The 114,130-nt window shown below is 68.2% G+C and carries 109 protein-coding genes, 1 tRNA gene and 2 pseudogenes (2 of these 112 cut by a window edge); 72 read left to right on the forward strand and 40 right to left on the reverse strand.

What is annotated here, in order from left to right:
- On the forward strand, positions 1-308 hold the 3' end of the coding sequence (locus H6717_08585; GenBank protein ID MCB9577068.1) for a hypothetical protein. 859 nt of this gene lie to the left of the window's left edge; the window shows 308 of its 1,167 coding nt (coding positions 860-1,167); its start codon lies beyond the left edge, outside the window; the stop codon is at positions 306-308.
- 295 nt (positions 309-603) lie between these two features.
- Here H6717_08585 and H6717_08590 read toward each other — a convergent pair whose 3' ends face one another.
- The 4 genes from H6717_08590 to H6717_08605 form a co-directional block, all read right to left on the reverse strand.
- A complete protein-coding gene (locus tag H6717_08590; protein MCB9577069.1) occupies positions 604-1,182 on the reverse strand; it encodes an SUMF1/EgtB/PvdO family nonheme iron enzyme in 579 nt (192 codons plus the stop codon).
- 170 nt (positions 1,183-1,352) lie between these two features.
- Positions 1,353-2,291, reverse strand: a complete 939-nt coding sequence (locus H6717_08595; protein ID MCB9577070.1) for a hypothetical protein — start codon at positions 2,289-2,291, stop codon at positions 1,353-1,355.
- A gap of 134 nt (positions 2,292-2,425) precedes the next feature.
- Entirely contained in the window at positions 2,426-3,262 is an 837-nt protein-coding gene (locus tag H6717_08600) for an SUMF1/EgtB/PvdO family nonheme iron enzyme (GenBank protein MCB9577071.1), read from the reverse strand.
- A 127-nt stretch (positions 3,263-3,389) separates the two neighbouring features.
- The gene (locus tag H6717_08605) at positions 3,390-4,658 is read right to left on the reverse strand and encodes a 6-phosphofructokinase (protein MCB9577072.1); all 1,269 of its coding nucleotides are present in this window, start codon (positions 4,656-4,658) and stop codon (positions 3,390-3,392) included.
- A gap of 113 nt (positions 4,659-4,771) precedes the next feature.
- Here H6717_08605 and H6717_08610 point away from each other — a divergent pair, with 113 nt between their 5' ends.
- Entirely contained in the window at positions 4,772-6,022 is a 1,251-nt protein-coding gene (locus H6717_08610; protein MCB9577073.1) for a DNA repair exonuclease, read from the forward strand.
- On the forward strand, positions 6,019-9,513 hold the full coding sequence (locus tag H6717_08615; protein ID MCB9577074.1) for an AAA family ATPase: 3,495 nt from the start codon (positions 6,019-6,021) through the stop codon (positions 9,511-9,513). The genes H6717_08610 and H6717_08615 overlap by 4 nt, the downstream gene beginning before the upstream one ends.
- A gap of 46 nt (positions 9,514-9,559) precedes the next feature.
- Here H6717_08615 and H6717_08620 read toward each other — a convergent pair whose 3' ends face one another.
- The 9 genes from H6717_08620 to H6717_08660 form a co-directional block, all read right to left on the reverse strand.
- Positions 9,560-10,129 carry a pentapeptide repeat-containing protein gene (locus tag H6717_08620; GenBank protein MCB9577075.1) on the reverse strand — a complete coding sequence of 190 codons (570 nt, stop codon included), beginning with the start codon at positions 10,127-10,129 and terminating at the stop codon, positions 9,560-9,562.
- 53 nt (positions 10,130-10,182) lie between these two features.
- Complete coding sequence (gene tpx / locus H6717_08625; GenBank protein ID MCB9577076.1) at positions 10,183-10,701, reverse strand: thiol peroxidase; 519 nt, start codon at positions 10,699-10,701, stop codon at positions 10,183-10,185.
- A 50-nt stretch (positions 10,702-10,751) separates the two neighbouring features.
- Positions 10,752-11,984, reverse strand: a complete 1,233-nt coding sequence (locus tag H6717_08630; protein ID MCB9577077.1) for a 2-hydroxychromene-2-carboxylate isomerase — start codon at positions 11,982-11,984, stop codon at positions 10,752-10,754.
- Positions 11,985-12,041: 57 nt separating this feature from the next.
- A complete protein-coding gene (locus H6717_08635; protein ID MCB9577078.1) occupies positions 12,042-12,506 on the reverse strand; it encodes a hypothetical protein in 465 nt (154 codons plus the stop codon).
- A 160-nt stretch (positions 12,507-12,666) separates the two neighbouring features.
- Positions 12,667-13,992 (reverse strand): tetratricopeptide repeat protein, encoded by a 1,326-nt coding sequence (locus H6717_08640; GenBank protein ID MCB9577079.1) that lies wholly within the window; start codon positions 13,990-13,992, stop codon positions 12,667-12,669.
- Positions 13,993-14,064: 72 nt separating this feature from the next.
- Positions 14,065-14,751 (reverse strand): DUF4331 family protein, encoded by a 687-nt coding sequence (locus H6717_08645; protein ID MCB9577080.1) that lies wholly within the window; start codon positions 14,749-14,751, stop codon positions 14,065-14,067.
- Between the two features lie 9 nt (positions 14,752-14,760).
- Positions 14,761-15,408, reverse strand: a complete 648-nt coding sequence (locus tag H6717_08650; GenBank protein ID MCB9577081.1) for a DUF4331 family protein — start codon at positions 15,406-15,408, stop codon at positions 14,761-14,763.
- Positions 15,409-15,495: 87 nt separating this feature from the next.
- Positions 15,496-16,086: a cupin domain-containing protein gene (locus H6717_08655; GenBank protein ID MCB9577082.1), complete on the reverse strand. Its 591-nt coding sequence runs from the start codon at positions 16,084-16,086 to the stop codon at positions 15,496-15,498.
- 1 nt (position 16,087) lies between these two features.
- Positions 16,088-16,669, reverse strand: coding sequence for a sigma-70 family RNA polymerase sigma factor (locus tag H6717_08660; GenBank protein MCB9577083.1), 582 nt, complete (start codon positions 16,667-16,669; stop codon positions 16,088-16,090).
- Between the two features lie 53 nt (positions 16,670-16,722).
- On the opposite strand from H6717_08660, the gene H6717_08665 reads away from it, so the two are divergent.
- A complete protein-coding gene (locus H6717_08665) occupies positions 16,723-18,279 on the forward strand; it encodes an FAD-dependent oxidoreductase (protein ID MCB9577084.1) in 1,557 nt (518 codons plus the stop codon).
- Here H6717_08665 and H6717_08670 read toward each other — a convergent pair.
- Together H6717_08670 and H6717_08675 are read right to left on the reverse strand one after the other, a co-directional pair.
- Positions 18,234-19,058, reverse strand: coding sequence for a hypothetical protein (locus tag H6717_08670; GenBank protein MCB9577085.1), 825 nt, complete (start codon positions 19,056-19,058; stop codon positions 18,234-18,236). The genes H6717_08665 and H6717_08670 overlap by 46 nt on opposite strands.
- A 29-nt stretch (positions 19,059-19,087) precedes the next feature.
- Positions 19,088-20,317 (reverse strand): metallophosphoesterase, encoded by a 1,230-nt coding sequence (locus H6717_08675; GenBank protein MCB9577086.1) that lies wholly within the window; start codon positions 20,315-20,317, stop codon positions 19,088-19,090.
- 74 nt (positions 20,318-20,391) lie between these two features.
- Between H6717_08675 and H6717_08680 the strand changes: the two genes are divergently transcribed.
- The 12 genes from H6717_08680 to aceE all read left to right on the forward strand — a co-directional run bounded on the left by H6717_08680 (position 20,392) and on the right by aceE (position 34,494).
- A complete protein-coding gene (locus H6717_08680; protein MCB9577087.1) occupies positions 20,392-21,630 on the forward strand; it encodes an FAD-dependent oxidoreductase in 1,239 nt (412 codons plus the stop codon).
- Entirely contained in the window at positions 21,630-22,373 is a 744-nt protein-coding gene (locus tag H6717_08685; GenBank protein ID MCB9577088.1) for a DUF1365 domain-containing protein, read from the forward strand. Before H6717_08680 ends, H6717_08685 begins: the two co-directional genes overlap by 1 nt.
- A complete protein-coding gene (locus H6717_08690; GenBank protein ID MCB9577089.1) occupies positions 22,370-23,623 on the forward strand; it encodes a class I SAM-dependent methyltransferase in 1,254 nt (417 codons plus the stop codon). Before H6717_08685 ends, H6717_08690 begins: the two co-directional genes overlap by 4 nt.
- Complete coding sequence (locus tag H6717_08695) at positions 23,623-24,129, forward strand: DUF2878 domain-containing protein (GenBank protein MCB9577090.1); 507 nt, start codon at positions 23,623-23,625, stop codon at positions 24,127-24,129. Before H6717_08690 ends, H6717_08695 begins: the two co-directional genes overlap by 1 nt.
- Entirely contained in the window at positions 24,126-24,932 is an 807-nt protein-coding gene (locus tag H6717_08700; GenBank protein ID MCB9577091.1) for a DUF1295 domain-containing protein, read from the forward strand. Before H6717_08695 ends, H6717_08700 begins: the two co-directional genes overlap by 4 nt.
- On the forward strand, positions 24,917-25,960 hold the full coding sequence (locus H6717_08705; protein ID MCB9577092.1) for a class I SAM-dependent methyltransferase: 1,044 nt from the start codon (positions 24,917-24,919) through the stop codon (positions 25,958-25,960). The genes H6717_08700 and H6717_08705 overlap by 16 nt, the downstream gene beginning before the upstream one ends.
- Before the next feature lie 344 nt (positions 25,961-26,304).
- Complete coding sequence (locus tag H6717_08710; GenBank protein MCB9577093.1) at positions 26,305-26,874, forward strand: hypothetical protein; 570 nt, start codon at positions 26,305-26,307, stop codon at positions 26,872-26,874.
- Between the two features lie 20 nt (positions 26,875-26,894).
- Positions 26,895-28,232: a right-handed parallel beta-helix repeat-containing protein gene (locus tag H6717_08715; GenBank protein MCB9577094.1), complete on the forward strand. Its 1,338-nt coding sequence runs from the start codon at positions 26,895-26,897 to the stop codon at positions 28,230-28,232.
- Positions 28,229-29,302 (forward strand): c-type cytochrome, encoded by a 1,074-nt coding sequence (locus H6717_08720; protein MCB9577095.1) that lies wholly within the window; start codon positions 28,229-28,231, stop codon positions 29,300-29,302. The genes H6717_08715 and H6717_08720 overlap by 4 nt, the downstream gene beginning before the upstream one ends.
- 16 nt (positions 29,303-29,318) lie before the next feature.
- Positions 29,319-30,551: a hypothetical protein gene (locus tag H6717_08725; GenBank protein MCB9577096.1), complete on the forward strand. Its 1,233-nt coding sequence runs from the start codon at positions 29,319-29,321 to the stop codon at positions 30,549-30,551.
- A gap of 45 nt (positions 30,552-30,596) precedes the next feature.
- Positions 30,597-31,697, forward strand: coding sequence for a hypothetical protein (locus H6717_08730; GenBank protein ID MCB9577097.1), 1,101 nt, complete (start codon positions 30,597-30,599; stop codon positions 31,695-31,697).
- An 82-nt stretch (positions 31,698-31,779) separates the two neighbouring features.
- Entirely contained in the window at positions 31,780-34,494 is a 2,715-nt protein-coding gene (gene aceE / locus H6717_08735; GenBank protein MCB9577098.1) for a pyruvate dehydrogenase (acetyl-transferring), homodimeric type, read from the forward strand.
- A gap of 19 nt (positions 34,495-34,513) precedes the next feature.
- Here the strand turns inward: aceE and H6717_08740 are convergent, their stop codons facing one another.
- A complete protein-coding gene (locus tag H6717_08740) occupies positions 34,514-35,563 on the reverse strand; it encodes an SMP-30/gluconolactonase/LRE family protein (GenBank protein MCB9577099.1) in 1,050 nt (349 codons plus the stop codon).
- A 167-nt stretch (positions 35,564-35,730) separates the two neighbouring features.
- Between H6717_08740 and H6717_08745 the strand changes: the two genes are divergently transcribed.
- The 3 genes from H6717_08745 (at position 35,731) to H6717_08755 (ending at position 38,907) form a co-directional block, all read left to right on the forward strand.
- Positions 35,731-35,982 carry a hypothetical protein gene (locus H6717_08745; GenBank protein MCB9577100.1) on the forward strand — a complete coding sequence of 84 codons (252 nt, stop codon included), beginning with the start codon at positions 35,731-35,733 and terminating at the stop codon, positions 35,980-35,982.
- A gap of 54 nt (positions 35,983-36,036) precedes the next feature.
- The gene (locus H6717_08750) at positions 36,037-36,945 is read left to right on the forward strand and encodes a DMT family transporter (GenBank protein ID MCB9577101.1); all 909 of its coding nucleotides are present in this window, start codon (positions 36,037-36,039) and stop codon (positions 36,943-36,945) included.
- Between the two features lie 63 nt (positions 36,946-37,008).
- Positions 37,009-38,907 carry a propionate--CoA ligase gene (locus H6717_08755; GenBank protein MCB9577102.1) on the forward strand — a complete coding sequence of 633 codons (1,899 nt, stop codon included), beginning with the start codon at positions 37,009-37,011 and terminating at the stop codon, positions 38,905-38,907.
- A 72-nt stretch (positions 38,908-38,979) separates the two neighbouring features.
- On the opposite strand, the gene H6717_08760 is transcribed toward H6717_08755, so the two are convergent.
- On the reverse strand, positions 38,980-41,169 hold the full coding sequence (locus tag H6717_08760) for a cyclic nucleotide-binding domain-containing protein (GenBank protein ID MCB9577103.1): 2,190 nt from the start codon (positions 41,167-41,169) through the stop codon (positions 38,980-38,982).
- A gap of 52 nt (positions 41,170-41,221) precedes the next feature.
- Here H6717_08760 and H6717_08765 point away from each other — a divergent pair, with 52 nt between their 5' ends.
- From H6717_08765 to H6717_08780, 4 genes are all read left to right on the forward strand, one after another.
- Entirely contained in the window at positions 41,222-42,544 is a 1,323-nt protein-coding gene (locus tag H6717_08765; protein MCB9577104.1) for a GTPase, read from the forward strand.
- Positions 42,545-42,782: 238 nt separating this feature from the next.
- The gene (locus H6717_08770) at positions 42,783-44,033 is read left to right on the forward strand and encodes a hypothetical protein (GenBank protein ID MCB9577105.1); all 1,251 of its coding nucleotides are present in this window, start codon (positions 42,783-42,785) and stop codon (positions 44,031-44,033) included.
- A gap of 139 nt (positions 44,034-44,172) precedes the next feature.
- Positions 44,173-45,486 (forward strand): tetratricopeptide repeat protein, encoded by a 1,314-nt coding sequence (locus H6717_08775; GenBank protein ID MCB9577106.1) that lies wholly within the window; start codon positions 44,173-44,175, stop codon positions 45,484-45,486.
- The gene (locus H6717_08780; GenBank protein ID MCB9577107.1) at positions 45,487-45,897 is read left to right on the forward strand and encodes a hypothetical protein; all 411 of its coding nucleotides are present in this window, start codon (positions 45,487-45,489) and stop codon (positions 45,895-45,897) included.
- 246 nt (positions 45,898-46,143) lie between these two features.
- Here H6717_08780 and H6717_08785 read toward each other — a convergent pair whose 3' ends face one another.
- Positions 46,144-46,920: a helix-turn-helix transcriptional regulator gene (locus H6717_08785; protein ID MCB9577108.1), complete on the reverse strand. Its 777-nt coding sequence runs from the start codon at positions 46,918-46,920 to the stop codon at positions 46,144-46,146.
- Between the two features lie 109 nt (positions 46,921-47,029).
- On the opposite strand from H6717_08785, the gene H6717_08790 reads away from it, so the two are divergent.
- Positions 47,030-47,785, forward strand: coding sequence for an SDR family oxidoreductase (locus H6717_08790; GenBank protein ID MCB9577109.1), 756 nt, complete (start codon positions 47,030-47,032; stop codon positions 47,783-47,785).
- A gap of 93 nt (positions 47,786-47,878) precedes the next feature.
- On the opposite strand, the gene H6717_08795 is transcribed toward H6717_08790, so the two are convergent.
- From H6717_08795 to H6717_08810, 4 genes are read right to left on the reverse strand one after another with little or no spacing between them, the layout of a single operon-like run.
- Positions 47,879-48,262: an NUDIX domain-containing protein gene (locus H6717_08795; protein ID MCB9577110.1), complete on the reverse strand. Its 384-nt coding sequence runs from the start codon at positions 48,260-48,262 to the stop codon at positions 47,879-47,881.
- Positions 48,259-49,308, reverse strand: a complete 1,050-nt coding sequence (gene mutY, locus H6717_08800) for an A/G-specific adenine glycosylase (protein MCB9577111.1) — start codon at positions 49,306-49,308, stop codon at positions 48,259-48,261. Before mutY ends, H6717_08795 begins: the two co-directional genes overlap by 4 nt.
- Positions 49,309-49,318: 10 nt before the next feature.
- A complete protein-coding gene (locus H6717_08805) occupies positions 49,319-49,687 on the reverse strand; it encodes a GFA family protein (GenBank protein ID MCB9577112.1) in 369 nt (122 codons plus the stop codon).
- Positions 49,687-50,523, reverse strand: coding sequence for an MBL fold metallo-hydrolase (locus H6717_08810; protein ID MCB9577113.1), 837 nt, complete (start codon positions 50,521-50,523; stop codon positions 49,687-49,689). Before H6717_08810 ends, H6717_08805 begins: the two co-directional genes overlap by 1 nt.
- A 176-nt stretch (positions 50,524-50,699) precedes the next feature.
- Here H6717_08810 and H6717_08815 point away from each other — a divergent pair, with 176 nt between their 5' ends.
- From H6717_08815 to H6717_08855, 9 genes are all read left to right on the forward strand, one after another.
- The gene (locus H6717_08815; protein MCB9577114.1) at positions 50,700-51,806 is read left to right on the forward strand and encodes a hypothetical protein; all 1,107 of its coding nucleotides are present in this window, start codon (positions 50,700-50,702) and stop codon (positions 51,804-51,806) included.
- A 188-nt stretch (positions 51,807-51,994) separates the two neighbouring features.
- A complete protein-coding gene (gene ndhC, locus H6717_08820; protein MCB9577115.1) occupies positions 51,995-52,354 on the forward strand; it encodes an NADH-quinone oxidoreductase subunit A in 360 nt (119 codons plus the stop codon).
- Positions 52,342-52,923 (forward strand): NADH-quinone oxidoreductase subunit NuoB, encoded by a 582-nt coding sequence (gene nuoB, locus H6717_08825; GenBank protein MCB9577116.1) that lies wholly within the window; start codon positions 52,342-52,344, stop codon positions 52,921-52,923. Before ndhC ends, nuoB begins: the two co-directional genes overlap by 13 nt.
- 18 nt (positions 52,924-52,941) lie before the next feature.
- On the forward strand, positions 52,942-53,556 hold the full coding sequence (locus H6717_08830) for an NADH-quinone oxidoreductase subunit C (protein ID MCB9577117.1): 615 nt from the start codon (positions 52,942-52,944) through the stop codon (positions 53,554-53,556).
- Positions 53,556-54,770 (forward strand): NADH-quinone oxidoreductase subunit D, encoded by a 1,215-nt coding sequence (locus tag H6717_08835; GenBank protein MCB9577118.1) that lies wholly within the window; start codon positions 53,556-53,558, stop codon positions 54,768-54,770. Before H6717_08830 ends, H6717_08835 begins: the two co-directional genes overlap by 1 nt.
- 6 nt (positions 54,771-54,776) lie before the next feature.
- On the forward strand, positions 54,777-56,372 hold the full coding sequence (locus tag H6717_08840; protein ID MCB9577119.1) for a (2Fe-2S)-binding protein: 1,596 nt from the start codon (positions 54,777-54,779) through the stop codon (positions 56,370-56,372).
- Between the two features lie 4 nt (positions 56,373-56,376).
- The gene (locus H6717_08845; GenBank protein ID MCB9577120.1) at positions 56,377-58,173 is read left to right on the forward strand and encodes an NADH-quinone oxidoreductase subunit H; all 1,797 of its coding nucleotides are present in this window, start codon (positions 56,377-56,379) and stop codon (positions 58,171-58,173) included.
- Positions 58,174-58,178: 5 nt separating this feature from the next.
- Positions 58,179-58,838 carry an NADH-quinone oxidoreductase subunit I gene (locus tag H6717_08850; protein MCB9577121.1) on the forward strand — a complete coding sequence of 220 codons (660 nt, stop codon included), beginning with the start codon at positions 58,179-58,181 and terminating at the stop codon, positions 58,836-58,838.
- 1 nt (position 58,839) lies between these two features.
- Positions 58,840-60,636 (forward strand): hypothetical protein, encoded by a 1,797-nt coding sequence (locus H6717_08855; protein ID MCB9577122.1) that lies wholly within the window; start codon positions 58,840-58,842, stop codon positions 60,634-60,636.
- 1 nt (position 60,637) lies between these two features.
- Here the strand turns inward: H6717_08855 and H6717_08860 are convergent, their stop codons facing one another.
- The gene (locus tag H6717_08860) at positions 60,638-61,174 is read right to left on the reverse strand and encodes a GNAT family N-acetyltransferase (GenBank protein ID MCB9577123.1); all 537 of its coding nucleotides are present in this window, start codon (positions 61,172-61,174) and stop codon (positions 60,638-60,640) included.
- Positions 61,175-61,417: 243 nt separating this feature from the next.
- Here H6717_08860 and gatB point away from each other — a divergent pair, with 243 nt between their 5' ends.
- Complete coding sequence (gene gatB / locus H6717_08865; protein MCB9577124.1) at positions 61,418-62,854, forward strand: Asp-tRNA(Asn)/Glu-tRNA(Gln) amidotransferase subunit GatB; 1,437 nt, start codon at positions 61,418-61,420, stop codon at positions 62,852-62,854.
- Here the strand turns inward: gatB and H6717_08870 are convergent.
- Positions 62,842-64,335, reverse strand: a complete 1,494-nt coding sequence (locus H6717_08870) for a PQQ-binding-like beta-propeller repeat protein (protein MCB9577125.1) — start codon at positions 64,333-64,335, stop codon at positions 62,842-62,844. The two genes, gatB and H6717_08870, sit on opposite strands and share 13 nt — an antisense overlap.
- A gap of 123 nt (positions 64,336-64,458) precedes the next feature.
- On the opposite strand from H6717_08870, the gene mtnA reads away from it, so the two are divergent.
- The 17 genes and pseudogenes from mtnA to H6717_08955 all read left to right on the forward strand — a co-directional run bounded on the left by mtnA (position 64,459) and on the right by H6717_08955 (position 79,651).
- A complete protein-coding gene (gene mtnA / locus H6717_08875) occupies positions 64,459-65,529 on the forward strand; it encodes an S-methyl-5-thioribose-1-phosphate isomerase (protein MCB9577126.1) in 1,071 nt (356 codons plus the stop codon).
- A 52-nt stretch (positions 65,530-65,581) separates the two neighbouring features.
- Positions 65,582-66,580: a lipoyl synthase gene (lipA, locus tag H6717_08880; GenBank protein MCB9577127.1), complete on the forward strand. Its 999-nt coding sequence runs from the start codon at positions 65,582-65,584 to the stop codon at positions 66,578-66,580.
- Between the two features lie 70 nt (positions 66,581-66,650).
- Positions 66,651-67,220 carry a TerB family tellurite resistance protein gene (locus H6717_08885; GenBank protein ID MCB9577128.1) on the forward strand — a complete coding sequence of 190 codons (570 nt, stop codon included), beginning with the start codon at positions 66,651-66,653 and terminating at the stop codon, positions 67,218-67,220.
- Between the two features lie 208 nt (positions 67,221-67,428).
- Positions 67,429-68,556, forward strand: a complete 1,128-nt coding sequence (gene pdhA / locus H6717_08890; protein MCB9577129.1) for a pyruvate dehydrogenase (acetyl-transferring) E1 component subunit alpha — start codon at positions 67,429-67,431, stop codon at positions 68,554-68,556.
- A gap of 34 nt (positions 68,557-68,590) precedes the next feature.
- Entirely contained in the window at positions 68,591-69,565 is a 975-nt protein-coding gene (locus H6717_08895) for an alpha-ketoacid dehydrogenase subunit beta (protein MCB9577130.1), read from the forward strand.
- A gap of 10 nt (positions 69,566-69,575) precedes the next feature.
- Complete coding sequence (locus H6717_08900) at positions 69,576-70,964, forward strand: 2-oxo acid dehydrogenase subunit E2 (GenBank protein ID MCB9577131.1); 1,389 nt, start codon at positions 69,576-69,578, stop codon at positions 70,962-70,964.
- A gap of 135 nt (positions 70,965-71,099) precedes the next feature.
- Positions 71,100-72,113 (forward strand): hypothetical protein, encoded by a 1,014-nt coding sequence (locus H6717_08905; protein MCB9577132.1) that lies wholly within the window; start codon positions 71,100-71,102, stop codon positions 72,111-72,113.
- Between the two features lie 5 nt (positions 72,114-72,118).
- Entirely contained in the window at positions 72,119-73,591 is a 1,473-nt protein-coding gene (locus H6717_08910; GenBank protein MCB9577133.1) for a protein kinase, read from the forward strand.
- 37 nt (positions 73,592-73,628) lie between these two features.
- The gene (locus tag H6717_08915; GenBank protein MCB9577134.1) at positions 73,629-73,829 is read left to right on the forward strand and encodes a hypothetical protein; all 201 of its coding nucleotides are present in this window, start codon (positions 73,629-73,631) and stop codon (positions 73,827-73,829) included.
- Between the two features lie 122 nt (positions 73,830-73,951).
- The gene (locus H6717_08920; protein ID MCB9577135.1) at positions 73,952-74,899 is read left to right on the forward strand and encodes a ribose-phosphate pyrophosphokinase; all 948 of its coding nucleotides are present in this window, start codon (positions 73,952-73,954) and stop codon (positions 74,897-74,899) included.
- Between the two features lie 44 nt (positions 74,900-74,943).
- Positions 74,944-75,603: a 50S ribosomal protein L25 gene (locus tag H6717_08925; GenBank protein ID MCB9577136.1), complete on the forward strand. Its 660-nt coding sequence runs from the start codon at positions 74,944-74,946 to the stop codon at positions 75,601-75,603.
- The gene (locus H6717_08930; protein ID MCB9577137.1) at positions 75,600-76,169 is read left to right on the forward strand and encodes an aminoacyl-tRNA hydrolase; all 570 of its coding nucleotides are present in this window, start codon (positions 75,600-75,602) and stop codon (positions 76,167-76,169) included. The genes H6717_08925 and H6717_08930 overlap by 4 nt, the downstream gene beginning before the upstream one ends.
- A 56-nt stretch (positions 76,170-76,225) precedes the next feature.
- A complete protein-coding gene (gene rpsF / locus H6717_08935) occupies positions 76,226-76,771 on the forward strand; it encodes a 30S ribosomal protein S6 (GenBank protein ID MCB9577138.1) in 546 nt (181 codons plus the stop codon).
- A gap of 5 nt (positions 76,772-76,776) precedes the next feature.
- The gene (locus tag H6717_08940; GenBank protein MCB9577139.1) at positions 76,777-77,040 is read left to right on the forward strand and encodes a 30S ribosomal protein S18; all 264 of its coding nucleotides are present in this window, start codon (positions 76,777-76,779) and stop codon (positions 77,038-77,040) included.
- A gap of 12 nt (positions 77,041-77,052) precedes the next feature.
- Complete coding sequence (locus H6717_08945) at positions 77,053-77,514, forward strand: 50S ribosomal protein L9 (GenBank protein ID MCB9577140.1); 462 nt, start codon at positions 77,053-77,055, stop codon at positions 77,512-77,514.
- A gap of 196 nt (positions 77,515-77,710) precedes the next feature.
- Positions 77,711-79,225 carry a replicative DNA helicase gene (gene dnaB / locus H6717_08950; GenBank protein ID MCB9577141.1) on the forward strand — a complete coding sequence of 505 codons (1,515 nt, stop codon included), beginning with the start codon at positions 77,711-77,713 and terminating at the stop codon, positions 79,223-79,225.
- Positions 79,226-79,459: 234 nt separating this feature from the next.
- Positions 79,460-79,651 (forward strand): annotated as a pseudogene (locus H6717_08955) (hypothetical protein).
- Positions 79,652-80,113: 462 nt separating this feature from the next.
- Here the strand turns inward: H6717_08955 and obgE are convergent.
- The gene (gene obgE / locus H6717_08960; protein ID MCB9577142.1) at positions 80,114-81,127 is read right to left on the reverse strand and encodes a GTPase ObgE; all 1,014 of its coding nucleotides are present in this window, start codon (positions 81,125-81,127) and stop codon (positions 80,114-80,116) included.
- A 79-nt stretch (positions 81,128-81,206) separates the two neighbouring features.
- Positions 81,207-81,794: a hypothetical protein gene (locus H6717_08965; protein MCB9577143.1), complete on the reverse strand. Its 588-nt coding sequence runs from the start codon at positions 81,792-81,794 to the stop codon at positions 81,207-81,209.
- Positions 81,795-82,031: 237 nt separating this feature from the next.
- On the opposite strand from H6717_08965, the gene H6717_08970 reads away from it, so the two are divergent.
- From H6717_08970 to H6717_08990, 5 genes and pseudogenes are all read left to right on the forward strand, one after another.
- Positions 82,032-83,033, forward strand: a complete 1,002-nt coding sequence (locus tag H6717_08970) for a hypothetical protein (protein ID MCB9577144.1) — start codon at positions 82,032-82,034, stop codon at positions 83,031-83,033.
- A gap of 103 nt (positions 83,034-83,136) precedes the next feature.
- Positions 83,137-84,240, forward strand: a complete 1,104-nt coding sequence (locus tag H6717_08975) for a metallophosphoesterase (GenBank protein ID MCB9577145.1) — start codon at positions 83,137-83,139, stop codon at positions 84,238-84,240.
- Positions 84,241-84,245: 5 nt separating this feature from the next.
- On the forward strand, positions 84,246-84,659 hold the full coding sequence (locus H6717_08980) for a hypothetical protein (protein MCB9577146.1): 414 nt from the start codon (positions 84,246-84,248) through the stop codon (positions 84,657-84,659).
- Positions 84,660-84,673: 14 nt separating this feature from the next.
- Positions 84,674-84,838: pseudogene (locus H6717_08985) on the forward strand (MerR family transcriptional regulator).
- Positions 84,839-86,106: 1,268 nt separating this feature from the next.
- Positions 86,107-86,805, forward strand: coding sequence for a J domain-containing protein (locus tag H6717_08990; GenBank protein ID MCB9577147.1), 699 nt, complete (start codon positions 86,107-86,109; stop codon positions 86,803-86,805).
- Here the strand turns inward: H6717_08990 and H6717_08995 are convergent.
- A complete protein-coding gene (locus tag H6717_08995; GenBank protein ID MCB9577148.1) occupies positions 86,790-87,461 on the reverse strand; it encodes an HAD-IA family hydrolase in 672 nt (223 codons plus the stop codon). The genes H6717_08990 and H6717_08995 overlap by 16 nt on opposite strands.
- Entirely contained in the window at positions 87,458-88,189 is a 732-nt protein-coding gene (locus H6717_09000) for a chlorite dismutase family protein (GenBank protein MCB9577149.1), read from the reverse strand. The genes H6717_08995 and H6717_09000 overlap by 4 nt, the downstream gene beginning before the upstream one ends.
- Before the next feature lie 167 nt (positions 88,190-88,356).
- Here H6717_09000 and hisZ point away from each other — a divergent pair, with 167 nt between their 5' ends.
- The 4 genes from hisZ (at position 88,357) to H6717_09020 (ending at position 92,896) form a co-directional block, all read left to right on the forward strand.
- A complete protein-coding gene (gene hisZ, locus H6717_09005) occupies positions 88,357-89,571 on the forward strand; it encodes an ATP phosphoribosyltransferase regulatory subunit (protein MCB9577150.1) in 1,215 nt (404 codons plus the stop codon).
- A gap of 4 nt (positions 89,572-89,575) precedes the next feature.
- Entirely contained in the window at positions 89,576-90,859 is a 1,284-nt protein-coding gene (locus H6717_09010) for an adenylosuccinate synthase (GenBank protein MCB9577151.1), read from the forward strand.
- 123 nt (positions 90,860-90,982) lie between these two features.
- Positions 90,983-91,915 carry a hypothetical protein gene (locus tag H6717_09015; protein ID MCB9577152.1) on the forward strand — a complete coding sequence of 311 codons (933 nt, stop codon included), beginning with the start codon at positions 90,983-90,985 and terminating at the stop codon, positions 91,913-91,915.
- Positions 91,916-92,896 (forward strand): tetratricopeptide repeat protein, encoded by a 981-nt coding sequence (locus H6717_09020; protein MCB9577153.1) that lies wholly within the window; start codon positions 91,916-91,918, stop codon positions 92,894-92,896.
- Here the strand turns inward: H6717_09020 and H6717_09025 are convergent.
- The 3 genes from H6717_09025 to H6717_09035 all read right to left on the reverse strand — a co-directional run bounded on the left by H6717_09025 (position 92,879) and on the right by H6717_09035 (position 95,653).
- Complete coding sequence (locus H6717_09025) at positions 92,879-94,003, reverse strand: hypothetical protein (GenBank protein MCB9577154.1); 1,125 nt, start codon at positions 94,001-94,003, stop codon at positions 92,879-92,881. The genes H6717_09020 and H6717_09025 overlap by 18 nt on opposite strands.
- A 112-nt stretch (positions 94,004-94,115) precedes the next feature.
- Complete coding sequence (locus tag H6717_09030) at positions 94,116-95,207, reverse strand: hypothetical protein (GenBank protein MCB9577155.1); 1,092 nt, start codon at positions 95,205-95,207, stop codon at positions 94,116-94,118.
- Positions 95,204-95,653 carry a hypothetical protein gene (locus tag H6717_09035; GenBank protein ID MCB9577156.1) on the reverse strand — a complete coding sequence of 150 codons (450 nt, stop codon included), beginning with the start codon at positions 95,651-95,653 and terminating at the stop codon, positions 95,204-95,206. The genes H6717_09030 and H6717_09035 overlap by 4 nt, the downstream gene beginning before the upstream one ends.
- Before the next feature lie 102 nt (positions 95,654-95,755).
- Between H6717_09035 and H6717_09040 the strand changes: the two genes are divergently transcribed.
- The gene (locus H6717_09040; protein MCB9577157.1) at positions 95,756-96,727 is read left to right on the forward strand and encodes a D-alanine--D-alanine ligase; all 972 of its coding nucleotides are present in this window, start codon (positions 95,756-95,758) and stop codon (positions 96,725-96,727) included.
- Between the two features lies 1 nt (position 96,728).
- Here the strand turns inward: H6717_09040 and H6717_09045 are convergent, their stop codons facing one another.
- Positions 96,729-97,292, reverse strand: coding sequence for a hypothetical protein (locus H6717_09045; GenBank protein ID MCB9577158.1), 564 nt, complete (start codon positions 97,290-97,292; stop codon positions 96,729-96,731).
- A 63-nt stretch (positions 97,293-97,355) separates the two neighbouring features.
- Here H6717_09045 and purD point away from each other — a divergent pair, with 63 nt between their 5' ends.
- The 4 genes from purD (at position 97,356) to H6717_09065 (ending at position 102,806) form a co-directional block, all read left to right on the forward strand.
- Positions 97,356-98,636, forward strand: coding sequence for a phosphoribosylamine--glycine ligase (gene purD / locus H6717_09050; GenBank protein ID MCB9577159.1), 1,281 nt, complete (start codon positions 97,356-97,358; stop codon positions 98,634-98,636).
- Positions 98,637-98,683: 47 nt separating this feature from the next.
- Positions 98,684-99,988 carry a DUF1015 domain-containing protein gene (locus tag H6717_09055; protein MCB9577160.1) on the forward strand — a complete coding sequence of 435 codons (1,305 nt, stop codon included), beginning with the start codon at positions 98,684-98,686 and terminating at the stop codon, positions 99,986-99,988.
- Between the two features lie 137 nt (positions 99,989-100,125).
- Positions 100,126-101,205 (forward strand): 3-phosphoserine/phosphohydroxythreonine transaminase, encoded by a 1,080-nt coding sequence (serC, locus tag H6717_09060; protein ID MCB9577161.1) that lies wholly within the window; start codon positions 100,126-100,128, stop codon positions 101,203-101,205.
- The gene (locus H6717_09065) at positions 101,202-102,806 is read left to right on the forward strand and encodes a phosphoglycerate dehydrogenase (protein ID MCB9577162.1); all 1,605 of its coding nucleotides are present in this window, start codon (positions 101,202-101,204) and stop codon (positions 102,804-102,806) included. The genes serC and H6717_09065 overlap by 4 nt, the downstream gene beginning before the upstream one ends.
- 2 nt (positions 102,807-102,808) lie before the next feature.
- On the opposite strand, the gene H6717_09070 is transcribed toward H6717_09065, so the two are convergent.
- Positions 102,809-103,273, reverse strand: coding sequence for a hypothetical protein (locus H6717_09070; protein ID MCB9577163.1), 465 nt, complete (start codon positions 103,271-103,273; stop codon positions 102,809-102,811).
- Positions 103,274-103,719: 446 nt separating this feature from the next.
- Here H6717_09070 and H6717_09075 point away from each other — a divergent pair, with 446 nt between their 5' ends.
- The 4 genes from H6717_09075 to H6717_09090 all read left to right on the forward strand — a co-directional run bounded on the left by H6717_09075 (position 103,720) and on the right by H6717_09090 (position 106,768).
- Complete coding sequence (locus tag H6717_09075; protein MCB9577164.1) at positions 103,720-104,163, forward strand: hypothetical protein; 444 nt, start codon at positions 103,720-103,722, stop codon at positions 104,161-104,163.
- Positions 104,164-104,249: 86 nt separating this feature from the next.
- Complete coding sequence (locus H6717_09080) at positions 104,250-105,119, forward strand: FHA domain-containing protein (GenBank protein MCB9577165.1); 870 nt, start codon at positions 104,250-104,252, stop codon at positions 105,117-105,119.
- Positions 105,116-105,862, forward strand: coding sequence for an FHA domain-containing protein (locus tag H6717_09085; protein MCB9577166.1), 747 nt, complete (start codon positions 105,116-105,118; stop codon positions 105,860-105,862). Before H6717_09080 ends, H6717_09085 begins: the two co-directional genes overlap by 4 nt.
- 165 nt (positions 105,863-106,027) lie before the next feature.
- Positions 106,028-106,768 (forward strand): FHA domain-containing protein, encoded by a 741-nt coding sequence (locus tag H6717_09090; protein MCB9577167.1) that lies wholly within the window; start codon positions 106,028-106,030, stop codon positions 106,766-106,768.
- Here H6717_09090 and H6717_09095 read toward each other — a convergent pair.
- Complete coding sequence (locus tag H6717_09095) at positions 106,659-107,267, reverse strand: DUF721 domain-containing protein (GenBank protein MCB9577168.1); 609 nt, start codon at positions 107,265-107,267, stop codon at positions 106,659-106,661. The two genes, H6717_09090 and H6717_09095, sit on opposite strands and share 110 nt — an antisense overlap.
- 48 nt (positions 107,268-107,315) lie before the next feature.
- On the opposite strand from H6717_09095, the gene H6717_09100 reads away from it, so the two are divergent.
- Positions 107,316-107,678 carry a hypothetical protein gene (locus H6717_09100; GenBank protein MCB9577169.1) on the forward strand — a complete coding sequence of 121 codons (363 nt, stop codon included), beginning with the start codon at positions 107,316-107,318 and terminating at the stop codon, positions 107,676-107,678.
- A 56-nt stretch (positions 107,679-107,734) separates the two neighbouring features.
- On the opposite strand, the gene H6717_09105 is transcribed toward H6717_09100, so the two are convergent.
- The 6 genes from H6717_09105 to H6717_09130 all read right to left on the reverse strand — a co-directional run bounded on the left by H6717_09105 (position 107,735) and on the right by H6717_09130 (position 112,232).
- Positions 107,735-107,821, reverse strand: a tRNA-Leu gene (locus H6717_09105).
- Positions 107,822-107,888: 67 nt separating this feature from the next.
- Entirely contained in the window at positions 107,889-108,557 is a 669-nt protein-coding gene (locus H6717_09110; protein MCB9577170.1) for a hypothetical protein, read from the reverse strand.
- The gene (locus H6717_09115; GenBank protein ID MCB9577171.1) at positions 108,554-109,162 is read right to left on the reverse strand and encodes a hypothetical protein; all 609 of its coding nucleotides are present in this window, start codon (positions 109,160-109,162) and stop codon (positions 108,554-108,556) included. Before H6717_09115 ends, H6717_09110 begins: the two co-directional genes overlap by 4 nt.
- 30 nt (positions 109,163-109,192) lie before the next feature.
- On the reverse strand, positions 109,193-110,203 hold the full coding sequence (locus H6717_09120) for a DUF2891 domain-containing protein (GenBank protein ID MCB9577172.1): 1,011 nt from the start codon (positions 110,201-110,203) through the stop codon (positions 109,193-109,195).
- A 3-nt stretch (positions 110,204-110,206) separates the two neighbouring features.
- Positions 110,207-111,382: a VWA domain-containing protein gene (locus H6717_09125; GenBank protein ID MCB9577173.1), complete on the reverse strand. Its 1,176-nt coding sequence runs from the start codon at positions 111,380-111,382 to the stop codon at positions 110,207-110,209.
- 64 nt (positions 111,383-111,446) lie between these two features.
- Positions 111,447-112,232, reverse strand: a complete 786-nt coding sequence (locus H6717_09130) for a methyltransferase domain-containing protein (protein MCB9577174.1) — start codon at positions 112,230-112,232, stop codon at positions 111,447-111,449.
- A gap of 351 nt (positions 112,233-112,583) precedes the next feature.
- Between H6717_09130 and H6717_09135 the strand changes: the two genes are divergently transcribed.
- Both H6717_09135 and H6717_09140 read left to right on the forward strand, forming a co-directional pair.
- The gene (locus tag H6717_09135; GenBank protein ID MCB9577175.1) at positions 112,584-112,847 is read left to right on the forward strand and encodes a hypothetical protein; all 264 of its coding nucleotides are present in this window, start codon (positions 112,584-112,586) and stop codon (positions 112,845-112,847) included.
- 1,236 nt (positions 112,848-114,083) lie between these two features.
- Positions 114,084-114,130, forward strand: the start of a protein-coding gene (locus H6717_09140; GenBank protein ID MCB9577176.1) for a four helix bundle protein. Its footprint extends 307 nt past the window's final position; 47 of the gene's 354 nt are visible here — the first part of the coding sequence; it begins with the start codon at positions 114,084-114,086; the stop codon falls past the right edge of the window.

A 114,130-nucleotide genomic window follows, 5' to 3' on the forward strand; every position in this document is an offset into this window, starting at 1 on the left:
GTGGCGATGGATCCTCCAATGGTCGGATCTATTGCAGAGGCCACAACTTGAACGCGGCCAAGAAGACCTTCGGCCGCGAGTACGTGGAAGACAGGATTCGCCTTCGTCAGCGAAGGCGTTCAGACACCGAGGACGTTGCGGACGCTGAGGCGCGAGAGAAGCAAGACAAGCTCCTCTTGGCGCTGACGACTCAGGGCTTCAAGAAGGGCGAAGCCAAGAAGGCGACGGAAACGCTCGCTCGAGAAGCGCGCACCCTCTCTCTACAAGAGCTGCTTCGGCGCGCCCTGGCGCTGCTTGTTCCGCGATAGGCGGGCTGATTCCGCGCCGAATCGACAAGCCACCCGACAAAGAGATCGTCGTTGAGCCGCCGCTTTGCGAGAGAGGACCAACTCAGATGAGCACTGGGGTTACAGCGTCTTTCAGAAGCATGGAACAGTGGCGGCGCGGGGTTCTCGGTTCCCCGCGCGGGGTGTGGGGCGTAGCCCCACCGGGAATACCGGCGAGGCCGGCGCCGGCTGCCTACCGTTCACCTGAGTCGCCGGGCGCCAGCGTGTTACGAGTCAATGAAAGCGGCTGTAGTCTGTCATCCAAATTGCGGCGAGCTCAGTGTGAGCAGCAACGGAAACCGATGTTGCTGCCGATGTCGTCTCGCTCGGCGACAGCACTATAGGCGCACGCAAGCTGGATGGAGCTCGAGCCGAAACTCCCACCGCGAAGGCGGCACTTGTCGTACCGCCCATCCGTGCCATCGCACACCCCCTCCCACTCCCACACGTTCCCGCTGAGGTCGAGCAGCGTCGGGAGTCCGCCTTCGCACTGGCCGGGCTTCGCGGCTCGGGGCTCCGCTCCCAGCGCACCATTGCACGCATTGGGATCATAGTGCGTTCCATACGGATACGCCTGGTCGCGCCCGCCCGTGCAAGCCAAATACCAACTGTCAGACTCCCCGGCGTACTCGCCGTAGGGAAGCTGGGAGTCATCGGTCGCACCGCACAAGCTACGTCCCTTCCACTGGCAGAACGCGGCGGCGTCGCACCAGTCCACGCCCGTCGCCGGGAGTGCTCCATCGCCGTGATCGCCGCTACTCCAACCGTTTGGAACTAGAGACGTGTTCCACCAGCAGCCGGGGACCGCCGGCTGCGCTGGCGTCGCCGCCAAGAACTGCCGATAGGCCGAACGCACAACCTCAACCGCATCGATGCAGTAGGGAGCGTCGCCGACATCAACGCGAACGGTGTCCACGCTGCATTCGACGAGACCACTCGCGCCAGCGCTTGACTCACTTCCGCCTTGCGGGAGGGGATCGTCCATGACGCGACCGCAACCCCCAACCGCCAGACAAGCGATCAGCGCTAGAAGCAAACAGGATCGCTCGGGACCACCGGCAGCTTCGAGCTTCCTATTGAGGCCGGAACGAACGACACAGCTGCTCCAATCGACACGTATCCACATTTTCCCGATCCTTCGAGGCGCGAATCCGCGTAGGGCGTGGCGAAATCATCGAACCAGGTGGGACAAAGGTTCGGATCACCCGCGGCAATGGCTTCATATGCGGCGTGGGCCAGAGGTGCCGGAGAGACGACCCCACCCAGCGTGCCGCGATACTCACCCGTTTCGTCCTGCCAAAAAAGCTCCACGACGGCGTGGTGAACTGTGACCCGAGGACTCGGATACTCCGGGCTCAACGGCAAAGTGATCTCGTCGGCGAAGAACGCGAGAGCCCCCGGCCCCCCCCTCGCCGCCGCGTTCGATGTGGGCGCCTCCCAAACGGCCCAAACGTCAGTGCCGTCGAAGTTCGGCGTCGTCTGGCTAGTAGCCCAGGAAAAGTTGCTCGACTCCGAGGAACCTACTTCGACCATCAGGGTCCATGTTCCCGACGCCATTGCCTCGTTCAATGCCGAGCCAACTTGCAGGGACCCTTGGCCGAGTATCGGCAGCAGCACACCGCCAAATACGTTGTCACGCCCCTCGGCGTCATCCCCAGCCAGCGAAGCCGCGCAAGCATCTGCGCACGCATCGCCGACGCAGCAGTCCAGATCAAAACCGACGGACTCCCACTGCCCGCTGTGTTTTGCCGTCCCAAAGTCGATGTGTTTCAGCGCCAAAGTGAGTGGCGGCGGCGTTCTTGGCGCAGGTAGCGGTACCCCGAACGGAGGGCAGGCATTCAGCGGTCCACTGTCACTCTGTCCCGCGTCTCCAGCGCCGAGCTCGTCTTTGGTCTGGCCACAGGAAAGCACGAACAGCGCAGCGACTGTCGCCCAACGAGCACGCGCTAGTCCCATGTTGACCACCGAAGTCTGAACTCGCCGACGTCGGGATCAAGAGGCGATTCCGGGTCTTTGGGTTGGCCCCAGACTCCTATCCAGTCTGCGGTCCCCCGAATGTGGGCCTCTATTGGCGCCTTGGCGGTTTGTCTTTTCTCTGGTCACTCGGGATCGGAGCAGCAGCGGAATCCCGTTTCGGTGCCGTGATAGACGGCGTCGTGGGCGGTCTGGGCGGCGCGGCAGAAGTTCCGGCTCGGCTGCCAGTAGGCGCCCTTCATCGCGGGGCGTACCGGTGAGGTGCCGTCGATGGCGACCATCTCCTCCAGGTTTCCGGAGAGGTTTCGCACGCCGAAGGGGCTCACGCAGCGAGGGTACGCATCCGAGGGAGCGCGGCGATCCTTGAGCTTGCCGGCGTCGTCCACGAGATCCGTGTGGTCCGCGTTGCAAGCGGTGGCGTCGCGGGCGAAGCCGTAGGGATATGGGCGCATCTCTTCGCCCTCGCAGGCGAAGTTCCACTCGCTCTCCTGGCACACGCGCTTGCCCAAGCTGCCGCAGGTCTTCACCGCGTCGTTGAAGCTCTGGTCGTTCTCGGGCAGCGTGCTGCCAGGCGCGGTGTACTCGTCGCGATCCATGCAGAAGCGGAGCTTCACCCGCTGGGCCGAGCGGCAGGTCGCGGGCTGGGCGTACTGGGCGCAGCGAAACTCGTGGTAGCGCCCGGGCGGGTCCATCCAGCGCAGGCAGCGCTGCTCGACGTCCGGGCAGTAGCTGCCCTCCACCAGGACCATGTCATCGGGGCACGCGCTCGGCTCTTCCTTGGCCAAAGTGGCAGGCGCTTCCAGGGTCGCCGCCAGGGTCTGGTCGGAAGTGGGCGCCACGGCACCCACCGGCGTGGAAAGGTGCGAAAGGTGCACCTTTTGGCTGGTGGGGCCGCGGTCCGCACAGGATGTCAGTCCGCTGATCACCAGCAGCGCGGGAACGAGCAGGGAGGAGCGAGACATCCGGTCTCGCGTGTATCCAACAAACGTTCCATGCGAGCTGCCCGCGTTTTCCTCGTATTGCGAGGGCTCGCTGCTGCTGCCAAGGAGCAGCAAGTGCTGCCCGTAGGCAGCAGCAGCTGGGGGCGATTCACCCCGCGTCTGGGCGCAGCAGCACCGGCGGCGGCTCGTCCTCCACCAGGTACTCGAACTGCCGCCGGAACTCCTCCAGCGAGAGCCCCGCCGTGGCGGCGAACTTGGCGAGCTCGTGGGGATCCTCGAAGTCGTCCCGGCGCAGGCGCAGCATGTAGCGGCGAGCGATCTTGTAGTGCTCGGTGCTCACGTCGACCATGCGCACCCGCGTGCGCCCGGTCTCGGGATCGAGCATGTCCGTCAGGCCGATGGGCTGGAACTTGGCTTGCTGGATGGTCACCATGGCGTCGGTGCCGTCTTCCAGCAGGTACTTCGCCGCGCAGTAGCCGAGGTCCCGGGTGTACTCCATGTCGTAGGGGATGGGATCCGTGCAGCGCAGCTCGTAGCCGATGTTCTTGGCCACCACGGTGCTCTTGATGCCCATGCCCTTCAGCCGCTCCTGAACCCGGGATTTGAGCAGCTCGCCGAAGTTCACCTCGGCGATGCGCAGGTTGTCGTGGGCGTCGCGCTCCACGTTGGCCAGCTCTTCCAGATCCTCCGGGTGCAGGCGTTCCACCAAGCCTTCGGCGAGCACCGCAGTGCCATCGCTGCGGCCGTAGGACTGCCGCTTCACGATGGCGCCGGCGAGGGTGTCCACGATGCGGCCCAGTCGGATGTACTTCTCCGGGAACTCTTCCGGAATGAGCGTGAGCGTCGCGCCCGCCGCTTTGCCGATGCCGAGAGCGAGGTGGCCGGCCTTGCGACCCATGGCGATGATGAAATACCAGCGCGAGGTAGTGAACGCGTCTACCTGCAGATCCTTCACGATGCCCACGCCCACGTGCCGCGCGGTCTGAAAACCGAAGGTGGGAATGCTGCCGGGCAGATCCAGATCGTTGTCGATGGTCTTCGGCACGTGCACCACGTGGATGCGCCCTTGGGCCTGTTGGCTAAGGCGCAGCGCGGTGAAGGCCGTGTCGTCCCCGCCGATGGTGATGAGCTTGGAGACGTTCAAGCGCAGCAAGGAGATGACCGTGTTCTCCAAGTGCTTGGGATCTTTTGTTGGGTTGGCGCGGGAAATGCCAATGATCGAGCCGCCGCGAAAGTGGATACGGCTCACGCTCTGAATCGTGAGCGGCGTGACGTGGCTGATGTCGCCGTTCATGATCCACTGAAACCCGTCCCGGATGCCGACGACGGGCACACCGGAGAGCTGGGCGCGGATCGTGGCGGCGCCAATCACGCTGTTGATTCCAGGGGCGGGGCCTCCGCCCACGACGACGGCCATCACATGGGGTTGAGTCACGCGGGCACTATAGCGGGGGCCGGAGCGACCGGACAGGCTATGTCCGGGGGTCGGTGTGACGGGCGCGAGACGGTGGTATGGAGGCCGTCGGGGTCATGAAGCTCGTCCACGCCGCCGATCTACACCTGGACAGTCCGCTGTCCGGCCTGGAGCGCTACGAGGGCGCGCCCGTGGAGCGCATTCGCGGGGCCACGCGGCGTGCGCTGTCGAACTTGGTCCAGCTGTGTCTGGAAGAGGACGCGAAGCTCCTGCTCTTGGCCGGAGATCTCTACGACGGCAGCTGGAAGGACTACTCCACCGGCCTGTTCTTCTCGCAGCAGATGGCCCGGCTCGCTCGCGAGGGCTGCCGCGTCGCCTGGATTCGCGGCAATCACGACGCCGCCAGCCAGATCACGCAGCATTTGGTGCTTCCCGAAGGCGTCACCGAGCTGCCTTTCAAGAAGCCGGGGACCGTGCGCTACGAGGATCTCGGCATTGCCGTGCATGGTCAGGGCTTCAAGACGCGAGAAGTGACCGAGCGGCTGGCCGAAAGCTATCCGGAGCCCGAGCCCGGGGCGTTGAACATCGGTCTGTTGCACACCTCCCTCAGCGGCCGTCCCGGACACGCGCCCTACGCGCCGTGCACGGCGGACATGCTTTCCCATCGCGGCTACGACTACTGGGCGCTCGGGCACGTCCACGCCCGGGAGGTGGTGAGCGAACGTCCGTTCATCGTGTTCCCCGGAAACCTGCAAGGCCGGCACGCTCGGGAGACCGGCGACAAGGGCGCCACCGTCGTCAGCGTGGACGGGCGGCGGGTCGCGGGCATCGAGCACCGCGCCCTGGACGTGGTGCGCTGGGGCCGGCTGGAAGTGAACGCGGCGGAGTGCGCATCGCTGGATGACGTGTTGGAGCGGGTGGGAGAGGCGCTGGCGGAGGCACGGGACGACGCCGAGGGGCGGCTCTTGTGTGTGCGTTTGGAGATCACCGGGGCGTCCCGGGCGCACGCCGAGCTCGAGCGCGATCCGGAGGCGCTCCGCGCCAACGTGTTGTCCATCGCCGGGGACGTGGGCGCGCGGGAGCTGTGGGTCGAGAAGGTGCGGGTGGAGACCCGGCCGCCTTCGGACTTGTCCCTCGGGGAGGACGTGGTGGGGCAGGTCGCGCGGGCGTTTGCTGCACTGCAAGGCGACGACGCCGCCGTGGCGGAGCTCGCGGAAGAGCTCGCGCCCCTGTTGCAGAAGCTGCCGGCAGAGCTCAAAAGCGCCGCGGACGGCAGGCGACACGACGATCCGAACGCCGTGACACAGGCGTTGGCCGACGCCGAACGCATGGTGCTCACGCTGCTCACGTCCGGAGGTCGTTCGTGAAGCTCGCAGTGCTCAGGCTGGCGTCCTTCGGTCCCTTCAGCGAGGTAGAGCTCGACTTCTCCGGAGGAGAGCCCGCGCTGCACGTCGTCTTCGGCCCCAACGAAGCGGGCAAGAGCACGGCACTCCGCGCGATCTCCGACCTGTTGTTCGGCATTCCCGAGAGGACTCGCGATGCCCACACGCACGCGGCGCTGCGCATCGGCGCGCGGCTGATCGCTCAGGACGGGCGCGAGATCGACATTGCTCGGCGCAAAGGGCGCAAGAATACGCTCTTGGACGCGTCCGGGGATCCATTGCCCGAAGAAGTGCTGCTGCCTTTCCTCGGCGGCGTGGGGGCGCAGGGGTTCAAGCTCGGTTTCGGCCTGGACGCGGCGCGACTGCGACAGGGGGCGGAGGCGCTGCTCGCCGGGGACGGCGCCGTGGGCCAGATCTTGTTCGACGCGGCCACCGGTGGGGCCAGCGTGGAGCGCGTGATGGGCGAGCTCCGGCGGCAGGCGGACGAGCTCTTCAAGCCCCGCGCCAAGAACCCCCGCATCAACGCTGCCATCGCGGAGTACAAGGCGGCGAAGGACAAGCTTCGCGATCGCGTTCACCTGCCCGAGGCCTGGGAGCGGCAGCAAGCAGCCCTCGCTCGAGCGCGGGCGGAGCGCGCGGAGTTGGAGGGCGCGCAGGGCGAGCTCGGACGGGAGCGACTCAAGCTGGAGCGGGCGAAGCTGGCGTTGCCGCAGCTCGCCCGGCATCGAGAGGCGCGCGTCGCACTGGAGGCGTTGGGACCGGTGCCGGTACTCGACCGGGGCGCCCGCGAGGAGCGGGAACGCCTCTCGACCCAGCTCGCGGAGGTGCGCTCCGCGCTCGCACAGCTCGAGCCGCGCATCACGGATCTGAAGCAGAGAAGCGGCCAGGTCGTGGTTCCGGCGGCGCTCGTCGAGATCGACGCCGCGCGGATTTTCGAGCTTTCGCAGCGGCTCGGCAGCCAACGCAAGGCGCGAGCGGATCTGCCCAAGGTGCGGGCGCAGCTGGACGAGCAAACGCGCCAGGCGGAGGCCATCGCGGCGCGCTTGGGAGCGGACGTCGCGGAGGCGAAGCAGCGCTTTCGGCTGACGACGGCGCAGAGCGCTCGCATCCAAGAGCTGTGCACCCAGCAGCCGGCGGACCCCGGGGAGCTCCAAGCGGAGGTCGAAGCGCGCGCCGCTCGCCACGCCGCGGCCCAAGAGCGAGTCGCAGAGCTGCCCCCCGGGGAGGACACGTCGGAGCTCGCTCGCGTCGTCGAAGGCGCGCGGAAGCTCGAGAGCGCCGCCGAGCGCCGCGGGGAGCACGAGCGCGCACTCGCAAAGATCGCGCAGAAGGCGGGGCGCCTGCTTGCGTCGCATGCGCCGTACGTCGGGGATCTCGCGGGCGTGCTCTCGCTGGCGCTGCCCCCGGAGGAGACCATCGACCGCTTCGCGGAAGAGCACCAAACGCTCGCCCGCGAGCGCGAGCAGGTCGCCCAAGAGCAGCGGGACGTCGCTCAGCGCACGCGGGATGCGGTCGAGGCACTGGAGACGTTGGTGCGCCAGGCGGAGGTGCCAACCCTGGAAGAGCTGGCTCACGCGCGCGCGCGGCGCGACGCCGGCTGGCACATCGTCAAGCAAGGTCTGCTGGGAGGAGCCGTCGACAAAGACGCAAGGGCCTTCGATCCGGAGCGCGCACTGCCGGATGCGTTCGAGGACGCTCAAACGCGGGCCGACACCGTCGCGGATCGCCTGCGCCGCGAGGCCACGGACGTCGCCCGGCGCGCGCAGCTGGAAGCCGAGCGGAGCCGCTTGGACGTGGAGCGCGAAGAGCTGGAAGCGCGCGCGGCGGCGCAGCAAAGCGCCGCCGCGGACTTCGAGCGCCGCTGGCACGCGGCGTGGAAGGCGTCGGGGCTCACCCCGCTCACGCCCACGGAAATGCGTGGCTTTGCCAAGCGTCACGCCGAGCTGTGCGAGCTCGCAGAACGTCACGCGGAGATCGCGGCAGAGCGAGACGCGCTGACGCGGGAAGAAGCGGAGCGCGTGGCGGAGCTTTCGGCGCTGCTGGGTGCCGGCGGTTCCCTCGCGGAGCTGATCCGGCGCGCGGAGCTCCGGCTCGAGCAGGCGCTAGAGGTCGATCGCGAGCGCGAACGGCGCGCGCAAGCGCAGCAGGCCGCGGCGGAGGAGCTCTCCACCGCGCGTCAGCGCGCAGAGCGTCAGCGCGCGGAGCGTGAAGAGTGGCGCCGGAGCTTCGGCGACGCCGTCGCGCCGCTGGGGTTTTCCGCCGACAGCTCGCCCAGGGAGGTGCTGGCGGTGCTCTCGGAGGCGCGGGACCTCTTCGCGAAGCTGGAGCAAGCGGAGTCGGAGGGCGCACGCATCGCGGGCATCGAGCGGGACGCGCGCGAGTTCGAGGCCGACGTGCACGCGCTCGTCGCCACGGCGGCACCGGAGCTCGCGGAGCTACCGCCGGAAGCGGCGGCGGATCGCCTGGTGGCGGCCCATCGCGAGGCGCTCACCGCGCGCGACGCCCAGGAGCAGCGGGCGCGGGAGCTGAGCGAGAAGGAAGACGAGCTCGGCGCGCTGCGCGCGCGGGAGCAAGGGCTGTCCGCGGCGCTCGCGGAGCTCTGCCGTCGCGCCGGGGCAGGGAGCTTGGACGAGCTTCGTGAGATGGAGGAGCGCGCGGAGCAGCGAGCCAAGCTCCTGGAAGAGCGCCAAGGCATCGAGCGGGCGCTGACGGAAGCATCCGACGGCCTCACGGTGGCGGAGCTCGAGCGGGAGCTCGCGGGCGTGTCGCGGGACGACGCCAAGCTGCGCCTTCCGGAGATCGAGCGGGAGCTCGAGGAGCTGGACGAAAAGCGCGAGGCGCTGCTCGGTCACATCGCCACGTTGGAGCAGGCGCTACTGCGCTTCGAGTCCACGGAAGGAGAGGAAGCGGCGCTCGAGCTCGAAGCGAAGGCCGCGGCGGTGCAGGCGGACGTCGAGCGTTGGGTGCGGCTGCACCTCGCCACCGCCGTGCTCTCCCGGGAGATCGAGCGCTACCGGCAAGAGAACCAAGGGCCGGTGCTCGAGCGCGCCAGCGCGATCTACTCGCGCCTGACGCACGGCCGCTACGTGGGGCTCACGGCGGAAGTGGGCAGCGGGGATCGCGTGGTGCTCCACGCCCGGCGCGCCGACGAAAAGCCGGTGGAGCTCGACGGCTTGAGCGACGGCGCCCGCGATCAGCTGTACCTCGCGCTGCGCCTGGCCACGCTGGAACGTCACGCGCAGACGGCGGAGCCCCTGCCGCTGGTGCTCGACGACGTGCTCGCGAGCTTCGACGAGGAGCGCACCGCGGCGGCGCTATCCGTGCTGGCGGACGTGGCGCAGACCACGCAAGTGCTGCTCTTCACGCACCACGCCCACTTGGTGGAGCAGGCCAAGAGCGTCCTTGGCAAGGCGCAGCTCCGGGTGCACGAGCTTCGACGCACGGGGCCGGGGCCCGAGCTTCGCGCCTCGAGCTGACGCGCGCTGCAGAGCCGCCGCGCTGTTTCCGCGGCGGAGCGACAAGCTAACGCTGGTCGGGCTTCTCGCGAGCCAAGAGCTCGTCGATGCGCACGCCGTCGATGACCAAGCCCTCGATGTTCGCGTCCTCTATCACGACACCGGAGAGATCCACGTTCTCGAGCTTGGAGCCGGACAGGTTCGCGTCCGAGACCTGCACGCCGGAGAGGTTCGCGTTTTCGATGCGAGCGGCGGAGAGATCCACGTCCGAGAGCCGGGCGCCGGCGAGGGACACGTTGTCGAGCTTGGCCCGCGGGGCGTTGGCATCCGACAGTGACAGATCACTGGCCTCGATGTTGTCGAGCGTTGCGCCGGCGAGGTTCGCGTCCGAAAGCGTGCTCTTTTGCAGATCGATGTTGGTGAGCCGCGAGCCCTTCGCGTTGGCGTCATCCACGACGACGCCTTCGAGCGTCACGTCGTGGAGCTTGGCGCCGGCGAAGGTCGCATCTTCCACCACCGCGGCCTCGGCACTGACGTCCTCGAAGCGCGCGTCCTTCAAGCGGGTGCGCACGAAGTGAGCGCCGGACAGATCTTCGTCCTCGAAGCGCGCGGCGTCCTTGTTCTTCTTCTTGGCCACGGGATGTTGGGGCTCTCGCGCGCCCCGAGCTGGGGCGCGCGAAAGCGGCGGGCTCAGCCGGCGGCCTTGGCAGCGCCGAGGGCGGCGTCGTAGTTGGGCTCGTTGACGATGTCCTCCACGTACTCCACGTGCTTGACGACGTCGTCCTTGCCGATGACGAACACGGCGCGGACCTCGAGACCCTTGGAGGGCGCGAAGGTGCCGAAGGCCGTGCCGAAGTTCCGGTCCTTGTAGTCGCTGGCGGCGATGATCTTGTCGCTGCCGGTGGCGCCGCACCAACGCTTCTGGGCGAAGGGTAGGTCCATGCTGACGACGTAGACCTTCACGTCACCCAGCTTTTCCGCCTCCTTGTTGAAGCGGCGCATTTCCGTGTCGCACACCGGAGTGTCGAGCGACGGCACGGCGCAGATGATCCGCGTCTGCCCCGCCATGTCCTTACCGGTAATGGCGCTCATGTCGGTGCCCACGATGCTGAAGTCCGTGGGGGCCTTGTCCCCGACTTTGATCTCGGGACCGAGCACGTCCGTGGGCGCGCCCTTCCACTTCACGGCGCCCTTGCGCAATTCTGCCATGACGATTCCTCCTCGTTGAGCGCGGAAGATGTGACCCTGGGGTAGGGGCGTCAAGCGGGGGCGGGACCGGATGCCTGCGGGCGCCATCCGCGGAGGGCCAGCTCTACGAGGTCGAGGCGATCCTGCCCCCAGTACAGATCGTCGCCGACGGCGAAGGTCGGCGCGCCGCACACGCCGCGGCGCTGGGCCTCGCTGGTGTTGTCGCGCAGCGCCTGTTTCACCTCGGCGCTCGATGCGCGATCGACCAGCGCCGGCGCGTCGTTCAGGATCCGGCGCAGCACGTCGGAGTCGGAGACGTCTTGGTCCTCCGCCCACACGGCGCGAAACAGCCGACGGCTCACCTCCGCGATGTGCGGGCCGGCCGCGAGGGCCACGCGCAGCGCCAGCACGCTCCGCAGCGGGAACGTGGACGGAAAGCGGAACGGGATGTCGAAGCGTTCGGCGAAGCGCTCGAGGTCGCGGCGGAGGTAGCGCTGCTTGGCGCTGGGAAACGAGAACAGGGGCACGTCCGGTGTGCCGATCTCGCGGAACAGGGCGCCGAGCAGCATCGGGCGCCAGCGGACGCTGGCGCCCGTGCGAGCGGCGACCGCGTCGATGCGCAGCGCGCCGAGGTAGGCGAAGGGACTCGAGAAGTCGTAGAAGATCTCGACCTCGCCGGGCGGCGTGCCCAGCGCGGGCGGCGAGAAAGCGAGCACGCTCGCCGTCTCGCCCAGCGCGCGCGCCACGAAATCGAGGCGGTCCTGTCCCCAGTACAGCTCGTTCTCGACGAACAGCGCGGGCGCGCCGAACACGCCGCGGCGGAGCGCTTCGTCGGTGCGCTCTCGGAGCTCTTGCTTCACTTCTGGAGCTTCGGCGCGCCGCAAGAGCAAGCTGGCGTCGAAGCCGGCGGCGGCCAGGGCCTCGGCGATCACCGCGGGGTCGGCGAGATCACGCCCTTCGGCCCAGTACGCCGCGAAGAGGGCCTTGCTCGCTCGCGGCACGTCGCCGCTGGCGAGGGTGGCGCGGAGCGCGGTGACGGTACGATTCGGATGCGTCTTCGGCATGCGGAGCGGCACGCCCCAGAGCTCCGCCCAACGCAACATGTCGAGCCCGTTGTGGAGCGCTCGCGCGGGAACCAGCGTGGTGGCTTCGCTCGGCGTCCCGTCGAGGGCGCGAAACAGCCCGCCGAGCAGGAACGGTCGATACGAAAGCTCGGCGCCGGTCTTTTCTGCGAGCTCTTGGATGCGCGTCGACGCGAGGTAGGCGTAGGGGCACGAGTAGTCGAAGTAGAAGTCGAGCTTCACGGGGCCATCTTGCACCAGGTCGAGCGTGACGGGGCGCGCTTCCGCGGAGGCGGTGACTCACGGCGCGAGGGCGAGGTCTCCTACCAGGCTGTTGTCGAGCAGGGGGACCGGCGAGGCCTGGTCGAAGTAGTCGCGCGGAACGGAAAGGGTGAAGGCGCTCCGGAGCGGCGTCGTGTCGCTGATGGGCCGCGCACTCGCTCGGTCGTACTTGAACAGCACGCGAATCGGACGGCCGCGGAACGTCGCCGGTTGTCGCACTTCGAAGGTCGCCAGGGGCGCGACGCCGTCGTCCTGGCCCTCCGCACTGTCGTCGTGCCACGCAAAGTTGGGATCGTAGGCCGTCAAGAGCGCGGTGACAGCAACGAGGTCGGCGTGCGGCGTGGCCGTGGGCTTGGCGGAGCTGATGGACTCTGGCGCGCTGCTCTCGTGGGGCGCACGGTCCGAGGGCGGCGGGGCGGAGCGGGCGCAGCCGGCGAGGAACAAGACCAGCAACGGCACACGGAAGCCTCGGCAGCTCGGCATGCGACGAGCCGTAGGGTGACGAAGAGCGCGGCGTCAAGGCAAGCGATGTGTCCTTGACCGTCCGTCTCCGCGCCCATGCCCGTCTCCGTGCCCGCGCGATGCTCGGGCCAACGCGGTCGCGGCGCGACGGGGATCGCGCCGGACCGACAACATCATGGAGCTAAAGAGACCCTTCCAAGACTTCGATCTTCGGATTCTGCGCTCGGGCATCGTGTGCCAAGCGCTCGGCTTCGGCGGACTTGCCCTGGGCCTTGCGCACGCGGGCGGCGGTCCACAGGATGTCGGCGCGGCGGAGCGGCGTGGCGAGGGCGCGATCGACGTTCGTGGCGGCGGCCTCCAGATTGCCGGCCTCGAGCTCGGCCTTCGCAAGGGCTGCGTAGCTCACGGCGTTGGGTCGCAGCTTGGCGTTGTCGGTCAACAGCTCGACCGCGCGCTTGGCGTCGCCCGCGGAGAGGAACAGCTCGGCGGCGTGCCAGGCCATCGCCTCGGGGTACTTGCGGATGAGCTTGGCGTAGCGCTTCTTGGCCTGAGCGAGGAGCTCGTCGGCTTCGGCGTGTTGGCCCTTCTTTTCCAGGATGCGGGAGAGGGCGCCGAGGAACTCGGGATCGTTCGTGAGGGCGATGACCTTGCGGTAGTGCTTCTCCGCCGCGGCGGTCTTGCCGACGACGCCTTCGAGCTCGGCCAGGTGCTCGAGCGCCATGGGATAGCTCGGCAGGCGCTCGACGGCGGCGCGGTAGAAGGCCTCGGCGCGATCGAAACGGCCGGTGTGGAGATAGAACAGACCGCGCTGCACGTTCAGCCAAGCGATGGGCAGGGGAGAAACGTCGCGGAACAGCGTCTCTGCGCAGGCGAAGGCTTGCTCTGCCTCGGTCACGTTGCCGAGATCCTGCTCGAGGTGCGCGAGCTTCACCAAGCTGCCAAAGGTCGGGTGCCGCTCGGCCAGGGCGCGGATCTCGGGGATGCTCTCGTCGTACTGACCCAGGTTGTAGCGGAGATCCGCGAGGGTGGCGCGGGACGCGCTATCAGGGCGAAGCTCGTGAGCCTTCTCGGCGAGCGTGAGGGCTTCGTCGAAACGATGCATCGTCGACAAGGTGGACGAGGCCAGGGCGAGCAGCGACGGATCGCGAGGAGACTTCGCGAGGGCAGCTTCGATGTCGTCGAGGCCAGCCGAGATCTCGCCGAGGTCGCCGTGGAGCTTACCGCGGGCGACGCGAGGACCAGCGTATAGAAGCGCTGCGGCGCTCGAGCCCGGGTTCTTCTTCCACACCTTGGAGCCGGCGCTGACGCGGGCGTCGAGATTGCCGAGGAAGATCTTCGCGTCGGTGGTGGGCAGCTCCGCCTGGGTGCGGGGGCGGAGCAGCACCGTTTCCGGTGTGACGCGGGGCTTCTGCGTGCGAACCGGAGCCGTCGTGGTCTTGGTTTTCGGCTCGTCGTGGGGGCTCGCGCAGGCCACGGCGAGGGCGGCAAAGAGCAGGGTGCGTTTCATGGCGCCTTTCGGGGCGAGCGGCCGCCGCGGTGCACGGAGGAGCACCGCGGCAGCCTCTCTTTGGGGGTGGGGTCAGTGCGGGGCTGCGAGATAGGGAAAGGCGTCGCTGAAGGCGACGTCGTTCTGATCGATGGCGTCCGTGACCGTGGTGGTGCCGCTGGCGTCCACCAGGCTCTGCAACGTCTTGTCCATCACGTCTTCGTCGAGGGTGCGCCCGCCGCACTTGTTCGGAACTTGAAGCTCCAGTGCCAGGTACGCTCCGTCGCAGTCGTCGATGGAGATGTCGATCATGAGCTGATCGTTGGCGATCACGCCGGCCAGTACGCTGCGTTGAGAGGCCAACAGGCCGTTCGTCGCGTCACCGTCCAGACCATCCACCGCCGCGAGGGATGCCTCGATGTCGGAGGCATAGGTCGTGGCCCAGCTCGATTCCGGCGCCTTGTTGTAGGCGTCCTTCTTGTCGCTGGGGATGAGGGCGGTGTTGATGCCCGGGCGACCCATGCGGTCGACCTGACCCACGGCCAGGCCGCCGCCGCTGCCCGCGGCGCCGGCCATGCCGCCGGTGCCCGCCATGCCGCCGCCACCGGAGCCGGCGCTGCCGCCTCCGGTGCCGCCGGTGGAGCTTCCGGCCGCGCCGCCGGTGCCGCCGCTGCCGGAGCCACCGCCGCTGCCGGGGCTCTTCGTGTCGTCGTCGCTTCCGCACCCGCCGAGGGCCAGCGCCAAGGCGGAGAGGGCGAACAGTGCTTTCGCGTGCTTCATGCGCTCTCCTCAGATCCCGGTGCGGGTGGTGGCGGCGTGAACGGCGAGCTTCGTGGTGCCGTTGAACACCGAGTTCTTCACGTCCACCACGATGGACAGCACGTTGGCGCCGGCGAGAAAGTCGGTGCCTTGGTTGTCGGTGAGGAGCCCCACCTGAGTGGGATCCGCCTGCACCTTCTTGAACGCCTCCAGATCGAAGAAGAACGGATCGTCGCGAAGCCCTGCGAACAAGCGCATGTCGTCGTTCGCTGCATCGCCGGCGTTCACCGCGCCCACGTCGGTGGTTGCGGTGACGCTTCCGGGTCCGGTGCACGTCACCTTCTGCGGCGTGCCGGTGTCGGCGGTGCACTTGATGTTCATCTTCTTGGTCGCGTCCGCCGCGTCCTCGATCCGAAACTCGTAGTCGACCTTGTCGGAGAAGCGGCTCTGCTGATCCGCCAGCGGAAACACCGTCATCACGAACACGGTTCGCTTGGTGGCTCCGGCTGCCGGATCCTTGCTTCGGAAGACGAACAGATCGTTGATGTCGGCCGCCGGGTCGGCCTCGGCGCCGGGGGCGTCGAGGTGGTCGGCAGCGTTGCTACTCCTGCCGACGAGCAACAAGCCCGCGGCGACGAACACGGGTACGCCTAGGGCGAGTCCCCATTTCCTGCGCATGCATCCCTCCATTGGGTGGAGCGGCGGATGAGATTCCGCACGCACGCGGTGAGGTACGAGGGGCCCGACGGCTCGGATCGGAGCCGGTCAGGAATTCTTCACGTTGACCGCACCCAGCCCCGGGATCTCGATGCCCGTGACCACGACCGTGGCAAGGAGCAACGGCGAGTCCTCGTCCACCGTGAAGGCGTGGGCGCTGCCGGCGGGCATCTCGTGGATGTCCCCGGGGCGGTAGTGCCGACCTTCCGAGTCCGTGTAGCTGCCTTCCAGCAGCAACACGCGCTCGTCCCCCAAATGCTCGTGGTGTGGGAACGGCATCCCAGCGGGGAGGCGCACGAAACCTGCATCTGCCGTGGCCACGCGGGGACCGCCTTCCAGATGAAAGAGCGAGCTGCCGGGCAGCGGGCCGGCAGTCCAGGTCGCCGGGTCGGCAATCTCCGTCAGCAGCTCACGAATGCGCTCCGCGCCCAGGTCGAAGAGCTCGGATAGGCGCCGCTCGAACGGTGCGAAGCGCTCCCTGCTGCTGCTGCTGGAGGCCAGGAGCCGTGCGCGCAGACCGACGGGCAGCGGGGTAGTCTCTGCGGCGGTCGCGACCAGCGCGAGGGCTTCCCGAAGCTCTTCGGGGGCGTCTTCCAGGGCCTCGAGCGCGAACTCCGGGACGTCGCGGTCGTTTGCCATCTCAGCCTTCCTCCCCCAGCGCCGCCCGCAGCTTGGAGAGCGCGGCTGCCACTCGGGATTTGACGGTCCCCACCGGCGCGCCCACGCGCGCGGCGATTTCCGTCGACGACAGGCCCTCGAAGTAGCCGAGGAGCAGCACGTGTTGCTGCTCTTGGGGCAGGGCGAGGAGCGCGCGCCGCAGGCGTGCGCAGTCGGGGGCCAGAGAATGGTCGCCGTCCACGGCTGCCTTGGGACGCTCCGGGAGTGCCTCGGTTCGGCTGACGGCGGCGGATTTTTTGTGGTCGAGGGCGCGACTGCGCGCGCGCAAGAGAAGCCAAGTGCGGACGCCCCCACGTCCGGGGTCGTAGGTTTCGGCGCGCCGCCAAGCTTCCAGGAATACGTCGTGGACCAGATCTTCGGCTTCGGCGGCGGAGCCGACGATGCGGCGCACGAGGGCGAACACCAGCGGCGCATGGCGGTCGTACAGCGCCGCCAGGGCGGCACGGTCGCCGCGCGTCAAGCGCGCTACGAGCTCCGCGTCGCTCTCCACGAGGCGAACGTACCAGGGGGCCGGACCCTTCGCCAGTCCGAGACAAAGCTGCACGACGCGGATACGACGGGGCCCGGGGAGTGGATCGCTGCTATTTTCGCGGCCCCATGCTTCCGGACGAGGTGAGCGTCATGCTGGGCTTGGACGAGCCCGACGACCCCGAGCACGTGCGAGCGCGCGTCGCCCGCGCGCTGGGTGTTCGAGAAGCGGAGCTGCCGCCGCTGACGGTGAAGAAGCGGAGCATCGACGCGCGCCGTGGTCGCGTGCGTTTCCGATTGCTGGTGGGGCTCGAGGGCGAGCCTGAGGAGCTTTCGCCGGAGCTGCCCCGGGAGGTATCGGGCCCCGCTGAGGTGGTGATCGTCGGCGACGGCCCAGCCGGCATGTTCGCGGCCTACGAGCTGGCGCGCCGCGGCGTGGCGAGCGTGGTGCTGGATCGCGGCAAGCAGGTTCGGCCACGGCGCAAGGATCTGCGTGGGCTCACTCAGCTCGGCGTGGTGGATCCCGACAGCAACTACTGTTTCGGCGAAGGCGGCGCCGGAACCTACAGCGACGGCAAGCTCTACACGCGGGCCCACAAGCGCGGCAACGTCCGGGACGTGCTGGAGGTGCTCGCGCTGCACGGCGCGCCGCCATCCATCTTGGTGGACGCGCGCCCGCACATCGGTAGCAACCGCTTGCCGTTGGTGGTGACGGCCCTTCGCGAACGGCTGGAGGGCGTCGGCGTGCGCTTTCGGTTCGAGGCGCGGGTCACGGAGTTGCTCTTGGACCAGCGCCGCGTTGCAGGCGTGCGGCTTGCGGATGGCAGCGAAATCCCGGCGCGCCAGGTGGTGATCGCCACGGGTCACTCCGCGCGGGACGTGTTCATGCTCTTGGACCGCGCTGGGGTGGAGCTCGAAGCCAAGGCCTTCGCCATGGGCGTGCGCATCGAGCATCCGCAGCCGCTCATCAATCGCATCCAGTACGGCGCAGCGGCGGGGCATCCCAAGCTCCCCGCGGCGGCGTATCAGTTGGCGGACCACGGAGTGTTCTCCTTTTGCATGTGCCCCGGCGGCTTCGTGGTGCCCGCGTCCACGGAACCCGAGGGTCTGGTCGTGAATGGCATGAGCCTCTCTCGTCGCGACTCTCCCTTCGCGAACTCCGGCCTCGTGGTGTCGGTGGAGCTCGAAGACCTCGAGGGCACCGGTCCACTGGCGGGGGTGGAGCTGCAGCGTCGGCTGGAGCAGGCGGCGCTCCTGGCGGGGGGCGGGAGGCTCCGCGCTCCGGCCACCCGCGCCACGGATTTCGTCGCGGGGCGCGGGTCGAGCACGGTGCCCAAATCCAGCTACGTGCCCGGCATCGTGGCCACGGACGTCGCCGAGGTGCTGGGCCCGCGGATCTCGAATCGCCTGCGCCAAGCGCTGAGCGGCTTCGATCGCCGCATGCGCGGCTACCTGACGGACGAGGCAGTGCTCATCGGCGTGGAGTCGCGCACCAGCTCGCCCGTGCGGGTGCCTCGAGATCCGGAGACGCTGGAGTCGCCGAGCGTCGAAGGGCTGTATCCGGCGGGAGAGGGCGCCGGCTATGCGGGCGGCATCGTGAGCGCTGCCGTGGATGGCATGCGCGTGGCCCGATCCATCCTTCAGAAACGCGTCGCCATGCGGTGCAGCACGCCGATGAACGCGTAGGTGCCGTGCACGATGCCGAGCTCGTCGGGGCTGTCGAGCACGGTGGAGAAGGTGAACAGGCCATCCAAGTTCTTGTCGAAGCTGCACAGCACCACCGGGCCGGCGCGCGTCACGTTCTTGGGGCGTCCGGGCGTGACCACGTACTCGAGCATGGCGCCGCCCTTGAACTTCAGAGCGCCTCCGAAGTCGTACACGTAGCCGACGCGGTTGTAGACGGCGAAGGGTGGCTCGATGATCGCGCGGCTCACCTCTTCGTACAGATGGATGTCCCGCGGCGCGTCCACATAGAACGGATGGGTGTTGATGAACGCCGCTCCGTGGAGCACGGGGGCGAGCAGCGTCACGTCGAGATCCGCCGCGTGATAGGTGGAGCGGCGGCCGCCATCGCTCAAGTGGATCTCGGAGACGTCGTGGCTCGCCCGCTGGGGCATCTCTTGACGATCGAAGGGGTAAACGGCCCGTACCCCGGTCTGCACGTCCAAGAAGGGGAGGCTCGCCCGCCAGCCGATGTAGGGCTGGGTGAAGCTGTTGGTCGTGAGCCAGTGGGCATCCAGGCCCACGAAGGACCAGAAGGGCGCGCCGTAGCCCAGCGTCAGCCGCGGCCGGAGGTAGATGAAGCCGGCGTCGGTGGCGAGGGAGACGAAGGGCGTGGCGCGGCTCGACTGCCAGGGGGACAGCCGTGGCAATCGGTTTTCAGCGGGCGTGGGCGCCGCTGCGTTCGCAGCCAGCGCGACGCACAGCGTCGCCAGGGTGGTGGCGGATAGCGGGATCCCCTTCAAGAAAGCTCGGCCTCAGCCGAAAGCTCATATCATCCAACGCTGTCATGGGGGAAAGAGTCGGCGTCTTCCACCGCCACCACCTCTCCAGAGAGCTCCCCCGAGCTCAGGACCAGCTCGGTGATCTCGGCGGGCGCTCCCAGTCGCATGGGCGGTCCCCAATAGCCCGTCCCGTTGCTCACCCACACCAGCGTCCTTTCGAAGGTCTCGAAGCCGCTGACGACGGGTTGCTGCAGTCGGACCAACCAGTTCCAGGGCCACATCTGGCCGCCGTGGGTGTGACCGGACAGCATCAGGCCCACGCCCTGGTCTTTGGCTTCGAAGACGGCTCGAGGCTGGTGCGCGAGCAGCACGAGCTCGCGAGCGGGGTCTCGACCGAGGACGGCCTTGGGCAGATCTGCGCCGTGCCCGCGGCCGAAGCGATGGGCGCTCGAGTCGTCCACCCCGGCCAGATCGAAGCTGGCGTCGTCGTTTCCGAGGGTCACGCGCTCGTTGCGCAGCACCCGCACGCCGAGGCGGGTGAGCTCGTCGCACCAGTCTTCGGCGCCCGAGTAGTACTCGTGGTTGCCGGTCACGAAGTAAACACCGTGGCGAGCGCGCAGGCCGGTCAACGGCGCGACGTGCTCTCGAAGCTGTTCGACGGAGCCGTCCACCAAATCTCCGGTGATCACGATGGCGTCCGGTTCGAGGGCGTTGGTGGTGGCGACCACGCGTTCGATGAAGTCTCGCAGGATGGTCGGACCCACGTGGATGTCGCTGAGCTGCACGAGCTTGAAGCCATCCAGAGCCTTGGGCAGGCGTGGGAGTCGAACCTTTGCGCGCCGCACCGTCAGCCGGGTGAGTCCTTGGTGCGTGGCGACGGCGCCGAGCGACGTCGCGACCAGGGCGACGCCGGCGCCGAACATGCGGGAGACCGCCAGGCGCCGCGCGGGGTCTACCGGGTCACCGTTCTGCAACAGGCGCGCGAACAGGCGACCGACGTCACCGATGCCGAGCAGCACCACGGTGAAGAACATCAGCCCCATCCAGCCGAACATGCCGAGCAGCAGCGGCCGCATGTTCTCCAGTGGCCGCATGCGATAGAGCCAGAGGGTGAGGGGGATGCTGGCGCAGAGCAGGATCACCAGCGCCGTCAGCAGCCGAAAGGCCAGGGGCGGTAGCCCCGGATCCCGGACCAGGCGCGCCCAGATGTAGTAGTGGAGCCCGGCCGTCAGCGAGAGCGCGACGCCGAAGAATACGAAGAACGACGCGCTGCGCGACACGGCACATTCTTATGGAGCCCACGGCCGAGCCGGCAAGGGCTTCCGTTTTGTCCTAGACATACTATGAACAGGACATGCGTCTGGCCGTGGTGGGTACCGGCATTTCCGGTTTGGTTTCCGCGCACTTGCTCGCGGCCGACCACGACGTCGTGGTGTTCGAGCAGGCGGACACCATAGGAGGGCACACCCACACCGTGACCGTCCCCGGTGGCGCGCGGGTGGACACCGGGTTCATCGTCTTCAACGAGTGGACCTACCCGAGCTTCGTGCGACTGCTCGAGCGGCTGGGCGTGGCGTCCCAGCCGTCGAACATGAGCTTCGGTGTGCGGGACGAAGCGCGGGATCTCGAGTACTCCGCCACCAGCTTGAGCGCGCTGTTCGCGACGCGGCGGAACTGGGTGCGACCCCAGCACTACCGCATGCTGCTCGATCTCTTCCGCTTCTCGCGCCGCGCACCGCAGGTGCTGCACGATGACGGTGACGACCTTTCGCTCGGGGAGTTTCTGGAACGGGAAGGCTTCGGCAAGGAGCTCGTCGAGCACTTCGTGATCCCGATGAGCGCTGCGATCTGGTCGGCGGATCGTCGCGAGGTGCTCGCTGGTCCGGCCCGCTTCTTCGTCCGGTTCTTCGTGAACCACGGCATGCTGAACTTGGTGCACCAGCCGACGTGGCGTGTCGTGTGCGGTGGCTCTGCCAGCTACCTCGGGCCGCTGACGGCGCCATTCCGCGATCGCATTCGGGTCGGGACACCCGTTACCGCGGCGCGGCGACAAGATCAGGGAGTGGAGCTCACGCTCCGAGGCGGGGGGCGGGAGCGCTTCGACGAGGTGATCCTCGCCTGCCACAGCGACCAGGCTCTGGCCTTGCTCGCGGATGCCACGGATGCCGAGCGCGAGGTGTTGGGTGCCATTCGCTACCAGCAGAACGACACCGTGCTGCACACCGACGTGAGCGTCTTGCCGAGGCGAAAGCAGGCCTGGGCCGCCTGGAACTACCACCTCACGGGGCGCGAAGGCGGGCCCGTTGCGGTGACTTACAACATGAACCTGCTTCAGGGCCTCAGCGAGCCCGAGACCTACTGCGTGACGCTGAATCCCAATCGCCCCATCGATCCGGCGCGGGTGATTCGTCGTATCCGTTACCACCATCCCGTGTTCACCCGACAGGCCGTCGCAGCGCAGAAGCAGTTCGAACGCATCAGCGGCGTACGGCGCACCCACTTTGCCGGCGCCTACTGGTACAACGGCTTTCACGAAGATGGGGTCCGGAGCGCGCTGCGTGTGGCGCGGCGCTTCGGAAGGTGGCTTTCGTGATGCATAGCGCGCTCTACCGAGGAACCGTGCGGCACCGCCGCAAAGAACCCGTGGGCCACGCGCTCTCCTACCAGATCCACATGGTGTACCTGGATCTCGACGAGCTGCCGGCGGTGCTGGCCCAGCACCCCGCCTGGTCGAGCACGCGGCCGGCGCTGGCGTGGTTCAGGCGCGCGGATCACTTCGGTGACCCTCGCCAGACGCTGTCCCACTCGGTTCGCGCGCTGGTGGCGGAGCGGACCGGCGTTTCGCTCTCCGGGCCCATCCGCCTTCTGACCCATCTGCGTTACTTCGGTCTGGTGTTCAACCCGGTGAGCTTCTTCTACTGCTTCGACGAAGCAGGGCAGGAGCTGCGCGCGGTGGTGGCGGAGGTGAGCAATACGCCCTGGGGCGAGCGGCACCTGTACGTGGTCGGCGGCAGCGGCGCCAAGATCCGCGAGCGGTTTCCCAAGGCGTTTCATGTCTCGCCCTTCATGCCCATGGATCAGACCTACGACTGGGCCTTCACACGGCCGGGCTCCGGGCTCGTGGTGCACATGCGGAACTTGCAAGGTGGTCGCGAGATGTTCGACGCCACGCTCTCGCTGCGCCGCGAGCCCCTCACGCGCGCCAGCATGAGCCGGGCGCTCTTCGGCCACCCACCGATGACCGCCAAGATCCTGCTGGCCATCTACGGGAACGCGTTTCGACTTTGGCACAAGCGGGTGCCGTTCTTCGAGCACCCGAAGAGGAGCGTGTCATGAGAGATTCGATCGCGATCGAACCCGCGCTCGGACCTTCCGCCGACCTCGGGCATCGTCTGGCTCGCCAGTTCGTGCTGCGTCTCGGCGCGCACATCCGCCACGGCCGTATCGTGGTTCGCGATCCTCTCGGTACCGTGGAGTTCGGGCGCGAAACGGAGGAGCTGCCGCTGTCGGTGAACGTCACCGTGCACGATCTCCGGCTCTGGTCCGTGTTGGCGCTGTCCGGGTCCATCGGGGCGGGGGAGGCCTGGGTCGAAGAGCTGTACGACACCGGCGATCTGGTTGGCCTGGTTCGTATCCTGGTGCGCAATCGCGCCGCCATGCAGCGCCTGGATGGACCGCTCTCGCAGCTGACGCAGCCGCTGCATCGCGCCTTCCACAAGTTGCGCCGGAACACGCCGGGCGGGGCGCGGGAAAACATCGCCGCGCACTACGACCTCGGCAACGCGCTCTACGCGACGTTCTTGGATGAGACGATGAGTTATTCGGCGGGCATTTTCGAGACGCCGGAGAGCTCGCTTTTCGATGCCAGCCGCGCGAAGAACGAGCGCGTGTGCGACAAGCTCGGGCTCGGGCCGAGCGATCACGTGCTCGAGATCGGCAGCGGCTGGGGCGGCCTCGCCTTGCACATGGCGAGCCGCTACGGCTGCCGGGTCACCACCGTAACCCTGAGCCAAGAGCAGCGCGCCTTCGTGGAGAAGAAGATCGCAGACCAGGGGCTGTCGTCCCGCGTGTCCGTGGAGCTTCGGGACTATCGCAGCGTTCAGGGCCGCTTCGACAAGATCGTCAGCATCGAGATGATCGAGGCGGTCGGCCACGAATATCTCCCGGTCTTCTTCGAGAAGCTGGGGGCGCTGCTTCAGCCGGACGGCGTCGCCGTGTTGCAGTCCATCACCATTCGGGATCAACAGTTCGATGCGAGCAAGAATGCCGTCGACTTCATCAAGCGGTACATCTTCCCCGGCAGCTGCATCCCGAGCATTACGGCCTTGCTCGGCGCCGCGACGCGCGCGAGCGATCTCACTCTCACGCACCTGGAAGACATCACCCCGCACTACGCGCTGACCCTGCGGCACTGGCGGGAGCGCTTTGTCGCCAACGCCGGCGAGGTCGAACGCCTGGGCTATGACCGCTCGTTCCGGCGCCTGTGGGAGTTCTATCTGGCATACTGCGAAGCAGGATTTCGCGAGCGCTACATCGGCGACGTTCAGCTCGTGTTCGCGAAGCCCGGCTTCGGTCTCGGTGCTTGATGCCGGCGTGGCTCGACTTCGTCCTGTTCCAAGGCGTGTGGTTCGCGGCCGTGCTGGGTGCCGCCCGCGGCGCTGCCTTCGCAGGACCCTTGGCGGCGATCGGCTACGTCGCCCTGCGCCTCGCCAGCAAGACTCCCGCCCGCCGCGTGCTCGTTCTGGGCGGAAGCGGTGCGCTCCTCGGCTTCGGCGTGGACGGGGCGTTGCGCTCCGCCGGGTGGGTCCACTACGCGGCCGCTCCTGGGCCGACCTGGCTGGCGCCGCCGTGGATCCTCGGCTTGTGGGTCGCGTTCGCGCTCACCTTCGCGGGCTCCCTGTCATGGCTCACCCGCCGCCCCCTCGCGTCCGTGCTGCTTGGTGCCGTGGGCGGACCCGTGGCGTTTTGGTCCGGTGAGCGCCTGGGTGCGCTTTCTCTGAATGCGTCCACGCTTTGGGTGCTGAGCGGCGCCTGGGCTCTCGCCACGCCCCTGCTCGCCCGCGTCGCTCTACGTTCTTCGGAAGCCGCATGAGTTTGTCGCTGCACCTCGGAATCGGCGCGGCCGCCATGAGCCTGGTGATGCTGATCCTGCTCGTCGTGGAGCGCGTCCGTCGCGATGCGAGCCACGTGGACGTCGCGTGGGCGGCCGGCATCGGCGCGCTGGCGGTGTTCTACGGCGTCACCAGCGGCGCCGCGCTGGAGCGCCGGGTGCTGCTCTCCGCCATGGCCCTCGTCTGGTCGCTTCGCCTCGCGGGACACTTGCTCTTCGATCGAGTGCTGGGAAGACCCGAGGATGGTCGCTACCGAGCGCTTCGAAGGAAGTGGGGCGAGCGCGCGGGATTGGGCTTCTTCTTCGTGTTCCAGGTGCAGGCGCTCTTGAGCGTCGGCTTCTCGCTGCCCATCGCGGTCGCCATCGACAGCCCTGCGCCCGCGCCCCGCGTCTGGGAGTGGCTGGCGCTCTCGGTCACACTGCTCTCCGTGGTGGGGGAGAGCATCGCCGATCGCCAGCTGGCGCGCTTCCGCGCGCGCCGCGAATCGCGCGGCAAGACCTGTCGTGAAGGCCTGTGGCGCTACTCGCGTCACCCGAACTACTTCTTCGAGTGGCTCGGCTGGTGGGCGTGGGTGCTGGCCGCCGTGGGCAGCCCGCTGTTCTTGCTGAGCCTTTCCGGCCCGCTCTTCATGCTCGTGTTCCTGTTCAAGATCACCGGCATCCCGGCAACGGAAGAGCAAGCCCTCCGCAGCCGCGGGGACGACTACCGGCGCTATCAACGCACCACGAGCATGTTCGTGCCGTGGTTTCCAAAGAAGGGAGACACCGCATGGAGCTCGCGCTGACCAGCGCCATCGAGCTGACGGAACGCGGCCTGGCGCCGGACGTCGTGATTCGCGTGGGCATTCGCAGGCTGCTGGCCCAGCGGCTGGCCAGCGAGCGCCGAGGCGGCGTGGAGGCGCAGCACGAGCGGCTGCGTGCTCTGATTGCAGAGCTCCGCGAGAGCCCCGTCGCGCTCGAGACGGAGCGCGCCAATCAGCAGCACTACGAGGTCCCCGCGGCCTTCTTTCGCGAGGTGCTCGGGCCGCACCTGAAGTACAGCTCCGCGTGGTGGGGACCGGACCAGCGGGACTTGGCGGGCGCCGAGGCCGCCATGCTGCGCATCACGGCGGAGCGTGCGGAGATCGCCGACGGCATGCAGGTGTTGGATCTCGGCTGCGGCTGGGGCTCACTCTCCCTGTGGCTGGCGGAGCGCTTCCCGAACGCGCGGATCGTCGGCATCTCGAACTCGTCCTCCCAGCGGCGCTTCATCCTGGAGACGGCCACGACGCGGGGCCTCACCAATCTGGAGGTGGAGACCCAAGACGTGAACCAACTCGCGCTGGACCGCTCGTTCGATCGCGTCGTCAGCGTCGAGATGTTGGAGCACGTGCGCAACTACGACCAGCTCTTCGCTCGGATTGCCGGCGCTCTCGTGCCGGGCGGCAAGCTCTTCGCGCACGTGTTCTGCCATCGACAGCTCGCCTATCCCTTCGAGGCGGACGGGGCGGACAACTGGATGGGACGACACTTCTTCTCCGGAGGGCTGATGCCGTCGGCGGATCTGTTCCTCCACTTCCAGACGCACGTGGTGCTGGAGGACCAGTGGCTGATCGGTGGTGTGCACTATGCACGCACCGCCCGGGCGTGGCTCGAACGCTTGGACGCCCGGCGCGACGCAGTGCGCCGGGTGTTCGAGGCGTGCTACGGCCCGGGCGAAGCCGAGCGCTGGATCCAACGCTGGCGGGTCTTCTTCATGGCGTGTGAGGAACTGTGGGGATACCGCGAGGGTCAAGAGTGGGGGGTCTGCCACTACCGCTTCGTTCGCCGTTGAGGCGCGTGCTACGCTTCGCGGCGTGACAGCGTGGATGATCAGGCCGGCGGCGGTCCTGGTGCTGGGCACGTGCGTGGCGTGCGGCGGCACCAGCAACGACGTGGCGGGCGCCGGCGGCAGCGCCTGGCTCGGCCGTTAAGCGGCGGCAGCGCGGGCAGCGGCCTCGGGGGCAGCCCAGCGGCGGGAGCGGGGGCAGCTTCATCGACGCGGGCAGCACCGACGCCGGGCCGGAAGGCGGAAGCTGTCCAGATGGCGGCATTCCGGGAGAGCCCGGGTGCGATTGCGGCAAGCTCGAGTTCGCCATCGACACCAAGCAGTCCTGCGCGATCAGCCTCAACACCACCGTGGACGGCGAAGGCTTCATCCAACTCGGCGGACAGAGCCACCGCGTGTTCGCGATGGATCGCTGGGGCAAGGGTCACGTCATCGCGTGGTGTGATGCGACCACCCTGCCGGAGCTCCTCGATGCCTTCGACGTCAAGGGCTACCTGGGCCAGGTGAAGGATCCCAAGGTCGCCTCCTTTGGCGACGAGTACCTGTGCCAGCCGGGCAAGATCCCAGGGCACCCGCTGCAGAGCTGGGTGCAGTACCAGGGGTTCGACCTGCCGGCGAAGTACAAGGGGAACGCCGCCGCGTTGGCGCAGGACTTCGACGTCGTCGTCTTCTGTGGCTTCCGCAACAACTGGCCCACGGACTGGAGCGCGGAGATCTCCGACTACGTGCAAACCCAAGGCAAGGGCTTCCTTGCCGTGATGGATTACGAGGGCGTCGTCCAAGGCGCCGACTTCACCAACATGAGCAAGATCACCGGCCAGGCCGGGATCGTGTTCGAGCCGCTCAATCTCGCCTGGGCGCCGTCATCGACGTCGGTGTCCATCGAGTGCGTTCCAGATCTGCCGCCGCCCCCGCGGTGACACGAGGAGAAGCCCGAGTCATGAAACGATACCAACCATTCTTCCGCCTCCTTACCGTGTGTGCGCTGGCTTCGGCGCTGCCGCTGGCCGGCTGCGTTGCTGACGACAAGGGGGGTGGCGGCGGCAGCGGCGGGAGCTCCGGTAGCGGAGGCAGCGGCGGCGGCACGGGGGGCAGCGCGGGCGCGACGTCGGGTTGCGCCAACGTCGATACTACGGGTTGCGACGTGTCCTTGGAGCCAGGCGCCAACGACGACGAGAGCGTTCAGACGGCGTTCTCCGACGCCAAGAGCGGGAGCACGATTTGCCTGTGTCCAGGGACCTACTCCTTCACCAAGGAGCTGGACCTGAACGTCCCCAACGTCACGGTGAAGGGCCTGGGCGCGTCGATTGAAGACACGGTCATGGATTACGCGGAGCAAACCGTCGACGACGACGGCTTCAGCGTGACCAGTGATGGCTTCACCATCGAGAACATCTGGCTCAAGAACACGCCCGGCAACGGCATCGTGGTTACTGGAGCTTCGGATGTCACCTTTCGCAAGCTGAAGGTGAGCTGGGACGCGGGCAGCGTGACGGCGAACGGCGCCTACGCGGTGTACCCGGTCAAGAGCAAGAACGTGATCGTGGAAGACACCGAGGTCATCGGCGCGGCGGACGCCGGCATCTACGTCGGTCAATGCGACAAGGCCATCGTGCGCAACAGCAAGGTGCACGGCAGCGTGGCGGGCATCGAGATCGAGAACACCACCGACGCGGAAGTCTACGGCAACGAAGCCTACGACAACTCCGCGGGCATCCTGGTGTTCGTGCTGCCCAACCTGGAGAAGAAAGACGGCATGCGTGCCCTGGTGCACGACAACAACGTGCACGACAACAACCACGAGAACTTCGCAGAGAAGGGGAGCATCGTCTCCAACGTGCCGCCGGGCACCGGCATGCTGGTGCTCGCGGCGGATCAGACCGAGATCAAGAACAACACGATCGAGAACAACCAGAGCGTGGGCGTGCTCGTGGTGAGCATGAAGACCCTGGATCTGGTGCTGGCCACCACGCCGGATCCCGCGACGGATCCGTATCCCGAGCAGACCTACATCCACGACAACACCTTCACCAACAACGCCCAGTCGCCCCAGGGCATCCTGGATCTGTTCAAGCTGGCGCCCCTCGAGAACGTGATCTGGGACGGTCAGGTCAATGGCACCGTGACCGGGGACGTGCTCTGCCTCGGGGATCCCCCACTGCCGAGCTTCCGTAACTTCAACGCCGCGGGCGGAGGCCTGGCGGACAACGCCAAGCACAGTACGGACGCCTCGCCCCACGAGTGCAAGTTCCCGGAGCTGTCGCCCGTATCGTGGTGAAGGGTTCGCTCATCGTCGGTCTCGCGTTGGTGGCGGGCTGCTCTGGAGATCCAGAGGTCGAAAGCCCGCCACCGTACGATGGCCCGCCCATTCCCTGGGCCTACAAGCCGTTCCCCAAACAGGCGGTCCCCAAGAGCAATCCCACCACGGACGAAAAGGTCGCCCTCGGGCAGTTGCTCTTCTACGACCCCATTCTGTCGTCCGACCGCAAGGTCGCCTGCGCCACCTGTCACAGCGAGGTGTGGGGCATGTCGGACGGCCTGCCGGTTTCGATTGGCATCGATGGCGAGGGGCCGACGGGACCGGGGCGCACCGGCCCCAACAAGACGCGCCGCAACGCCCAAACGCTGTGGAACGCGGGGTTCCGGAAGAACCTGTTCTGGGATGGCCGGGTGAAGAGTCTGGAGGAGCAGGTGTTGCATCCCCTGGAGGAGCCCAAGGAGCTGAATCGAGATCCCGACGCCGTCGTGGCGGATCTCGCCGCCATCGACGAGTACGCTGCCTTGTTCGAGGCGGCGTTTCCCGGTCAGGGCGTCACCCCGGACAATCTCGCTCGCGCCATCGCGGCCCTGGAGCGCACGTTCGTGAGCGATCGCGCCCCATATGATCGCTACGTCTCGGGAGACGTCGGCGCCCTGAACGAGGAAACCGTTCGCGGCATGAACCTGTTCGGCGAGGCCGGCTGCGCCAGCTGTCACGTGGCGCCGCTGTTCGACAGCGAAAAGTGGGTGGACCGCGGCTTGGCGCAGGGTGCTGACCTCGGTCGCTTCGAGGTCACCGGCAAGGAAGCGGACCGCTACGCGTTCCGGGTGCCCACGCTGCGCAACGCGCGTGACAGCGAGCCTTACTTCCACGACGGCTCGGTGCAGGACCTGCGGGACGCCGTGGCTCGCGAAGTCGCCCGCTCGGTAGACACCGGGGACTCGCGCCCCCTCGCTCCCGACGAGATCGACGCCATCACCACGTTCATCGACAAGGCCCTCACGGATTTGAGCGACGGACCGCATCGTCCCAAGAAGGTTCCGAGCGGTCTCGACATCCCCGTCGACGGCTTTCGCATACCGCGCTGAGCGGTATACTCGAAGAATGAGGCGCTTCGCGGCCGCGTTCTTCACGCTCTTGGTGGTCGGCTGTGGTGGGTCCGGAGATTCGGCCACGTCGCCGCCCGGCAGCGGCGGCAGCGCCGGGACGGACGCCGGCAGCGCGGACTCGGCGCCGGGAGCGCCCAACGGCGCAGCTTGTCTGGAGGACGCGCCCTGCGGCAGTGGCCATTGTGTGGACGGCGTGTGTTGCGACGCGGCGTGCAACGGCGCGTGTCAGAGCTGCGCCATCGCGGGGCACGAGGGCAGCTGCACGCCGTTCGCGGTCGGTACGGATCCAGAGGCCGACTGTGCGGGCACGAGCGGTACGGAGAGCCTGTGCACCGGCAGCTGCGATGGCGCCGGAAGTTGCTTGTTCCCAGACGCTCAGACCACCTGCGGCACCAGCAGCTGCACGGCGGGCACCCAGACCAGCATGGTGTGCGACGGCGCGGGCACCTGCGGCGCGGAGACCATGGACTGCGGGCTCTACGCCTGCAACCCCAACACCTGCAACGTCAGCTGCTCTGGACCCACGGACTGCAGCAATCAGGCGTACTGCGCCAGTGGCAACTGCGAGAAGAAGCTCGCCAATGGCGCGGCGTGCGGCTCCGTGCTCGAGTGCGAGGGCGGCTTCTGCGAAGGTGGCCACTGCTGCGGCACTGCGTGCGCGGCGCCCGCCACCTGCGAGACGGGGAGCTGTAGCTGCGGAGGGAAGACCTGCGCTTCCGGCGCCAGCTGCGTCGTGTGGCACCTGGACAAGGACGGCGACACGTTCGGTGCGGCGGACGCCGCTACGGACCAGATTGGCTGCTCGGACTCACCGCCGGGCGCGGCCTACGTGCTCGACGCTACGGACTGCTACGACGACAACGTCTACGTGTTCCCGGGGCAGACCCAGTACTTCTACGCTCAACGCGGGGATCAGAGCTTCGATTACGACTGCGACGGCCAGGAGGCGAAGCAATACGCCACGGTGCTGCCCAGCATGCAGTGCATCGACTGCGGCTTCAAAAACCCCATCTCCGCCGTGTGTGACGCGTGTCCGTCGTTCTTCGGCGTCGCCTTGTACAACATGGGCTACTCCTGCACCGGCACCCCGGGTTGCAGCGGCGTCGCCACCAAAGAAGCCTTCAAGGCCGCCGTGGATTGCGGCAAGACCGGTACTCTGTACCAGTGCGCCGCCGACAGTTGCTCCACGGCCGAGACCACCGAGCCTCGGGTACAGGGCTGCCGCTGACATTTTCACGGGCGCGTCCGCCGATCCGCGGTAGATCCAAGGACGATGAAGCGTGGAGCTCTGGCCATCGGCCTGTGCTTGGGCCTTGCCGCATCCGGCTGCGGAGGTAGCGAAGACCCGCCCGCCAAGGCGCCCAAAGTGTTCGTGACCCCCGCACCCGAGGGCGAGCCGTACGACCAGCTCTCGGACTGGCACCTGTTCGAGAACGGTCCGAGCCAGAAACCCGCAGAGCGGGTGGTGCCCTACGAGGTCATCAGCCCTCTGTGGTCCGACGGCGCGAGCAAGCATCGCTTCATCCACCTGCCGGAGGGCAAGACGATCGGCTACAGCGCGGAGGACCGCTGGAAGTTCCCGGTAGGCTCCATCCTGGTGAAGACCTTCGGTTACCTCCACGATCAGCGGGACGCTTCCGCGGGGGAGCGCTTGCTCGAGACGCGCCTCTTGGTGCACGAGAGCGACGGTTGGAAGGCCCACACCTACGTGTGGAACGACGAGCAAACGGACGCCGTGCGCAAGTCGGCAGGGACCACGCTCAGCGTGAGCACCATCGACTCGGCCGGCGCCAGCGTGACCTTCGACTACGGCGTGCCCAACTCGACCAAGTGCTCTGAATGCCACGGCAAGGACGCGCCGGACACCTTGGGTGGCAAGACCCGGCAGCTGGATCGCGATCACGACTACGGCAAGGGGCCAGAGAATCAGATCGACCACCTGTACGACCTCGGCTTCCTCGACGCCGCGCCCCCGCCTGCGGCAGAGCGGGTCCATCTCACCGACCCCATGGGAGATGCTCCGGTTGCGGAGCGGGCCCGCTCGTACCTGGATGCAAACTGCAGCCACTGTCACGAAACCGGCGGTAGCGCGTCACAAAGCGGCCTTCAGCTCACCTGGTTCGAGACGGCGCCAGGAACCGATGCGGCCACCTGGGGCGTGTGCAAGGTGCCCACCTCCGCGGGCGGTGCCAATTGCGGCCTCGTGCACGACATCGTGCCGGGCAAGCCGGAAGACAGCGTCCTGCTCTGCCGCGTGAAGTCGCGCGAGCCCAAGGTCCAGATGCCGCCGCTCGCCACGCTGCAAGAAGACAAGAACGGCGTCGCGTTGCTCAGCGAATGGATCGCTCAGCTGAACGAGCCGGCCTGCCCCTGACCGGCTCGCCGGATTGCCGCGACGCGTTGAGCTTCCCAGAGGGAGCGCTGTGGTAGCGTCAGCGCTTCTCGAAAAGGAAGCCATGACCCTCTCTCACGACGTGAAAGCCCCGCTCTCCTCTGCTGGTGTGAAGGCAGCGCCCGCCGATTCCGATCCCCTCGAGACGCGAGAGTGGATCGAGTCGGTCGATGCAGTGATTGATCGCTCGGGAACGGATCGCGCCCGCTACCTGCTGTCGCGCGTGCTCGATACGGCGCAGCGCTACGGCGTTGCGCCCTGTGGCCCGCTGACCACGGACTACATCAACACCATTCCCGCGGAGCAGGAGGCGACGTTCCCGGGCGACGAATGGATGGAGAAGCGGATCCGCCGCATCATCCGTTGGAACGCCGTGGCCATGGTGCACCGGGCCAACGTGATGTTTCCCGGCATCGGCGGCCATCTCTCCACGTACGCATCGAGCGCCAGCCTGTACGAGGTCGGTTTCAACCACTTCTTCCGCGGAAAGGACCGCGACGGAACCTCCGGCGACCACATCTACTTCCAGGGCCACGCGGCACCCGGCATCTACTCCCGGGCGTTCTTGGAAGGCCGCCTTTCCATCGAGGCGATGGAGCGTTTCCGGCGCGAAGCCGAGCTCGGGCGCGGGCTGTCGAGCTACCCGCACCCGCGGCTGATGCCGAACTTCTGGGAGTTCCCCACGGTGAGCATGGGCCTCGGTCCCATCAACGCCATCTACCACGCCCGTTTCAATCGCTACCTGCACTCCCGGGGCATCTGTGACACGTCGGCGTCCCGGGTGTGGGCCTTCTTGGGGGATGGCGAGACCGACGAGCCCGAAGCCCTGGGCAGTTTGTCGATCGCGGCGCGGGAAGGGCTCGACAACCTCACCTTCGTCATCAACTGCAACCTACAGCGGCTGGACGGCCCGGTGCGCGGCAACGGCAAGATCATCCAGGAGCTCGAGGCCGTGTTCCGCGGCGCCGGCTGGAACGTGATCAAGGTGATCTGGGGTCCGGAGTGGGACGAGCTGCTCGCCAACGATCGAGAGGGCGTGCTCCGCCGTCGCATGAACGAGGTCGTGGACGGGCAGTGGCAGAAGTACACGACGGCCACCGGCGAATACACACGCAAGGACTTCTTCGGCGTGGATCCCCGGCTCTTGGCCATGGTGGAGCACTTGACGGACGACCAGATCCGAAAGCTCCGCCGTGGCGGTCACAGCTACCGCAAGGTGTACTCCGCGCTGAAAGCGGCTACCGAGCACAATGGCCGCCCGACGGTCGTGCTCGCGCACACGGTGAAAGGGTGGACCTTGGGCGAGGCCTTCGAGGGCTCCAACGTCACCCACCAGAAGAAGAAGCTGGAGGACGCCGAGCTCAAGGCGTTCCGGGACGTTCTGCATCTACCGGTCCCGGACGACAAACTGCACGAAGCGCCCTTCTACCACCCGGGCATGAACAGCCCAGAGGTGGAGTACGTGCTCGAGCGTCGCCACGCCCTCGGGGGCGTGGTGCCCAAGCGCCGAGATCACGCACCGGTCAAGATCGAGCTGCCGCGCTCCGAGGTGTTCTCGGAGTTCCTCGAGGGCACCGGCAAGGGCGAAGCCTCCACCACCATGGCCTTCGCCCGCATGCTCTCCAAGCTCTTGCGCGACAAGAAGATCGGCCGGCGCATCGTTCCCATCATTCCCGACGAAGCGCGCACCTTCGGCATGGACGCCCTCTTCTCCCAGGTGGGCATCTACTCGTCCAAGGGGCAGCTGTACGAGCCCGTGGACAAGGGCAAGCTCCTTTATTACCGCGAGAGCAAGGACGGGCAGGTGCTGGAAGAGGGCATCACCGAAGCCGGCAGCATGGCGAGCTTCGTCGCTGCGGGCACGGCCTACGCCACTCAGGGCCAGCCGATGATCCCGTTCTACATCTTCTATTCCATGTTCGGCTTCCAGCGCACCGGGGACCTTGCCTGGGCCGCGGGAGACGCCATGGCGCGCGGCTTCATGTTGGGCGCCACCGCCGGCCGCACCACCTTGAACGGCGAGGGCCTGCAGCACGAGGACGGCCACAGTCACCTGCTGGCCAGCACGGTGCCCAGCATCGTGGCCTACGACGTGGCCTACGCCTACGAGCTTGCCGTGATCATCGAAGACGGCCTCCGCCGCATGTTCGGCGAAGAGGAGCACGTCTTCTATTACATCACGCTCCAGAACGAGAACTACGCCATGCCCGCCATGCCCGAGGGTGTTCGTGAGGGCATCTTGCGCGGCATCTACCGCGTGGCGCCGGCGCCGCAGAAGAAGAGCCGCACGGTGCAGCTCTTCGGCAGCGGATCCATCCTGCGGGAGGTCCTCCGCGCGCAGGAGATCTTGGCGGATCGCTTCGACGTGGCAGCGGACGTGTGGAGCGTGACCAGCTACAACGAGCTCCGCCGCAACGCCCTCGCTGCGGAGCGCCACAATCGCCTGCACCCAGAGGACGAGCAGCGCGTGCCCCACGTGCAGACGGCCCTCGACGGCGTCAAGGGACCCTTCGTGGCCGCCACGGACTACATGAAGATGGTGAGCGATCAGATCGCGCGCTGGGTTCCAGGGCGCTACGTCACCCTGGGCACCGACGGTTTCGGCATGAGCGACACCCGAGAGGCACTTCGCCGCCACTTCGAGGTGGACGCGGAGTCCATCGTGGTCGCTGCCCTCGACGCCCTGCGACAAGAAGGCCAAGTCGATGCCAAGACCGTGGCTCGGGCCATCGACGAGCTGGGCATCGACCCGAACAAGGCTGACGCCGCCAGCATTTGATGGTGCGGCGCGATGCCCGTCAGGGCACGCCGGTCACGGACAGCTCGATGCTGTAGACGGTCGTCTGTGCCGTGACGTACAGCGTGGTGCCCGCGCTGCCGCCGAAGGTGACGTTCGACGGCTGTTCGGGCACCGGCAGGGTGCCGATCAAGGTGCCGTCCGGCCGATACACTTCCACCCCGGCGGAGGTGGCCACGAACAGATCTCCCTGGGCGTCCACCGTCATGCCATCCGGGGTGTTGGAGGTGTCGGTGAGCTTGCTCGGGTTCGACAGCGCGCCGTCGGTCGCCACGTCGAAGCGCCGCACGTAGTGCTGCTCCGAGTCCGAGACGTAGAGCACGGTCTCGGACGGTGACAGCACGGCGCCGTTGGGGCGGAACATGTCCTGGCTCTCGAGGTGCAACGTGCCGCTGGCGTCGACGCGGAACACACCTTGGAAGCCGAGCTCGTTGGTGTTCCCGCCGTAGGGCGGATCCGTGAAGTAGACGGTTCCGTCGCTGCGGATCGCCAAGTCGTTCGGCGAATTGAGCTTCTTGCCCTGCCAGCTGTCCGCCACCACCTCGGTGTTCGGGTTCACCAGGGTTCGGCTCACGCGGCGCCCCGCGTGCTCGCAGGCCACGAGCTTGCCCGCACCGTCGAAGGCGAGGCCGTTGGACTGTCCGCTCGGGTCCCGGTAGCTCACGGCGCTCCCGGGCGGCGTCAGCTGGTAGATGCGATTGGCGGGAATGTCGCTGAAGTAGAGAGTCCCGTCGTGCCACGCCGGACCCTCGACGAACTGAAAGCCGCCCTGGACCTTCTGGGTCGGCTGCGCGGTGGCGACCGGATCGACGAAGCCCGCGTCCTTGCCGGCGTCGGCCACGCCGCCATCCGCACCCGCGGCGCCGCCCGTCCCCGCCGCGCCGCCGGTGCTGCCGCCCGAACCGCCGCTGCCCCCCGTCGCGCTGCCCCCCGATCCCGCTGCCCCCGAGCTGCCGGCGCTGCCGCCGCTGGCTGGTGTGGCGTCGTCGCTCCCGCCGGAGCAGGCCGCGAGCAGTAGGACCACGGACCCCAAGAACAGCTTTCGCCCCATGCAGTGAGGGTCACCTGGCCTCGCAGGCCCGTCAACGTGCCTGCTGAAACTCTCGCCGGGGTACCACGTAGATCGAGATGTCGCGCGTCCATCCTCGCCGCTAGCGTGGCGGCGGGGCTCCGGGCGCGCGGTGGGGCACGCTGCCCCGCTGCACGAGGGAGGTGCACATGGCCGAAAAGCGCAAGCGCTTCGACGTCGTCGAGGCATTGGTGTGGACTGTCGCTGCGGCGACGCTCTTGCCATTGGTGTTCATTGGGTTGATTCCGCTGGTCCTGGTGTTGGGCGTGTTCTGGCCTGTGATGATCTTGCCGGTCATCGGCGCCAGCCAATACCGAGGCAGATACATCCACGAGCACGAGCACCGGGAGGAAGACGTCGTGTTGCCGCATCCGCGCCGGCAGATGCCGTCTCACGCCTGACGGCGCTCAGAAAAGCCTTCGGGAAATCGTCCGCGCGGCGTAGATACGGCCGCGATGTGGCGCGTCCACCTGGCCTTGCTCTCGGTCCAGCTCCTGTTCGGGCTGTGGCCGGTCGCCGGTACGGCGGTGATGCGCGAGATGAGCCCGCCGGCGTTGATCGGCTTTCGCCTGGCCCTGGGCGCGCCCCTGTTGGTGCTGGTGGCGGGGCTGCCCTGGCGGCGGCTGCCGAGCCGCAGGGATCTGCTCTCCCTCGCGGGCCTTGCTGCCCTCGGCATCAGCGTGAACCAGTTGCTCTTCGCCGAGGGGCTGCACCGCGCCGGCCCCATCAACGCGTCCATCACCATCTTGCTGATCCCAGCGGTGAGCCTGGGGGTGGGCACCGTGCTGGGGCTGGAGAAGCCCAGCCGCGCTCGGCTCACGGGCATCGCCATCGCGCTCTTGGGGGCGGCCATCCTGCTCGGCGTGGAGCGCATCGATTTGGGCGACCGTCGCTTCGTCGGCAACCTGATGCTGGTCACCAATGCCAGCGTGTACGCGCTGTACCTGGTGCTGGCGCGGCCGGTGATCGCCCGGCTCGGATCGCTCAACACCGTGGCGTGGGTGTTCGTGCTGGGTGCCCTGGAGGCCGCGCCGCTCACGGTGAAGCCCGTGCTGTCGGTGCACTGGCTATCGCTGCCCGCCGCTACCTACGGCGCCCTGGTGTTCGTGCTGTTCGGCGCCACCCTCGGCACCTATCTGCTCAATGCCTACGCGCTCCGGCGGGTCGAGTCCTCCGTGGTCGCGGTGTACGTCTACCTGCAGCCCGTCATCGCGACGGTGGCGTCCTGGGCGCTGCTCGGGATCGTGCCCACGCGGCGAGCGCTGGTTGCGGCAATCGTCATCATTGCAGGGGTGGCGGTTTCTGCGGACCTGCCGGCGATCGTGCTCCGCCGGTGGGCCGGGACCCGTGCCCCAGATGGATGATGCGTCGCGCCATTGCCAGCCGTGCACGGGGGCAAGATGATCGTTGCGTAAGGAGAGTTCGCCATGGAGCACGTGCTCGCGACGCACCGACAATCCCTGGAAGACCGAGAAACGTTTTGGCGCGAGCAATCGCTCCTGATCGAGTGGCAGAAGCCGCCCGAGAAGATCCTCGACTACTCACGGCCGCCCTTCGCCAAGTGGTTCGTCGGGGGCACCACGAACCTCTGCCACAACGCCATCGATCGTCACCTCGCAGCACGCGCCGAGCAACCGGCGCTGGCCTACATCTCCACGGAGACGAATCAGCGCCGCACGCTGAGCTACCGTGAGCTCTACCAGGAGGTGAACCGCTTCGCTGCGGTGCTCCGGAGCCTCGGCGTCGGACGCTCGGATCGGGTGCTGATCTACATGCCCATGATCCCGGAGGCGGTGTTCGCGATGCTCGCCTGCGCGCGGCTCGGCGCCATTCATTCCGTGGTGTTCGGCGGATTCGCCGCGGCGAGCCTGGCGAGCCGTATCGACGACGCGCAACCCAAGCTGATGATCACGTCGGATGCCGGCATGCGCGGCGGCAAGGTGATCCCCTACAAGCACCTGGTGGACGAGTCCCTGCGGTTGGCGAAGAATCCGCCGGCGCACGTGCTGATCGCCCATCGCGGGTTGGTCCCGAACATGCCCACGGTGCGTGGGCGAGACGTGGACTACGCCGCGCTGCGGGCGGAGCACCTGGACGCCGAGGTGCCCGTGGAGTGGCTGGAGTCGAGCGAGCCCTCCTACATCCTCTATACCTCCGGCACGACGGGAAAGCCGAAGGGCGTACAGCGGGACACGGGCGGCTACGCCGTAGCGCTCGCCGCGTCGATGAAGAACATCTTCTGTCTCGAGCCTGGCGACACGATGTTCACCACCAGCGACATCGGCTGGGTCGTTGGCCACAGCTACATCGTGTACGGCCCGCTCATCAACGGCACTACCAGCATCTTGTACGAAGGTCTGCCCATCCAGCCGGACGCAGGGATCTGGTGGAAAATCGTCGCCGAGCACGGCGTGAAGACCATGTTCAGCTCGCCGACGGCGATCCGCGTGCTCAAGAAGCAAGATCCGAAGTTCTTGAAGCAGCACGATCTCTCCTCGCTGCGTTACCTGTTCTTGGCGGGCGAGCCGCTGGACGAGCCCACCTCGAACTGGGTGGCGGATTCCCTGGGCGTGGCGGTGATCGACAACTACTGGCAGACGGAAACGGGCTGGCCCATCCTGTCCGCTCAACCGGGCATCGAGGCGACGCCGACCAAGGCCGGCAGCCCGTCCTTTCCGGTGTACGGCTACGACGTCCAGCTCTTGAACGAGTCCAGCGGCAAGGCCGTCGGCCCCGGAGAGAAGGGTGTGCTCGCCATCGCGCCGCCCTTGCCGCCGGGCTGCATGAGCACCGTGTGGGGTGACGATCAGCGCTTCGTCAGCACCTACTTTTCCACGCTGCGCGATCATCAAGTGTACTCCACCTTCGATTGGGCGCGCCGGGACGAGGACGGCTACTACTTCATCCTCGGTCGCACGGACGACGTCATCAACGTGGCGGGGCATCGTCTCGGCACCCGCGAGATCGAGGAGGCCGTGAGCACGCACCCGACCGTGGCGGAGGTCGCCGTGGTGGGAGTGGCAGATTCCATCAAGGGCCAGGTGCCCGTCGCCTTCGTGGTGGTGAAGGACCCGGGTGTCGTCTCCACCGACGAGAGCGCCAGCGCCGAGCGCAGCGCACTGATGGCCGCGGTGGATCACGAGCTCGGCGCCATCGCGCGTCCCGGCCAGGTGCACTTCGTCAGCGGTCTGCCCAAGACGCGTTCCGGCAAGCTCCTCCGCCGCAGCATCCAAGCGCTGGCCGAGGGCCGGGACCCCGGTGATCTCACGACCATCGAAGACCCCGCCGCCCTGGAGCAGATCAGAGCCGCTCTGAAGAAGGATTGACCGGGGGATGTTGGTCCGCCGCGGAACCTCGCGCCAAGAGGTTCCGCGCCGCCCCGACAAGCCCTCTCGCAGTCAGTATTCGAAGCCGCTGCCGCCGATGAACTCGCGCAGGATGGAGGTGGGCGGGACGTGATCCGGGTAGATGGTCACGAAGCGATCCAGCAGCGCGAGCAGGCGGAAGGCCGTGGTGTACGCCGGGTGAGATTGCGGAACCTCGAGCAGATAGCGCTCGGCGAACACCTTGAGCACCGAGAGCTCGTAGATGAGCGACGAGTCGAACACTTCGTCGGCGTGGTGCTGGAACGGGAAGATGTGCTTGCGCTCGCCGTCGCGGACGCTGGTCCAGCGCAGGATGTTGGCGGCGGCGGTGTAGCCTCGCGAGTGGCGGTCGCGGACGATGCGCCGGAGCAGACGCACGTCGGAGGCGTGCACGCGCGTGAGGCGATCGAAGGGCAGCTGGGCGAGGGGACAGGCGAAGATGCGGAACGCGCTCTGCTCGGGGATGCCGTCGAGCAGGCGCGGGTTCAGGCCGTGGATGCCCTCGAGCATCAAGATGTCCTTGGGACCCAGGTGAATGTCCGGGCCGCCCGTCGGGTGGCTGGTCCCGGTGGAGAAGTCGTAGTGGGCGGTCTTGACGGTTTCTCCGCTGAGGAGGCGACGGAAGTGGTCGGCCAGCAAGTCCGTGCGGAGCGCTTCGAAGGCCTCGTAGTCGTACTCGCCCTTGTCGTCCTTGGGGGTGTCTTCCCGATCCACGTAGTAGTCGTCCAGGCTGAGGCCCACGGGGTTGATGCCGATGACCTGCAGCTGCACCTTGAGGCGCTTGATGAAGGTCGTCTTCCCGGAGGACGACGGGCCCGCGATGGTGACCACTTTCACTGCGGGGCCGCGGTTCAGGATGGCGTCGGCGATGCGGCTGATGCGCTTTTCCTGGAAGCCCTCGGAGACGCGGATCAGCTGGGACACGTCGCCGTCGATGCAGGCGCGGTTGAAGGCGCCGATGCTGGTGACGTGCAGCGTGTCGAGCCAGCGGCTCTGCTTGCGGGTCATCAGGTTGGCCTGACGCGAGACCTCCCGCGCTTGCTCGAGGAGGCTCGCGGGAACCTGCGGCGCGTTGCCCTCGCTGGTGGCGAGCTCGTGGATGCGCGCCGGGCGCGAGTACACCATCAACAGGCCGCTCTCGTCCGCCAGCACCCGAAAGCTCGTAGAGAGGGCGCCGGTGCTCGGCAGCATGGGTCCGAGGCGTAGGGCGTAGACCTCGCCATATGCGACCAGTGGGACTGCCGGAGCGCGCCAAGTCTCCAGCAGCGTCGCCAGGTCGTCCCAGCCGCGGGAGGCGAAGTAGGCGCGCGCCTCGTCCACCGTCCACTGCTCTTCCCGAAGCGGCGCGTCGCCCTCCACCACGCGGCGCATCTCCGCTTCCAGCGCGTGCGCCAGGGGGCCGAGCTCCTCCGGGGGCAGCGCGGGCACCTGCACGCGCTGGGCGAAACCGACGGAGTTTTCCATGCGCAGGTCGAGCAGCGGGCGGAGCTTCTGCGCGGCCTCGAGCAGCACCAGCGCCTGGCTCAGGCGATAGATTCGCGGGCCCTCGGCGTGATCGATGGTGAGCGGCTCCACCGCGCAGTCCGACGAAACCGGCGCGCACAAGGAGAGCGCCTTGCGATCCACCAGCGCTGCGACCACCTGGCGTCCTTCCACGCTGTCGGGCAAGAGCTTGGACAGCGGCGTACCAGTGGGGGTGGACAGCACCTTGCCGCCGACGCGCACGCTCACCGCGGTGCGCCGCGGCAGCGAGCGCTCGGAGAGCAACAGGCCGACGCTGTCGGTCATCTCCAGCAGGCGATCCGCCACGCCGCTCACCAGCTCCTGCACCAGCCGGAGGGCGAGGCCGGGGTGCTCGCGGGAGAGATCTCGATAGCGCTCGAAGGTGAGCAGGGCGACGCTGAGGCGCGTGTTGGAGGTGATCGTCGCTGCTCGCGGGCGCCCGGCGATCAGCGCCAGCTCGCCGAAGTGATCTCCATGGCGCACCTCCCGCAGCTCGAGCCCTCCGCGGCTGATGCGCGCCGTTCCGCCGAGCACGAAGTACATGGCACGATCGGTCTCGCCCTCGCGTACGATTTCCGCGCCCGGTGAAAGCTCGATGCGCTCCAGATAGGGCGCAAGGGTTTCGCGATCGCCTTCCGTCAGCTTGCCGAGGAGCGGATCTCCGGAGGCGGCGAGCTCGCCGGACTTCGGGGGGACGCTGCTGCGGCTGACGAGGGCCATGTCCCACCATTTACTCCAGGCGCCGAGCGGCGTCGCTGGTTACGCTCAGCCCATGAGCAGTGAGCGACGGCGCGTCCTCGTCCTCGGTGCGGCGGGGCGGGACTTCCACGATTTCCAGTTGGTGTTTCGCGACGACCCCGGCGTGGAGGTGGTCGCCTTTACCGCGGCGCAGCTGCCGAACATCGCGGGGCGCCGCTATCCCGCGGAGCTCGCCGGCAAGCTGTATCCCTCGGGGATCCCGATCTTGGAGGAGGCGGGCTGGGAAGAGCTGGTGCGCCGCGAGCGGGTGGACGAGGTCGTGTTCGCCTACAGCGACGTGCCCCACGGAACCATCATGGACTACGCGGAGCGCGCGGTGGCGCTGGGGGCGGACTTTCGTCTGCTCGGGACGCGGCCGACCATGCTGCGCAGCGAAAAGCCGGTGGTCAGCGTGTGCGCCGTGCGCACGGGCGTGGGTAAGAGCCCGACGTCGCGCTACGTGGCTCGCACCCTGCGGGAGATGGGCAAACGCGTGGCGGTGGTGCGCCACCCGATGCCCTATGGCGATCTGGCGGCACAGGCCGTGCAGCGCTTCGCGACACTGGCGGACATGGCGGCGGCGGACTGCACCATCGAAGAGCGGGAAGAGTACGAACCGCACGTGGAAATGGGCGGCGTGGTGTTTGCCGGCGTGGACTACGAGCGCATCCTGCGCGCCGCGGAGGCCGAGGCCGACGTGGTGCTGTGGGACGGCGGCAACAACGACTTGCCCTTCTTCGTTCCGGATCTGGAGATCGTGCTGGTGGATCCGCACCGGCCGGGAGACGAGCTCGCGTACTACCCCGGGGAGGCGAACCTGCTCCGGGCGGATGTCGTCGTGCTCACCAAGCTCGACAGCGCGGATCCGGACAAGGCGGACGCCGTGCGCCGGAGCGTGGCGCGCCTGAACCCGGGCGCCACGGTGGTGGAGAGCGAGATGCCCGCCGTGGTCGAAGGCGCCGAAAAGCTTCGCGGCGCCCGGGCCCTGGTGATCGAGGACGGCCCCACGCTCACCCATGGTGGCATGCGTTACGGCGCTGGAGTTCTCGCCGCCCGCGCTGCCGGCGTGAAAGAGCTCGTCGACCCACGGCCCCACGCCGTGGGCAGCCTGAAGGACACGTTCGCGCGCTACCCGCACCTCAGCGAGCTGCTGCCGGCCATGGGTTACGGAAAGGAGCAGGTGGACGAGCTGTCCGAGACCATCCGCGGCGCCAAGGCGGACGTGGTGGTCGTCGCCACGCCGGTGGATCTCGGCCGCATCCTCCGCATCGACGCGCCGGTCGTGCGCGTCCGCTACGACTACCGCGATCGCGGCACGCCGACCCTGGCGGACGTGATTCGCCGTCGGTTCGCCTGACGGGCACGACAAGATTCGGCGTGCGGGGTTGCCCGAGGAGCCAAGGATGCTACAGCGTCTTTCAGAAGCATGGAACAGTGGCGGCGCGGGGTTGGGGTTCCCCGCGCGGGGTGTGGGGCGTAGCCCCACCGAGAATACCGGCGAGGCCGGCGCCGGCTGCCTACCGTTCACCTGAGTCGCCAGGCGCCACCGTGTTACAAGTCAATGAAAGATGCTGTAGCCTCGGCTCAGGTGAATCATGCGTCATTGGGTGGGGTTCTTCGCGGTCGCGCTGTCCGTTCAAGGTTGCTCTTCGGACGGTGGTAATCCGTCCGGCGTTGCGGGAGCCGGTGGTGTCGCCGGCACGGCGGGCGCCGGGGGATCGGGCGGCACCGGCGGCACGGCCTCGGGCTGCTCGGGTCCAGACGACTGTCTGCCGCCCTCGTATTGCAGCCTGGCCAGTCACGTGTGTCTGGACGGAGACGGCTGCGTCGTGGATGCCGACTGCGCCAGCGGCAAGTGCGGCAAAGGTTCCGAAAGCTGTCTCGAGCCGGGCGCGTGCAAGAACCACGGAGATTGCGACCCCGGTCAGGCGTGCGACGTGAGCACGCAGCAGTGCGTGGTGGGCACGGCATGCGGGTCGTCCGAGCTTGGCGTCACGCGCCTTTTTCCCAACGTGCTGCTGTTGCTCCAGCGTGGTGTCAGCATGGCCCAGGATCTCTCCGGCGAAAGCCGTTGGAACGCGGCACGCTTCGCGATCAGCACGGCGACCACCTTCTCCGACGACACCGCTCGGGTTGGGCTCGGGACGTACTCTGCGTGCGAGCCGGGCGGTTGCTCCGCGGGAAGCGTGGTGGTTCCCATTGCCGCCAGCAACGCTTCGGCCGTCAACGCGTTCCTGGCCAACACCGTGGACCAGGGCAGCGCGGACGGAAAGGGCAGCGCCCCAGGGGGGAAGACGCAGTACCTGTGTGACAGCGGCGCGCCGGAAGCGAGCCTGGGAAAGTCCCTCGAGGCGTTGGTCGGCGAAGCGTCCCTCGGCGATCCCACGCGGCGCAACGTGGTCGTGGTGTTGACCGACACGGGGGACGACGCTCAGTGCGTGTCCGGCTGCGACGCGGCTTGCGCGGCCGGCAAGCTCGCGGCCCAGTCCCCGCCCGTCCAAACCTACGTGCTCGGTCTCGGTGCAGACGCGGCCGTGCTGGATCCGATCGCGGCGGCCGGCGGCAGCGGGCAATCAAAGGTCGCGTCCGGCAAGGGAGAGCTGGAGACGGCGCTCACGGCGCTGATGCAATCGTTCTGCGATTTCCATGTCGACCAGGGGCCGCCGGACGACGCAGAGCTCCGCGTCTACTTCGACGGCGTCGCGGTGCCGAAGGGAGAGCCCAACGGCTGGAGCTACGACGCGGTCACCAAGCGGCTGACGTTCCACGGGGGCAGCTGCCAGTCGGTGCCGTTCACGCAGGACATGGACGTGGTGTATGGGTGTTGGGGGCCGACCAGCGATTGAACCGCGCCGGGCCAACAAACCCCTGAAAAGGCCGCCGACCTGCGTGCCTTTGCCGCATTCGCTAAGATGACGGCGGGAGGTCGGTCATGCGTTCGCTGCTTGTCGTCGTCTTCGCTCGGTTCGCCCCCTTCGTGACGTCATGAGCGAGGCCCAGAGGCTGTATCAGGAGAGCCGCGATCTGTTCGTTCGCGGGCTGCACGCCGAAGCGCTGGCGACGGTGGAGCGCGCTCTCGCGCTGGAGCCGGCGCTGGAGAACGGCGACAACTTCGCGGGCTGGATTTGCATGAACGTTCCGTCGCGCTCCCGCGCGGATCTGGAGCGCGCCGTGGCTCACTTCGAGGCCGCGTTGGACAGGGATCCGGGAGACGGCACGCCGCTCGTGAACCTGGCGGACGCGCTCTTGGCGCTCGGTCGCGGGGACGAGGCCGCGCGGCGCGTGTCGGAGCACAAGTCCGCGCGGGCTCTGAACTGGCTCGGTTGGTACTACACCGAGCGCGATCTGCCGCGGGCCATCGAGCTCCTGGAACGTGCCGTTCGCACCGGGGGCTGGTGGGGGCCGGCGCACCTGAACTTGGCGCGGGCGTACGAGATGGCGGGGCGCGACGACGACGCCTACGAGCGCTACGGCTCCGCGCTCATGTCCAAGGACTGCCAAGATCCGGCGCGCTGCCACGCGCGGCGCGCGGCGATCGAGGAGCGGCGAGGGCGAGTGCACCACGCGCTGTCGTCCATTCGCCGGGCGCGAACCCGTGAGCAGCGCGATCCGCGGGGTCGGGATCTCGGGTGGGCCGGGGAGGAATCCCGCTTCATCGAGATCTTGTCGGGGCGACGCGAGTACTTCCCGCACGTCGTGAGCGAGGCGCGCTGGATGGATCTGGAGATCCGCGCTCAGCGCGAGGGACTCGGCCTCGACCACGAGCACGGCGCGCCGTCGGCGCGGGAAGTCGGCGCCCTTCTGCGGCGAGCGCGGGAGGCGGACCAAAGCGGCGACACCCTCGACGCCATCGAGAGCGTGCTGGTCCACCTGGAGCTCGCGCCGGAGCTTTCGAACCGCGCCTTCGAGCTGGATCTGCGAGTGCCGGTGCTGGAGCTGCTCGACGCCGCCTGGCTTCGCTTCCACTACTTCTTGTACCAGGACCTTTCGCGTCGCGAGATCCCGCCGGATCCCATCGAGACGGCGCTCCGCGAAGGGCGGGCGGACGACGCCGTGGCGCTCTTGCGGGCAAAGGACACGAACGCGTTGGTCGACGCCATCGGCCAATTCGAGCGGGCGGGGGAGCACGCCGCGATGATCGGAAAGAAGGCGGACGCCATCACGCTGCTTCAAGTTGCGTTGGACGGCTACACGGTGTTCGCGTCGTGGTCGACAAGCGGCGGGGAAGGCATGGCGCGAATGCTGGACGTCGATCGCATCAAGAAACGGCTTGCGGACATTCGACGCGACGCTGTGTAAATGCTCTACGTCGTCGTGGTCGTCGGCGCCTTGCTGGGTAGCGTGCTGGTCTTCTGGGCCGTTGCGCCGCCGGTCGCGGTGTTGCTCGCCCCCGTGCGCTGGGTGCTCGAGAAGCGCGGCGTGACGTTCGACCCGGACGAGGACGACGATCCGAACACGCGACGAATGGCCGCCGCGATGCTCGGGCTGAGCACGGGGTTGGGCATCCTGGCGGCGATTTCCGGCGGCGGTCTGCTGCTGCTGGGACGGGTGCCTTGGGCGCCGGCCGCTGCGGCCGCGCTCGCGGGAGGGATCGTCGCCGCGCGCCTCGAGAAGCGCGGATTTCCTGGCATGTCCGTCGTGCCGCTGCTCGCCGCCAGCGGTGTGGTGGCCGCCCTCTGTGGGTGCTGCGCGGCGCTCGTCGCGAGCTGACACCGGCGGCGCACCTCGTCCCCCGCGACGTTTCGCGAGTCCTGGGGATGGGGGTGATCGCGCTCTTAAAGTAGTTGTTATAGCAAGTAAGTAACGCCGCGCGGTCTCGTGAGCAAGGAGACGAGCACGGCAAGGGTACGGGCAAGGGCACGGGCAAGGGGAAGGCGACGAGCACGAGCACGGAGAGAGCACGACCGCGGAAGAGCACGAGCACAGAGACGCCGCGTCGCGGACCTCTGCGCACTCCTAGGCGCGCTTGCTGGCCGAAACCTGCGCGAAGTAGCGGCCTGGTGTGGTGCCGACCAGCTTGCGGAAATGCCGATTGAGTTGGCTCTGGTCGTAGAGGCCGACCTGCGCGGCGACCTCGGTGGGTCGCACGCCCGCATGCAACAATCGCTTCGCGTGCATCACGCGCAGCCGCGTCAGGTAGCTGTGCGGCGGTAGGCCGATCTGACGGCGAAAAGCGCGGCACAAGTGGTACTTGTCGAGCCCCGCGTAGGCGGCCAGGTCGTCCAGTGTGATGGCTTCGGCCATGCGCTCACGCAGGAGCTCGAGCGCCCGTCGCACGGGTCGTGTCTCTTGGCTACGCCAGCTGCCGACCGCGACGAGGGCCGCGATGGCCTCGGTGGTCAGAACCTCCAGCTCGAAGCGCTCTGCGCGGCGCTGAACGGCGTCGTGCAGCCTTTGAAACGGCGCGCCGAGTGGGTCGTCAGCGTCCAGTGTCGGCCGAAGCACCATCTTGCCGGCGAGCCGCTCGACGGTGTCCGTGGGGAAGCTGACGATCTGATAGACGATGGGCCCCTGGCGCGACACGTCCCGGTGGACGTCGCCCGGACCCTGAAGCTGCAGCCCGCCGGGCGCGCTGCGCCACACCCTACCGCGGCTCCACCACTCCGAGTGTCCGCTCTCGACCCGCGCTACCGCGTAGTGCTCCTTCATGCCAACATAGGGCACCGTGCTGACCAGACGCGTCGCGCGTAGGCCAGAAAACGCAAGCGGCAGCGGCTCGAACTGAGACAGCACCGCGCTCAGTCTACGCCGCACGGAGTGCCAGCGCTTGGGCAATCTTGGCGATCACTTCTCGTCCAAGAACGCCCAAGCCGGGGTGCGCCGCTAGCCCTACTCATCCGCCATGCAAACAAACAAGGTCGCCCTGGTGAGCGGGGCAAACAAGGGGATCGGGCATGAGATCGCACGGCAGCTCGCGGGGCGTGGCTTGATCGTGCTGCTCGGCTCGCGAGACTTGGGCCGCGGAGACGCTGCCGCTCGAGAGCTGGACGGCGACGTGCGGGCGATTCAGCTGGACGTGACCAGCACCGACTCGATTGCAGCGGCCGTGGCGCGAATCGATGCCGAGCTCGGACGCCTCGACGTATTGGTGAACAACGCCGGTATCGCTCGCTCCAACGCCGAAAGCGACGCCTCCCTCGAGAACATCCGGCGCCGCGGTCTGCCGAGCGCCGCGAGGCTCTCGGAGATCCGCGAGGTGTTCGAGGTCAACGTGTTCGGCGTCATCGCGCTCACGCAGGCGCTGCTGCCGCTCTTGCGGCGAGCGCCCGAGGGTCGAATCGTGAACGTGTCGAGCGGTCTGGGCTCGCTGACCCGCACCTCGGCGATGCCGGCCGAGCTACGCGGCATTGGGGGAGTCGCCTATGGCCCGTCCAAGAGCGCGTTGAACGCCGTGACGGTCGCGTTCGCGCAGGAGCTCGAGCACACGCCGATAAAGGTCAACGCTGCGTGTCCAGGGTTCACGGCGACGGACCTCAACAATCACTCGGGACCGCGGAGCACCGTCGAAGCGGCACGTGAGCCGGTGCGGCTGGCCTTGTTGCCGGCGGATGGACCAACTGGAACCTTGTCGGACGACGAAGGTTTGCTCCCCTGGTAGCCTCAAGCCCAAGGCGCCTCGATTGGGTTTAGCGGAAGCAAGCGCCGCGGATGGTCTGCACGCTCGAATGGCTCCACAGCCTCGGGCGGGCTGTCAGCGGCGTTTGAGCTCGGCGATCAGGCCGGCGTTGGCCGCCGGGAAATCCTCTGCGATGAGATCTTCCGGCGAGAGCCAGCTGACGTCGTCGACCTCGCGGGGCTCGCCGTCGCCGCTCTGCCATTCGGCGTCGATGGGGAGCAGTGTGACCGTGCGATCGGGGTACGAGAACTCGACGGGCGGGCGCTGGCCGAGGGCGCGACACACGACGCCGGTTTCCTCGAGCACCTCGCGCTCTGCGGCCGCGGCGGCGGTCTCGCCGGGGCGGAGCTTGCCGCCCGGGAACTCGAGCTTGCCCGCGAGGTGTGCGCCGGCGCGCCGACGCGACACCAACAGACGGCCGTCGCGCCAGACCAAGGCGATGGCGACGCGCACGTTCATGCGAGGGCTCTTGCGATGCGGGCGTGCGCGGCGGGGAGCGCCAGGGCAGACAGCTCCGCGAGGGTCTTCCAGGCGAGTGTTGCGTCTGTGGCGCGGGCATCCGTGCCGCGGCCGCGCGGCGTGCAATGAAAGGCTTCCAGGGTGATGCGGTAGCGCGTGACGCCGTGCTTCACCACCGTGAGGCGCTCGGCGACGTTCACGTCGTGGCCCGTCTGGGTGCGGGCGGCGCGGCGGGCGCCGGCTTCCGGAGGCTCGTCGCGGGAGAGCTCCACGTTCGGGAACTGCCACATGCCGGCCCAGCGCGACGCGGAGTCCGGCACCCGCACCAGGAGTAACCGTCCGCGCCGCTCGACCACAGCTGCGGCCATGTGCACCGCGGTGGTCTTGGGTCGCTTCTTCGACTCCGGCAATGCCTCCGTGAGGCCGAGGGCGAACGCCTGGCAGCGCCTTTGGAGCGGGCACTCGCAGCAGCGCGGCGCTTTGGGCGTGCACACCGTGGCGCCGAGCTCCATCAAGGCCTGGTTGAAGTCCGACGCCTGGCCTTCGGGCACCAGCGCCTCCGCGCGGGACCACAGCTCTTGATGCAGCGGCGCGCGAGCAGGATCGCCGCGGAGAGCATAGAGGCGGGTGAGCACGCGTTTCACGTTGCCGTCGACCACCGCCGCGCGAAGCCCGTGGGCGATGGATGCGATGGCGCCGGCGGTGTACGGCCCCACCCCGGGCAGGGCGAGAAGCTCCGTCAGATCTGCGGGGATTTTTCCGGCGTGGCGCTCGACCACGGCGCGGGCGCCGGACAACAGCCCACGGGCGCGAGAGTAGTAGCCGAGGCCCTGCCAGGCGTGCAGCACGGCGTCCTCGTCCGCCTGCGCCAGCGCCTGGACGTTCGGAAAGCGGCGCAACCAGCGCTCGTAGTACGGGATCACCGTCGCCACCTGGGTTTGCTGCAGCATCACCTCGCTCACCCAGATGGCGTAGGGATCGCGCGTGCGGCGCCAGGGCAGGTCGCGCTTCACGCGGGCATACCAGCGGAGCAGCGGCTGACTCACGCGCCGCTGCTCAGCGGATGCGCTCGACGTTGTCTTCCCAGTTTTCGCCATCGAAGGGCTCGATCGAAAATCGCGCGAGAGCGTCGTCGTCCAGGCAGCGCACGTTCACGTCCACCGAATCGGGATGCGAACGCGGCGTGTAGAACGGATGTATGCCACACACGCGGCAGAACTTGTGCTTCGCGATTCGAGTGTTGAACTCGTAGGTCGCTAGCTGATCTGCGCCGGACGTGAGCTCGAAGTCGTCGACAGGAACGATGAGATGGACGAAGCCCTTCTTGCGGCAGATGGAGCAGTTGCAGTCGAGGGCGTCGAAGCGTCGCACCGTCACGCGGAAGCGCACTGCGCCGCAGTGGCAGCCGCCGCCGAGGCGCTCCATCAGCCTTCCGCGCGCTCCCGGCAGCGCTCGAGCTCCACCGGGTCGTGCGCGGAAAATACCCGCACTTTGTCCGAATTTTCCCGGACCAGGGCCCGGAGCCGCTCCTGGTTCTTGAGCCGCGCGGGGCCGTCGATCTCCACGATGCGCTGGAACACGTCGAGCAAGGGCGGGCAGCGGCGGCGATCGGGATCCATCTCGCCGCGGTGGAAGTAGGCATCCCCCGCGTGGAGCAGCCAGCGGGGGCCGGTGTCGACCACGACGGCGCTGTGTCCGCGGGAGTGACCGCGGAGCGGCACGAGCAAGATCTCCGGCGGCAGGCCCTCGAGCTGGCGCACGCACTCGAAGCCGAACCAGCGCTCGCCGCCCGGGCGGTACAGCGCCCATTTCGGATCGTGGGCCCACTGCACCGGACGGTAGCGCTGCCGCTCGAGACGCGTGCGTGGGTGCACCGCCGCATCGTGTTCGTCGGCGGTGAGGTGCACCGTGGCGCTCGGGAAATCTCCGAGACCGCCGGCGTGGTCCAGATCCAAATGCGTGAGCAAGATGTGCCGCACGTCGGACGGCGCGAAGCCCAAGTCCTGTACCTGGCGGATCGCCGTCTCGGACGGATCCTGCTTGGGACGCGCCATGGCCACGAACTCGCGTCCGAGGCGACCGGCGGGATCGGCGACGTCGGGCAGCCCCAAGCCGGTGTCCACCAACACCAAGCCGTCGTCGGTTTCGATCAACAGCACGTGGCACACGAGCTTGGCGGGGGTGGTGAGCTTGCCCGTGCCGCTCAGCAGACGACCCCCCAGGGGGCACATCGTGGCGCAGTTCAGGTGATGGACCTTCATCGAGGGCTCCGGAGAGTACGCGGCGGATCCACGACGGAAAAGGGCAGTGACGGTTCCGCGTCGAACCAACAAAACCATGCAAAACGCGGAACCTACATCAGACCACACGTTTGCTGTGCGGGAGGCTCCGCCCGCCAGCAAATCCGGGCTAAGCTCCGGTGACAATGCCCGCCCCCATGGAATTTTCCCTGGAGTCCATCAAGACGGACGGTTGGTTCGAGCGCATTGGTGAGGGGATCGGCAGCTTTCAGGCCCTGTGCGACATCGTTGGGGCGCGCTTTTTCGCCTTCGCGATGATCACGGGCGCGCGCATCACGGCGCTCACGGTGGATCGGCGCAATCCCGACAACACCTTGGTGGACTTCGTGGTGGGGCCACCGGATGCCGAGGTGACGGACGCCGATAGCCAACGCCTCACGCTGGCAGATTTTCGTCGTCGGTTGGTGGCGGCGCTGGTGAACGAAGAGCCGCTGGGCCCCGCGCCCACCCGCGTGACGGACACCGAAGCCCTGCAGCTCTACATCGGCGTTCGCTACCTGCTCCTCGCGCCGCTGTACGGCTACTCGCTCAAGCTCCTTACGCTGGAAGCCGGCGAAGCGATGCTCGATCTTTCCCATGACGGGATCGACGAGAGCTACGAGCTGGACTCGTTCCGCCTGCGCATCCGCACCCATGTGCGCGAAGAGCTCGAGCGCGTTTCCCGTGGCGGCGGGCGGGGCGCGATCGATCTGGGGCGGGTGGCGGAGGCGGAGACGGCGGAGCGCCAAGGCGATCCCGTCCGCATCATCGAGCTGCTGGGCTCTTGGCCTGCGCCGCTGGCCATCTTCCTGCGCACGCCGGAAGGTCAGATGCTGGGCGGGGAAACCAAGGCCCTCATCTCCCGCGGGCTCGGAGTTCTCGGCAGCGCCTGCATCACGCTGGGGGAAGTGGAGAAGGGCGAGGAGGTCTTGCGGCTCGCGATCCAGTACGCCGGCGACGGACCCGCGGCGCCGGAGATCTACTCGCGCCTCGGGGAGAGCATGATGCGGGATGAGCGCTTCGGAGAGGCGATCGGGCCGCTGCGGCGGGCGGCCAATCTGGGGGCGGACGGCAGCCGCGTGTGGCCCTTGCTGGCGGACGCGCTGGCGTCCCGGCGGCGCTTCGTGGCGGCCTTCGGCGCCGTGCTCGAGGCCCGGGCGGCGGGGGTCGCCGAGGACCGCCTGGAGAAGACGCTGACCCAGATCCGCGGACAGCTTGGCGCCACACTGGACGCCTGGGAAGCTTTGGTCGGCGAAACCCCTTGAAATCCCTGGTCTTGCCGCGGTCATCTCGGGGGCAGTCGCCCCTAGGCTGGCGGCCCGGCCCTGTGGTACATGCGGTCGTCGGAAAACCCCCACCCGTCGGGTGGCGGTCGAGGCCAGAAACCCTATCTAGCCTCTTGGAAGTCAACGATTTTCGAAGTGCTGCGGCCAAGGGCCGCCGGATGTAGCGCATGCTCTCGCTCTACCTGCCCATGTTCATCCTGTTCGCCATCGCAGGAACGATCTGCGTGGTGATGTTCGCTGGCGGCGCTCTACTCGGACCCAAGAATCCGACGCCCGAGAAGCTCATGCCGTACGAGTGCGGCAACGACACTCAGGGCGCTCGCGGCATCAAGATGAGCGTCAAGTTCTACCTGACTGCCATCTTGTTCGTGGTGTTCGACATCGAGGCGGTGTTCCTCTACCCCTGGGCGGCGCTGTTCAAGGGCCTCGGGTGGGTCGGCTTCAGCACCATGCTCGGCTTCATCGTCGCGCTGATCGTGGCTCTCGCATACTGCTGGAAGAAGGGAGCCCTCGAATGGGAGAGCTGAAGAACCCCACTACTGAAGAGGTGCTGGAGACCGGAGCCGGACAAGGCTTCGCCACCACGCGCTTTCAGGACATCTTGGCCTGGGCGCAGAAGTACTCACTGTTCATGTACCCCTTCGTCACCGCCTGCTGCGGGATGGAGTTCATGGCGGTGAGCAGCCCGCGCTTCGACTTCGCGCGGTTCGGCGCGGAGGCGCCGCGGTTTTCCCCGCGGCAGAGCGACCTGTTGTGGGTGGTGGGCACCATCACCCAGCGCCAGGCCCCGGTTCTCAAGCGGATTTACGAGCAAATGGCGGAGCCCAAGTGGGTGCTCGCCTTCGGCACCTGCGCTTCCGTGGGCGGCTTCTACGACAACTACGCCTGCGTCGCCGGCATCGACAAGATCATCCCCTGCGACATCTACATTCCGGGCTGTCCCCCGCGGCCGGAGGCGATCTTGGACGGGCTGATGCTGCTGCAGGACAAGATCCAGAGCGGGGATCGTCGTCCGCGAGTCGTCAAGCCTCGCTTCGATCCCATCGCCAATCCGGACCTGGGCGTCGTGCAGCTTCGCAAGTCGAAGCACGGCTGACCCGAGAGGTTTTGCTACATGGCCAAGGCACTCGTCGAGCTTCTGCGGAAGCACCATTCACACGCCGTGCTCGAGACCCACGCTCTGCGCGGTGACGAAACCGTCGTGATCGCTCCGGAGCACTGGCTGGAGGTCGCGCGCTTCTTGAGGGACGACCCCCGCGCGTCCATGGAAATGCTCGTGGACCTCACCTGCGTGGACTACCCCGATCGGGAGCCGCGCTTCGAGGTGGTCGCCCACCTGCTGTCGCTGTCCAAGGGGCACCGCTTGCGGATCAAGTCTCGCGTCGGCAGCGAAGAGGGCGACGACGCCGAGATCGACAGCCTCACGGAGCTGTGGGGCTCGGCCAACTGGGCGGAGCGCGAAGCCTTCGACATGTTCGGCGTGCGCTTCAAGAACCACCCGGATCTGCGACGAATCCTGCTGTATCCGGAGTTTTCGGGGCACCCCCTGCGCAAGGACTACCCAGCCAACAAGATCCAGCCGCTGGTGCCCTTCCGCGAGGTGGACAACATCCAGAAGCTCCCGCCCTTCGGCCCTGACGAGGGCATGCCCTTCGGGCGCCAGAGCTTCGACGTGGTGGGGGAAGAAGACGACGTCCTGGTCGCCACCGACAAGGAGCGGATGAGCTGATGGAGCCTCTGGATCTGGACCTCGACGAATCCGAGATCGAGCTCACGGCCGAGCCCATGCTGATCAACGTCGGGCCTTCGCACCCGGCGATGCACGGCACCGTGCGCTGCGTGATGGAGCTGTCCGGCGAGAACATCATGCGTTGCGACGTGCAGGTGGGCTACCTGCACCGCGGTTTCGAGAAGATGTGCGAGCGCGGCACCTGGACTCAGGTGTACCCCTACGTGGATCGCTGCAACTACGTCTCGCCGATGCTCAACAACGTGGCCTTCTCGCTGGCGTGCGAGAAGGCCTTGGGCATCACCGTGCCGGACCGCGGGCAGTACTACCGCATGATCCTCGGAGAGCTGGCGCGTATCGCCGACCATCTCACGTGCACCGGCGCCATGGTGATGGAGCTCGGAGCCTTCACGCCCTTCCTGTGGATGATGAAGGCGCGCGACATGATCTGGGACGTGTTCGAGGAGGAGTGCGGCGCGCGCCTCACCCACAGCTTCGGCCGCGTCGGCGGCATGGCTTTCCCACCCACGGACGGCTTCAAGGACATCGTGCGGGCCGTGGTGCCGCAGGTCATGGAGGTCGTGGACGAAGTCGAGCGGCTGCTCTACGGCAACCGCATCTTCCTCGACCGGCTGGAGAACGTCGGCATCATGAGCGCCAAGGACGCCGTGAGCTTGGGCTGGACCGGGCCCACGCTGCGGGGCTCTGGCGTGGCCTACGACGTGCGCAAAGCCTCGCCCTACATGAAGTACGGCGAGATGGATTTCGAGGTGCCAGTCGGCGAAAAGGGCGATTGCCTCGATCGCTTCATCGTGCGCTTCGAGGAAATGAAGCAGAGCACGCGCATCATCGACCAGTGCCTCGAGCGCATGGCGGACGACGGGCCCATCAACGTGGACGACCCCCGCGTGGTGCTGCCGCCGAAGGACGACGTGTACACCACGATCGAGGGCACCATTCAGCACTTCAAGATCGTGATGGAGGGCCTGAAGATCCCCGCTGGCGAGGTGTACGGCTACACCGAGGGCGGCAACGGGGAGCTCGGCTTCTACATCGTGAGCGACGGCAGCGGGACGCCATACCGCGTGCGCATCCGCCCGCCGTGCTTCTACATAACGGGTGGGCTCGAGCGCATCGTGACCGGCCAAATGGTGGCCGACGTGGTGCCCTGCTTCGGGTCCCTGAACATGATCGGCGGCGAGTGCGACCGGTGAGCTAGCATGGCAACTTTCAAAATCGACGACCGCGAGATCCCCTTCGAAAAGGGCGACACCATCATCCGGGCCGCTCACCGCGCGGGGATCGACATCCCGCACTACTGCTGGCATCCCGGGCTGTCCGTGGCGGCGAACTGCCGCATGTGCCTGGTGGAGCTCAAGCCGCCACCGGGCCGGAAGCCCATGATGCTCAACGTCCTCGAGTGGGACGAAGACAAGCAGGACTACGTCGACGCGCAGAAGCCGAAGCTGGTCCCAGCGTGCCAACAGACGGTGGCCGAGGGCATGGAGGTGCTGAGCCAGTCCAGCGAGCACGCGGAGCACGCCCGGAGCGCGGTGCAGGAGCTCTTGCTCTTGAACCACCCGGTGGACTGTCCCATCTGCGACCAGGCGGGGGAATGCCGCCTGCAAGACTACTGGCTGGAGCATCAAGCCAAGAAGAAGCGCATGCGGGAGGAGATCCTGCACAAGCCCAAGGGCGTGGTGTTCGGTCCCACCATCGTTTACGACGCCGAACGCTGCATCGTGTGCACCCGCTGCGTGCGCTTCTGCGAAGAGGTCGCCAAGGATCCGGTGCTCGAGAAGCGGGAGCGCGGCAACCTGTCGGAGATCGTGCTGGCCCAGGGTCGAAAGCTCGATCACCCGTACACTTTGATGACGGAATACGTCTGCCCCGTGGGCGCGCTCACGGCCACGGACTTCCGCTTCAAGGCTCGCGTCTGGTTTCTCCGCTCCGTACCCAGCGTGTGTGTGGGCTGCGCCACCGGCTGCAACTCCTTCACGGACTACGACCCGCGCAACCAGAAGGTGTACCGCTACCGTCCGCGCCAGAACCTGGACGTGAACCAGTACTGGATGTGTGACGAGGGCATGCTGGATTACCGGCGCATCGAAGAAAGCCGCGTGCTCGAGGCGCGCGTGAAGGGCAAGAAGACCGAGCTGGCGAAGGCCGTGGAGAAGGCCGCCAAGCTCTTGAGCGGAGTTCCGGCGGACAGTGTCGGCGTGGTGCTCTCGGCGCAGCACTCCAACGAGGACAACTACGCGCTGCTCAAGCTGGCGCGAGACTTCATCGGTACCGGGCACCTGTTCATCAGCGGTCGACCCACGGGGGAAGGGGACGACGTCCTGCGCCACCGTGACAAGAATCCGAACACCGCCGGTGTCACCGCGCTGTGCACCTCGTCGCCGCCGCTGTCGTTCCCGGTGCTCGCCAAGTCCTTGGAGGAGGGGCGCATCACCCACGTGATCGCCCTGGGCTCCGACGTACCGGATCCCGACAAGGCGGCGCTCCTGGGCAAGGCCAAGGTGCTCATCGCCCTTGCCACCAACGAGGGCCCGATGTCGGAGCACGCGACGGTGGTGTTGCCCGCCTCGAGCTGGGCGGAGTCCGACGGTACCTTCGTGAACGCGAAGGGCATGGCCCAGGAGAGCGAGCGCGCCATCTCGCCCCAGGGGGATAGCCGGCCCGCTTGGAAGCTGGCCGCGGCGCTCGGCGCGGCCTTGGGTCATGCCACCCACTGGAAGAAGCTCGGGGACCTTCGCCACGCCATGAAACCCGAAGCCGGTGCCGCCCTCGCGAGCGCAGAAACCGGAGCCTGATCTGATGAGCCTCGCAGTCGTCGGCATCTTCATCGTCAAAGCCGTTTTCGTCGTCATGTTCGGCATGAACTTGGCGGTGGTGCTCACCTGGGTGGACCGCCGGCAAGGCGCCGTGATCGCGGACCGCGTGGGACCGAACCGCGCCGTCGTGTGGTTGCCCCAGCGGGTGGCCCAAGCCTTGGCGGCCGGGCCGGCGCTGCTGGTCGCCGCCGGCATCATCGCCTACGTGGCCACCACCAAAGCCGAGGGTGTCGAGCGCACCACCCAGGCCTTGTGGTTCAGTCAGTTGGCGATCTTCGCGACCTGGCTCACGGGCCTGTTCATCGCGGGTCGCGTGGCTGCGCGCGGCATCAATCGCTCCGCGCCCCAGCTGATCCTGCAGCTGGATCGCTTCTTCGCGTCCATCGGTGATCCGCGGCGCTTCTTCTACGCGGGGATCGTGGTGCACCTGGCCACGCTGCTCATCGCCGCGACGTTCCGCGGCACGGCGGTCGGCCACTCGCTTCGGGAGTTCGCCTACGGTGGCGGTCCCGCGGTGCTCGCTTTCGCCATCGTCTTCGGCGCCGTGTACGCCGCGGGCAGCATGACGGACGAGCGCATCGGCCTGCGCCTGGCCGGCTTGCTGCACCCCGCAGCGGACGGCCTCAAGACCATGTTCAAGGAAGACTTCGTCCCCAAGAACGCGGACCGCTTCCTGCATAGCTTGGCGCCCTTCATCTCCTTCTTCCCGGTGCTGGTGGTGCTGGCAGTGGTGCCCTTCGGCGACACGCTGTGCTTCGGCATGAAGAACGGTCACATCGACCTCACCCAGCTCGCCAAGGTGGTGCCTCGCGAGGGCGTGTGCACCGAGGGCGCCGTCACGCTGCAGGCGCTGGATCTGAACGTGGGCATCCTGTTCTTCTTCGCCTTGGCCGGCACCGGCATCGTTGGCGCGGCCCTCGCGGGCTGGGCCAGCGACAACAAGTTCAGCCTCCTCGGAGGTCTGCGCGCCGCCAGCCAGATGGTCTCTTACGAGGTCACCCTGGGCCTCACGCTCATCGGCGCCATCATGGTGTACGGCACGCTGCGCATCGACGACATGGTGCGCTGGCAAGCGGAGCACACCTGGGGGATCTTCGTTCAGCCGTTCGCCTTCTTCCTGTTCTTCGCTGCGCAGGTAGCGGAGTCCAAGCGTACGCCCTTCGATTTGCCGGAAGGGGAGAGCGAGATCGTCGCGGGCTACTTCACGGAGTATTCCGGGATGAAGTTCGCCATGTTCTTCTTCTCGGAGTACGTGGCGGTCGTCGCCGGCGCGGCGCTGATGAGCGCCATCTTCCTGGGCGGTTGGGACTTGCCCTTCATCGACCGTGACGGACTGCGCATCGCCGTGGGAGACACCGTGCTGGTCCACGAGCAGCTGTCGCACCTTTCGGTGGTGCTGCTCGGCTTCTTCGGTTTCATCGCCAAGACGGCGGCGCTGTGCTGGCTCTCGATCACCATCCGCTGGACCCTGCCGCGATTCCGCTACGACCAGCTGATGCGACTCGGCTGGCGCAAGCTGCTTCCGGCCTCGCTGGTCAACATCTTGGCCACCGGCCTTCTGATCCTGGGCATCGGCTCCGCCAGCGCCAGCGTGCAGGAAGGCCTCCGCATCGCCGAGGACGTCTCGCAGATCTTCCTGGCTGCCGTGGGCCTGGTCCTGGTCGTCTGGTTCGTGCGTTTCTTGCTCGAACCCGCTCAGAAGCGGCGCCTCGTCATCACCAGTGCACAGCGCTTCGCCGCCTCTCTGGGTGGCACTCAGCGCGCTCGGATGGGAGCCTGATTCAGATGGCAGAGATCGTAAACGTTCCCCTCGGCCCGAAGAAGGTGACCGGCAGTCCGGTACGGCGCCCGGTGCGCAACGCCGGAGTACAGTCGTACATCCCGGAGATCACCAAGGGCCTCGGCCTGACCATGAAGCACTTCTTCAAGAACACGAAGGAGATGGCGTTCGGTCAGGCCGGCGATCCGGTGCTCGACGGCGTACAAGATGGCATCAACTGCATCTACTACCCGGAGCAGCGGCGACCCTATCCCCAGCGCTTCCGCGGGTTGCACCGCCTCACGCATCGCGCAGACGGCTCGCCGCGCTGTGTCGCGTGCCTGTGCTGCTCCACCGCGTGCCCGGCGCAGTGCATCCACATCGAGGCGGGGGAGTATCCGGAAGGGGATCCTCGCCGCGGCTACGAGCGCTTCCCGAAGAAGTTCGTGATCGACGAGCTCCGCTGCGTGTTCTGCGGCTTCTGCGTGGAGGCCTGCCCCTGCGATGCCATCCGCATGGATACCGGCATCCACGCCACCCCGTACGACTCCCGGGATCAGTTCATCTACGACAAGGACATCTTGATGGGCTTCGTCGGGCGGGACGGCTCGCAGGAAACGGCCAACCCGCGGGTGGAGCCCGGCGAGCCCGGGCATCCCGGAATCGCTCGCAACCAGGGCCACTAGCGTGTTCCGGCGTGGGGGGCTGCTGCTGGCGGTCGTCCTCGTCGCCTGTACCGGGCGGCGTGGCGCTCGCGCGCCGGAGGTGAACCCCGCCCAAGACGTCGCGCAGCTGCAGCGAGAGGTGAGCGCCATCCGCGGCCTGTCGGAGCGGCGCCCCGCCCGCATTTCGGTGGACGATCCCAAGTCCTTCGCGCGGGCACTGGAGCTGAAGGCGCAGCGCGACGCGATCCCGCCCACGGCGGAGGACACCGTCGGCTTCTCCCTGGCGTTCGACTTTCCGCCCCCCGGCGCGCGGCAAGGGAGCAGCGCCGACGACGTGATCGGGGAGCAGGTCGTGGGTTTCTACGACCGCACGGACAACAGCATCCACGTGCGGGGGGACAGCTACGCGGACGATCCCGACGAAGCGCGCCTGGTGCTCGCGCACGAGCTCGCGCATTCGCTCCAGGTGCAGAACCTGCCCATGCCGCCGTTGGCGGAGGCGAAGGACAGCGATACGCGGCTCGCGAGCATGGCGGTGCTCGAGGGCGACGCCATGCTGGTGATGCTGGCGCACGCGGCGTACCGCTACCGCGTGCCGCTCAGCCGCGCCCTGGCGCGCGCCGCCGTGGCGGCCAGCGACGAAGCGCTGGAGCGCTACCTGCGCGCCAACAAGGCGGATCAGATGCTGAAGAACGCGCCGCCCATGATGCGCGAGCGCCTGATGTTCCCGTACATGCGCGGGCTCACCTTCGTGGGAGATCTGTGGCGCGCCGGCGGCTTCGAGCTGGTAAACCGCATGTTCGCGCATCCGCCCAGCACCACCGAACAGGTGATCCATCCCGAGAAGTACCTCGCCGGCGAAGGCGCCGTCGCCGTGGATCCGCCGGCCGCTCCCGAGGGCTACGAGCGATTGGTCACGGGGCGGGTGGGCGAGCTCGCCACGCGGGTGATCCTGTCGCGTTGCGTCGACAAAAACCAGGCGGCCACCGCCGCGGCGGGCTGGGGAGGGGATGCCTTCAGCATCGTGAAGAGCGCGTCCGGCCCGGGGCTCTTGTGGGCCACCACTTGGGACGACGAGCGAGAAGCGCAGGAGTTCGAGGTCGCGCTGCGGAGCTACGTGGCGTGCACGCGCAAGCAAACGGCGGAGACGGTGATGCCTGCGGGGGACGTGGTGCGTCGCCAAGGGCAGACGGTGGTGCTCACTCGCGGCTTCGGTGGGCGCGACGCCACGACGGCGCTCTTGACGCTGCCCCACGCTCCAGAGACGCCGACTGCGCCCCTCGGCGCCGTGACGATCCCGCCGAAGAAGATCGTGCCCAAGGTGCCGCCGCCCTACGTGAGCGCTGGCGTGTACGTGAACCCGAAGCTCGGCCTGATGGCGCGGGTGCCGCCAGGCGCTTCGATCGAGATGCCCAGCGCCACCAGCGCGATGTTCTCCATGCATGGTCGCTCGCCGGCGCTGGCGGGCATCGAGCTGTCGGATCGCGTGGCCGCGGGCGACACCATCGATCAGATCCACGCCAGCTTGGCGGACGCGATGAAGCACGCCATCGGCGACGCCGGCGAGCTCGAGTACATCGGAGGGCAGGACATCTCGCTGCCCTCCCTGGGACGAGGAGTGCTCCGGAGCTGGCGGGTGAAGCAGACGAGCGTCGGTCTCAGCGCCATCGTTTTGCCGGTGTGCCGCGGTACCGGCAGTTTCGTGTTTTGGCGGATCTGGGTCGACCCCAGTGGCGCCGCCCTGCTCGACCAGTGGCTGGCGAGCGTGCGGCCCACGGCGTGGCGTGAGCCGCCGATCTGCGCAGAGCTGGATCCCTGAGTCAGAGCTCCAAGACGAGGTACGTCATGTCGTGGCGACCGCCGTCCGGGTCGGTGCCGTAGCCCGGCACGACGTGCGGCTTGAACCCGAGGGCGGTCAGCGTCTCCACGCTGTCCTTCTCCAAATCGCTGATGAGCATGCAGGAGAGATGGCGCAGGCCGTTCTCGCGGGCGATGTTGATGAACTGGTTCACGAACGTGGTACCGAGGCCGGCGCCGCGATAGTCCGGATCGATCAGCCACTTGATGCGCCCCGTGAGGCGCAGCGGTCCGCCATGGCGGCGATGCAGCGTGGCGTCCGCGACCACGCGCGTGCCGTCGAGGGCGAGAAGGGGAAAGGCTCGGCCGAAGTCGACGTTACGGCCCCAGTTCTCGACGACCTCCCGGTCGTCGATCCGGTCCCAAGCAAAGCGGCGGTTGGACGGCGGCAGCCTTTGAAAGAACTCCCACAGTGCCTGCGTGTCCGCAGGCCCAAATGGGCGCATCAGCACACGCCGTCCGTCACGCAGGGACACCTCTTGGGGGTATCGGTTAGGCATGGTTCTCCTCGTCTGGGTACATCCTAGGTGGGCCTCCCCTCCCGAGGCCACGGGCCACATGCCGATTCCGCGCCAACCCGAGGATTTCCGAGTTCATGCGGAAGCTTGGGGGTGCTCCGGGGCGGGACGCGCAGTCTCTGCGCGGAGGGGGTGGCGGCCGCGATCATCGTGCGCGAAGGCATGCCTCGTGCCGCCGATTCGTGCGGGCGTGCATCGCTGCTGGAGGCGAGTACGATGCCGCCGATGCCCGCCCGCTACGAGCCCGTCATCGGCCTCGAGGTCCACGCTCAGCTCTTGACCCGCACGAAGCTGTTTTGCGGGTGTTCCACTGGCTTCGGCGCTGCTCCCAACAGCCACGTGTGCCCCACCTGCCTGGGGCTTCCGGGGGCCCTACCGGTGCTCAACGGCCGGGCGGTGGAGATGGCGATTTTCGCCGCGTTGGCTCTGGGCTGCACGGTGCACGAAAGCAGCGTGTTCGCGCGCAAGAATTACTTCTACCCGGATCTTCCCAAAGGTTACCAGATCAGCCAGTACGAGCTGCCGCTGGCGACCGACGGCCATCTCGAGATCGACGTGGACGAGGGCGTGAAGCGCGTCGGCATCATCCGCGTGCACATGGAGGAAGACGCCGGCAAGAACGTGCACGGTGTGGGTGGGGACTCACTGGTGGATCTGAACCGCGCGGGCGTTCCGCTGATCGAGATCGTCGGCGCGCCGGAGCTGTCGTCGGCGGCGGAGGCGGCTGCCTACATGCGGACGCTGCGCGACGTGCTGTCGTTCTTGGGCGTGAACGACGGAAACCTGGAAGAGGGTAGCTTCCGCTGCGACGCCAACGTGTCCCTGCGGCCGGTGGGGCAAGCGCAGCTGGGCACGCGCACGGAGCTCAAGAATTTGAACTCGTTCCGGTTCCTGTCGCGGGCTATCGAAGTCGAGATCGCGCGGCAGACGGCGATCTTGGACGCCGGAGGCAAGGTGGACCAGGAGACGCGCAGCTACGACCCCGACAAGAACGTCACCCGCACGCTGCGCAGCAAGGAAGACGCTCACGACTACCGCTACTTCCCAGATCCCGACTTGCCGCCGCTGCGGGTGGCGCCGCACAGCGTGGAGCAGGCACGCTCGCGCCTGGGCGAGCTGCCCCGCGCCCGCCGCGGCCGCTACGAGACGGAGCTGGGGCTCAGCGCGCAGGCCGCCGCTACCCTGACCGGGCATCCGGCGCTCACCCGCTACTTCGAGGACGTACTGTCGCGGCATGCCGACGCGGTGCGGGTCGCCAACTGGGTCACGACGGAGGTGCTCCGGGGGGCCGCGATCCATGGTCTGGAAGCGGAGCTGCCCGTGTCCGCGGCGCAGCTGTCGGAGCTCTTGGACCTGCTCGCCGCCGGCAAGATCAGCGGCAAGCAGGCCAAGGACGTGTACGCCGCGGTGGAGGGCACCAGCAAGATGCCGGCCGAGGTCGTCGCCGAGCTGGGTCTGACGGTGGTGTCGTCCGAGGCGGATCTCGCGCCCATCTGTGAGCGCGTGCTCGCGGAGCACCCCGCGCAGGTCGAGCAAGTCCGCGGCGGCAAGAAGGGGGTGCTCGGGTTCTTCGTTGGTCAGGTGATGAAGGCGACCGGGGGCAAGGCCGACCCTCGAGTCGTGAGTCAGCTCCTGGAGCGGTTGATCAATCAGACTGGGTAGCTGGCGAGCACGGCGCCATCGCTGGGATTCAGCACCAAGATGTTGGTGTCGTAGTGCACCACGACGCCTTGGTCGTCGAAATAGAGGGCGTTGTACCGACCGATGGCCCGCGTGAAGGTGGGCTGTCCCGTTTGGGTCAGGACGACGCGGAGCTCGAAGGCGTGCTTGTCCTGGTCCGTTGGCACCACGTAGGCCGCGAACGGCCCGCGCGCCGCGAGGTGAGGAGACGTTTCGCCGAAGGCCAGCGGCCCGCTGTCGTGTCGTACCGAAAGCGACGTCGGATCGATGATCCACACGTGGGTGGGCCCATCGAGCACCGCCACCTCCGCGCAGATGGCGTCGTTGGTGGTGCGGAGCTTGCGGACCACCACGTTCGGGCCGGGCAGCTTGCGCCCGACGTGGGACGGCTTCTTGCTGCCCAGCAGGCTGGCGAAGAAGCCGGGCTTGGGCAGCGGTGCCTCGGGATCGATCACGTGCAGATAGCCGACGCCCTTGTCCGTCGCTTGGGCCACCAGGTAGCGGCCCACGGTGCCCGCGCAGTCTCCGCCCCAGCCGAAGTCGATGCCTCCCGCCGGGACGAAGCGCTGGACCTGACCCGTCGTCGGGTCCACCAGGGCGAACCCGTCCTGGTCGTCGTGCTCCATTTCCAGTGCGATGAGCTGGCCCCAGGTGGTGGCCTCGTCGAAGTCGCCTCGAAGGCTCGCGATCACGCGACCCGTCGTCGGCTCGAGCACCTCGATGCCGTCGCTGTAGCCGAGGAACACCGCGAGATCGCCGACGTGCCGCAGCCGGGCGTCGCTCGCGTGTTGCCACAGCACGCGCCCCGACGCGGCGTCAACGCCCACGATGTTCTCTTCCGTGGTGCGCACCACCAGCACGCTGGCGACGGCGCGGATGTCCATCTCGTCGGGCAGGTCCACGTCGCCGCGAGTCTCGGGATTCGCGCCCAGGTTCGTCGTCCAAACGCGGCGACCGCTGCGGGAATCGAAGGCCAAGAGCTGAGCTCCGATCGCCACCAGCAAGAGGCCGGCCCGCACGCCCATGTGCCCTCGATCCGGGCAGGAGGAGAGGTGCAGCGTCCGCTCGCTCTCCCAGGCCAAGGCCCCGGTGCGGGCGTCTTGAGCCCGCACTGCCCACTGCCGGCTCTGGTCCACGTGGTAGCCGATGATCAGCCGGCGACCGTCGGGGTCGACGATGGTGATCTGGTTCGACGTGGACGAGAAGTTTTGCCGGCCTTCCGCTTGTGGCGCTTGTGCATCCGCCAGGGCGGCGGCGGTGTTGCCGTGCTCCAGGGCCCAGGCTTGATACTGCGCGGCTTGTCCCGCGTTCCAGCCTCCCCCGGGCGAGGTGACCACCTGTTGGCACCCGGGGCAAGGGAACTGAATGCCCGCCGGCATGGTGTTCGGAACGCCATAGCCGCAGCTGGGACAAGCGAACGTCGGAATGCCTTGGGGCGCCGCCCCCATCTGAGGGTTCATCACGGGTCAACTCCTTGGTCGGTAAAACCCGAGGCTAATCAGTCGGCCTTGGCGGAGCTTCAGCGGACCTTGATGGCTCCTTCAGCACTTGCCTTCATCGGTGCGGCTCGGGCAGGGTCCGAGGAAATGGCAGGCGTCCCCCATCCCGAGCCCTTGTCGAAGACCAGCTACTCCGCGGCGGAGCTGCTGCCGGACGACTCCGCGGCCGTGCTTCTCGAACAGCGCAAGCTTCCGGAGACGGAGGAGTATTTGCGGGTGGAAGACGCGGAGCAGATGGCGCGGGCGATCCGCGACATGGTGGTGCGCGGGGCGCCGGCCATCGGTATCGCGGCGGCCTACGGCATGGTGCTCGCGGCGCGGCGCGCTTCGGATTTTCGGCGGGACATGGCGGCTGCCGCCGAGACGCTGGAAGCGGCGCGTCCCACCGCGGTGAACCTGGCGTGGGCCGTGCGCCGCATGCTCGCGCGGGCCGACGCCATCGCAGAGCGCGACGCCGTCGAACGTGTCGCGGAGCTCGCGGCGCTGGCTCGCAGCATCCACGCCGACGACGTCGAGGCCAATCGCCGTATGGGCGCCATCGGAGCGGAGCGCGTCCCGGACGGCGCGACGGTGCTCACGCACTGCAACGCGGGGGCGTTGGCGACGGGCGGCTACGGCACCGCGCTCGGCGTGATCCGCGCCGCGGTGGACGCCGGCAAGCGCGTGCGCGTGCTGGCCGACGAAACACGCCCGTACCTGCAGGGAGCTCGCCTTACGGCTTGGGAGCTGGCGCGAGACGGCATCGACGTGCGCGTCATCACGGACAACAGCGCCGCTTCGTTCTTCGCGCGCGGCGCTGTGGATCTCGCGGTGGTGGGCTCGGACCGCATCGCCGCCAACGGGGACGTCGCCAACAAGATCGGTACCTACGGCGTGGCGTGCTTGGCACGCATCCACGAGCGCCCGTTCTACGTTGCTGCGCCCTGGAGCACGGTGGACATGGACTGCGCCTCGGGGGAAGCGATCGTGATCGAGCAACGCCCGTCGCGGGAGGTCACTCACGTGGGCGAGCAGCGCATGGTTCCGGAAGGCGTGAGCGTCGAGAACCCTTCCTTCGACGTCACGCCGGCTCGGCTCGTCGTGGCCATCTTCACCGAGCGAGGGGCGGTCGATCCCGTGGGTCCGCAAGCCCTGTCGCGGCTGGCTTCGGCAGGCTGAGCGGCGGCTGGCGCTTCGGCTCACATTTCCCTATGTTCCAGCCGTGACCGACCTGACCAGCGACGCGAAGCGGGGGCGGGACAAGAAGCCCCCGTGGCTCAAGGTTCGCGCCCCGGGGGGCGAGCGCTACACCGAGCTCAAGCGCACCCTCCGTGGTCTCGACCTCTACACCGTGTGCGAAGAAGCGCGCTGCCCCAACGTGGGGGAGTGTTGGTCTCAGGGTACCGCGACGGTCATGGTCTTGGGAGACACTTGCACGCGGGGCTGTCGCTTCTGTGCCGTGACCACCGGCAACCCTCGTGGCGCCGTGGATCCGCGGGAACCCGAGCACGTGGCGCGCGCCCTCACCGGACTTGGACTGCGCTACGTCGTGCTCACCATGGTGGACCGCGACGACTTGCTCGACGGTGGAGCGGCGCACGTCGCGGAGACCGTCACCCGCCTGAAGCGCTATCAGCCGGACCTGCTGGTGGAGACGTTGGTTGGAGACTTCGGTGGCCGACAAAGGGACATCGCTACCATCGTCGCGGCGGCGCCGGACGTCTTCGCCCACAACATCGAGGTTACCCGTCGCCTCACGCCTCGCATCCGAGATCAGCGCTGTAGCTACGATCGCTCCTTGGAGGTGCTGCGGAGCGCGAAGGCGCAGGCCCCGGATCGCTTCGTGAAGAGCAGCATCATGGTGGGCATCGGAGAGACCAACGACGAGATCCTCGAGACGCTGCGGGATCTGCGTTCCGCCGGTGTGGACGTGGTGACGCTAGGTCAGTATTTGCGGCCGACGGACAAGCACGCTCCCGTGGACCGCTGGGTAGACCCGGCGGAGTTCGCCGAGTGGGAGCGGTTGGGCCCGGAGCTGGGCTTTGCCTTCGTGGCCTCCGGGCCGCTGGTGCGATCGAGCTACCACGCCGCCGAGGGCTTCATCGCGGCGCGGGTGCGCCGGGGCGGTTCGGATGACGCAGGGCGCAACGGCGTGGCGGCTGCAGAAAGCGCAGAGTTTCCGGCCTCTTCGGGGGTGGTCCCCGTCGCTTCCTTGGTGCGCCGGTCGTAGGGCCCACGGCGCTGACGCCTTAGCGGCTTTCGGCTATGGTCCTGCGACCCCCCGGGAGGACTGCTGGCGAATGACGGATGTCGACCAAAGCTTGCTCGATCGGGTAGCGAGCAAGCTATCCATGCCGCCCTCGTACGCCGAGGCCGGTACCAAGGCTTCGATTCTCACGGTTGCCGCTGCTTCGTACGGCTCGCGACCGACGACCGAGGACGTGACGCAGCCTACGGGCTTCGATCCCGATGCCGCGGCGCTGTTCGAAGCCGTAGTGGAAGCGGCCTACGTCGTTGCGGTGGCGGACGGTCACTTCGACGACGCGGAGCGCGCAGCCTTCGAGCACGTGGTGCTCGCGGCCTGTGAGGGGATTGTTGCGGAGGGGCAGGTGAGCGCCCTCCTCGCCGACTTGGCAGACCAAGTCGACGAAGACGGCATCGACAAGCGCATTGCGATGGTGGCCAAGACCGTCACCAAGCCCGAGCATGCGCAGGAAGTGCTCCGCGTGGCGGCACTCCTAGCCCACGTGTCGGGCGGCGTGAGCGACGTGGAACGAGAAGTGCTCGACAAGCTCACGCATGAGTTCGGTCTCGATACCGACTCGCTCGAGCGAGCGCTGGAAGAAGCGGTCACCGCACTGTCCGAGTGAGCGCTGCGCGCCGCGCCGTGTCATCGGCGAGCGAGCGCGAAAATCGACTCTTCGGGGTTACGCGTTGGCGTGCATTCAGCTACTGCTGTGGCGCTCTCCGGGAGCAGCAGCCGAATCCGAGAAGTGGCTTGGAACTTCCGGAGCAGGACACTAGGCTCCAACGCGCGCCGCCCCGTGCCGCGTGCCCACGAAATCAACGCGAATCGACATGACCACGGCAGCCCAAACTTTCACCGAGACACCGACTCTGGGGGGAGACGTCGTCCGCGTGCTCAGGGACGACGGCACCCTCGCGCCGGAGCACGACCCCCGGCTCGGCCTCGACGACGTCGTGGCCATCTACCAGCACATGTTGCTCACGCGCGTCGTGGACGAACGTCTCGTCACTCTTCAGCGGCAGGGGCGCATCGGATTCCACATCGGCTCTTTGGGAGAAGAGGCCGCCATCATCGGCAGCGCCTACGCGATGCGGAAGCAAGACTGGATCTTTCCCTGCTACCGCGAGTTCGGCGCTGCCCTGCTGCGGGGCATGCAGTTCCAGCGTTACGTCGACAACATGTTCGGCAACGCCAACGATCCCGTGAAGGGGCGGCAGATGCCGGATCACTACACCTGCCGTGCGGCCCACTGGGGTTCGGTCAGCTCGCCCATCGGCACGCAGATCACTCAGGCCACGGGCTTTGCCTGGGCCGCCAAGATCCAGAAGGACGACTTGGTGTGCTTGGTGTACTTCGGGGATGGTTCCACCAGCTCCAACGAGTTCCACAACGGAATGAACTTCGCCGGGGTGTTCAAGACGCCGGTGGTGTTCTTCTGCCGGAACAACGGCTGGGCCATCAGCGTGCCAGTGGAGCGGCAGACGGCCAGCGAGACCTTCGCCGAGAAGGGTGTCGCCTACGGCGTCCCGGGCGTGCGGGTGGACGGCAACGACGTGTTCGCCGTGATCTCAGCGACTCGGAAGGCGGTGGAACGCGCGGCGCAGGGCGGCGGGCCGACGTTGATCGAGGCGCTGACCTACCGCATGGGCGGCCACTCCACGAGTGACGACCCAACTCGCTACCGGGACAAGAAGGTGCTCGAGCCGTGGGCCACCCGGGATCCGCTGGAGCGGCTGCGGCAGTACCTGGAAACGCAGCGCCGCTGGAGCCAGGAGCAGGAGGAGTCCCTCCGCCAACAGATCGACGCCCGCGTGAAGGAAGCGGTATCCGCCGCTGAGAGCACGGCGGCACCCACCCTCGAGACGATGTTCGAGGACGTGTACGCGACGCTGCCCTGGCACTTGAAAGAGCAGCGCGACGAGCTCGTGTCCGGTCCCCGAGCGCCGTCTCACCACTGAGATCCGGCAAAGAGCGTTACCCCGAGGTTCTCCGATGACGCAGATGAACATGGTTTCGGCCATCAACGACGCGCTTCGCGTCGCGATGAAGAAGAACGACAAGATCGTCGTGATGGGGGAAGACGTGGGCCGCGTGGGCGGCGTGTTCCGAGTGACCGCCGGGTTGTTCGACGAGTTCGGCGACGACCGCGTGATCGACACGCCGCTGAGTGAAGGCGGGATCATCGGAACCGCCGTGGGCATGGCGCTCTACGGCATGGTTCCGATCCCGGAGATCCAGTTCTCCGATTTCATCTGGCCCGCCTACGACCAGATCGTGAGTGAGCTCGCCAAGTACCGCTACCGCTCCGGCGGGGAGTACCCGGCCAAGATGGTGATCCGTACGCCCGTGGGCGGCGGCATTCGCGGCGGCCACTATCACTCGCAGCACCCCGAAGCGCACTTCATTCACGTCGCCGGTCTCAAGGTGGTGTGCCCCTCCAATCCGTACGACGCCAAGGGCTTGTTGCTCTCGTCCATCGAGGATCCGGACCCGGTGCTCTTCTTCGAGCCCAAGCGCATCTACCGTGCGGCCAAGGGGGACGTCCCCGAGGGCGAGTACCGCGTGCCTCTGGAGAGCGCCGCGGTGGTGCGCGAGGGGGACCGCGTGACCATCATCGCCTACGGCGCGATGCTCTACGAAGCCCTGGACGCGGCGGAGAAGGCTTCGGCAGAGGGCGTGGAGTGCGACGTGATCGATCTGCGGACGTTGTGGCCGCTGGACATCACGACCGTGCTCGAGAGCGTCAAGAAGACCGGGAGGCTGGTCATCGTGCACGAAGCGCCCAAGACTTGCGGCTTCGGCAGCGAGATCGTGAGCCTGGTGGCAGAGAAGGCCTTCTATCACCTGGAGGCGCCGCCGCGGCGCGTGTCGGGCTTCGATACGCCGTTCCCCTACACGCTGGAAATGGAATACCTGCCGCTGTCCCATCGCATCTTGCCCGCGGTGCTGGAGACGGCGCGAGCCTGACGGAGACATCATGGCGAATTTCGAGTTCAAGCTCCCGGACATCGGGGAGGGCGTGACCGAAGGCGAGATCGTGAGCTGGCTCGTCCAGGAGGGGGACGACGTCAAGGAAGACCAGGACATGGTCGAGGTGATGACGGACAAGGCGACCGTCACCATCGGAGCGCCCAAGGCCGGACGTATCGTCGCGCTCAAGGGCAAGGAAGGCGACGTGGTACCGGTGGGCAACGTGCTCGTGGTGCTCGACGTCGGTGGCGGCGCCGGGGCGAGCGCGGACGCGCCGGCAAAGCAAGCGGACGCGCCGACGGCGGCGAAGCCCGCGGCCAGCGCGCCGGACCAACAACAAAAGAAAAAGGACGAGGGTCCCGCGGCCAGCGCCGTTGGAGACATCCGGGAGTCGCTCCCCGGGATGAACATCGAGCGCAAGGCGCCGGCGGCGGCGGCTCCGGCATCCAGCAGCAATGGTGGCTACTTCAACGACAAGCCCCTTGCGGCTCCCGCCACGCGAAGACTGGCCCGAGAGCTCGGCGTGGATCTGCGCCGCATCCCGCCCAGCGGCCCCGCGGATCGGGTGACTCGAGAGGACGTGGAACGGTTCTCGAGCGGCGGAGCGGCGGAGCCTGCCCCTGCGCCAACCCCTGAGCGCGCACCTTCGCCAGAGGAGCGCCCTGCGCCCGCAGCGCGGCCGGCGGAGTCCGCCGAGGACGAGCGCAAGCCCATCCGTGGCATTCGCAAGCGCATCTACGAGAACATGGCGCGCTCCAAGCACACCGCGGCGCACTTCACTTACGTGGACGAGTGCGACGTGACGGAGCTGAAGGCGCTGCGCGAGCGCACCAAGCCGTACGCGGAGGAAGAGGGCATCAAGCTCAGCTACCTGCCGTTCATCGTGAAGGCGGTGGTGGCGGCCCTTAAGAAGCACCCCGCACTGAACTGCCTGGTGGACGATCCGGCACAGGAGATGGTGCTGAAGCACGATTTCCACATCGGCATCGCCGCGGCCACGGAACAAGGGCTCACCGTGCCCGTGGTTCGCAATGCGGATCGCCTCAGCATTCTGGAGCTGGCTCGGGAGATCGATCGTCTCGGCAACGACGCCCGGGACGGCAAGCTCCGGATGGAGGATCTGGGCGGCTCGTCGTTCACGATCACCTCGTTGGGCAAGCAGGGAGGCCTGTTCGCCACGCCCATCGTGAACTACCCGGAGGTCGCGATCTTGGGCGTTCACGAGATGAAGCGAAAGCCCGTGGTTCGCGGCGATCAGATCGTCATCGGGGACGTCATGCTCCTGAGCCTGAGCTTCGATCACCGGATCATCGATGGCCACGTGGGCGCCGCCTTCGCCCAGGACATCATCGCGCTGCTGGCAGAGCCGGATCGCCTACTGGTCAGCATGGGTTGAGACCATCGTGTGGGCCGGTGTAGGTGGCTTCGGCACCCATACCGCTTCCTCGCCGAAGGTCGTGATCCGTTGTAGCCTGTCATCCGTGAACCGGACGTGCGTCCGGTACGTAGGATAGTTGGAGGGCACATCACGTTGGCTCGCTGGAAATCGAGCATTCTGCTTTCGGCCATTGTCGCCATTTCGTCACCGGCATTTGCCGACGCGCCGTCTGCGGAAGACATCAAGGCGGCGGCGGACGAGTTCGATCAAGGCAAGCGCTCGTTTCGGGACAAGGAGTGGGTCGCCGCCGCGGAACATTTCGAAGCCGCGGATCGACATGCACCCAGCGCGGTGGTGCTCGAGCTGGCGATGCGCGCGCGAGAGAAGGCGGGGCAGCTGGACCGCGCGGCGGTCCTCGCGGCTCTGATTCTCGACCTCTATCCGAAGGAGACGGACAAGGCGAAGGCCGCGGGCAAGATCCTCGATCGCGCTGACAAGCAGCTGCAGCGGGTGCGCGTGCGCTGCGATCAGCCGTGCGATCTGGTGGTCGGCACGAAGTTGGTCCACGGCCAAGCGTCTTCGGCGCGGACGCTGTTCCTGGAGCCGGGCGAGCACACGGTGCGAGCGGGCTGGTCAGGTGGGCGTTCCCAGTCCGAGAAGCTGACCGCCAAAAAGGGGGGCAAGAGCGAGCTGTCCTTCACGGCTCCGGCGGAGCCGGAGAACCCGCCAACGGTAGCTCCCGAGACTCCGACGCCGACCTCGCCCACGCCCACCACCGCGCCAGCGCCGCCCACCCACGACACGCCTCCCCCCGAGCCGGGCTCGGGGATGTCGCCGGCAGTGTTTTTCGTGGGCGCCGGGCTCACGGCGGTGGCCGGTGGCGTCACCATCTGGAGCGGTATCGATACCCAGAACAACCCTGGGAAGGACAAGGTGCGTGAGGACTGTGCCGGGCTCGGCACGGATTGTCCTACCTACCAGGACGGGCTCGACAAGCAGCGGCGGACCAACGTGCTCATCGGCGTCACGGCGGGGCTGGGCGTGGTGACCGGCGTGATCGGCGCGTTCTTCACGGACTGGAGCGGCGGGGATTCTGCGCCGAAGAAGAGCGCGGCCGTCGAGCCGTGGGTCGGCGTGGGGGCGGTCGGAGCGCGAGGGAGGTTCTGAGGGCGGTGGTCGCGGCACGGCTCATCGACGTGAAGCTGGAGGGGCGCCAGCACATCGACCGCTACGAGTTGGTCGCGGAGATCGCGTCCGGCGGGATGGCGACGGTGTTCCTCGCTCGGCTGTCGGGCGTCGGAGGCTTTCAGCGTTTCGTCGCGATCAAGCGGTTGCATCCGCATCTGGCTGCGGAGCGAGAGTTCGTCGAGATGTTCTTGGACGAGGCGCGTCTCGCCGCGGGGATCCACCACCCGAACGTGGTCAGCATCCTCGAGGTGGGGGCCAGTGATCGCGGCTACTACCTCGTGATGGAGTACATCGAGGGGGACACGCTCGCGCGTCTGCTGGCGCGCGCGGCGACCAGCGGGCAGCGCCTGCCGCGGGAGATCGCCCTGCGCGTCGTGATCGACATGCTCGCCGGGCTCCATGCTGCGCACGAGCTCAAGGACGAAATGGGGCAGCCCACGGGCCTCGTGCATCGCGACGTGTCGCCGCAGAACGTGCTGGTGGGCTTGGACGGCATCTGCCGCATCACCGACTTCGGCGTGGCACGCGCGGCGTCGCGGCTGTCGGCCACGCGGGTCGGACAGCTCAAAGGCAAGATCGCGTACATGGCGCCCGAGCAGGCCATGGGCAAGAGCGACATCGACCGCCGCGCCGACGTATTCGCCGGCGGCATCGTGCTGTGGGAGGTGCTCGCCGGGCGTCGGCTGTTCAAGGCGGAGAACGAAGCGGCGACGCTTTCCCGTGTGCTGTCGGAAGAGATCGCGGAAGTGACGACCGTGGCGGCCGACGTCCCGCCGGAGATCGCGGAAGTCTGCATGAAGGCGTTGAATCGCGACCGCGAGGCGCGCTTCGCCAATTGTGCCCAGTTCGCCGACGCCCTCGAGCGTGCCGCGACCAAGGTCGAAAAGATCGCGTCGTCGCGGGAGCTCGCGGCGTACGTGTCGGAGGTGCTCGGCAACGAAATCGCGCAGCAGCGCGAAGCCGTACGCGGATGGCTGGCGCGCAGCGAGCCGAGTCAGATCCAGCTGCCGACCCGTGAGTCGCCGGCGTCGAGCGTGTCGGCAACCACAATGGACCGCTCCGGGGTCACCAGCGTCGCGACGCCCCACAGCATCAGCACCTACGGGCCAGTCGCCGAGCCGCCGCGCAAGTCGCGGGGCGTGTTGATCGCCGTGTTGGCCTTGCTCGGCATGGGCGCGGTCGGCGCCGGGGCGTGGTTCTTGGGTCGAACGACGGCGGCTCCGGCCACCGCGGCCCCCATGGTGACCGCTACCGCGCCGTCGGTGCCGACCCCTTCCGCGGTACCGAGTGCTTCGGTGGCGCCCGTCGAGAGCGCTCCGGCGCCCAGCGCATCCGTCGTAGAAGAGCCGAAGGCGGAGCCCACGCCGGTGCGCCACGCCCCAGCCGTGTCGCGGCCCCCGTCGTCTCCGCCCACCAAGAAGGGTGGAGACGATCTGCCCAGCAACCCCTACCGTTGACTTGACAGGCCTGCGGGCCGAACCGACCTTGACGGGGATGAGCAAGCCCGGGGTCGCCGCCGTTCTCAGTCTGATCGTCCCGGGGGTCGGCCAGTTCTACAATGGCAAGTTCCTGCGAGGAATCTTCTGGCTCATCGTGACCCCGGGCCTGTGGATCGGTTCGGGGGGCTTCTTGGGCTGGATTTGCCACATCGCCTCCGCCTACACCGCGTACGACTGGGCTCGGGAGCACGCCTGAGTCGGGTCGCGTTGACAGTCGCCGGTTCGGCTGCTAGTTGTCGCGCCCTCGAATTTGGGCCCCCGCGGAAGGAACTCCCGTCCTTTCGCTAACTTGAAGCATTCCGACCAGGCAGGCGAGCCGTGGCCGTCAAGAGAATCCTAGTATTTTCCGGCAACGCGAATCCGGAGCTGGCGGAGGAAATCGCCAAGGTCCTGGGCACGCCTCTGGGCGAGGCGCGGGTCAGCCGCTTCAGTGACGGAGAGACGTTCTGCGAAGTTCGCGAGAACGTTCGCGGTCTCGACACCTATCTGGTGCAGCCGACCAGCTCTCCGGTGAACGACAACCTGATGGAGCTGCTCATCCTGTGCGATGCGCTGCGCCGCGCGTCAGCGGAATCCATCACCGCGGTGATCCCTTACTACGGTTACGCGCGCCAAGACCGCAAGGTGGCGCCCCGCACGCCCATCACCTCCAAGCTGGTGGCGGATCTGTTGGTGGCTGCCGGCGTGAACCGCGTGCTGTGCGTGGATCTCCACGCGGGCCAAATCCAAGGGTTCTTCAACATCCCGTTCGATCACTTGTACGCACTGCCGGTGTTCTTGGACGACTACCTGAAGCTGCGTTTCAACGAGGACGCCGTGTTCGTATCCCCGGACGCGGGAGGCGTGGAGCGCGCTCGCGCCTACTCCAAGCGGCTGGGAGCTTCCCTCGCCATCATCGACAAGCGACGTGAAGCGGCGAACGTGAGCGAGGTGATGCACTTGATCGGCGACGTCGAAGGACGCGATTGCATCATCATCGACGACATCATCGATACCGCCGGAACGTTGTGCAACGCGGCCCGCGCGGTGATGGACTACGGTGCGAGATCCGTCGTGGCGTGTGCCACCCACGGCGTTTTGAGCGGGCCGGCGGTGCAGCGCATCGAGGAGTCTCCGCTGACAGAGGTGGTGGTTACCAATTCCATCGCTCCGTCCGAGGAGACCAAGGGCTGCAGCAAGATTCGCGTGCTGTCCATCGGGCGCCTGCTCGGTGAGGCCATTCGGCGCATCCACAACAGCGACTCGGTCAGCTCGTTGTTCGTGTGAGGATTATCGGAGTTTCGTAAAGGTCACGGAAGGCAATAAGCGTCATGGAGCAGATCAAAATCGTCGCATCCCGCCGGCCCGATGGCGGCAAAGGCAACGCGCGCCGCTTGCGCGCGACGGGTCACATTCCTGCCGTCGCGTACGGCAAGGACCTGTCGGCAACGACGCTTTCCGTGTCCCCCAAGGACTTGATGAACGTTCTCGGGAGTGAGCACGGGCGGAACTCCGTCGTGGAGCTCCATGTGGAAGGTGGCGACACCCTCACCGCGCTGCTCGCCGACTACCAGTACCATCCGGTCACCCGCGAGCTCCTGCACGCGGACTTCCTCCACATTCACATGGACAAGCCCGTCGAGGTGGACGTTCCGCTGGAGCTCACGGGCAAGGCCAAGGGCGTGGTGACCGGTGGCATCCTGCGGCAGGTGTTCCGCAAGCTGCCCATCCGCTGCCTGCCGAACCAGATCCCGGTGAAGATCACCCACGACGTTTCGGAGCTGGACCTGGACGACAGCGTGCCCGTTTCTGCCCTCGCCCTGTCCGAGGGCGTGTCGGTACGGTTGCCGGCTGAGCAGACCGTGGCCGCGGTGGTCACGGAGAAGAAGCGCGGCGAGGCCGAGGACGAGGCCGCTGCCGAGGCCGCGCCGGGTGCCGCGCCCGCGGGCGAAGCCACGAAGGCCGACGCCAAGCCTGACGCCAAGGCGTGATCCTCGTCGTTGGCCTGGGCAATCCCGGCCCGCGCTACGCGAGCACGCGTCACAACATCGGATTCGCCGTCGCCGAAAAGCTCGTGGAGCTCGGCGGCGGCGCGTTTCGCTCGCGCTTCCATGGGCGGCTGGCGGACGTGATGCTGGACTCCAGGCGCGTTCTGGTGCTGCAGCCCGAGACCTACATGAACGAGTCCGGGCGCAGCGTGCGGGCGACCATGGACTACTTCAAGCTCGATAGCGCCGATCTGGTCGTGGTTCACGACGAGCTGGATCTGGCGCTCGGCACGCTGCGACTGAAACAGGGCGGGGGGGACGCGGGCCACCGAGGGCTTCGGAGTATCAGCCAAGAGCTGGGCACTTCCGACTACGCCCGGCTGCGCTTCGGGATCGGGCGTCCGGAGCAGAACTTCGGGGGTACCGTCGCAGATTTTGTGCTAGAAGGCTTCCCCCTCGCGGACCGACCCCAGGTGCAGGAGCACGTGGAGCGAGCCGCGAAGGCCCTCGTGCTCTTCGTTCGTGAAGGTCGCGAGGCGGCAATGAACGTGATCAACCGGCGCGCTTGAGGCGTCGGGGCTCCTTGCTCCCATTCGCCTGGGGGCCAAAGCCCGAGAGGAGAAACATGACGACTGAGACACAGAGCGCGCCCAGGGCGCGCGAATACGAGACCATCTACATTCTCCGCGCAGCGGTCCAGAAGGACGACGCGGAGAAGGTCGCGCATCGCGTCGGAGAGGTGGTCGACAAGGTTGGTGGCCGGCTCACCCGCGTGGAGACCTGGGGCCGCCGTCAGCTGGCCTATCCCGTGGGCAAGAGCAAGCGCGGCGTTTACGTGTACGTGAAGTACCTCGGTGGTGGCGAGCTCGTCAGCGAGCTCGAGCGCAACCTCCGCATGCTCGACGACGTGATCAAGTATCAGACCGTCCAGGTGCGGGACGACGTGGACCCGGCCGAAGTGGCGATCGATCCCGAGACCGTGAAGTTCGACGCGGTCGAGCCGCCGGCGGACGACGAGCCGGAAGAGACCCTCGAGCAGGAGCTCGGCTTGGTGGAAGCGCCGCCGGATCCGGACCGTGATCGCGACCGCGACCGCGACCGCGACCGCGACCGCGGGGACGGTAGCGAAGAGGGCGAAGAAGAGGACGAGGAAGAGGAGGAAGAGGACTGATGACCATGCAATCCGAGAAGAGCAGCGCGCGTTCCGCGGAAGGCTCTGCGTTTCGGCGTGGCCGTCGTCGTGGTTGCAGCTTCTGCTCCGACGAAAGCCTCACCATCGACTACAAGGACCCGCAGGCTCTCAGGTACTTCATCACCGAGCGCGGCAAGATCGTGCCTCGGCGGATTTCCGGTACCTGCGCCAAGCATCAGCGGGAGCTCACCCTGGCCATCAAGCGTGCGCGGAACATCGCGCTCTTGCCGTTCACCGCGAGCGGCTGACGGAGGCGAACCATGGCAACTGCGATTCAAGTCGTACTTCAGGACGACGTGGAGAACCTCGGCACCAGCGGCGACGTCGTGCGCGTGCGACCGGGCTACGCGCGCAACTTCCTGATCCCTCGGGGACTCGCCGTCCCCGCCACGCACGCCAACCTGGCGCGCATCGGAGAGCTCAAGCGCATGGCTGCGGTCAAGGCGGAGAAGGCTCTGGCGGACGCCAAGGAGCTTGCGCAAAAGCTGGAGTCCGTGAGCATCAAGCTCGAGCGTGCGGTGGGCGATGAAAACAAGATGTACGGCTCCGTCACGAGCAAGGACATCGAGGAAGCCTACAAAGCCCAGCACAGCCTCGAGTTCGACAAGAAGCGCCTCACGTTGTCCGAGCCGATCAAACAGCTCGGTCTGTCGGAGGTTCCTCTCAAGCTGCACTCGGAGGTTACGGCCATGCTCCGGGTGGAGGTCGTCAAGCAGAGCTGAGCTGATTGACAGCCGACTCCTGCTCTGACAATGGTCAGCGCTGCACCCCGAGGGCCCACCGGCTCCCGGGGTGCGGTGCATTTGGAGCCCTGGGGAAAACCGGTGGATGGCCTCTGAGCAAGCTGGGGGGCGGGGAGTACTGACATTGCCTGACCGAGCCGACGGGACTTTGGCCCCTTTCGAGGGAGACTGACGGATGCTGGCGGAGAGACAGCAAAAGCGAGAGCGACCCCAAGAGCTCGTGCCGGTGGCGGGACGTGTTCCACCTCAGGATCTGGATGCCGAAGGCGCGGTGCTGTCGGCGGTGCTGCTCGCCAGCGACGCCTTCGACCGGGTACAAGAGATCCTGCTGCCGGAGCACTTCTACTCCGAGGCGAACCGCCGCATCTTCGAGGCGGTGCTGGAGCTACAGAGCTCCGGGCGCCCGGTGGACCTGGTCAGCGTCGCGGGGTTCTTGCGGGACCGGGAGCGGCTCGCGCAGGTCGGCGGCACCCCCTACCTGGCGCAGCTCGCGGACGCCACGCCGGCCGTCGCCCACGTGGAGCATCACGCTCGGGTGATTCGTGAGAAGTGGCGCGTGCGTCAGCTGATCTCGACCTGCCAACGCTTCGCGGCGGAAGGCTATGGCGACTACGGGGACGTGCAGGGCTTCATCGATGCCGCCGAGCAGGCGGTGTTCGACATCGCGCGTATCCCGGAGGGCTCGACCATCGTGCCCGTGAAGGACGCCATCCACGGCGCCTTCCAGATCCTGGCGGACGCCGCTCGCCGCGGCGGCGCGGTCACCGGCACGCCCACGGGTTTCTCTCGCTTGGACAAGCAGATCGCCGGACTGCACTCCGGAGATCTGTACATCGTGGCGGGGCGTCCCGGCATGGGGAAGACGGCTTTCGTATTGAACCTCGCGGTGAACGTCGCATCTCCGCGGCAGGCGGAGGTGGCGGATCCCGACGACCCCTATGGCGAGGGCGGAGTGGAAGAGCCGGGGGACGGCGTCGCCTTCTTCTCGTTGGAAATGCCCCGCGAGCAGCTGGCCTCGCGTCTGTTGGCCAGCGAGGCGCGGGTGGACGTGTCGCGCATCCGTAGCGGCGACATGCGGCGGGAGGATTGGAACAAGCTGACGGAAGCGGCGGCGCGCCTCGGTCGCGTTCCCCTGTGGCTCGACGACACGCCAGCGATCACCCTTCTGGATCTGCGCGCCAAGATCCGGCGCCTGCAAGCGGAGCTCGCCCGCGGCAATCGCGACGGGAGCATTCGTGCGAAGAAGCTCGGCCTGGTGGTGATCGACTATCTGCAGCTGATGCAGGGGCGGCGCGACGCCGGTAGCCGCGAGCAGGAGATCAGCGAGCTTTCCCGCGGGTTGAAGCAGCTGGCCAAGGAGATGGGCGTTCCGGTGCTGGCGCTCTCGCAGCTGAACCGCAGCGTGGAAACCCGCACGACCAAGGACAAGCGTCCGCAGCTCAGCGACTTGCGTGAATCCGGCGCCATCGAACAGGACGCCGACACCATCATCTTCATCTACCGGGACGAGTACTACTTCCGCGACAGCCCCGACAAAGGCATCGCGGAGATCATCGTGGCCAAGCAACGTAACGGCCCGACGGGCTCGGTGAAGACCAAGTTCACTGCAGAGTTCACCCGTTTCGACAATCTCGCGACCAGCGACTACGATTTCGACGAGATGGACGACTTCGACGCGGGCATGCCCTGACAAGGCTGCCAGCGTGGGGTAGCCTACGGCCATGGCTCACCTTAAGCGCCCGTTGGTCCTCGTCCTCACGCTGTGCGCTGGCTCGTTGATCGCCAGCGCCTGCGGCCGTTCGGATCCCGAGGACTTCCTGCTCGATAACCCCCTCGACGGCGGGCTTGGCGGCGGCGGCTTTGGTGCCGAAGGTGGTTTCGGCGCCATGGCAGGCACCGGCGGTTCCGCGGGCACTGGCGGCTTCGCGGGCACCGGGGGCTTCGCGGGCACCGGGGGCTTCGCGGGCACGGGGGGCTTCGCGGGCACCGGGGGCTTCGCGGGCACCGGGGGCTTCGCGGGCACCGGGGGCTTCGCGGGCACCGGGGGCTTCGCGGGCACCGGCGGCGGTCCCACCGATGGCGGCAACTTCTTCGACGCGTTCCCGTTCCCAGATAGCGGACCGATCGCCACCTGCGTGCAGTGCGCAGAACAGAGCTGTTCCGGTCAGGTGAACGCGTGCTTCAATAACCCGGGCTGCGCCAGCGGCGTGGTGTGCGCCGTCACCAGTTGCGGCGGCTTCAATCTGAGCTGCATCTTCAGTTGCTTCTCGGGCGACTTCAACGCGGCGATACAGGCATTCCAAGCCTTCTCGTGTCTGGCCAGCAACTGCGGGCAGCAGTGCGTGGGCGCCATCATCGGTGGTGGTGGTGGCGGCGGTGGCGGAGCTCCGCCGCCTTTGCCAGGCGCCCCGGCGCTGCCGCAAACGCCGGTCGCCGGCGGCTACTACGCGGTGGTTCCTCCGGAGCTCGCCCAGGCGCTCTCCATCCCCGCCGGTCCGGTGTACATGCCGCCCATCGAGGTGCTGGATTCGATGAGCGCAGTGAAGAGCTCGTGCGCCGCTCCGGGCGGCAGCTGCCGCTAAAGCATCAGCATTTCCGACAGCTCGTGCATCAAGTCGTCGAGCCCTTCGTGGGTCGCGGCGCTCACCAACCTGAGCTCGATGCCCTCGGCGGCGAATGCGGCTTTGGTCTCTTCGTAGGCATCTTGAACGTCGGGCAGGTCGGCCTTGGTCATCGCCACCAGCTCCGGGCGCCCGATCATGTCGGGATTGAACAGCGACAGCTCCGCGCGGATCGCCTTGTAGTCGTCCAAAGGTGAGCGATTCGGCTCCCCCGTGAACGTCACCAGGTGCAACAGCACTCGCGTGCGCTCCACGTGACGAAGGAAACGGATGCCGAGTCCGGTGCCCTCGCTGGCGCCCGGGATCAGACCCGGGATGTCGGCGATCACGAAGGTGCGACCAAGGCCCCGCCCGGTGTCCCCGACGTGAACCACGCCGAGGTGGGGCACCAGGGTGGTGAAGGGGTAGTCCGCCACCTTGGGCCGCGCTCGGCTCACGGCGCGGATCAGGGTGCTCTTGCCCACGTTGGGGAAGCCCAGGAGCCCCACGTCGGCCATCACCTTGAGCTCGAGGCGGAGGTGCTTCTTCTCGCCCGGTCCACCTGGCTCCGACTTGCGCGGTGCGCGGTCCACCGGCGTTGCAAAGTGCTTGTTGCCGCGCCCGCCCTTGCCGCCGGAGGCCACCACGAAGCGATCCTCGCTCTTGGTCAGCTCACACAGACGGTTGCCGGAGTCCGCGTCGAACACGATGGTTCCGAGCGGGACCCGCACCACGCGATCGCTCCCGGCGCGGCCGTACTTGTCCTTGCCCCCGCCGTCTTGGCCGCGGTCCGCGCGGACGATGCGCACGTGCTTCAGGTCGTACAGCGTGTTCTTTCCGCTGTCGGCTTCCAACACCACGTCGCCGCCGCGGCCGCCGTCGCCCCCCGCGGGGCCGCCGAAGGGCACGTACTTCTCCCGGCGGAAGGCCACGACCCCGCGCCCGCCGTCACCGGCCTCCACCGTCAGCTCGCACTCGTCGATGAAGCGCATGGTCAGCCGGGCGAGGAGAGGGAAGGCGTCATGATGGGGCCGGCAGCCTCTATACAGCCGGCCCCCGCGTCAAGACCTTCTACCGTCGTTTGCCCGGCGGTTTCAGTGGCAGCGGCGCGGAAGTGCCAGTGCGCGGTTGGGCGGCCTCGTCCAGGGTTGCGAGCGCGGCGATCACGGCCTGCATGCCGTACTTGAGCGCCGCCTCTTCCTGAAACACATGGCATGCTCGCTCCAGCGCCAGGCTGGTATTGCGCCCCAGATCCAGCTCGCGCTCCACGAACGCTTCGAAGCTGCCGAACCCCTTGGCCGCGTACAGCTCCTCTTCCTTGATCCGCGCCAGCACCCTCCCGAGGGCGAAGAACCCGGTGGTGAGGTTCTTTCGCAGGGCCCGGATCTCACCCATGGCCGTGTGCAGGGCGCCGATCCGCTCCTTGATGAGATCGGCCTTCTCCGGCACCCGCAGGGTGGCCCGGGCACTGCCGGGCGGGATGGGCGCCGTGTTGCGCTGGCGGGCTTCCGCGGCGTGTTTGGCCGCGTGCCGGGCCACCCACGGAGCGGTTCCCCGGGCGCCCGCCTTGGCCGTAGCGGCCTTGCTCGCGCGCTTCTTCGCCCCGCCGGCAGCCGGCTTCTTCTTTTTTGCTGATCCCCTCGCGGACTTCTTCGTCATCACCCCAAGTGCGAGTCGATCCCTCGCCTCCGGGGCGAGCGTAGGTCAGCGCGAAGCTGCGCGCCAGTTTGCGGCGCTTCTTGTCCCTCTGGGACGGGTCCACCCCGAGGAAAGGTCCGGGCCGATGCGAAGCATTGTTACCGACGCGACGGCCCGCTAGATCTGTGGCCGATGAGCGAGCCGGCCGCCGAGCCCCGGACCCCCAGCATTCCGCCGCCCCCCCGGGAGCGCATCGCAGTGGTGGTCAATGGCAACGCCAAGAGCGTCAACGACGAGGTGATCTCCACCCTCGACCAGATCCTGATGGGTGGGGACCTGTTCGTTTCCCATCGCCTGGAGGACAGCCGGGACATCGCCCGCACGCTGGTGGATCGCGGCTACGGAACCGTCCTCACCGGTGGTGGCGACGGCACCTTCACGGTGATGGTGACCGAGGTGGTGCGGGAAGCGCGCGCGCAACAGCGCCCGCTGCCGCGCTTCGGCTTGCTCAAGCTCGGCACCGGCAACGCCCTGGCCTGGGTGGTGGGGGCGAGCCGCGCCAAGGGCCGGGGCCTCGCCGCCGACATCCAGCGCCTGCACGAGGACGCGGGCAGTCGACCGGTGCGCTTGTGCGAGGTGCAGGGCTTCATCACGCCCTTCTGCGGCTTCGGCGTGGATGCCGTGGTGCTCTCGGACTACTCCGAGGTCCGTAAGCTGTTATCGAAGACGGTCCTCAAGCGCTACGCCGCGGGCCCTCTCTCGTACGTGGTCTCGAGCGTCACGCGCTCCATCCCGAGCTATTTCATTCGCCCCGTGCCGCACTGCCGCGTCATCAACGACGGCGGGGACGCCTACCGCGTGGGCGGCAGCGGCGAGATCATGGGCTACCCGGTGCCCAAGGGCGAGGTGCTCTACGAAGGCCCCGCCCGCGTCGCTGCCCTCGGCAGCATCCCGTATTACGGCTTCGGCTTCCGCTTCTTTCCGTTCGCGGAGGAGCGGGACGATCGCATGCAGCTGCGGGTTTCGACCATCAGCCCGGTGGCGTTCGTCAAGAACTTCCCGGAGATCTGGCGGGGCGAGTACCACAACCCGGACGTCGTCTTCGACTACCTCGTCGACGCCATCACCATCGAGATGGACCCGCCCACGGTGTTCCAGATCGGCGGGGATCCCATCGGAGAGCAGACCAAGATGAGCGTGCGCCTGTCCCCCGAGGTGATTCGTCTGGTCGACTTCTACGCGCCGCCCAGCGCCAGCTGAGGGCCGAGCGCGGCGTGCCCGCGCCGAACCGACAAAACCCTCGAAGACAGCAGGTCTTTTTTGTTGGTCCGGCGCGGAAAAGGCGCGAGAACAGTGGACGTCGATGCAGCGGATACGCGTGATTCTGAGCGACACCCACCTCGGGACCGGGCGTCGCCGGGGCGCGTTCAATCCGCTGGAGGACTTCCACCACGACGAACGTCTGGCGGAGCTCGTCGACTTCTATTCCACCGGCAAGTACGCCGAGTTCGAGGTGGAGCTGATCCTGAACGGGGACATCTTCGACCTCATGAAGGTGGAGGTAGACGGCGGCTGGCCGGTGAAGATCACCGAAGCCCTCGCCATCGACAAGATGCAGCGTTGCCTGGAGGGGCACCCTCGGGTGGTCACCGCGCTCAGGGCGTTTTTGGAGCGGCCCGGCAAGCGCATCACTTACATACCCGGCAATCACGATCCGGAGCTGCTCCTGCCCGCGGTGCAGGACGTGCTCAAGAAGTACATTGCGCCCGGGGCGTCCAGCAGTCGCCTGCGGTTCATCACCGCGTCGGACGTGTACTCCCTGCCGGAAGGCATCCAGATCCGCCACGGTCACCAGTTCGAGGCCATCCACCGCATGGACTATCGCGCGGTCACGGTGGACGACGGCGACGGCGAGCGCGTGCTGGCGCTGCCCTGGGGCAGCCTGTGGTGCATGGAGGTGCTGTATCCCGCCAAGCGGCGCCGACCGCACATCGATCAGGTCGTGCCATTTCGACGGTTTCTGCTCGGGTCGCTGCTCTTCGACTTCAGGTTCACCATCGGCTTCTGTCTGCGGACCATCGTGCACTTCATGGCCAAACGCCTACGCACGGTGCGCGGTGTTTTGGCCAAGCTGCGCGCGCTACCGCTGGTGCTGAAGGAGGAGATCTTTGCCATCGCCGACTTCGACGCCGCGGTGATCAAGACGCTCCGGCGGCTCCACGGCGTCCACACGTTGATCGTGGGTCACTCCCACGGTCCCAAGGTGCGCGCCCTGGAAGGCGGGAAAATCTACGTGAATACCGGTAGTTGGGTGCGCATGATCAATCTGGACGTGCAGCACCTGGGGCAGGAGAATGGGCTCACCTACGCGCTCATCGAGTACGACCCCGACGGCCGTCCGGAGACCTCCTTGCTCCGTTGGCACGGCGTTCATCGGGAGAACGAGCCGGTCCTCTACCAATCCTGACTTTCATGAAGCGATCGCTGTGGCTCATCGTCTTGTTTGCGCTTCCGGCGGCGGCCGCGGAGCCGGAGGCGGTCGACGCGCGCCTTGCGTGTCGTCAGGAAGCCTCCCCGGGACGCGTCCTGTGCGAGCTGGAGGTGGAGGCACGGCAGGGGCAGCTCACCTGGGCAGACGCGGTGGTGACTTCGGCTCCGGACATGGCCACTCCGCTCCGAGCCCGCGTTGGGCCCAGCCAAGCGACGGCCCGCACTCCGACCCGGATCCGCTTGCCCTTGAGCTTGGCGGCGTCGCGGGAGGGACGGGCGAAGCTCAGCGTCCGCGCTCGCTGGGTGCTGTGTCCGGGGGGCAAGCGGAGCTGCGTGCCCGGCCATCGCACGGTGACGGCGGAGGTCGTGGTGGGAGCCATTCAGGAACCCCGCTGATGGCGCGCCGCCGCATGCGGATGGCGGAGCTGGTGCGGGAGAGCAACGTGCCGCGCGAGACCATCCACTTCTACTTGCGTGAAGGACTCCTACCGCCCCCGGAGAAGGCGGGTCGAACCCTCGCGTACTACGACGACGCGCACCTCGAACGGCTCCGTTTTGTGCGCCACTTGCGTGACGAAAAGTACTTACCTATCCCAGTGATACGCAGCATCTTGAACGCAGGGCTTTCGGGTTCCCGGAGTCGGGATGCCCTGACCCTGGCGGACGTGCTGAGCATCGATCCGGCCATCGGCAGGATGGAGGCTCCCACGCCAGACGACGAGACGCTGCGGGTGGCGCTGGAGCTCGGGCTCCTGGGCCCCGGGGTGGATCGCGTCGAGCCGAAGGATCCCACTCAGGCGCGGGTGCTGGCGGCCGTCGCCGAGGCGCTGTCGCTGGACGGCGACGCGCGGGAGCTCACCCTCGAAGATCTGCGCGTGTGCGCTCGGGAGCTCAGCCGCTTGGTCGACGCCGAGGCCGCGGCCTTCTTCGATGTCGTGCTGCGCCGGGGCGATCTGCCCACGGGGGTGCAGGCGCTGCGCTCCGGCCGCAGCGCGGTGGCGCGCTATCTCACGGCCTATCGCGATTGGATGCTTCGCCGCATCGTGGAGGGCCTGCTCGAGGCCATCGAGCGCGCGCCCAAGGACATCGACAAGACGCGCTCGCTGCCGCTGAGCCCCCGCGCCCTCGCTCGGCTGGAAGAGCCCGCGCGGGTGGCCGCCCTCGACGAGCGGGCACGACAGGGTGACGCGGCGGCGGCCAACGATCTGGTGTGGCACCTGTTCGCTCTCAGACCGAGCGAGCTCGGCAAGCTCCCGCCCAAGGTGAAGGGCGAGCTCCGCCCTCGGGCGGAGCTGCTGGTGGCGCACGTCTCCGGCCTCCGCGCCCTGGGGGCCGCGGCGGAGCGCACGGGGGGCTTTCCGCTCGGGGAGATCCTGCTGGGAGAAGCCGAGCTCGGAGCGGCCTTGGTGGGCGAGGGCGGCGTGCTCGAGAGCGCGGTTCCGGCCCTGAGCCGCCTCGAGCGAGCCACGCCGGAGCTCGACGCCGACCCCTTGGCGTCCGCCCTCGGGCACTTGCGCCGCGGCCAGATCACCTCCGTGTTGCCCGCGGCGCTGGGGCGCGGGGAGCGCGCCAAAGCAGATCTGGAGCGAGCGCTGGCGGTGCTGGGCGCGGCGCCGGGACGCGTGCCCGCCGCCGCTCGCGCCAGCATCGAGGGCAACGCGCGGCTGTGCCTCGCCCGCTTGCTGCTGGAACGTGGGGACAGCGAGGCGGCGGAGCAGCATCTGGCGCGGGCGCGGGCCGTGGATCCCGAAGGCCCCCTGGCGGCGGCCTGTGACAGGTTGGCTCCGAGGCCGAGCTGACGACAACTTGGCCGTCGCGTTGGGTTCGCGATACCCGCGAAGGAATGCGACTTCCCGGTCGTCTCGGCGCGACCACTCTCGGCGACTTGCTGGGAACGCTCCATCGCGATCGCGCCACCGGCGTGCTCGAGCTGGTGGAGGCGGGACGCGAGCATCGCATCCACCTGGTGGGCGGGCTGATCAGTCAGATCGAGACGCCGCTGTCGGTCGCGCGCTTGGGCGAGCTGATGCGCCGCGAAGGGCTGGTCGGAGATGGCGCCCTGCGCTGGCTGGCGCGCGCGCTGATCGCGTCGCCCGGCAAGCGTGCCGGGGAGCTCTTGGTAGCGGCCCAGGCCGTGAGCCCGGATCTGGTGGCCGCGGCCCTCCGGCGTCAGCTCCGGCTCAAGCTGGACGCGCTGTTCGCCGTCAGCGACGCCGCGCTCCGCTTTCGCGTGGCCTTCCGCAAGGGCGCGGAGCTTCGGGTGCCGCTCTCGCCCCACGAGTTCTTGCACGGGCGACCCCGTGCTCGCGATGGCCGGCGCCAGCGGTCGGCCCCCGTGCGCCCCGACCGCGGCCGCGTGCGCGCGCTCTCGGTGTTGGGCCTCGGTCCGCAGGCGAGGCCGGAGGACGTGCAGCGCGCGTTTCGCAAGCTCGCCCGCGACGTACACCCCGACCGCCACCCCCGGGCGAGCGAGGCTCAGAAAGCGGAGCTACTGAAGCGCTTCGCCGAGATCAGCGCGGCGTATCATCAGCTCGTGGCTTGAGCGCGCCAGCGCTCCACCAGCGCCGGGAGCTGGTCGAGGCCATCGAGGAGCGCGTTGGGGGACAGCTCCGCGAGGCAATCGCGAGGGACCAGAGGACCCACCACCGCCACCGTGACGCAGCCGGCGGCCCGTCCCGCGAGCACGTCCTGCGGACCGTCGCCCACCATCACCAGCGCCGCCGGTGGCAGGCCCAGCCGCTCCGCCACGGCGAGGAGCGGTGCCGGATCGGGCTTCTTCTCCGGCGTGTCGCCCCCGGCCAGGACCACACGAAAGTGACGCGCGAGGTCGAGCGCTTCGAGCACGACGTCGGTGGTGGCGCGCGGCTTGTTCGTGCACAGCGCCAAGGGCAGGCCATCGAGGGCGTCGAGGGCCTCGCGGGCGCCGGGCAAGAGGCGGCTGTGAACCACGGCATGGGCCGTGTAGTCGTCAAGAAAGGTCTGGAGCACCGCGTCGACTCGAGGATCCGCGTCGGCGAAGTTCAGCGCGCGGCTGACGAGCAGCCGCGCGCCATCGCCGACGAAGCCGACGATCTCGTCCACGCTCCGTTCGGGAAAGCCGTGGGCGCAGAGAGCGCGATTCGCAGCCCGCGCGATGTCGAGGCGGGAGTCGAGCAGCGTGCCGTCGAGATCGAAGACGACCGCTCGCGGGCGGCTCACTTCGATTCCGAGCGCCAGACCGAACGGCCCACGAAGAACGGGCCCATCTGCACGATGTACTCGCTCGTCTGCCGGGTGCCGCGCATGCGCTGCACCACGTGAGAGAGGGGGTGTAGCGTACGGCCCACCAGGCCGATGACGAACTCGTTGTCGTTGGCGTCGAGGCCGTGGCAGGCGAGACGAATGTCGTGGGCCAAGTCCGCGTGGCCGTAGGCTTTGCCGATGGTCGCGTGCTCCCGGAGGATGCCGCCCTTCTCCCGGGGCTCGAGCTTCTCGAAGGCGCCGCTGCGCCGGAGCGGATACCAGACGGCCCAGGGCCACTCCGGGTTCAGCACCGTCTGCGCCGGCCGATCCAGGAGCCAGTACTCGAGATCCGGCTCGAAGCCGCTGCTGTAGCTGCGGCCCAGCATGGTGAGCTCGGGACGGAGCTCGAGGCCGTGCACCTCGCCGATGGCGGCGCGGGTCTTGTCCACGAAGTCCGTGGGGTCCTCGCTGAAGGACAACACCGCCAGGCCCATGGGGTGGTTCACGTCCTCGTAGATCACCGCGCGCGCCTTGCGCTTGTCGAGCGCGATGCCGAGGCTCTTGATCGCCTCGCCGACGCTCACTTCGCTCGCACATTGAAAGGCGAGCAGCTGCATGAACAAGCGGCGGTCCATCGACTGCTCGGCGCCGTCTTTGGGGGCACCGTGCTCGAGGACGTCGGGGGTGTTGCTTTCTTCCGCCATGATTCGCTCCAGAGGGGCACAGAATGTCACACGAAGTGACGCCCGATGTAAGGGCTCGTCCGCTATTTCCGGGCCGGCCCCAAGCCCTTCACGCGGGCCGGGATCTCGGTGGTAAGCTCCGCCGCGTGCAGGATTCCGGAGCTCCAGCGCACCCACTTCCCGCCGGGATGCGCGATCTGCTGCCCGAAGAGGCGCTGCGCCAGAGCCAGCTCGGGCGCGCTGCGGTGAACGCGTTTTCCGTGTGCGGCTACGAGCGCATCACCCTGCCGGTGTTCGAGTACGCCGAGGTCCTCGAGCGGGGCCTGGGTGCGCTGGATCCGCGGGAGGTGCTCCGCTTCGTCGAGCCGGAGAGCGGCGAGGTGGTCGCCCTGCGTCCCGACATGACCCCGCAGATCGCACGCTTGGTCGTGTCGCGACTGGCGGCGGCGCCGCTGCCCATTCGGCTTTGCTACGAGGGGTCGGTGGTGCGCCTGCGCCGAGAGCGTGCTCGGCGTCATCGCCAGATCCCCCAAGCCGGCATCGAGCTGGTGGGACGGCCGGGGCTGGCGGGCGATGTGGAGGTCGTCGGCGTGGCGTCGCGCGCCGTGCGCGCCGCGGGGCTTCGGGACTTCACCGTGGATCTCGGACATCCGCGCATCGCCGGTGCGCTCTTGGACGTAGCTCCGGCCGAGCACCGCTCCGCGTTGATCGAAGCCCTGTCGGTGAAGGACAGCGAGAGCCTCGCGCGGCTCGCCGCGGCGGCGGGCGTGGACGCGACCATCGCCCGGGCCCTGGTGGCGCTGGCGGAGCTCAGCGGCGAGGGGGACGTGTGGTCCCGCGCCCACGCCGTGCTCGGGAGCACCCCGGCGGCGCCGGCCTTGGCGGAGCTCGAGGGCGTAGCGCAAGCGGTGGCGCCCTTGGTGCCCACCTTGGTGGTCGATCTGGGCGAGGTGCGCCATCTCGCCTACTACACCGGCGTCACGTTCCAGATCCTGGCGGAAGGCCCGGGGGAGGCCGTGGGCTCCGGCGGGCGCTACGACGGCCTCTTCGCGCGCTTCGGTCGCCCCACGCCGGCCGCCGGCTGCGCCTTGGATCTGGACAACCTGGCGTGGGCTCTCGGCGCTGCGACGGAGCACGGCGTCCGCGCGCGCGTGCTGGTCGCCCTGGAGGACGCGACGGAGCTGCTCGAAGCTCTGCGCTCCCGCGGGGTCCCCGCTGCCGTCGGCAATGGGGCCGCGCTGGACTACGCTCGCGCTTGGCGCTACTCGCACGTGCTCGACGCGAAGGGCCTCACCCGTGTCAGCGATGGCGTCACCGAGCGCCTGAACCCATCGACTCCGGCGGAGGTCGCCGTCGAAGTCCAGAGCTTGCTGCTCGCGTCGCGCGAGCCTGAGGAGAGCTAGACGAATGTCCCGAGTCGTGGTCGTGGGTGCCCAGTGGGGAGACGAGGGCAAGGGCAAGATCGTCGACTACATCGCGGAGTCGGCGGATCTCGTCGTGCGCTACGCCGGCGGTCCGAACGCCGGGCACACGTTGGTGGTCGGTGACGACAAGGTGATCGTGCGGCTCTTGCCGAGCGGCATCTTGCGGCCGAGCATCCGTTGCGTGTTGGGGCAGGGCATGGTGGTCGACCCCTGGGTGCTGCTGGAGGAGATCGACACCCTGACCGCGCGCGGCCACGACGGCATCGAGAGCCGTCTGCTGCTCAGCGATCGCGCACACCTGATTTTGCCCTATCACATCGCTGCCGACGGCCTCCGGGAGGGCGCCGCTGCGGCCGGCAAGGCCATCGGCACCACCAAGAAGGGCATCGGTCCGGCCTACGAAGACAAGGCGCGCCGGGTCGGCGTGCGCCTGGGGGATCTCCGTGATCTGCGGGCCCTGTCGGAGCGGGTGCAGACGGCCATCGATGCCTGGACGCCGGTGCTGAAGGCCTTCGGTGCGGAGGTGCCGGACGCCGAGAGCATCAGCGAATCCCTGGAGCCCATCGCGCGTCGTTTGGTGCCGCTCTTGGGCAACGCGTCCATCGTGGTCGACGCCGCCGTACGCGCGCAAAAGCGCATCATGTTCGAGGGCGCTCAGGGCACCCTGCTCGACGTCGACCACGGCACCTATCCGTTCGTAACCTCCAGCTCCGCCGTCGCCGGCGGCGCTGCCATCGGTTCCGGTATCGGTCCCAATCGCATCGACACGGTCATCGGAATCAGCAAGGCGTACACCACCCGCGTCGGCGGCGGTCCGTTCCCCACGGAGCTCGACGACAGCGACGGAAAGCACCTGCGGGAGCAGGGCGCGGAGTACGGATCCGTCACTGGTCGCCCGCGTCGCACGGGTTGGCTCGACGTGCCCGGCCTGCGTTACGCGCGGCGGGTGAACGGCCTCGACTCCATGGCGCTCACCAAGCTCGACGTGCTCACCGGCCTTTCACGCGTGCGCTTGTGCGTCGCCTACGACACGCCCCAGGGCCGTACGGAAGAGCTGCCCATCGACGCGCTCGAGAGCGCAACGCCGGTGTACGAGGACTTGCCCGGTTGGAGCGAGTCTCTCGGCGAGGCCCGGGCGCTGGCGGATCTGCCCGAGGCGGCTCGCAAGTACGTCGAGCGGGTGGCGGAGCTGTCCGAGGTCCCGCTGTGCATGGTGAGCGTGGGCGCCCGTCGCAGCGAGACCATCGAGCTGTCGCACCCGTTCTGAGGCCGAATCGCGCCTTCCGAGAGAGGGTGTTGGTGCGGCGCGATGCCCGTCCGGACCCGGAGCTTCCGCGGCGGACCGGCAATACCCTGGCACGGACCCAAATCCCGGTTACGCTGTCGAGCGATGCCGATCTTCGCGCCCCTCGTGCTGCTCGGTCAGGTCACGGCCACGGTGCCGGATCTGTCGGCAGCGGCGGCGGCCAGCCCGCGGCCGATGGAATGCCGCGCGCCGGTCACGGCGCGGGACGAAAAAGGATCGCCGTGGGACTCGGCGCGTCGCCCCGGTCTCGCGAGCTACTGTCGTCTGCTGGCCCGCGGCTACGCGCGGCTGTCGCGATCGCCCGGACAAGCGCTGATGGCGGCAGAGAAGGCGGACAAGGCGCTCGCCGGTCGCGCGCCGCCCAAGGTGCTCGCGGCGCGGGCGCTGATGGCGTCGGGACAAGCTGCGCCGGCCTTCGAACGTTTCCAGAAGGCCCTGGCCGTCGACCCGCGGGCGGTGCGACAGCCCGCCGCCCTGCACGACTACGCCGTCGCGGCGGCGCTGAGCGGCCACGACAAGATCGCCGCCGACGCCTACCGCCGGCTGGTGCCGCGGGCCGGGCTGCTCGCCAGTGATTCGGAGCGGCAGCTCGTCTATGTGGAGGCGGCGCTGGGCGTGATGCGACGCGGTCCGGACGGCGTCTCCGAAGCCATCGGCTATTTGACCGAGGCGCGGCGTCGTGGCGCACCGCCCGGCCTTTCGGACATCGTGCTCGGCGCGCTCGCCCTGGCCCTGTCGCGGCAAGGTCGCGTCGACGAAGCTCGCGGCGTGGCCGCCGAGGCCGGCGCTTCCGAAGGCCTCGCGGAGTGGCTGCGCTCGCCCAAGCGCGTCGCGGGACGACCGCGGGGCGTCGACGCGGAGCTGCTCGCCGTGGTGGCGACGCTGGCGGAGGCCGACGATCCCGAGGCCGCGCGCGACGCCTGGAAGGACTACCTCGCCGCGCCCGCCGGCACGAGCGGACCGTGGCGCGAGCACGCCAAGAAAGAGCTCGCGGCCGCGGGCAAGCGAGGGCGCTGAGTGCGGCGGGGCCTGACAGCGGCGGTGCTGCTCGCGGCCTCGGCGTGGGCAACCGCCGCCACTGCCCAACCTTCGGTGTGGGACGTCGCCAAGGATCCCCGGCGGGCCCGCGCCTACCAGGCGCTGGTCGGTGTCGAGCGCATGGTGATGCGGGCGGAGCGCAGCGGCTTCGACGTGACCATGCAACGGAACTTCACGCGTGCGGCCCTGGCCATGCTGGAGCTTGCCGGCGGAGATCGCTTGCCGGATCCGCGGCTCGGGTTCTTGCTCGGCGACTTGCTGGTCGACTCGTCCGTGGGGCGCGACCGCGAAGCGCTGGAGGTGTTGAAGAAGGCGGTCGCTCAAGATCCGACCTCACCGATGGCGGCCCGCGCGTGGTTCGACATCGCCATCGCCTCGGCGCGACAAGGAAATCCCGGCGCGGAGCGGAGCGCCTACGACGAGGCGCTGAAGACCGCTTGGGAGACGGACTTTCGCGCCAACGTGCTGATGAACCGCGGCGAGTCCCGCATGGTGCTCGGCGATTTGAAGGGCGCCGTGGCGGACTACAAGCAAGCCATCCGGCTGAGCCAACGGCCGGAGCTGTCGAGCCTCGCGTATTACGGACTCGGCATCGCCCTCGAGCGCGCCGGGGATCTGCCCTCCGGGCTCGACGCCATGCGCATGGCGCGGGCGGTGCAGATACCCGGTCTTGGTAGCACCTTGGACTTGCCGAGCGTGTTCTTCGTACCTGCCTTCGACATCCACTACTACAAGGCGCTGTCCGCCATGAGCGCCGAGCGGGATGCGAAGGAGCCCGTGCGCAAGGCGGAGCTCTTGACGGAAGCCATCGAACACTGGAAGGCGTACCTGGCGGAGGCGGTGCCTGCCAAACACCGCTGGGTCCAGAACGCCAAGCTGCACCTGGCGGCCAACGAGAAGAAGCTCGAGAAGCTCAGCGCCAAGCTGCCGAAGAAGCCGCGCTCACGCCGCCCGCGGTAGCGTGGGCGTTTGCTCACGCAAGATGCGCTGCACGCCCTCGGCGTCCTCCACCCGCTCGAGCACGGGGCGCAAGCTGGGCCCGGCCTCGCGCTCGCCGAAAGCGCCGCTGGCGGCCAGCGCCCGCGCCTGTGGACCGTCGAGCACCAGGAACACGTCGCGCAGGCCTTCACCGGCGGGGGCGTCGATCACGTCGACGATCTTGCTGCGGTCGAGGTGTAGCTCTTCGCGTCCGCGCTGGATGAGCACGCGGCGATCCGTCACCAGGTACCGGGTGTCGCGCACGCGGCGACCGGGGCCGATGGTCGAGTCCCACGAGAGGTAGCCGCCGATGGCCGCCATCACGATGCCGGTGAGCCCCAACGCCATCACCAGCGCGACGAAGCTCAGGCTGCTGGGCCTGAGCCCGGCGTCTTCCAGCGCAAGGACGATCGGCACACCACGCATCACGAGGCGCCCAAGCACCGCCAGCAGGCCGAGGCCGATCACCAGCTGCACCAGCCGGCGCTGCCCGTAGGGCAGGTACGCTCGCCAGGTGGAGCGCGGCCGCGCGGACCACACCACGCGCTCGCCGGATTCGAGCCGCTGGGTCAGGGGGCGATCGTCGCCGGCGGCGGGGGTCACGTCCTCGGTGCCGTCGATGATCGCTGCCACGCGAGCGGGCGCCGTCACCCCCGTGAGACGCAGTCGGAGGCGGCGCCGGAGCGCGCCGGTGGGCACCGCTCGCACCAGCTCGACGTCACCGACGCCCGGCATCGAGCGGCTCCAGAAGATGCGCGCGAAGCTGATCGACTTGCGGCCGATGCTGCGCCGGAACGGACCACGTTTCCAGATCACCCGAGTGTCCGTGACCACGTACTCCACGCGGGCAAGCCAGATCTTGGGGCCTTGCAGGAAGAGCAGACCGAGCGTTGCGGCCCACAGCGCGAACAAGAGCGACGACATCGGCGAGCTGCCCAGCGCCTGCGCCAACACGATGGCGAAGCACAGCGAGACGGCGGCAGTGGCAAAGGCCACGTAGGCAGCGGCGCGCAAGATCGGCGGTGCCGTCAGGTCCTTGGGACGACCCGACCACACGATGCGTTCGCCATACCGGGAGTCTCTAGCCATCTTGCGCAGCGGCCATCGCACAGCAGGGAAGACCGCAATGCCATAAGAATGGTTCCCGAACGGCACTTCGTCCAGGCACACTGCGATGTTCTGTTGGCGCTGCAGGGAAGAGCTACGATGTAGGTGCCACGAACACTACTTCGATGCGCTCGTTTCGAGCGGGCGCTCCCGCGCGATTGGGATCGACGACGGGCTGCGCGCTGCCCACGACTTGCGTCTCCACCTTGGTCGCGCCCGCCGCCTTCAACGTGTCGGCGACGGTGCGAGCGCGATCCTCCAGGCTGGTCTTTGCGCCGCCACCGTGGATCACCACCAGCACCGGGAAGTCCGGGTGGGCCTTGGCGACGCGGCCGAGCACGGTGAAGCGCTGCTTGCCGGCATCCACGAGCTTGCCACCGTTACCGAAGGCGCCTCGGGTGACGACGGCAATGCCGCGGTCGTCGCGGAAGGGATGCAGCTCGCCACTCTGGGACAGCTCCGCGAGCAAGGCGTCCACCGCACCGGCGGCGGGCGCCGCGAGCGTGCGCTCCTTGCGGGCGTGGGACAGCAGCGTGAGGCAGGCCGAACGCGCGCGCACGGCTTCGTCGATCGGCGTGGCCTTCGGGGTCTTGGCGAGCTCTGCATCCAGCGCATCGAGCTTGCCGAGCTCGGGGGCCAAGTCCTTCTGTGCGCCGAGGAGTCCGGTGGCCACGCACAAGAGCCGCGCTTGGGAAGCCAACGCCCGGGCCGCCTCCAGCCGCGCGCGCTCGCGCTCCGCCGATGCGGGAGCGTTGGGCACCAGGGGCAGGGCGTCTTCGGCCACCTTCACCTGCATCTCGAGGCCGTCTGCTTCGGCGGAGACGCGGGTCTGCTTCTCGTCCAGGCTCGCGAGCTCTTTCTGTGCCTTGTCGAGCTCGAGCTTGGCGGAGGCGAGGCGCTCCTCGGCCTTCGCCAAACGGGCCAGCACGAAGGCGTGCCCGTAAGCCGCCAGCGCGTGCTCGCCGAGGATCTGGCTGCTCGCGGTTTCGCCATCACCGTGGGCTTGGTCCGCGCGCTGGCGCAGGAGCTCGGCTCGGGCGAAGGCTTGCGGCGCGAGGCGCCCGGCTTCTTCCGCCGCGGGGCTGGTGCGCACGGCATCCACGTCTCCGAGCACCCGCGGCCGCGGGGTGGAGGCGCAAGCGACCAGCGCGCCGGCGAGCAGCAGCAGGCCGTGGCGGCGCTTCACTTCGTCCCCGCTTTCTTCTCGGACTCGAGCTTCTCGAGCTTCTCTTTCGCGCGGCCGCGGCGCGCGACGGTTTCCTCGAGCAGGGCGCGAGCCCGGGCCAGCTTGGTCTCGACTTCCGCGGTGCGCTTCTGGGTGTCGGCCAGCTTCTTCTCGGCGTCCGCGGCGCGGGTCAGATCGCGTCCGGTTTCCGCCCACTCCCGCCCCAGAGCCTCGAGCAACGAGGCGTGCTCCAAGTCCGCCGCGGCGCGCGCATCCGAAGCCCGCCGCAGGGCGTGCTCCGCTTTTTCGATGGGCTCCGCGGCGAGCTGGGTCGCCGCCTTGTCGGACTTCAGGCTGGCCAGCGTGGCTTCCGCCGCGTCGCGATCCGAACCGCGGGCGGCGAGGGCGCCGCCCGAGATCAGGGTGGCGAGAGCGACGGCGCGCAAGCGGCGAGAAAGCTTCGACACGGCACGGAACAAGCCACGAGGCCCGGGCGCGGTCAAGGCCTCCGGACAATTGTTCGTTTTGGCAGCCCGTTCGGGTTATGAGCGCAAGAGAAAGGACGAGCCATGAAGGTTGCCGTCATTGCGGGAGGGCCGAGCACCGAGGCCAACGTGAGCCGCACCTCGGCCCGCGGCGTGTGTGCCGCGCTGTTGGAGGCGGGACACGAGGCCGACGTCATCGAGCTCGATCGCGAGCTCGCCGTGGGCCTCACGGCGAAGGACTGGGACGTGGTCTTCCCCGTGACCCACGGGCCACTGGGTGAGGACGGTTGTCTGCAGGGGCTGCTGGAAGTGCTGGACCTCCCGTACGTGGGCTCCGGTGTGCTGGCCAGCGCCATCGCGGCGTCCAAGCCCCACGCCAAGACCTTCTTCGCCAAGGCTGGACTCCCGCTGGCCGAGGACGCCCACGTGCAGCGGGGCGAAGATCTCGCGGCGCGCGCGGTGGAGCTGCGCAATGCGCTTGGCGGTGGACTCGTGGTGAAGCCCGCCTCGGGCGGCTCCGCCATCGCCACCACACGGGTGCGGGCCGACGACGACGACGCGCAGCTGGTCGCTGCCCTGGCCCAAGCATTGGACGTGGACCGAGTGGCGCTGGTGGAGCAATTCATCGTGGGCAAGGAAGTCACCTGCGGCGTGCTCGAGAACGAGGAGGGCGAGCCCCAGGCGTTGCCCCCGACGCTGATCTTGTCGAAGGCTGCGGAGTGGTACGATTTCAAGTCGCGCTACGCCGCGGGGGGCAGCGAGCATCAGTGCCCGGCGCCGCTCGACCCGGCGCTCACGAAGCGCGTGCAGCAGATCGCCGTCGCCGCTCATCGTGCAGTGGGTGCTCGCGATCTGTGTCGTGCGGATTTCGTGGTCGGCGACGCGGGGCCGGTGCTCTTGGAGGTGAACACGCTGCCCGGCATGACGGCGACGAGCCTGTATCCGGAAGCGGCGGGCGTCGCCGGCGTTGCGTTCCCGGTGCTGTGCGACCGACTCGTGCGGCGTGCCGCCGCGCGTGGGCTCCGGGAGCGGCCCACCGAGCTGGACATGCCCTGACTCAGGAGCCGGTGTCGTCGTCGGCCGGGACGGCGGCGGTCTTCACCAGCGTGCGGGCGCGCAGCCGCGCCAAGAGCTCGTCGCGATCCGCCGGCGGCTGCACCACCTTGCGGTGGCGCACGCCACTGCGCTCCGACGCGGGCGGCGGCAGGGGCTCTTCCGCGGGCGGCGGCGCTGCGGACTTCTTGCGCTGGGACGGCGCCGGGGGTGGCGTCTTCTTGCGCTGGGACGGCGGCGGCGGAGGTAGGGAGCGCTTCTCCGTCTTGATCGCGAGGGCTTGGTCGATGATCGCCTTGGTGGCCGCGCCGATGCGGCGCAGCCGCACCTTGAGACCCGCCGGTCGGCTGCCGCGGGCGGCGACCGGCTTCTGTACCGTGGCTTCGGCGCGAATGGGCTTGTCGCCGCTCTCCAGCACGATCTCGAAGCGGACGGTGGTGTCCTTGGGCAGCTCTTCTTGGCCAACCAAGACCATCGTCTTCGTGTCCATCGTCCAGTACTCGGCTTCGAGGTACTCGGCGACGCTCGCGTAGGGGCGCTTGATACGAAGCGCGAGGGTCTCTGCCACGATGAAGTCATTTTTACAGGCGCTTCGCCCGGGCGGCAACGATCTCCCTCCACCGTCGCGGAAATGCCCTACGATTCGCCGGTGACGCGCAAGGTAATGGTTGTGGGCTCGGGGGGCCGCGAGCATGCGCTCGCGCTCGCGCTCTTGGACTCGCCTTCGGTGGACGAGGTCGTGGTGTGTCCCGGCAACGCGGGTACCGAGGGCGGAGGGCTGCGCAATGCAGTGGGCACCCCGCTCGGCGTTGCTCAGGCGGAAGCTCCGGCTCTCGTCGTGGTCGGCCCGGAGGCGCCACTGTGCGAAGGCCTCGTCGATGATCTCGCGGGTCGAGGCATCTTGGCCTTCGGTCCCAGTCGTGAGGCCGCGCGCCTGGAGGGCTCGAAGAGCTTCATGAAGTCCTTCGCGAAGCGCCACGGTCTGCCCACGGCACGGCACATCGTGCTGGAGCGCGTGGAAGACGTGGCCGGCGCGGCCCGCGAGTTCGCGCTGCCTCCCGTGGTGAAAGCGGATGGACTGTGCGCCGGCAAGGGCGTGGTCGTGTCCCAGACTCACGACGAAGCCATCGAAGCGGCGCGGGGCATGCTCTCGGGACAGAGCTTCGGCGAGGCCGGCCTTCGCGTCGTGATGGAGGAGCGCCTCGAAGGCGTGGAGGCCAGCGTTCACGCCATCTGCGACGGCGAGCGAGCGCTGGTGTTGCCCGCGGCGCAGGATCACAAGCGTATCGGCGACGGCGACACGGGTCCGAACACCGGCGGCATGGGCAGCTATGCCCCCACGCCCCTCGTCTCGCCGGCGTTGATGGATCGCGTCCGCGAGCAGATCGTGCTTCCTGCGGTGCGCGGGATGGCCGCGGACGGCCATCCCTACCGGGGAGCGCTGTTTGCCGGGTTGATGATCTCGCCCTCGGGGGAGCCGCGGCTCTTGGAGTTCAACGTCCGCTTCGGGGATCCCGAGACCCAGGTGCTGATGGCCATCCTGCGCGGGGACCTGGCCGAGGCCCTCGCCTCCGCCGCCCGCGGCCATCTGGACGAGACCCAGGTGTCCATCACGGACGAGCACGCGGTGTGCGTCGTGCTCGCCGCCGCGGGCTACCCTGGGACGCCGCGTCGTGGCGACGCGATCACCGGCGTGGAACGCGCCGAGCAGGTGCCCGGCGTACGCGTCATCCACGCCGGTACGGCGCGCTTCGACGGCGCGCTGCGCACGGCCGGCGGCCGCGTGCTCGGCGTCACCGCGCGGGGCGACAGCTTGGCTCAGGCGCACGAGCGCGCCTACCTCGCCGCGGATGCCATCGAGTTCGAGGGCAAGCAGCTTCGCCGCGACATCGCCGCCCGCGCGTTGGGCTGACGTCCGCCGGTTTCGCCCCCCTGCAGGCTCTGCTACCTCCGAGGTAGATGGCCGACGTCGCTCCCCTCGATCCCCTCCGTTACGACCCCGCGCTCTACCCGCGGGTGCTGGCTCCGCCCTACGACGTGATCGACGCGGCGATGCGACGAGAAATTGCCGCTCGCCATCCACACAACGTGGTGCACCTCGATCTGCCGGAGGGCGAAGGCGACGCGCGCTATGAGAATGCTCGGCGCCTGTTCGACGCCTGGCGCGGCGAGGGGGTGCTGCGCCGAGAAGGCGCGCCGGCGTTCTGGCGCTACGCGCAAACCTTCGATCCGCCCGGCGGCGGCACCCGGCTCACGCGTCGCGGCTTCTTCGCGCTGGTGCGCGCCGTACCCTTCTCCGACGGCGTGGTGATGCCGCACGAGCGCACCCTCACCGGGCCCAAGCTCGATCGTCTGAAGCTGTCCCGCGCCACCCGCGCCACGCTCTCGCCCCAGTTCATGCTGTACTCGGATCCCGAGCATCGGCTGGAGGCGGATCTGGATGGGGGCGAGGCGTTGGCGGATTTCTCGACGGACGACGGCGTGCGCCACCAGCTCTGGCGCGTGAGCGACGCCGCGGCGGTGCAGCGGATCCGCGCGGCCCTCGGCGAGGCGAGGCTCCTGATCGCGGATGGACACCATCGCTACGAAACCGCCGTGGGCCTGGCCCGTGAAATCGACGAGGAAGCCCGCGCTGCCGGCGTGGAAAGCCCTCGCGGTGAGCATCTGTACACCCCCGCGCTGCTGGCCAACGGCGACGACCCGAGCTTGGTGGTGTTCCCCACGCATCGGTTGATCCACTCCCTGCCGAGCTTCGATTTCGAGACGCTGGTGACGCGTGCCGGGCAGCTCTTCGTCGTGCGCCCGGTGACTGGCGACGCGCGCGCCCTCCGGGCGGAGCTCGCGCGCGCGCCGCGCCCGTCGCTATGCGCCGTGGCCAAGGGGGGACGCGCAGTGTTGCTCACGCTGCGGACGGACGTGGACCTGTCGGCGCATCCGGTGCTCGGCAAGCGCCCGGAGGTGCTGCGCCAGACCGCCGTGGCGCTGCTCCACGACGGCGTGCTCGAGCACCTCTTGGGCATCACCCCGGAGGCCCAGGCCGCCAAGACGAACATCCGCTATTTGCAAGCCGCGCGGGATGGTGTGGACGCCCTCGAGGCGGACCGCGGCCAGGTGCTGTTCCTGATGAACGGGACGCCCGTGAGCGTCGTGCGTCGCGTCGCCGAAGCCGGCGAAGTGATGCCGCAGAAGTCGACGTTCTTTCATCCGAAAGTGCCGACCGGGCTGTTCTTCCACACGCTGGATCCGCGCCGCACCGTGCCGTGACGACGCGGCGCGACGGGGTTCGCGCCGAACCAACAACCAGATGCTCCGGGTGATCCCGGTGGTCTCCTTGACGCATTGTATTGCCGGGGGTACGCGGGCGTCGCGGGAGCTTTCTTCCCCCCGCGCGGAGAGTCGAAATGGCGCGAGTGAAGAACTTCAATGCGGGTCCGGCGACGCTGCCCCTGGCTGCTCTGGAGCGAGCGCACCGGGAGCTGCTCGACATCGACGGCACCGGAATGAGCATCATGGAGCACAGCCATCGCGGGAAGACCTACGATGCCGTGCACGCCGAAGCGCTGTCGCTGGTGCGCGAGCTGCTCGCGGTTCCGGAGGACTATCACGTGCTGCTGCTCCAGGGCGGTGCGAGTCAGCAGTTCGCCATGGTGCCGATGAACCTCCTGCCCGAGGGCAAGAGCGCGGATTACGTGGTCACTGGCTCGTGGTCCAAGAAGGCGGTGAAGGAAGCCAAGGCGGTGGGTCAGGTCAACATCGCCGCCAGCACCGAGAAGGACGGCAAGTTCGTTCGCATCCCGAAGCAGAGCGAGCTTTCTTTGAGTGACGACGCCGCCTACGTGCACATCACCACCAACAACACCATCGCCGGCACGCAGTGGCACGAGCTGCCCGACACCGGCAAGGTGCCGCTGGTGGCGGACATGTCGAGCGACATCATGTGGAAGCCCACGGACGTGTCGAAGTTCGGTCTGATCTACGCCGGCGCCCAGAAGAACCTGGGGCCCAGCGGCGTTACGCTGGTGATCGCCAAGAAGGACCTGGTGGCGGGCGCCAACGAGAAACTGCCGGCCATCTTCCAGTACCGCACCCACGCGGACGCCAACTCGCTGTACAACACCCCGCCCACCTTCGGCATCTACATCTTGCGCAACGTGCTCGCCGTGGTGAAGCAGGCGGGTGGGCTTTCGGCGATGGAGAAGCACAACCGCGAGAAAGCCAAGGTGCTGTACGACGCCATCGACGCCCGCGCGGATTTCTATCGCTGCCCGGTGGAGAAGGACAGCCGCAGCGTGATGAACGTCGTGTTCAACCTGCCCACCCCGGAGCTCGAAGCGGAGTTCATCGCTGAAGCGCAGAAGCAGGGCATGGTAGGCCTCAAAGGACACCGTTCAGTTGGTGGTGTTCGCGCGTCCATCTACAATGCTGCGGACAAAGCGTGGCTCGAAGCCCTCGCTGGCTTCATGAAGACGTTCAAGGCATGAGAACCGACAGACCTCTGAAGATCCTCGTCAGCGACACCCTTCGCCGCGAGGGGCTGGAGGTCTTGGACCGCGCGGAAGGTTTCGAGATCGACTACCGGCCCGGGCTGGGTGAAGAAGACCTGGCCCGGGCGATCCCGCCCTATGACGGTCTCATCATCCGCAGCGCCTCCCGCGTCACGGCCCGGGTGATCGAAGCGGGGGCGAACCTCAGGGTGATCGGCCGAGCGGGCATCGGCGTGGACAACGTGGACGTTCCGGCGGCGAGCCGCCGCGGCATCGTGGTGATGAACACGCCCACGGGCAACGCCGTCACCACTGCGGAGCACGCGCTGGCGCTGTTACTCTCGGTGGCGCGTAAGGTCCCCCGAGCGGACGCGTCCATGAAGGATGGGCGCTGGGACAAGAAGGAGCTCCAGGGGCGGGAGCTGGGTGGCAAGACGCTGGGCATCATCGGGCTCGGCACTATCGGGAGGCTGGTGGCGGAGCGCGCCAAGGGGCTGCGCATGAGCGTCATCGCGTACGACCCCGCGGTGAGCCTGGACCGCGCGTTGGGACTCGGCATCTCCTTGGTGAGCTTGGAGAGCTTGTACAAGCGTTCCGACGCCATCACCGTGCACACGCCCCTGACACACGAAACTCGCGGCATGGTTGGGGACGCCGCCATCGCCAAGATGAAGCCCGGGGTGCTGCTGGTGAACACGGCGCGGGGTGGCATCTTCGACGAGCAGGCGCTGCTCCGCGGCCTCTCGTCCGGACGCATCGGTGGCGTGGGCATCGACGTGTACACCGAGGAACCTCCGGGGAAGTCGCCGTTGGTGATGCACGAGAACGTGGTCGCTACGCCGCACCTGGGCGCCTCCACACTGGAGGCCCAGCGCCGCATCGCCGTGGAGATCGCGCAACAGGTCACGGACTACCTGCAGAGCGGGACCGTGGTCAGCTCGGTGAACGTTCCCAGCGTGCCGCGAGAAGTGGCGCCGGTGTTGGGGCCGTATCTCGGACTGGCACGGCGCCTGGGGCAGTTCTTGGCGCAGGCCGAGGAGTTCGAGCCCGCGGCGATCGCCCTCGAGCTCCAGGGCGAGGCGGCGGAGCTGTCCGGCGCGCCCATGGTGGCGTCCGCGGTGGCGGGCCTGCTCGGAAAGTACCTGGAAGAGCCCATCAACCCGGTGAGCGCGCCGACGCTGGCGGAAGATCGCGGCATCGACGTCACGGAGAAGAAGAGCACTCACAAGAGCGAGTTCTCCACCATGTTGATCCTGACCGTCACCGCCAACGGTGGGGGTCAGTTCGTGGTGTCGGGAACGCTGGCGTCGGACCGCAGCCCGCGACTCGTGCACTGGGGCAGCCACGAGCTGGACGCGGATCTCGAGGGCAGCATCCTGGCGATGAAGAACGGTGATCGGCCGGGCGTAGTGGGCGCCGTCGGTGGGCTCTTGGGCGAGCTCGGCATCAACATCTCTCGCATCCAAATGGGGCGCGCGGTGGCGTCGGGCGAAGCGGCTTCCCTGTGGTCGCTGGACACCAACTTGTCAGCGGACGTGATGCAAAAGCTCCGCGCACTGCCCGACGTGCTGTCCGCCCACTGCGTGTACGTGCGCTGACCTCACAGCGCCGGGTAGTACCGGCGCTGGGCGATGGTGCGGCCCTTGCCGTCGCGCACCGTCGTGCCTCCGGACGACAGGATCGGAATGGACGCGCCGATGGCGAGCCCACCGACGATCAGCGTGCCGATGCCCACGGCCTTGATGGCCGTGTCCTCTTCCAGCCGGCCGTAGCTCCAGATCCCCATGCCGGTGAGGGCCACCGGAATGCCGATGCCCAGCGTCCACAAGCCCAGGGTGCGGCTCTTGGCGGAGCCGCCATCCACCCGGAAGCGCGCGGTGCCGCGACCCGGCTCGATGCGGAACACGTTCGAGGTAGTCATGCCGGGCGCGCTCACGCGCGCTTCGCTGCCGGCGACGCGCAAGGATTTGTCGCAGGGCGCCAGGCACACCCGCTGCCATTCGCCGTCGTCCACCACGCTGCGGAGCTCGAGCCAGGCGCCGCGGTAGTCGGCACCGACGTGCACGAAGGCGTACTCGCCGAAGGCCGCGCGCTGCGCGGGGGTGGGCTTGGGGGCAGGGGGTGCGGGCGCCGCCGTGGGCGGAGGTGCCGCCGTGGGGGCGACCGTGGGCGGAGGGGCCGCGGTGGGCGGAGGGGGCCGCCGTGGGGGCGACCGTGGGCGGAGGGGGCCGCCGTCGGGCGCAGGCGCTGCCGTCAGGGGGCGTTGGCGCCGGGGTCGCGCTGGGGGCCGTCGGGGGCGTTGGCGCCGGGGTCGCGCTGGGGGCCGTCGGCGCTGCGGGTGGGGCCGTCGGCGCTGCGGGAGGAGCGGCCTGCGCCAGGGCGGCGGCCGTCCAGCCGCTCAGCGTGATGGCCGTGACGAGGCGGTGGTTCATCCCGCGGGCATCGTTCTCACGCCCGGCCCCGCGGGGCAAGACTTGACGACCCGGCAGCGCTACGGCTACGCGAGCGACCGTGGAGCCGATGGTGGATCTCGCCCCTGGGGCGGAGCACGACCCGCTGGCGCGTCTTTTCGTCGAGCTGATTCGGGGCGCGTCCGAGCGCGACAGGCAGCGCGCGGATCTGACTCGAATGCGCGGCGCCGTGGGCGTCGTTGCGGACGATGCCGGCACCGCGCTGACGCTTCGCTTCGACTTCGGCCGCGTGACCGTCCACGAAGGGCTGGTCGGGGTGCCCACCATCACCATCCGCGGGGCCAGCGACGACATCGCGGCCTTGGCGGAGCTGCCGTTCGGCGCTTTGGGGCTGCCGGACGCCACCTCGAGCGTGGGGCGTGGCGTACTTCGGCAACTGGTGGGCGCGCTGGGTCGCCGGCGTCTCAAGATCTATGGGCTCGTCGCGCATCCCCGCCTGGTGCTGCGCTTGCTGCGCGTGCTCTCCAAGGCCATCCAAGATTAGCCGGGCTTTTCGCCGGCTTTTGACGCGAGGGCGCGGCAAAGCTAGCTTGGAGTCAGGGTGCGTCTCTGCGCCCTCGGATCTGTCGCGTGGCTCGCTACCGCCTCCGTTTTCTCCTGCAGGAGATCGATCTCCCCCCCGGCGACACCGTCATCGGTCGTAGTGCGTCCTGTCACGTCACGATCGAGGATCCGCTGGTGTCGCGACAGCACGCGCGCTTGAGGGTGCAGCCGGGCACGGTGACCATCGAGGATCTCGGATCGCGCAACGGCTTGATGGTGAACGGCCGCTCGATCGGCGGGTTGGTGGAGCTCCGCGACGGCGATCGCATTCGCATCGGCACTCAGGAGCTGGTGTTCTGTGCGGTGCGCGCTCAGTCCCGCCCCGGCGTGGGTCCCGGCTCGCGGCCCGCGGGGTTCATGTGCCACTGCGCCTCCTGCGGCCTGCCATATCCCGCGGAGCTGGTCCAGTGTCCGGCCTGCGGTTCCCACGAGCGAATGGACGAGGACACCATCAGCGGAGTGGTGGGAGAGTCCGAGAAGAACTGGACCCTGGAGCTCTTGGTGGACGTGCTGCAGAAGGCCGTGGGTCTCGAGCGCTGGGACGACGTGGAGCGCATGCTCACGCGCTCCAAGGCCAACGTGGAAGAGCGTTTGGCCGGCTCCAAGGGCATCGATCGCGAGCATCTGGACCGCCTGGCCCACGCCGCGGCGGCCCTGGCTGCCGCGCGCAAGGAGGCGGAGTGGGGTCAGTGGGTGCTCTCGGTGCACGCGAGCCTCGGCCTCGTGCCGCAGCAAGAGGTCACGGCGCGTCTGTCCACGCTGCCGCCCGGCGTGCGGGCATCGCTGGCACAGGAAGCATCGCGCGTACTGCAGAGCGTCGACGCGAGCCAGAGCGACCCGACGGACTTGGCGCGCGTGGAACGGCTCAGCGTGCCTCCCGGCGGAAGTGGCGGATGAGCTATCGGCTGCGGTACCAGCAGCACGACCTCGATCTCACGGACGGTCAGTTCGTGATTGGGCGAGCGGCTACCTGTCAGATCTCCCTGGACGACCCCATGGTCTCCCGAAATCACGCGAAGCTCACCGTGAAGGGAGAGCGGGTCACGGTGGAGGATCTGGGCAGTCGCAACGGCATTCGCGTCAACGGCCAGCAAGTCACCGGTCAGCGGCAGTTGTCCGTGGGGGACATCGTCGGCGTCGGCAGTCAGGATCTGCTGCTGCTCGGACCGCGAGAGACCAACACTGGCCCCGCGGTGAGTCGGGGCGCCGAGACCCATCGCTTGGATCGCTTCGCGGTCATTGGCGGCCTCGCGGACAAGGCGCTCGCCCTCGGCCGCGGCGCGGAGGCGGAGCGCATCCTCGACACGCTCTTGAAGGACGTGCTCGACGACGTGCGTGAAGGGCACGGCACCACCAGCGGACCGCAAGCTGCCGCGTACGCCGTGCGGCTGGCGCAGGCCACCAACAAGGGCGCCTGGGTCAACTACGTTCTCGAACTCTACCAGCGCTTGGGCGAACCGTTGCCCGCGGACGTCGTGGACGAGCTGTACCGCGTGATGCGTCGCGTCCAAGGCGTGGACGTGGCGCTGCTCAGGTCCTACCTGCTCGACTTGCGCGCCCGAAGCGCGGGGCTTGGGCCCGCCGACCGCTTTCTGGTCTCGCGGTTGGAGGGGCTGGAGCGCCTCGCCTCACTCAGATAGTGGTTGGAATGACATTTGCCGGCTAGGGCTGCCGCCGGTTGCGCTATGTTGAAGACTCGGACGTAAGTGAGTCAGGGCGACCCGAAAATCTCGACGGCAGGCCGGGCGCGGTTCTGGGTGGAATACGGTGGACGCCGTGTTTTCCTCGATCCAGGCCAATGGGTGGTGGGGCGCAGCACGGGTGCGCAGCTGATCTTGGACGATGCGCTGGTGTCGCGGCGCCACGCTCAATTCGTGGTCACCGATTCCAGCATTCGCGTGGAGGATCTCGGCAGCGCCAACGGCCTGTTCGTCAACGGCGAGCGCGTGAACGGCTTCCGAACCTTGGTGGCGGGGGACTGCGTGGTGGTGGGCAAGCAGGAGCTGGTCGTCGGCGCCAGCGTGAACAGCGATCGCCCATCGGACGGCGCGCGCTTCACGGCCGACACCCTGGTGGGCATGGAGCCCATCCCGCGAGACTCGGATTCGGAGTCGACGCACCAGGGGGACGCCTTGGAGCTGCTCGGCGGCGTTGCGGACAAGGTGCTGGCCCTCGGTCGCGGAGAAGAAGCCGAGCGCATCTTGGCGTCCTACCTGAAGAACCTGATGGAGACGGTGCGGCGTGCCGGTGTGCCCCCCGCCGTGGCGGACAAGGCCGTCGGCTATGCGGTGAAGCTCGGAGCAGCGACCAACAAGGGGGAGTGGCTCGACTACGCCTTCGAGATGTACACGCTCTTGCATCGGCCGCTGCCGGCGAGCGTGGTCGACGAGCTGTTCACGGTCCTGCGCCACGTTCGCGGCGTGAGCTTGCCCAAGCTCAGGGCTTACGTCGCCGATCTGCGGAGCGTGTCGCCGGGGCTGAGCCCCGCGGATCGCTTCTTGGCGCAGCGGATCGAGGGCCTCGAGCGGCTGGCCGCTTCGAAGTAGCGCCCCGCTTCACGGCCAGGGAGCTCTGCGCCGCTTCTGCGATCATGTTTCGCAGATCGGGATCGTCGATCTGCGCCAGCCGTGCTTCGAGCTCTTGCGGCAGCGGTACCCGAGGTCCGGGCTTGGGCCGCGGGGGCTCCTTCGCGGTCGGCTCCCGCGGCGCCACCCTGAAGCGCAGCTCGCTGACGTCCACGCCGGCCTTGCGAAGTCGCGCCAAGAGGTCGTCCGCCAGGAACGAGAGCTCCTGTGCCCAGACCGCCGACGCCACCCGCACCGTGAGCGTCTTCTTGTAGATCCGCCCCGGCGTCGCACTCCGAGCGATGCGCTCACCCACCACGCTGCGCCAGGTGTCGGGGCGCACGCCGATGCCCGCGCGCTCCGCGGACGCCGCCTCCGCGTCCGAGAGCAGCGCGCCCACCAGCGCGGGCCCCTCGCCGCGGGGCGCGGAGCGCGGCTTTCGGCGCCGCTTGCCGTCGGGCGTTGTCGGCGGTTTCGCCATGGGCTAGCCATTGTACCTCGGGGCTGGTCGCCTCGGGGGCTCCGCCCAATGCTCGCCATTCGACACGATGCGTTTCCCTTCGAGGCCGTGCGCGACCTCATCGGGATCCTGCGGGCGATGTATTCCGCCGCCCGAGCTCGCGGCGCCGGACCCCGGCAGCTGGCGGCCATCGGCGCCATCGGCAGCGAGCTCCGTCACGCCGTGGAGCTCGCCCTCGAGCACGAGCCGGGCACGCTGGGCCACGCCGCCGCCTGGCAGCGCGCCGAGCACGCCACCGGACGTCTCGCGGATCTCGTCGACTGCACCACGCCCCTCGAGCCCACCCTCGACGCCGCCGCCCGCCGCATCCGCGAGCTGTCTCCCAGCGCCGCTCGCGAGAGCGCCCGCCGCGCCCGAATCCGCCGCGGCTGACCTCTTTACATTTGGGTGTTGGTCCGGCGCGAGCCCCGTCGCGTTCCGCTCGCTCTTGGTGCCGAAGCCCGGACTTGAACCGGGACGCCATCGCTGGCAACGGATTTTGAATCCGCCGCGTCTGCCAATTCCGCCACTTCGGCCTGGGTGAGGACGCCCGAATAGCACCATTGCGGAGTCCAGCCAACCATCACTTCGCTCCATGGCCGCTCAGAACGTTCCAGACAGCGTGGCCGCGACTGCGCTGTCTGTGACGATGATCGAGGGCCGTGCGCGGATGCCGGGCGAAGGCTCTGTGTCTTCCCAGGCGATGGCGGCGGCATCGACGACCATCACGATGGGAATGCTCACGGCAGCGGCGACCAAGGCGGCTGCCTGCCCGTCGGACAGAAATTGTTCGTCTTCGGGCGAGGACGCAGCGGCTAGGCCGACGGCCAGGATTGCGAGAGGTGAAAGGCGCAGTCCGAAGCTCCCCAGGCACTTGCCGGGGTGTCCCTCGAACAGGTGAACCAGAGGCGCGCCGACCATGTAGCCGGCGATCGCCGGGACCCACAGCGCCGGAACCGCGGCGCCGCCAGCGCCAAGCGTCAGCGACGCCGCATCCGTTGCCAGTACCTCGCCGCCATACCAGCGCCGCTCCGGGGGATCGCCGCGCCGGCCGTCGGGGGCTGGCGCGCCGGACCAGCTGAGCCGTGGTGCTGGCCACGCGGGCGCTGGGGGTGGGACGAGCGGCGGAGTCGGAGCTGGCGGCGGCGGTGCCGCGTTCGGCGCCACCGCCGGCTCCGGCTCCGCGGGGAAGGCTGCGGTTGGCGGAGCGTCTTGGGCGCGAGCAGACCCCGAGAGCACCAGCACCAGCAGCGCCCAACGCGTGGGTCTCAAAACACGCCCCCCACACTGGCGCTGACCCGGTTCTTGTCGATCGTCACGGATGCCGACAGCACCTCGAAGCCCGCCGTGCGCGGCACGTCCTCCCACGCCAGCGCCTGCGCATCGATCATCATGACGGCCAAGGCGGAGATGCCGGCAAGCGTGAGCCCGCGCCCCAAGGAGCCTTGCTCGCCGCTGGACGCCCCCGCCAACAGCACGAACGCGGGCACCGTGCGAAGCCCGATACTGGCCAGTCCCTTCAGCGGATGGCCCTTGGCGATGTGCGCGACCGGGGCTCCTACGAAGTAGACGCCGAGTCCCGTGAGGATTGCCGGCATCGAGTCGAGCTCCGCGCCGCCCACGACGAGCCCTGTAGCCACCACGTCGGGGGCCAAGGTGTACCCGCCGTACCAGCGGCGACGCGGGGGAAGCGCGTCGCCTGCGAAGGAGCCGCTGCGATCCACCTCCAACTGAAAGGCGTCGGGCCAGTGTTTCGATGCCTGTGGTGCTTCGTCGACAGCTGTCGTCGCAGTGTCACGGTCCTGGGGCTTCGCAGGCACGGAAAGCGGGACGAACAGCGTCAGGGTAGCGATGGCCAGGGACAGGAGCGGTCGCACGCACCAGGCCCAAGCAAGCGCCGAGCCACGCTACGTGAGCAGGTACACCGCGAAGGTACCGAGCCAATGGCTGCCGGCGTAGTGCTCCGGATGAATGCCGGCGAGCGCGGCTTCCGTGTGGGCACGGGCGGCGTCGAGTAGGGGCGCGGCGAGGGCGTGCCCGCAGGGCAGGCCCTCGGCGATGCCCCGGAGCATCCACGCGCGACTGGCGTTCAGGCCGTCCAAATGCGCGAGCCGTCCATCGCTCGGATCGGGACAGCGCACCGGCGCGAAGCTGCCGTCCGTCAGGGAGGTTCCGCGGCGCGGCAAAAAAACAGAAAGCCAATCCGCGAAGGCTTCCGGCGCCAGCACCCGACGCATCAGGTCGGCTTCGCCCAGGCACGGTGAAAGGAAGTCGAAGGCGCTCGGCTCGAGATGCAACGGGCCGTCGCGATCGCCTTGGTACAGCCGGCGCGCGTCCCGCGCGATGGAGTCTGCCATCTCGCTGCGGCCGGTGGCGCGGGCGGCGTCCAAGGCCAAGCTCAAGCCGAAGGCGCTCTGTCCGTGCTCGCCCGAACGCACGGGATAGGGGAGCTCCGCGGCGTAGCGGGCGAGGCGATCGAAGCCGAGCTCCATCAGCGGAGCGAGCACGTCTCGCCAGCGGAGGGCGTCGTCGTCGTGCTCGAAGCGGCGGAGCTCAGCGCCCAGCGTCAGCAGCCAACCCATGCCGTAGGGCAGCTCGAAGCGCGCCCGACCGTCGCGCATCAGGTACTCGAGCTCACCGTGGATGCGCTCGGGAGTGAAGGAGACATCCAGGGCGGCGCGCGCTTCGGAGGCGAAGGGCTCAGTTGGAAACAGGCGCACGAGACGCGCGAGCATCCAGTGGCCGTGCACGGCGGAGTGCCAATCGAAGCAGCCGAAGAACGCCGGCGTCAGCTCCCGAGGAGCGCGCACGTCGGCATCACTCGTCAGAAGATGGCCGATGCGATTCGGGTACTCGCGATGGAGCCCGCCCAGCGCCAGGGCCGCGAGCTCCGCCGCGAGGGTCGGCGTGAGGTTCACTGCTTACTGCGGCGGGATCGACGCGCAGCCCAGCACGATCTGGATGCCACCGTTGGGATCCTGCTGCACCTGATCGCAAGTGGCGGGGCACAGGATGATCTTCGTCGGGTTCGCGTCGTTGTCGTAGTACCAGCCGCCCGGCACGCAGGCGGAAGCGCCGCTGACCTTGTAGAACTGCTGCGAGCCGCCGGCGCCCGGTGTGTAGGTGATGTTCACCTTGGTGGGATCCACGGGTTGGCCCGGATCTCCCTTGGGCATCGAGTACTCGCAGGCGAGCAGCGACCCGCTGATGCTCTTCAGCTTGTCGATCAGGAGCTGCTTCGCGTTGGTGCCGCTGCCCAGGAAGAACGCCGCGCCGCCGCCGGCCTGGGCGATGGTCTGCAGATCCGCTTCCTTCGAGCCCTGCAGGCCCAGGCAGAAGGTGGGCACGCTGGGCGTGCCGTTGAACGCCGTGGAGGCCAGGTTCGCGATGTTGGAGATGGCCAGCTGGAAGGTCGAGCAGTACGACGCTTCCGGAATGCCGTCGGTCACCAAGATCACCGCGGCCTTCTGACCGGGGTTGGAATTCATGAACGCCTGCGCCGCCTGCAGGGCGCCACCGAGGCCGCCGTACATCGGCGTGTACTGACCACTGACCGGCGTGTTCGCGTTGAGCGAGTTGATGAGCGCCTGCTCCTGGGTGTCCGCCGGGGCGGGGTCGCTGGTGAGCGGGCCGAGGGGCACCTCGGGAACGGTGTAGTCGTTCGGATCGCAGGTGAGGGGCGATTTCTTCGGGAAGTAGCTGAGGGCGATCTTCAGACCGGCGGACTGCGGGTCGCCGAAGAACTCGATCAAGCCGGGCTTGACGTTGGGCCAGTGGCCCGCGTTCACCATGGAGCCCGATACGTCGAGGGCGATGAAGATGTTCAGGGGGATCTGATCCGCGTTCTGCTGCGTGGTGGCGCAGCCGGAGTCGGGCGTCAGACCAGAGTCCTTGGTGCCTCCGGCATCGATGATGATGCCGCCACCGCCACCATTGCCGGAGCCGTTGCCGAAGCCGCCGAAGTTACCGGACCCGCCGTTGGCAGAGACGCCACCGCCGCCCGCCACGTTGTTCCCGCCGCTCCCCGCGCTGCTACACGCCAGCGCGGAGCCCGCAGCGAAGAGACCGATCAAAAGCGAAGTCAGCGTCTTGGACATGGACAGCTCCCGGTTCGTCCCCTGTGGCCGAAGGTTAGCACACCCTCGGCCAGCGGACCGGCAGCTATTCGGGCCGAAACACACCCACGAAGTCGTCCAGCACGTAGAGCCCTTGGCGGGCGTCCCCCCGCGAAAGGTAGGGAGCGCGGGTGGCGCGCACCAGCCCGAGGCCCAGCGGGGCCAGCACCTCGCGCACGAGGCTTTCTGCCGCGCTCTCCCAGTCGGCGCCGCGGATGGGCAGCGGCTCGCGGGGATCGCGGGTCTGGCCGCCGTCGTACACGAAAGGGCTGTAGGGCAGGGGGGTCGCTACCACCAGCACGCCCTTTGGCGATAGCGCATCGCGTAACCGACGGAGCAGCGTGCGCGGTCGGTCCGCCCGATCGAGCACGTTCAACAGCGTGATGGCGTCATAGGGCGCCGCCGGTACGTTGCTTTCCGCGAGATCCACTCGAAAGCTCTGCCAACCGCGACGACGCAGCCGGCGCACCATGGGCCGCGACGTCTCCGTGGTGGTGACCGTGTCGAAGCGGGTGGCGAAGCGCTCCGTCACGCCGCCCGAGCCCGCCCCCACGTCGAGCAGCCGTCCCCGGGCGCTGTCCGCCAAGAGCTCGCTCCACTGCGCGCGACTCAGCAGGAACAGTGGATAGGTGTCGAGCAGCCCGTTGATGTCGAAGTCCGACAGAAAGGGTCGGAGGGCCGCGTGCAAGGCCATGACCCCGCGGCCGTGCCGGTGCGCCGCGGCGTGATCGATGAACGCGCGGGTCTCGTCGTCCACGCCGAAGCGCACGAACGCACTGCGCAGCGTGCGCGAGACTCGGGAGAGGTCGCAGCCGTAGCGCAGCTCGTCCACGCCTCCATCGTAGTGGGCTTTTGTCGGGGCGGCGCGGTAACGGCATCGCGTATGCTCGGCCCATGGCGGAGACCGTGGCACTTTGGCTCGAGGGGGCCGGCGCCCATCACGACGTGGTGAGCTGGGCGGAGGCGTACGGCGCCGACTTTCGGGCGGCGTGGGACGCGTGCCCGCGGGGCGACTGGCTGCTCGGCATTGCCGCTCGGGTCGGCGTGGAGCGGCCGCGACTGGTGGCGGCGGCGGCGAGTGCGGCGCGAACGGCCCTCGACTGCGTGCCCGCGGACGAGCTCCGCCCCGAGCACGCGGTGAGCGTCGCCGAAGCGTGGGCGCGGGGAAGCGAGCGAGGGCGACGTGCGCGCGGCGGCGGACGCCGTGGCCGCCGCCGCGCCGCCGGATCCCGCGGTGGCGGCCGCGGCGATGGCCGCCCACGCCGCTGCGCTTTCGGCGACGGACCCCGAGGCGGCACCGCTCGCGGCGGTGCACGCCGCGGAGGCCGCCCTGCTCGGCGTGCCGGACTGCGCGATGCTCTCCGCGCTGAGCCACGCGCACGCGTCCGCGGCGGACGCCGTCCGACGTCACGTGCCGTTCGAGGTCGTCGCGCCGCACTTCGCGTGAGCGGCGGACGCGGACATTTGGCTCGCTGAGACGGCCGACGCAGGTGCGGGGAGCGACGAATATCGTCGCAGGCGCGGACGTTTGGCCCTGCGCGACGGCGAGGGCAAAGGGAAGGGGCAAGGGCGAGGGCGAGGGCAGGGGCACGAGTCGCGGGCAAAGGCGGGGGCAGGGGCACGAGTCACGGGCAAGGGTCGCGGGCAAGGGCAGGGGCACGGGCACGGGCACGGGCGCGGGCAAGCGCACGGGCGCGGACAAGGGCAGGGGCAAGGGCATGGGCGAGGGCGCTCAAGGTTACGGACAGGACGTCGCTTGCACCTTGGGCACGGGCATTCCGCGCGACGGCATCATGAGCAGGGGGACGAGTCGGGAGCTGGGCGTCTTGGTCGGTGTGGAACGATCGGAGCATGCGCGCGCCAGCTGGCGCTGGCACTGGCGCCTGCAGAGCGGGGAGCGAGGGAGAAGAAACGCGAGGGGCGGCGAGGGCTCGAGCTCCTTTCTGGAGTGAAAGGAGCTCTCGCATGACCCAATTCGATTCAGCCGGCTCACGACTTCCGCATCATCGACTCAGGGGAAGCGCACGGGCTCGGGCAAGGGCGAGCGCATGGGCATGGGCAAGCGCAACGGGCAGGGGCAAAGGCACGGGCACGAGCACGGGCAAGGGCAGGGGCAAGGGCAGGGGCAAGGGCACGACACGTGGGCAAGGGCACGGGCGCGAGCAAGGAGAGGAGCGGCGAAGCTTGGTTGGCGCTGCGACGGCGGGGAGCATGCGCGTGCCAGCTGGCGCTGGCACTGGCGCCTGCAGAGCGGGGAGCGAGGGAGAAGAAACGGCGAGGGGCGGCGAGGGCTCGAGCTCTTTTCTGGAGTGAAAGGAGCTCTCGCATGACCCAATTCGATTCAACCTGCTCAGGACTTCCGCATCATCGACTCAGGGGAAGCGCACGGGCTCGGGCAAGGGCGAGCGCATGGGCATGGGCAAGCGCAACGGGCAGGGGGGCACGGGCAAGGACAGGGGCAAGGGCAGGGGCAAGGGCAGGGGCAAGGGCACGACACGTGGGCAAGGGCACGGGCGCGAGCAAGGAGAGGAGCGGCGAAGCTTGGTTGGCGCTGCGACGGCGGGGAGCATGCGCGTGCCAGCTGGCGCTGGCACTGGCGCCTGCAGAGCGGGGAGCGAGGGAGAAGAAACGGCGAGGGGCGGCGAGGGCTCGAGCTCTTTTCTGGAGTGAAAGGAGCTCTCGCATGACCCAATTCGATTCAACCTGCTCAGGACTTCCGCATCATCGACT

The sequence above is a fragment of the Polyangiaceae bacterium genome, assembly GCA_020633235.1.
GTDB lineage: Bacteria > Myxococcota_A > Polyangia > Polyangiales > Polyangiaceae > JACKEA01.

Bases quoted from the DNA above. Each gene is read 5' to 3' on its own strand.
- H6717_08600 (MCB9577071.1), bottom strand. From the start codon at position 3,262: ATGTCTCGCTCCTCCCTGCTCGTTCCCGCGCTGCTGGTGATCAGCGGA.
- H6717_08605 (MCB9577072.1), bottom strand. From the start codon at position 4,658: ATGGCCGTCGTCGTGGGCGGAGGCCCCGCCCCTGGAATCAACAGCGTG.
- H6717_08610 (MCB9577073.1), top strand. From the start codon at position 4,772: ATGAAGCTCGTCCACGCCGCCGATCTACACCTGGACAGTCCGCTGTCC.
- tpx (MCB9577076.1), bottom strand. From the start codon at position 10,701: ATGGCAGAATTGCGCAAGGGCGCCGTGAAGTGGAAGGGCGCGCCCACG.
- H6717_08635 (MCB9577078.1), bottom strand. From the start codon at position 12,506: ATGCCGAGCTGCCGAGGCTTCCGTGTGCCGTTGCTGGTCTTGTTCCTC.
- H6717_08640 (MCB9577079.1), bottom strand. From the start codon at position 13,992: ATGAAACGCACCCTGCTCTTTGCCGCCCTCGCCGTGGCCTGCGCGAGC.
- H6717_08645 (MCB9577080.1), bottom strand. From the start codon at position 14,751: ATGAAGCACGCGAAAGCACTGTTCGCCCTCTCCGCCTTGGCGCTGGCC.
- H6717_08650 (MCB9577081.1), bottom strand. From the start codon at position 15,408: ATGCGCAGGAAATGGGGACTCGCCCTAGGCGTACCCGTGTTCGTCGCC.
- H6717_08655 (MCB9577082.1), bottom strand. From the start codon at position 16,086: ATGGCAAACGACCGCGACGTCCCGGAGTTCGCGCTCGAGGCCCTGGAA.
- H6717_08665 (MCB9577084.1), top strand. From the start codon at position 16,723: ATGCTTCCGGACGAGGTGAGCGTCATGCTGGGCTTGGACGAGCCCGAC.
- H6717_08680 (MCB9577087.1), top strand. From the start codon at position 20,392: ATGCGTCTGGCCGTGGTGGGTACCGGCATTTCCGGTTTGGTTTCCGCG.
- H6717_08685 (MCB9577088.1), top strand. From the start codon at position 21,630: ATGCATAGCGCGCTCTACCGAGGAACCGTGCGGCACCGCCGCAAAGAA.
- H6717_08690 (MCB9577089.1), top strand. From the start codon at position 22,370: ATGAGAGATTCGATCGCGATCGAACCCGCGCTCGGACCTTCCGCCGAC.
- H6717_08695 (MCB9577090.1), top strand. From the start codon at position 23,623: ATGCCGGCGTGGCTCGACTTCGTCCTGTTCCAAGGCGTGTGGTTCGCG.
- H6717_08700 (MCB9577091.1), top strand. From the start codon at position 24,126: ATGAGTTTGTCGCTGCACCTCGGAATCGGCGCGGCCGCCATGAGCCTG.
- H6717_08705 (MCB9577092.1), top strand. From the start codon at position 24,917: ATGGAGCTCGCGCTGACCAGCGCCATCGAGCTGACGGAACGCGGCCTG.
- H6717_08715 (MCB9577094.1), top strand. From the start codon at position 26,895: ATGAAACGATACCAACCATTCTTCCGCCTCCTTACCGTGTGTGCGCTG.
- H6717_08725 (MCB9577096.1), top strand. From the start codon at position 29,319: ATGAGGCGCTTCGCGGCCGCGTTCTTCACGCTCTTGGTGGTCGGCTGT.
- H6717_08730 (MCB9577097.1), top strand. From the start codon at position 30,597: ATGAAGCGTGGAGCTCTGGCCATCGGCCTGTGCTTGGGCCTTGCCGCA.
- aceE (MCB9577098.1), top strand. From the start codon at position 31,780: ATGACCCTCTCTCACGACGTGAAAGCCCCGCTCTCCTCTGCTGGTGTG.
- H6717_08740 (MCB9577099.1), bottom strand. From the start codon at position 35,563: ATGGGGCGAAAGCTGTTCTTGGGGTCCGTGGTCCTACTGCTCGCGGCC.
- H6717_08745 (MCB9577100.1), top strand. From the start codon at position 35,731: ATGGCCGAAAAGCGCAAGCGCTTCGACGTCGTCGAGGCATTGGTGTGG.
- H6717_08750 (MCB9577101.1), top strand. From the start codon at position 36,037: ATGTGGCGCGTCCACCTGGCCTTGCTCTCGGTCCAGCTCCTGTTCGGG.
- H6717_08755 (MCB9577102.1), top strand. From the start codon at position 37,009: ATGGAGCACGTGCTCGCGACGCACCGACAATCCCTGGAAGACCGAGAA.
- H6717_08760 (MCB9577103.1), bottom strand. From the start codon at position 41,169: ATGGCCCTCGTCAGCCGCAGCAGCGTCCCCCCGAAGTCCGGCGAGCTC.
- H6717_08765 (MCB9577104.1), top strand. From the start codon at position 41,222: ATGAGCAGTGAGCGACGGCGCGTCCTCGTCCTCGGTGCGGCGGGGCGG.
- H6717_08770 (MCB9577105.1), top strand. From the start codon at position 42,783: ATGCGTCATTGGGTGGGGTTCTTCGCGGTCGCGCTGTCCGTTCAAGGT.
- H6717_08775 (MCB9577106.1), top strand. From the start codon at position 44,173: ATGAGCGAGGCCCAGAGGCTGTATCAGGAGAGCCGCGATCTGTTCGTT.
- H6717_08780 (MCB9577107.1), top strand. From the start codon at position 45,487: ATGCTCTACGTCGTCGTGGTCGTCGGCGCCTTGCTGGGTAGCGTGCTG.
- H6717_08790 (MCB9577109.1), top strand. From the start codon at position 47,030: ATGCAAACAAACAAGGTCGCCCTGGTGAGCGGGGCAAACAAGGGGATC.
- H6717_08795 (MCB9577110.1), bottom strand. From the start codon at position 48,262: ATGAACGTGCGCGTCGCCATCGCCTTGGTCTGGCGCGACGGCCGTCTG.
- H6717_08805 (MCB9577112.1), bottom strand. From the start codon at position 49,687: ATGGAGCGCCTCGGCGGCGGCTGCCACTGCGGCGCAGTGCGCTTCCGC.
- H6717_08810 (MCB9577113.1), bottom strand. From the start codon at position 50,523: ATGAAGGTCCATCACCTGAACTGCGCCACGATGTGCCCCCTGGGGGGT.
- H6717_08815 (MCB9577114.1), top strand. From the start codon at position 50,700: ATGGAATTTTCCCTGGAGTCCATCAAGACGGACGGTTGGTTCGAGCGC.
- ndhC (MCB9577115.1), top strand. From the start codon at position 51,995: ATGCTCTCGCTCTACCTGCCCATGTTCATCCTGTTCGCCATCGCAGGA.
- nuoB (MCB9577116.1), top strand. From the start codon at position 52,342: ATGGGAGAGCTGAAGAACCCCACTACTGAAGAGGTGCTGGAGACCGGA.
- H6717_08830 (MCB9577117.1), top strand. From the start codon at position 52,942: ATGGCCAAGGCACTCGTCGAGCTTCTGCGGAAGCACCATTCACACGCC.
- H6717_08835 (MCB9577118.1), top strand. From the start codon at position 53,556: ATGGAGCCTCTGGATCTGGACCTCGACGAATCCGAGATCGAGCTCACG.
- H6717_08840 (MCB9577119.1), top strand. From the start codon at position 54,777: ATGGCAACTTTCAAAATCGACGACCGCGAGATCCCCTTCGAAAAGGGC.
- H6717_08845 (MCB9577120.1), top strand. From the start codon at position 56,377: ATGAGCCTCGCAGTCGTCGGCATCTTCATCGTCAAAGCCGTTTTCGTC.
- H6717_08850 (MCB9577121.1), top strand. From the start codon at position 58,179: ATGGCAGAGATCGTAAACGTTCCCCTCGGCCCGAAGAAGGTGACCGGC.
- H6717_08860 (MCB9577123.1), bottom strand. From the start codon at position 61,174: ATGCCTAACCGATACCCCCAAGAGGTGTCCCTGCGTGACGGACGGCGT.
- gatB (MCB9577124.1), top strand. From the start codon at position 61,418: ATGCCCGCCCGCTACGAGCCCGTCATCGGCCTCGAGGTCCACGCTCAG.
- mtnA (MCB9577126.1), top strand. From the start codon at position 64,459: ATGGCAGGCGTCCCCCATCCCGAGCCCTTGTCGAAGACCAGCTACTCC.
- H6717_08885 (MCB9577128.1), top strand. From the start codon at position 66,651: ATGACGGATGTCGACCAAAGCTTGCTCGATCGGGTAGCGAGCAAGCTA.
- pdhA (MCB9577129.1), top strand. From the start codon at position 67,429: ATGACCACGGCAGCCCAAACTTTCACCGAGACACCGACTCTGGGGGGA.
- H6717_08895 (MCB9577130.1), top strand. From the start codon at position 68,591: ATGACGCAGATGAACATGGTTTCGGCCATCAACGACGCGCTTCGCGTC.
- H6717_08900 (MCB9577131.1), top strand. From the start codon at position 69,576: ATGGCGAATTTCGAGTTCAAGCTCCCGGACATCGGGGAGGGCGTGACC.
- H6717_08915 (MCB9577134.1), top strand. From the start codon at position 73,629: ATGAGCAAGCCCGGGGTCGCCGCCGTTCTCAGTCTGATCGTCCCGGGG.
- H6717_08925 (MCB9577136.1), top strand. From the start codon at position 74,944: ATGGAGCAGATCAAAATCGTCGCATCCCGCCGGCCCGATGGCGGCAAA.
- rpsF (MCB9577138.1), top strand. From the start codon at position 76,226: ATGACGACTGAGACACAGAGCGCGCCCAGGGCGCGCGAATACGAGACC.
- H6717_08940 (MCB9577139.1), top strand. From the start codon at position 76,777: ATGCAATCCGAGAAGAGCAGCGCGCGTTCCGCGGAAGGCTCTGCGTTT.
- H6717_08945 (MCB9577140.1), top strand. From the start codon at position 77,053: ATGGCAACTGCGATTCAAGTCGTACTTCAGGACGACGTGGAGAACCTC.
- dnaB (MCB9577141.1), top strand. From the start codon at position 77,711: ATGCTGGCGGAGAGACAGCAAAAGCGAGAGCGACCCCAAGAGCTCGTG.
- obgE (MCB9577142.1), bottom strand. From the start codon at position 81,127: ATGCGCTTCATCGACGAGTGCGAGCTGACGGTGGAGGCCGGTGACGGC.
- H6717_08965 (MCB9577143.1), bottom strand. From the start codon at position 81,794: ATGACGAAGAAGTCCGCGAGGGGATCAGCAAAAAAGAAGAAGCCGGCT.
- H6717_08975 (MCB9577145.1), top strand. From the start codon at position 83,137: ATGCAGCGGATACGCGTGATTCTGAGCGACACCCACCTCGGGACCGGG.
- H6717_08980 (MCB9577146.1), top strand. From the start codon at position 84,246: ATGAAGCGATCGCTGTGGCTCATCGTCTTGTTTGCGCTTCCGGCGGCG.
- H6717_08990 (MCB9577147.1), top strand. From the start codon at position 86,107: ATGCGACTTCCCGGTCGTCTCGGCGCGACCACTCTCGGCGACTTGCTG.
- H6717_09000 (MCB9577149.1), bottom strand. From the start codon at position 88,189: ATGGCGGAAGAAAGCAACACCCCCGACGTCCTCGAGCACGGTGCCCCC.
- hisZ (MCB9577150.1), top strand. From the start codon at position 88,357: ATGCGCGATCTGCTGCCCGAAGAGGCGCTGCGCCAGAGCCAGCTCGGG.
- H6717_09010 (MCB9577151.1), top strand. From the start codon at position 89,576: ATGTCCCGAGTCGTGGTCGTGGGTGCCCAGTGGGGAGACGAGGGCAAG.
- H6717_09015 (MCB9577152.1), top strand. From the start codon at position 90,983: ATGCCGATCTTCGCGCCCCTCGTGCTGCTCGGTCAGGTCACGGCCACG.
- H6717_09025 (MCB9577154.1), bottom strand. From the start codon at position 94,003: ATGGCTAGAGACTCCCGGTATGGCGAACGCATCGTGTGGTCGGGTCGT.
- H6717_09040 (MCB9577157.1), top strand. From the start codon at position 95,756: ATGAAGGTTGCCGTCATTGCGGGAGGGCCGAGCACCGAGGCCAACGTG.
- purD (MCB9577159.1), top strand. From the start codon at position 97,356: ATGCCCTACGATTCGCCGGTGACGCGCAAGGTAATGGTTGTGGGCTCG.
- H6717_09055 (MCB9577160.1), top strand. From the start codon at position 98,684: ATGGCCGACGTCGCTCCCCTCGATCCCCTCCGTTACGACCCCGCGCTC.
- serC (MCB9577161.1), top strand. From the start codon at position 100,126: ATGGCGCGAGTGAAGAACTTCAATGCGGGTCCGGCGACGCTGCCCCTG.
- H6717_09065 (MCB9577162.1), top strand. From the start codon at position 101,202: ATGAGAACCGACAGACCTCTGAAGATCCTCGTCAGCGACACCCTTCGC.
- H6717_09085 (MCB9577166.1), top strand. From the start codon at position 105,116: ATGAGCTATCGGCTGCGGTACCAGCAGCACGACCTCGATCTCACGGAC.
- H6717_09095 (MCB9577168.1), bottom strand. From the start codon at position 107,267: ATGGCGAAACCGCCGACAACGCCCGACGGCAAGCGGCGCCGAAAGCCG.
- H6717_09100 (MCB9577169.1), top strand. From the start codon at position 107,316: ATGCTCGCCATTCGACACGATGCGTTTCCCTTCGAGGCCGTGCGCGAC.
- H6717_09125 (MCB9577173.1), bottom strand. From the start codon at position 111,382: ATGTCCAAGACGCTGACTTCGCTTTTGATCGGTCTCTTCGCTGCGGGC.